We start from the raw sequence: 86921 nt of genomic DNA on the forward strand, positions 1-86921 counted from the left end.
GGAGAGCATATCAATGTAGCGGAATCTCATCCTGAGAAAGTAAAAGAACTAAAGCAATTGTTAATCAAACAAATTAACGAGGGAAGGAGTACACCTGGAAAAGTCCAACAAAATGATGAGATTGATTTTCCTTGGGTACAGGCCGCTTTTATTGCAAAATAATCTTTGTTGAAGGAAAAGCATAAATGTATTTGTTTAGTCAAATGTAAAGACATACAAACGTTTATTAATAAAACAATTAAAAGTATTTATGAAAAATATAATTATAGGAATTCTAGCTAATATTTTAGTTATTCAAGCTAGTTTTTCACAAGAAAAAAAATGGAGTGAGACAGAGGCTGAAAAGGAAGAAAGAATGGCTTGGTGGTCTGATGCGAAGTTTGGAATGTTTGTACATTGGGGAGTTTATTCTGCTTATGGAGGGGAATGGAATGGTATTGATTATGGTAAAGAAATGGGGGGAGGAAGTGCTGAATGGATTTATCTTTTAGCGGATATTCCTAAAGAAGAATATGAAAAAAAAGCACAGCAATTTAATCCTGTAAATTACAAACCAGCAGCGTGGGTTAAAATGGCTAAGGATGCCGGTATGAAGTATATGGTACTAACGACAAAACATCATGATGGTTTTGCTATGTTTGATACAAAAGCTTCTGATTGGAACATCATGAAATCATCTGCTTATAAAAAAGACTTGTTAAAAGAATATATAGACGAATGTCATAAACAAGGAATGCGTGTTGGTATTTATTATTCACATGAAAAAGATTGGTATCATTATAAGAAAGTAAGAAGAAATGGAGCTGAAATACCTGAGTCTTATAAAAAAATAGTAAAAACTCATTTAGAAGAATTACTGACCAATTATGGACAAATTGATTTGATTTGGTTTGATATGGGGGTGAAAAGACATGCCAATTTAAATCAAATGTGTTATGATATGGTTAGGAAATATCAGCCAGATTGTATTGTTAGTAGCCGTATAGGAAATAATCTTGGAGATTATGAAAATTTAGGAGATCGTGAATTAGCATCTCCAGGTTCAGAAGGGTATCTAGAATCAATAATGACTTTAAGGCATAATTGGGGATATGATAAAAATGATGCTAATTGGAAGCCTTCAGAAGAGGTCATCTCAATGTTGTCAAAATGTGCTTGTAGAAACTCAAATTTTTTATTAAATATTGGTCCTGGACCTGATGGATGTTTTACTCCAGAAGAAACCGTTCGTTTAAATAATATTGCAGAGTGGACCAAAGTAAATGGAGCATCTGTTTATGAAACCAAAGGATCTCCCTTTAAGGGAGAGTATAAGTGGGGTTCTATAACTACCAAAAAACAAAAGGTTTATTTGCATCTTTTTGGAGAGAAAAATAAAATAATTAATATAAATGGTCTTAAAACCAAAATAAATAAGGCTTATGTATTAGGTGCTAATACAGCTGTGATTTTTACTCAAAACATAGACAAAGCAACTATAGCAGCTACTATTCCAAATGAAGCTTACAAACAAACAATACCTGTGATTGTATTAGAACTGAATGGTGAGTTAGAAGTAGATTTAGAAAAAGGACCAACATGGGTTCCTCCAAGTATACATCATACAAATCGTAAAGCAACTACAGGAGTTTTACTTGAATCTGATGGTGTTAATTTTGTGCTAAATAATGATAAAAAACAACAGTCATTTCGTTTAAATGAAGAAGTACAATATCGCATTAATGATCATGGAAACATTCAACTAGTTCCAGGATTCAATCTTACAAAAAACAGTAAATATAAGGTTGTATCTACTACAGGAAATGCTTCTGTTGTAGAGATTATTACATTGATGAAATAGTTTAAATATTTAAAATACATGGTGTTGTGTTTTTATAAAATTATGTAGTTGCTATTGTAAACTCCACTTTTTCAATACTTAGGTTTTATAAAAATTATGGACATTAAAAACACAAGCATAGCTTAAATCTACAAATGTTTAATTGTTTTTTTAGAGGAGCGCTGCTATTTATTTATACCAACAAAAGGTTAAGGCTCTAAAACAACTTATTCAAAGCGGTTGTTTTAGAGCCTTAATTATTTTATAAAGTACCTACGGTTTGTTTTAAGAGTAGAGTTAGAGAGTTTAAAAATATTTGCAATGGTTGTTTTACTATTTCATGGGTACATTTCACGATTAAAATTACACTGTTTAGAGATAGAATTAAATTCTTTATGTGTTCTGTAAGGAATAATATTCACGCTTATAAAACTTTTTTAAGTAATGTAATTTACATGTGATTCTTAATAATTATCAATAGAATAGTATTTTTTACATTGATGAATTCATCAAAAATAGAAACCCCTACAATATTAAAATTAGCAACTCTTAAATGTATCAAAGAATATTGCTATATAAATTATTTATAACAAAATAGCTTTTTTAATCATTGCATTTTAAATGATTGAATAGAGTTTGGTGTTTTGTTAAATATTTGTTTTTTAAGTGTTTAGGTATTGCTTGAATCGACCATGAAAGATGAAGTAAAGAAAAAAAAAGATGAGAGCAATTCTTTTCATTTAGTTGCCTGCATATTTGTACAGGTCTTTAAGATAAAATCACATAATTGACCTTTATTTAGTTGAAAATACATTTAAAAACATTTTTTGTTGAGTATTTTTTTTGTTTTTAAGCTTTTTTTAAAGGAATTGTTTATTTGGTGGTGTGATTAGGGTTTTAAAGGTTGGTTAACTTTTGTTTGTTTACTGGGGTTTTGGGTAAACGTAAGTTTGAATTTAGGGGTGGTCATCAATGTCAAAAAATATATAAAGAATAGAATAAATAAAATTTAATAAAACAATCAAAAAAATAAAAATAAATGAGATAAAACTAACTGAAAACAACTTAAAACAAGATAGCTATAATGAACAAATAGCTTTTAGAAACTTAAACTAAATTTTAAACTAAAAAAGATATGAATAAATATTATTCTTTAATTCCTCCATTAGGAATGAATAAACATCACCGAATAAAAATGATGACATCATTAATGTTATGCACTCTTTTATTTGCCAATGGGTATTCTTTTGATAATGTAATCAATAAAGAAGTTCTATTAAATGGAGTTAATGGTAAAAACAATATTAAAAAATTACAGTCATCAATTACAGGGGTAGTTCTAGATCGTACAGGTATGCCTCTACCAGGAGTAACAGTTCTTATTGAAGGAACATCTATTGGTACGCAGACAGATTTTGATGGGAATTTTGTGATTAAAGCATCAAAAGGAGATGTTTTGGTTTTTTCATACATAGGTTACAAAACACAAAGTCTTACAGTAGGTTCAGGTAGTATTATGAACGTTACAATGCAAATAGATACAGAGGCTTTAGAAGAAGTTGTAATTGTTGGGTATGACAAACAAACCAAAGAAAGTTTGGTTGGGTCAATTACTCAAGTTAAACCTAAGGAATTAAAAATACCATCTAGTAATTTAACAACTGCTTTAGCAGGTAGAGTAGCAGGAGTTATTGCTTTTCAGGGGTCAGGAGAACCGGGAGAAAACAATGCAGATTTCTTTATACGTGGAGCGACTACTTTTGGAATTCGACAAAGTCCATTAATCTTAATTGACGGAATTGAGTTAACTACAGATGATTTAGCACGTCTAAATCCTGATGATATTGAAAGTTTTTCAGTATTTAAAGATGCAACAGCAACAGCTATTTATGGAGCTAGAGGTGCAAACGGTGTAATTGCAGTTACTACAAAAACAGGAGATATTGGAAAACCAAAAGTAAGTATTAGGTTTGAGAATACTTTTTCAGAAGCAACACAAAATATCAAATTGGCAGATCCTATTACTTATCTAAGATTGCATAATGAAGCAGTAAGAACAAGAGATCCATTAGGAATTTTACCATATGCTCAAAATAAAATAGACAATACATTAGCTGGAGACGGTAATCCTTATGTTTATCCTGTTACTGATTGGCAAGAAGAATTGTTGCAAGACTATACAATGAACCAAAGATTAAACTTTAATGTTTCTGGTGGGGGTAAAGTAGCAAGATATTATGTGTCTGCAGGTATATCTCAAGATAATGGTATTTTAAAAGTTGATGAAAAATCTAACTTTAACAACAATATAGATTTAAAGCAATATTTTGTAAGATCTAACATCAATATAGATTTAACAGAAACTACTGAAGCAATTATTAGATTAAATACTACGGTAGATGATTATACAGGACCTATACCAAGTGGTAGTCAGGTGTATAATATGATCAATCGTACCAATCCAGTAAGGTTTCCAGCAACTTATGCACCAGATGCAGCAAATGAATTTACAGAACACCTTTTATTTGGTAACGATGAAGAAGGGAATTATTTAAATCCTTATGCAGAATTGGTAAGAGGATATCGTGAGTACAGTAGATCTCTTAATGTTTTACAAGTAGAATTAAAACAAGATTTAGGAGGTTTAGTTCCAGGTTTAAAATGGCGTGCTTTGGCCAATTTAAACAGAACATCTTCTTATGGAATTAATAGATCGTATACTCCTTATTACTATGACATGGGATCTTACAACCCTATGAACGATAGTTATGTCTTAACTCCTTTAAATCAGGAAACTGGTACAGAGTTTTTAACATTTAGTCCTAACGATACAGATCGTCTGGTTAGATCTGTAGGGTATGTACAAACATCTTTAAATTATGCACATAAATTTCATGACAAGCATAGTATATCCGCATTGTTAGTAGGTATCATGCGTCAAGAAGTAGATGGTAATGCATCAGATTTACAGTTGTCTCTTCCTAATAGAAATATTGGGGTATCTGGACGTTTTACGTATAATTATGATAAGAGATATTTTACGGAATTTAACTTTGGTTACAATGGTTCTGAAAGATTTGCAGACAATAATAGATTTGGTTTTTTTCCCTCTTTTGGAGCTGGATGGGTTATTTCAAACGAAAAATTTTGGAAGTTTGATTTTGTAAATAGATTAAAGTTAAGAGGTTCTTATGGTATTGTTGGTAATGATGCTATTGGGTCTAATGCAGATAGGTTCTTTTATTTGTCTAATGTGAATTTGATAGATAATTCTAAAAAAGTACAATTTGGTACAAATGGAGGATTTAGTAGTTCTGGAGTTTCAATTTCTCGTTATGCAAATCCAGAGGTGACATGGGAAAAAGCTTACAAACAAAACTATGGTTTAGAAGTAAATATGTTAAGAGATGCAATTCAGTTTCAAGCAGAGGTGTTTAAAGAGCGTAGAACAAATATTTTACAAACTCGTAGTGATATTCCTTCGTTATTAGGATTGCAAGCTGATATCAAAGCAAACATTGGAGAAGCAGAATCACACGGTTTTGAGTTAAGCTTAAAAGTTAATCATCAGTTTAATAAAGATTTATGGTTAGAGTTTAATGGGAATTATGTAGACTCTAAAAGTAAATTCGTGAATTATGAAGAGCCTGATTATGCAAGTGCAGGTATACCTTGGAGAGCTAAAACAGGACAATCATTAAACCAACCTTATGGATTAATAGCTGAAAGACTTTTTGTTGATGAGGCTGATGTAGCAAATTCACCAGTTCAAGATTTTGGTGAAGTAATGGCTGGAGATATTAAATACAAAGACATAAATGGAGATGGTGCAATTACTAGTTTAGATATTGTTCCTATTGGAGAGTCTACGCAACCAGAGGTTAGTTATGGATTTGGTTTCTCATTAGGATATAAAAAGTTTGATATTTCTGCCTTCTTTCAAGGTTTAGATCGTTTCTCTTTCTTTATTGATTCAAAATCGTTGTCACCTTTTGCTGATACAGATGCAGGAGGAGATTATTTAAACAATTTAGTTGCTGAAAATCAAATTTTAGAAGCCTTTGCAGATAGTCACTGGTCTGAAGAGAATCAAGATATATATGCACTTTGGCCAAGATTATCAACTTATGCAGTAGCCAACAACAATCAACAGAGTACTTGGTGGATGCGTGATGGTGCTTTTATGAGATTAAAATCTTTAGAAGTTGGTTACAATATAAAACCTAAAAAAGGAGGTTTTTTTGGAAATGCATCTATTAGAATGTATGTAAATGCAAATAATTTAATTCACTGGAGTAAGTTCAAGTTATGGGATCCAGAACTTAGAGGTAACGGGTTAAATTATCCATTACAACGCAAAGTGAATTTAGGTATTAAAGTTAATTTGTAATATTAAGAACAATGAAGACACAAAAAATAAAATATTATATAACATCTCTGTTAGTAGGATGCTTGTTTGCATGTGAATCTTATATAGATGTTGTACCAGATAATTTACCGACAATAGATATTGCTTTTAATAGTCGTGTAAACGCACAACGATTCTTTTATACATTATATAGTTATATGCCTCAGCATGCAAACATAAGTCAAAATCCAGCTTTTTTTGGAGGGGATGAGTTATGGTTGGATAGAGAGAAGGCTATAAGCGATGTTGGTTCACAATTAACTAGAGGGTTTCAGAGTGTAACATCACCTAAGTATAACCATTGGAGTGATATAGATTTATTTGTAGCTTTAAGAGATTGTAATATCTTTTTAGAAAATGTTTATAAACCTCAGGATTTAGATGAAACGGAAAGAAGTAGATGGATTGCCGAAGCTAAATTTTTAAAAGCGTATTATCATTTTTGGTTGTTACGTATGTATGGAGCAATTCCTACTATTGATACCAATATAGATGTAAGTTCAGGAATTGGTGATGTACGTATAGAAAGAGATAAAACAGATGATACTGTTAATTATATTGTATCATTATTAGATGAGGCTATAGAAGGGTTACCTCCTTTTATAAGTAGTACTACAGATGAATTAGGGCGTGCTACAAAGCCTATGGCCGCAGCTGTTAAAGCAAAAATTTTAGCATTTGCAGCAAGTCCTTTGTTAAACGGAAACACTGCGTATGCTAATTGGGTGAATAATGCTGGAGAGCCTTATATAAACCAAACATTTGACATTACAAAATGGGAAAAAGCAGCAGTAGCATGTCAAGAAGCTATTGATTTGTCTTTAGCAGGTGGACATGCATTATACAAATCTACCGGTTCCGCTATGTACACATTGTCAGATTCAACTTTAACTAAATTAAGCATTAGAGGAGCAATTTCTGATAGATGGAATACAGAGGTTATTTGGGGAAGTTTAATGCCTAGTGGAGCGAGTATTCAAAGTCATGTTTTTCCAATAGCTCAACCTGATGTTAGACCAGAGGAATATGCTAAAGTACCAAGAGATTACTCTCCTACGTTGCGTATGGCTGAATTGTTTTATTCAGACAACGGTGTGCCTATTGAAGAGGATGTGGACTATGATTATGCAAATAGATATGAGGTGAAAAATGCTGGAGATGATGACAGTTATTATATTGAGCCAGGATATACCACGGCAGCATTGCATTTTAATAGAGAGCCTAGATTTCATGCAAACTTGTTTTTTGATGGAGGTAAAATTTATGGTCAAGGAAGGTTTAATGATAAAGATCTATATACTTATAAAGCTAAGAAAGAACAATCAGGATCAATAATTACAGGAACTAGCCGTAACATTACAGGGTATTTACCTAAAAAGTTATCAGGTGTTAACGATGTTTTAAACAGTAACTTTATTCCAGAAGCTTATCCTTGGCCAGTTATTAGGTTGGCAGATATGTATTTATTGCATGCAGAATGTGTGAATGAGGCTTACGGACCAAGTGGAGAAGTTTACACTAGTTTAGATATTGTAAGAGAAAGAGCAGGTTTAGATGGTGTTTTAGAATCATGGACAGATCACTCTAACAATCCATCAAAACCAAATACAAAAGAAGGATTGAGAGAGATTATTCACCAAGAGCGCTTGATAGAATTAGCATTTGAAGGACACCGTTTTTGGGATTTAAGGAGATGGCTAAAAGCGCATGAGTATTTAAACAATTCAGAAATTAAAGGATGGTCTGTAGATGATGCCACAGTAGAAGGGTACTATCGTGTAACTATCGTTGGAGAAACTAAATTTTTACAAAAAAATTATTTCTGGCCAATTGCAGAAAGTGATATTATTCAGAACCCTAATTTAGATCAATCGCCAGGTTGGTAAAACAGTATTAACATTAAAATAAAAATTATGAAAAATAGATTTATTGTGATGTCTTTATGCTCTGCACTTTTATTTAGTTGCCAAGAAGACACCGTAAGATCACTTGTTGCTAATGATGGAAAAGCACCTGGATTAGTAGAGAATGTAATGGTTGAAAATTTAGCAGGAAGTGCAAAATTGACTTATAATTTACCGAGTGATAATGATCTACTATACGTAGAAGCTGAGTTTAAAAGACAGAGTACAGGAGAGGTAAGTAGAGTTAGATCTTCTTTGTTTAATAACAACTTAACGGTTCAGGGGTTTGGAGAAGAAAAAGAGTATGAGGTAAGTTTGTTTACCGTTGATCAAAGTGAAAACAGGTCAGAGTCAGTAACAACAATTATAAATCCAGAAAAAGCTCCATATAAATATGTTGCTGAAAGTCTAAGAGCTTTTGCAGATTTTGGAGGGATACATATTTATTGGGAAAATCCATACGAGAGTAATGTATCTATAGAAATTTCTGCCATTAATGAGTTTGGTGTGCCAGAAGTAGTAACCGTTCTCTATACGTCGGAAATAAAAGATGATTTTGCTGTTAGAGGGTTTGATACAACTGAACGTACTTTTCAGATAATAGTTAAAGATAGATATGATAATATAGCTGAAGCAGAAATGTTTACGGTATCTCCACTTTTTGAAGAGTACTTAGATAAAGTAAATTATAAAGCGATTGTACAACCACATGATACTCCTGAAGGATTTGGTTGGGTATTAAGCAGACTTTACGATGGGCTTCTTAATAAAGGGTATTTATCTCTAGCAACTTGGACAGATCCTTTAGGTGGTTTGCCAGAGTATGAGGGTCAAAATGTACCAATGTTTACTTTAGATTTAGGAGTTAAAGCTAAAATTAGTAGAATTAAATGGTTCCAAAGACAGAATAGTGGTAACGATTATATTTATGCGAATGGTAATCCTAAAAACTTTGATATCTGGGGAAGTAATAAGTTAAATCCTGACGGAAGTTTAGATGGTTGGGTAAAAATAGTAGAAAATGGAGAAATTATAAAACCATCTGGTTTGCCATTAGGAACGTTTACTACAGAAGATCTTGAAGCAGCTGCCCTAGGACATGATGCAACTGCAGATGCATCAGCAGAACCAATCCGTTATATTCGTTGGGTAAACAAATTAAATTGGGCTGGAACAACTTTTATGCACATTATGGAGCTAGAAGCTTATGGACAAATAGTTGAATAAATTTATCAAATAAAAAAATAAAAATATGATCATAAAAAATATAAAATCATTTACTAATACTGCTCTATTAGCGGTATTAGTAATGTGTTGTTTTTCATGTAGTACTGATTTGTACGACACTTACGATGAATATTCAGAAGGAGAAATTGCTAATGTTGGAAAAGCAGAAGGTATCTATGCTGTTCAAGGAAACGGAAGGTTGTCTTTCGTGGTTGCTATCAATGCTGATCCAAAAATAAAAAAAGGATTCATTACATGGAATGTAGGGGAGGATCAAGAAAGTTTTGAGATAGATCGCACTGTTTTTCAAAACGAAAATATAGAGGTAGAGGTGGTTGCTGAAGAAGGTTTGTATGAGTTTGAAGTATATTTAGAAGATGCTTCAGGTAATAAATCAATAAGCACCTATTATATTGCAACCATTTTAGGAGAGGAGTATAGAGCTTCTTTAGCAAATAGAACTGTTGTGTCTGTTGATGCAAATTCTGACACGGAAGCTTTAATCACTTGGGAAGAAAATGTTAACAATGAACTACTTGTAAAAACAGAAATAACATATACAGATAGTCAAGATTTAACAGAAAAGACAATAGTTGTTGATGCTTCAGAAACAGAGACAATTGTTCCTAATTTTCAAACGGAAGGTACTTTTAGTTATGTATCAACTTATAAAGCATCTGCTGAATCTTCAGATGTTTTTGTAACAGATGCTACTGAAGGAACATTTTCGGTAAACATTGATTAAGTATTGGGCTAATATTTATAAAAAGAGGCTACTTTCAAGAATATGAAAGTAGCCTCTTTTTTTTGTATCTAACTTAAGATAATATCTTAATTAATAATCAAAAGTACCATAAGGACTTGTGATTGTAAGTGATTTTTTACCTTCGTTTTTAGGAGTTTCTACATGACCAATAATCTGAGCATCAACATCAAATGATTTAGAAATAGCTATAATTTCTTTGGCAATTTCAGCAGGTACGTAAATTTCCATTCGATGTCCCATATTAAAAACTTGATACATTTCTTTCCAATCTGTACCAGAGTTTTCTTGAATCAATTTGAACAAAGGCGGTATGTCAAATAAATTGTCTTTTACTATGTGTAAGTTTTCTACAAAGTGTAAAATTTTAGTTTGTGCACCACCAGAACAGTGTACCATTCCGTGTATTTGTTTTGGGGTGTATTTTTCTAAAATAGCTTTGATAATAGGAGCATAGGTTCTTGTTGGAGATAGTACTAATTTACCTGCATCAATAGGAGAACCTTCAACAGTATCTGTCAATTTTGTGTTTCCAGAATATACCAATTCATCAGGAACAGCAGCATCAAAACTTTCAGGATATTTTTTAGCTAAATATTTGTCAAAAACATCGTGTCTAGCAGAGGTCAATCCGTTAGATCCCATTCCTCCATTGTAGCTTTTTTCGTAAGAAGCCTGACCAAAAGAAGCCAATCCTACAATAACATCACCAGCTTTTATGTTGGCATTGTCAACTACATCTGAGCGTTTCATTCTTGCAGTTACGGTAGAATCTACAATAATGGTACGAACCAAATCTCCAACATCGGCAGTTTCTCCACCTGTGGAATGAATGGTAACACCAAATCCTTTCAATTCAGCTAACAACTCTTCAGTTCCATTAATGATTTCAGAAATGACTTCACCAGGAATTAAGTTTTTGTTACGTCCAATGGTAGATGAAAGCATGATATTATCTGTTGCACCTACGCATAACAAATCATCAATATTCATAATTAAGGCATCTTGTGAGATCCCTTTCCAAACAGATGCATCTCCTGTTTCTTTCCAATACATATAAGCTAAAGAAGATTTTGTACCAGCACCATCTGCATGCATAATCAAACAATAATCATCGTCATTGGTTAAGTAATCAGGGACTATCTTACAGAAAGCCTTAGGAAATAATCCTTTGTCTACGTTTTTTATTGCGTTGTGAACATCTTCTTTAGAAGCCGATACACCTCTTTGACTATATCTTTTACTTGTTTCAGAACTCATATATAGTGGTTAATTGTTTTAAATTTAATAAGGTGATGCAAATTTAGGTATTTGATTTGTTGTAACCATATTATTTTTTAAGAACCTATAGATATGATAAAAAACAGTTTAGCGATTGTGTTAAGTCATTCATGAAATAAAAAAAAACGTACTACGTAAAAATACGTAGTATTTGGATTGGCTGTTTAAATATTTATTTTATATTTGTTACTGTTAAGTAAAAAAGAAACTTTTATTAAATATAATTATGGCTAAAATTAAATTAGAGTATATCTGGTTAGACGGATATTTTCCAACCCAAAACCTAAGAAGTAAAACTAAAGTTGAAGAACATGAAAACTTTCAAGGTACTATTGAAGAATTAGGAAACTGGTCTTTTGATGGTTCATCTACAAAACAAGCTTCTGGTGGAGCTTCTGACTGTATTTTAAAGCCTGTAGCTATTTATCCTGATCCAGCTCGTATCAATGGTTATTTAGTAATGACTGAAGTATTAAACGCTGATGGAACTCCTCACGAGTCTAACGGACGTGCTACTATTGAAGATGACAATGATGATTTCTGGTTTGGATTTGAGCAAGAATACTTTATTATGGATTCTGATACTGATTTACCTTTAGGTTTCCCAAGAGGAGGTTATCCTGCTCCACAAGGAATGTACTACTGTTCAGTTGGAGGTAGATACACTCACGGTCGTGATTTAGTTGAAGAGCATGCTGATTTATGTATTGAAGCTGGATTGAACTTTGAAGGAATTAACCAAGAGGTTGCTTCTGGACAATGGGAATTCCAATTGTTTGCAAAAGGTGCTAAGAAAGCTGGAGATGAAATCTGGGTAGCTAGATACTTATTAGACAGATTAACTGAAGGAAGAGGAATGTACATTGAGTACCACCCTAAACCATTAGGAGATACTGACTGGAATGGTTCTGGAATGCACGCTAACTTCTCTAACTCTATCTTAAGAACTTGTGGTTCTAAAGAAAAATATGCTGAGATTTGTGAAGCTTTCCGTGATGTAGTAGATGAGCATATTTCTGTATACGGAGAACATAACGAACAACGTTTAACTGGTAAGCATGAAACTGCTGCTATTACTGATTTCTCTTGGGGAGTTTCTGATAGAGGAGCATCTATCCGTATTCCAATTATCGCTGTAGAAAAAGGATACAAAGGATGGTTAGAAGACCGTCGTCCATCTTCAAACGGAGATCCATATAAAATTGCTGCAGTTATTGTAAAAACAGTTTCAACTGTTAAATAATTAATAGCATACAATTTTTTTTAAAAGCCCTGCATTTATGCAGGGCTTTTTGTTTTCTGAAAATTAGACATAACTAAAAAATAATATTAAGTAAATATAACTAGTGTTTGTATTTTAGTTCTTTGTTCTTATGCGAAAAGTAGTGAGACAAATAGATAAAAAAGACTTGATCAAAAGAGTGAAAAATTCCGATCAACAGGCTTTTCAAATCTTATACAATTACTATTTTTCAAAAGTTTATGCTTTTTTAAATTCATTAAATTTATCCACATATGCTGATGATGTGGTTCAAGAAACTTTTGTAATTCTATGGAGCAAAAGAGAAGATTTGGATGAAGAAAAATCATTTGAATCATATTTGTTTACCATTGCTAAAAATCTAGCATTAAAATCTTTAAGGAAACAAATTGTGTATCAGTTAGAAGAAGATACAGAGGTTTTAGAACATAAAAGTTCTTTGGTTGAAAACGATGCTTTTCCAGATGACGTGGAAAAAACATATGTGAAAATACTGTCTAAATTACCCGAAAGAGCCAAGGTTGTTTTTGAATTAAAACGTATGTATGGTTGGTCTACAGATCAAATTGCTGAACATTTAGATATTGCTCCTAAAACAGTAGAAAATCATATGAACCGTGCTTTAACCATTTTAAAAAAAGAAATGAATAGCATGTCTTTGTTGGCTATTTTACTTTTTTCAAAATAACTTTCGTAATGTAAAATTCCCTTTTACTTAACCTTTTGTTAACTATTTCTGATTGGGTGTTTTTACTCAATTTAAGCTATTACTAATGTAACATAACAGTAGATAGTTTAGATGAAATTGATAGAAGAGTATAAAAACAAAATTGAAAATGGAACCGCTTCTAAAAAAGAATTACAGGCTTTTTTAGAGTTGTTAAAAGATTCAAATGATGAGAATCTAAAAAGTTGGTTTCAGCAAAAATGGAATGCAGCGATGGAATCAGACGTTGTGGAATTGCCTAAGCAACAATTGATTTGGGATAAAATTAGTAAAGAATTGGGGTTTGTTTCAGAAAACAAGAAGTCGAAATCCAAAACAAGAAAATTAATTCCATACAAATATATTGCTGTCGCTTCTATCTTATTGGTTTTAGGAATCACATATCTGTTTCAAAACAATGCTCCAACATATATAACTTTAACGGTTGCTAAAGGAGAGGTTGCTAAAGTGTTTGTATTGCCAGATAGTACTAAAATTTGGTTGAATAGTGCTTCTACGTTGTCTTATCAAAAAAACTTTACCAATCATAGAAATTTAAAACTTGAGGGAGAGGCTTATTTTGAAGTTTATAAGAATAAAACAGCTCCTTTTAAGGTGAATTTCTGTGACAATTTGTTAAAGGTTACAGGAACTAAATTCAATATATCTTCTTATAACAATAATGATTTTACGAGCGTTCATGTAAAAGAAGGAAGTGTTGAAGTGTACAACAAAAGGGTAGATACTACTCTATTAACACAAAATAATTTATTATTGATTGACAAGCTAAAGAATAGGCAAGTCAAAAATGTAGTTGATTTTAAGGAGAATGTGTTGTGGAATCAAGAAAAATTGGTTTTTAAAAAGTCAAAATTATCACAAGTTTTAAAAGTTTTAGAACGTAGATACAATGTGGTTTTTAAATACAATTCTAAGAACATCAACATGAGCAGTTTGCTAACAGTTCAGTACGATACAAATATGACTTTAGAAGAAATATTAAAAGGATTACAAATTTTAACCCCCATAGAATATGACAGAATAGACAAAAAAACAATCAAGATTTATCAAAACTAAAAAAGAGGAGAGTAATCAGCTTGCCGGCATAGATTTAAACACTCCTCTAAACTTTAATTCAAACACAAATTTATGAAAAATTTTATTTGCCGTAACCAACTATGCTTACTAATCTCATTTTTATTGAGTTGGACATTTTCGGCACAACAAACAAACACAAAAGATTTAGACATCATTAATGTAAAAACAGGAAGTTTAGAATCCATTTTTAAACAAATAGAAACACAAACTTCTTTTTCGTTTGCTTATAACAATCAAGAAATAGATGAAAATCAGTTGATTGAGGTAACAGAATCCAAACAAAAACTGACAACATTTTTCAGTTTTTTGAAAACTCACTATCAAATTTCTAGCAATAAAATTGGGAATGTAATTTATGTTACAAAACTGAAATCAATGAAAAAAGCAATTTCTGATAAAATTACAGGAATTGTTAAAGGAACCGATGGAGAGCCTTTGTTTGGGGCAACTATTTTAAACAGGCAATCAAATAGAGGAGTTACTGCTGATTTAGATGGAACATTTTCTATGGATGGTATAGAAAAAAATACCATGTTGGAAATTTCTTTTATGGGGTACAAATCTGATGAACTAAGAGTGACTCAAGGTAATTTTTATACAATTGTTTTAAAAGAAGAAAGCAATCAATTAAATGAAGTGGTTATTACTGCTTTGGGAATTAAAAGAGAAGAAAAAGCACTTGGTTATTCCGTACAAAAAGTTGAAGGAAACACTTTAGAAACGGTAAAAGGTGTTGATGTTGCTACATCTCTTACAGGAAAAGTTTCAGGACTGTTGGTGCAAAATAGTACGGAATTTTCTGAAGCTCCAGAAATTACACTTAGAGGAGAAACCCCACTTTTGGTTATTGATGGAATTCCTTATGGAAATATGAGTTTAAGAGATATTTCATCAGACGATATTGATGAAATAAGTGTTCTTAAAGGTTCTACTGCTGCTGCCTTATATGGGTATAGAGGAGAAAATGGAGCTATTATGGTTACTACTAAAAAAGGAAGTAATCATAATGGTGTATCTGTGGCTTTTAATACAGGTGCTATGTTTAGTAATGGTTTTTTAGCCATTCCAGAAATGCAATCAACTTTTGGACGTTTGGTTAACACAAGCACTAATACATACAATGCAAAAGGACAAGGTTCTTGGGGTGTAGAAATGGCAGGACAAGATGTTATACAATGGGATCCTATTTCAAAAAGCTATAAAGAAATGCCTTATTTACCTATTGGAAAAAACAATTTTGAGAACTTTTTAGAACAAGGATATATTACCAATAACAGTTTAAGTATTGCTAACAAAGGAGCACTAGGTAGTTTAAGATCATCGGTTACTTGGGTACAAAACAAAGGGCAATATCCAAATTCTATGTTCGATAAATTTACGTATAGTTTGGGAGGAGAAATGGAGTTGGATAAATTTAAATTATCAACAAACATGTCTTACAACAATCAAAAATCACCAAATATTGGTTTTAGTGGTTATACAGGTTAGGATCCTATGTATAATTTATTGGTTTGGTCTTCTCCGGATTATGACATTAGAAATTACAAAGATTATTGGTTGGTAGAAAATGAATCTCAAAATAATAGTTACACATCTACCAACAACAACCCTTATTTTGATAGATATGAAAGAGTTCACAGCATAGATAGAAATATTTTTAACGCTTCATTATTTTTAGAGTATGAAATTGCTTCTTGGTTAAAAGCTTCATTGAGAACAGGAGTAGATACCTATAACAATCAAGAAGAAATTAGAATTTCTCAAGGTTCTTTACAAGGAGCAGGAGCTTCTACAGTTATTAAAGGAGGAAGTCAAATATGGGGAGCTTCCAAAGATGGTTCTTACAATGTAGGACTGAGCAAAGGAAGTAGTATAACCAGCGATTTTATTTTATCAGCCAATAAAAAAATAAAGGACTTTACTTTTGATGGATTTGTAGGTGGTTCTATTTATTACATTAAAGATGAAGGAATTCAAGCAACTACAGAAGGAGGATTGAGTATTCCGGGTTACTATTCTCTAAATGCATCGGTAAATCCAATTGATGTGATTTCTATTGTAAGTCAAAGACAAGTAAACAGTGTTTATGGTAAAGTAGGAGCTACATGGAAAAACACTTTGTTTGTGGAAGGAACGTTAAGAAACGATTGGAGTTCAACGTTACCGTCTTCTAGTCGCTCATATATGTATCCATCCGTATCCACAAGTTTTGTGTTGTCAGAATTATTACCTAAAACAGATTGGTTGTCTTTCTGGAAAGTGCGTAGTTCTTGGTCAACTTCTAAAACACCTCCAGGAGTTTATAGTATCAATTCTGTTTACAATGTAACTAACGGAGCATGGGGAAGTTTAAATTCAGCATCTTACCCATCAACTATTAGAGGAACAGATGTAAAACCAGAAGGTTCTACAACTTATGAAGTAGGTACGGTTTTAAATTTTTATAAAAATAGATTTTCTATTGATGCTACCTATTATAGTAAAAGAAGTTACGACTTTTTAGAACAGGCAAGTATTAGTTCTGCTTCTGGTTATAGTTCTAATTATGTAAACACAGAAGAAGAAATTACTAGAAAAGGAGTAGAGATTACAGCAAATGTTACACCAATAAGAACCAAAAATTGGAGATGGGAATTGGCTTTAAATTGGTCTAAATATGCAAGATATTATACCAAACTAGATCCTGTTTACTCTGTAGATCAACCCTGGGTAAAAGAAGGAGAAAGAGTAGATCATTTTGTGTTGAATGAATTTGAAAAAGATGGTGAGGGAAATATAATCCATAGCAACGGATTGCCATTGTACTCATCTTACAACTCTTTATATGGATATTCTGATCCTGACGCTATTTGGGGATTAAACTCATCATTAAAATATAAAAACTTCAGATTAAATGTTTCTGTAGACGGACGAGTAGGAGGAATTATAGCTTCTACTACGGAGGCTTATATGTGGAGATCCGGAAACCATCCAGACTCTGTAGTCCCAGAAAGATTTTTAGATGCAAGTACAGGAACTAGTAATTATATAAGTGATGGAGTAAAAGTAGTGTCAGGAAGTGCTACGTACGATAATTACGGAAATATTACTTCAGATGATAGAGTTTATGCAGCTAATGATGTTGCTGTTACCTACAAAGAATATGTAAATAGAGTTCATAAAAACTCAGCGTGGGGTGGTAGTCCATCAACTTTAGATGCAAAAGATGCTACTTTCTTTAAAATTAGAGAAGTTTCTATGACCTATGATTTGCCTACCAAAGCAGCAGCTACTATTGGAGCCAAACAAACCTCTATTTCATTTATAGGACAGAATTTGTTGTTATGGTCTAAGGATTTTAAGTTTTCTGACCCTGATGGAGGAGTGGAGAATTTTTCAGATCCGTCAGTAAGGTATATGGGAGTAAACATAAAAGCTACCTTTTAATTTATTAATGACTTAAAAAAGAAAACATGAAAATTCAAAATAAAAAATATAGTACTGTAATAGCAATTTTTGTATTGCTGTTTACAAGTTGTACAGAGTTTGATGAATTAAATACAAACCCTAATACAACAACCGTGGTAAGTGCTTCCATGTTGTGTACAGATGTTGTGTTAAGTGTAGCAGAGTTTAATGGAGGAGATGCTAAATCTTATATTTCGGACAATGCTTTGGCAAAATATGTAGGTTATGCTAACGAGGGACAAATGGCTACGCAATACAATAATTTAGGAAATGGTAGTTTTGGTTTGATGACTATTTTGCCTACCATTGAAAAGATGATAGAATATGCTGAAGATAGCCCCATGGAAAGTTCATACAAAGGAGTTGCTAAGTTTGTAAGAGCTTATATGTTTTACAAATTAACTATGAAAATGGGAGATATTCCATATAGTGAAACTGGTGGAGGAGAGTTAGGGGTATACAAACCTAAATATGATGAACAAGAAGAGATTTTTGAGCAAATTTTAGAAGAATTAAGTCAAGCTAATCAATTGTTTGCTGATGGAGTAACTTTTGATGGAGATCCAACACCTTATAATGGAGATCCAGAAAAGTGGAGAAAAGCAACGAATGCTTTTGCTTTAAAAGTATTGATGACTTTAAGTAAAAAAGAAGGAAATAGTAGTGTTGAAATTAAAAACAGGTTTTCAGAAATTGTTTCAGAAGGAGTTTTGTTAGAGAGTACTACAGGTTATTTTGGTTTGGAATATTCTAGTTTAAACAAACATCCTTTGGCTGGAACCAATGATATTTTTACTAGTAAAACTATTTTAAGTGAATTGTTAGTAGAGGAGTTAAAAAACTTAAATGACAGACGTCTGTTTTATTTTGGAGAAGCAGCAGGAGCAGAAATTACAAGTGGAAAATCGGCTTCGGATTTTGATGCTTATGTAGGAGTTGATACTTCTATAGAATATGCAGTTATGAATGCAAATCATAATGCAGATGTATATTCTTTATTAAATGAAAGATATTTAAATGAAGATGCATCGGAACCAAGAATGTTAATTACCTATGCAGAACAACAACTTATTTTGGCAGAAGCCTTAATCAAAGATTGGATTTCTACAGGATCTGTTCAAACTTATTATCAAGAAGGAGTAAGTAGTATTTTAGGTTCTTTTATAGGTCGTAGTCTAGGAGAAACAAATGGAGTAATCATAGATCAAGCTTATATTGATACTTATTTTACAGGAGAAGCAGCATTAAAAACAGATACAAACGATCAGTTAGAGCAAATTTGGATGCAACGTTATTTGTTAAATTTTATGCAAGATTCTGAATCTAGTTATTTTGAATACAGAAGAAACGGTTATCCTGAATTTCCAATTGATGCGAATACAAGTCTAAATGATAATAGTAAGTCTACCATTCCATTAAGATGGTTGTATCCTACTACAGAAACAAGTTACAATCAACAAAACTTAATAGAAGCTTTAGACCGTCAGTTTGATGGATTTGATGAAATCAACAAAGTAATGTGGTTGTTAAAGTAAAATTTAAATATCAAGTCTGTTTGTGTTTTTCAAACAGGCTTGATCTAATTATATCATCATGGAAAACAGAAGAAATTTTATTAAAAAACTTGGAATCGTAACAAGTTCAATTCCTTTTATTGGAGGTATTCAAACTTCTTATGGAGCCAATTTATTTCAAAACGAAGAACGCTTTTTAGGGTTAAAAATCAAAGGAAGGGTAGTGTCTGGTTCAAAAGGAATATCAAAGGTTGTGGTAACAGATGGTCGTACCTTGGTACAGACAGATAAAAACGGAGAGTTTGAAATTAACAGTGCAAATGATGTAGATTTTGTGTATATAAGTTTGCCTGCGGGTTATGAAATAGATCAGTTAAAAAACGGATCTGCTAACTATTTTAAAAAGGTAGATAAATTTAAAAAAGAACAGTTTTTTACTTTTGATTTAGAGCCACTTAAAGAATCAGATAAAGAGCATCATTTTTTATTATTGGCAGACCCTCAAATTCAGAACGAGTATGAAGCTGAACAATTAATTAATGTTTCTACTCCAGATTTTATAGAAACCATTAAAGATTTAAAAAAATCAAATTCAAATGTATTTGGAATTGGTTGTGGAGATTTGGTTTTTGATCATTTAGAGTTGTTTGAAAGTTACAATACTTCTGTAAAACAGATGGATGTTCCATTTTTTCAAGTGATAGGAAATCATGACATGGATTTAGGAAATAGAACTGATGAAATGACAGCACAAACATTTAATACACAATACGGACCTACTTATTATTCTTTTAACAGAGGAGATGTACATTATGTTACGTTAGATGATGTCTTTTTTATTGGAGTAGATAAACAATACATAGGATATGTAAATGAACAACAATTGGCTTGGTTAGAAAAAGATTTAAGTTTTGTAAAACCAGGAACAACCGTTATTGTATCTCTTCACATTCCTACCTATACAGGATCGGTAACAAGGCATCCTGAAAAAAATCATATGGGGGGAACGGTTAGCAACAGAGCTCATTTATACAAATTGTTGGCACCATTTAATACGCATATCATGTCTGGTCATACCCATTTTAATGACAACATGGTTTTGGCAGACAATTTATACGAACATTGTCATGGAACTGTTTGTGGTGCTTGGTGGAGTGGACCTATTTGCTTTGATGGAACACCTAGCGGATATGCTGTGTATTCTGTTAAAGGTTCAGAATTGTCTTGGTATTATAAATCTTTTGGAAAAGACAAATCACATCAATTTAGAGTGTATCCTAAAGGAGAAAATAAAGAATTTAAGGAGGAGTGGTCTGTAAATGTTTGGAATTGGGATCCTGAATGGAAAGTAATGTGGTATGAAAATGGGAAACTAAAAGGAGATATGATTCGTATAACTTCATTAGATCCTTTAAGTATTAAATTACACAAAGGACCTAAATTACCAGAAAGAAGAACATGGGTAGAACCACAATTAACAGATCATATGTTTGTGTTTAAACCAAGCAAAACTGCAAAAACAATAAAAGTAGAAGTTACTGATAGGTTTGGTAATGTTTACTCTCAAGAGTTTAAAAATTAATCTAGAGTTAAAAATACAATAAGGAAACCTCTCTGAAGTAAAATTAGAATATTTTACCCCAGGGAGGTTTTTCCATAGTTTACGATAATTTTATATAAAATACTATTTTATCCTTTATGTGACTTTTGTTACTGTGAATTTTCTATTCTGAGTTTACTTTTACAGTAAATTAATCTAAGCATGGAAACAAAAATTATCGTTATAGGAGGGCTTTCAGCAGGACCTTCTGCTGCAACAAAAGCAAGAAGAGAAAATGAGAAAGCAAACATAAAATTGTTTGAAAAAACAAGTAATATTAGTTACGCAACTTGCGGAATACCTTATGCGCTATCAGGTGTTATTACTTCTAGAGATAAATTACTGGTTGTTGAAGCTGATTTACTAAAACTAAGATTTAATGTAGATGTGCATTTGGATGAAGAGGTACTAGAAATATTACCAAAAGAACATCAGGTTGTTACTACAAAAGCTACTTATGATTATGATAAATTGGTCTTTGCTACGGGTGCTAAAACCATCATTCCAAGAGTTCAGAATTTAGAAAAAGCAAGCAATTGGTCTCCATGTAGAACACTAGAAGACTTTGATAAAATAATGCAAAAAGGAGCAATTGATACAGCTGAGCATGTAACGGTTTTGGGAGCAGGTTTGATTGGAGTAGAAGTTGTAGAAAATTTGATAGAGTTAGGTAAAAAAGTAACCTTAATAGAAGGGGGTGATGGAATTTTACCTATGTGGGAAACAAAATTTAGAAAATTTGCTCAGAACACTTTGGAACAACATGGTGTAGAGGTAATTACCAATACGTTTGTAAATGAATTTAAGGTTGAGCAAGGTAGAATTGTAGAAATTCCACTGGTTGACAAAAAAATAAAAACAGATTTTGTATTGATGAGTGTGGGAATCAAACCGAGTACAGAAATGTTAACCATAAAAGGTGCGGAACATATTGCAAATGGTGCTCTAAAAGTAAATGAGAAAATGGAAACTTCTTTACCAGATATTTATGCTGCTGGAGATTGTGCAAGCATTAAAAACACAATTACTCAGGAACATGACTATTTGCCTTTAGGAACTCATTCTAACAAAGGAGGAAGAACAGCAGGAGCCAATGCAGCAGGAGGAAATCAAATTTTTAAAGGAGGTTACAAAACAGCAATCATCAAAGTTTTTGAAAACACGTTAGGAAGAACAGGTTTGAATCCTGATTTTATGAAAAAACAAGGAATTTCGTTTGAAACCAATTTGATTGTTGCAGGAACAACCCCAGGATATTATCCAAATCAAAAAGATGTTATTTTAGAAACGTATTATTGTCCTACCACAGGAAAAATATTTGGTTGTGAAGCATTTGGAGCTCATGGAGTAGACAAAAGAATTGATGTAATGAGTACAGCCATTTACGCAGGATTGACCATCGAAGATTTATCTAATTTAGATTTGGCATATGCACCTCCATTTTCACCAGCAAAAGATCCTGTAGTGGTAGCGGGGTTTGTGGGTACGAATGCTTATCAAAAGACATATGTAGAAATTACTGCGGAAGAATTAATGGAACATCATGAAATAGGAGCAGATTTTCAATTGATAGATGTACGAACAAATGATGAGGTTGACAAAATGGGAATGATTCCTAATAGTACTCACATTCCGTTAGACACTCTTAGAAATAGTACTTTAGAAATGTTAGATACTAATAAAGAAACAATTGTTTTCTGTGCAAAAGGGATGAGAGGTTATTTGGCTTCTCTGCAATTAAAAGATAAAGGGTTTAAAAATGTTAAAAATTTATCAGGAGGATTTATGGTTTGGAGTTTATTAAATCCTATAATTAAAGCAAAGAAGTAGTTTCAAAAACTAAAAGAGAAATCTTGTCTTGTATTTAGAAAATATAAAAATTGTATATAGGTAAAATAATACCCCTAGCGATGTCTGTAGTCACTAGGGGTATTTGGTTTAAAAATATAAAAAATAGTATGTCTTATAAAAACTCATCATTGTTAATGAACAGAGGAAGTATCAATTTTTCCAGCCCCTTTTTTAATCAATAATACAAAAGGAATACACAGTAGAAACAAAATACCTAAGTACAAAAAGATATCCATATAAGACAATACCGTGGCTTGTTTTAATACAGACATTTCCATTAATTTATAAGATTTTGAGATGGATTCATTGATAGAGAATCCTTTACTCATAAACATGTTTCTGTAAGCTTGTAATCTTTCTTGAACTTGTAAGTTTACAGCGCTAATATTAGGTAGTAAATTTATTCTGTGTTGTTCTGTAAATCTGGCAATCATGGTAGTGATAATAGCAATACCAAAAGATCCTCCTAATTGTCTTGTCATTCCTGTAAATGCAGCACCATCTCCAATGTCTTTTCCTACCAAAGTAGATAAGGATAGGGTTGTAATTGGCACAAATAACAATCCCAAACCAAAACCTCTAACCACTAATGGCCAAAAGAAATGTTCTGTTCCTGTATCTGGAGTCATTACTACATACATCCATAAACTATACACAAAGAAGATGACAAAACCGCCTGTAACCAAATATTTTTGAGGGACACCATTTTGTAATAATTTTCCAATAATAGGCATCATTAAAGCGGTGGTGATAGAGCTTGGAACTAATAACAAACCTGCATCTGTGGCGGTAAACCCTAAAACTGATTGTGTGTAAATGGGAATGATAAAGGTAGAACCATACAGTCCAAATCCTAAAATAAAAGTCATCATTGTACCAATTCTTAAGTTGCTATCTTTCAATACACTTAAATTCACAATAGGATGTTCGTACACCAATTCTCTCCAAATAAACAATATCAACCCAAAAAAAGAAGCAACAGATAAAGTGATAATGAGAGAATTGTCAAACCAATCGTCTTGCTGGCCGTGTTCTAATACAAACTGTAACGAACCAATAAAAGTAGCTAGCAATACAATTCCAATCCAATCTACTTGTTTTGCTTTTAGTTTTTCTCCATATTTTGGGCTTTTCACAAACAAAATAGTTAAAATGGTTGCAATAATTCCAATAGGAATGTTGATGTAAAATATATAAGGCCAAGCATAATTATCAACCAAATACCCACCTAAAGGTGGTCCTAATGTAGGTCCAACAATTACCCCCATTCCATAAATAGCTTGAGCCATTCCTCTTTTGGCAGCAGGGTAACTTTCTGTAATAATTGTCTGTGCTGTTACTAGTAAAGCACCTCCACCCAAACCTTGTACAAATCTAAAAGCGACCAACTCCCAAATATTGTCTGCGTTACCACACAAAAATGAAGATACCGTGAAAATAACGATGGAGGTAGCAAAGTAATTACGTCTCCCAAATTGTTTAGACAACCAACTTGTCATCGGAATAATGATTACGTTGGCAATTGCATAGGCTGTAATTACCCAAGCAACATCTGTTAACGTAGCACCTAAACTACCTTTCATATCATTCAAAGCCACGTTAACAATAGTAGTATCTACAATTTCTAACAGTGCACATAAAATGGCTGTAATGGTAATGATGACTCTGCGGTAACCATACTCTACTAAACTGTCTTGATCTTGCATAAACTTATTTTAAATGTACATCGGTGATGGCATTCATACCTGAACGTAATTTTACCAATGCTTCTTTGTTATTATTTTCTGTAAATTCAATTTTTACAGGCAAACGTTGAATGGTTTTTACAAAGTTTCCGGTAGCATTGTCTGGAGGCAATAATGAAAATTTGGCTCCAGTTGCAGGTGAAAAAGTAGTGATGACTCCTTCAAATTCTTCATTAGGATATGCATCTACTTTGATTCCAACTTTTTGGCCTTTTTCCATTTTTTCTAATTGCGTTTCTTTAAAATTGGCAACCACCCATTTGTTTTTTGTATTGATCAAATAAAACAATGATTGTCCTGGTTGTACAAACTGTCCTTCCTGTAAGGAAACAGCTGACAATTGTCCAGAAATGGGTGCTGTAATTATGGTGTAATTCAAATTTAACAAAGCAGCATCCAACATAGCTTCTGCACTTTTTACATTGGCTTGAGCAACGGCTACTTGTTTGATAGAAATATCAGTTTGTGAAGTAGCTGCTGATTTTTGACGAGTAGTAGCAGTTTTTTGATTTTTTAACACTCTTAATTGGTTTTCTGCTTCTTGTTTAGCAGCCAATGCTTGCTCGTATTGTTGTGCTGTAATGGTATGACTTTTATACAAATTATGATAACGTTCAAAATCATTTTGTGCTCTCCATAATTTGATTTCTGCAGATTTAATAGTTTCTGTAGCAGTATTTACTTGTGCTGTAGCTGTAGCGGTATTTGCTTGGTAAGAATTGATACTTGCTTCTGCAACTGACAAAGCGCTTTGTGCTGACAATAATTTAGCAGCTGCTTGTTCTTTTTGTACCAAATAATCTCTATTATCTATTACAAACAAAGTATCTCCTTTTTGCACTCGCTCATTATCTGATACATATACTTTTTGAATGTACCCTCCAACATGTGGAATGATAGGGCTCATGTGTGCTTCAATATGAGCATCATCTGTTTCTTCGTGTGATAATGAGTGAATAAATTTATAGCCTCCATATACCACCCCAATAACTACAATTACAGAAATAATAGCGATGAATTTTTTGTTGATTTTTTTCTTTTGTTCCATGGTATGAAATATTCTTTATTTTTCTAATAAATTGATTAATTTTCCTTGTGCTTTTAGCCAGGTATAGTACTTTTCTGTAATAGTTGCTTTGGCATAAGTCACGTTGATTTTTGCTTGTAATTGCTCTAGATCTGCCTCTAACAAATCATTGGTATTTGCCAAACCATTGTCATATTTATCTTTTACAATTCTATAATTTTCTATAGATTGTTCTTCAGACTGAGCATAGACATTGTATTTTTTTACTGATAACTGATAATCTTGTTTGGCATTTTCCAATTCTATTTTTACAGCATCTGTTTTGGCACTGATGGCATACTCCAAGGCTTTTGCTTTGCTTTCTGCTACCTTCACTTTACTTTTGTTTTTAAAAATAGCAGCCAAATCATAAGAAATCCCTACACCAATATTCATGGCATTGGTAACAGATAAAACGTTGTTTAAATCCAAGGCAATATATCCGCCAGAAAGGGATAAGGTTGGATAGTAATTTCCTTTAGCTATTTTGATTTGATTTTCAGCAGCTTTGTATTGGTAATCCATCGCTTCCAAATCACTTCTTTCAATATTTTCAGATGTTGTTATTAACGATGTATCTTTAAAAGCAGACGCATCAATATCCACAATTGTTTTTTCGGGTAATTTTAACATCACTGCCAATTGGTAGTTTAAAATAGTTGCATTTTTTTTAGCTTCTTCTAAACTCACCTCTATATTAGAAGCTTGAATTTGAGCTTTTAACAAATCGTTTCTTGCAATAATTCCGTTAATTTCCATGTTGGTGAAATCTAAAACTCTTTGCAAAGCACTTTTTAGACTTTCCTCAACCAGCAATACTGTTTGTTTGGCTTTGTACAGATTGATGTAAGTTTCAATCACTCTATAAGCAATTTCTTCTTTGTCATTTTGTGCGTTTAAAGTTGCTGCATGGTAATTGTTTTCGCTTGCCTTTACCGTATTTTTTAGTCTAAAACCTGTAAACAAAGGCATAGAAAGACTTGCTTGTCCAAACATAAATTGATTGACATTTGGAGTTGCTCCTTCAGAACTAGTTCCTGTTTTTAAATTGACATCAGCATTGGTTAAGTAAGCATATTGCCCAGTAATTTTAGCATCAGGGTACAATAAGTTTTTGGCTATTTGCAATTCGTTTTTTGCAGTAATCACTTCGGTATCTGCTATTTTAGAAGCATCACTTTGCGTAATAGCGATGGCTACTGCCTCTTGAATGCTTATAGTTTGTTTGTTTTGTGCTTGCAGACCTATGTAAGCCAATAAACAAAACAAAAATGTACTAAATTTCATAAGTTAATAATGATTTTATGGTTTGTTGAATGTGTTTGGTTAAAGTTTGATGTACATAAATATCAACAGCTACATCATTCTCTAAGGGGATTAAAGTTTTATAAAAACGTTTGTTGTAGTAAAAATTAAAATAGGATCCTTGTACGGTAGGCATTAACAATTCTATATTTACATTCTTGTTAAAAACACCTGCATCTTGTCCTTTTTCTACAAAAGATTTGATAGTTTTAAAACTCTCTAATTTCTCTTTGGTGTATGCTTTAAAATCAAATCCTCTTGTTTCATTAGAAAATTCAAAATGAATGATTTTATACATTCTTCTTTTATCATGAGTTCTATGGATGATAAGCTTTATCAAATCATCTAATCTTTCTGTATAACTTTTTTCTTGATTGATGACTTTTAATAATTCATTTCTAAAATCAGCAATACGATACAACAAAAATGTTTCTAACAACTTTTCTTTTGAACCAAAGTAATAAGAAATCATCGCCACATTTACATCAGCCTCTTTAGCAATTGTCCTAACAGAAGTGCCATCAAAACCATTTTCAGCAAATAGCTTTTCTGATACATTTAAAATATGAATCTGTTTTTCATTTAATTTCATAGCGTATAGATTTTTAATTTCTTAAAACGCAAGCAAAATTAAACAAACGTTTGATTTAAACAACTGTTTAATAAAATATTTTTTGTTTAAAATTATCAAAACAAAAAAAACAATTCCCAAAGCAGCTATCTTGGGCGGTTATATGAAAGAGCAAGTTTTAACAAACCAAGAAGAGCTACAGTTTGAAGCTCTGATTGAGGGACTCTTAAACGACCAATATGGTTTTTGTGAGAGTTTTATGGAAGAAAGTACTGTTTTGGGTTTGAAAAACAACCTGTTATCTCATTTAGAAGAAGGAGAGATGTATCCAGCAGGAATTGGAAAAAAATTTGATTATCAAAAAAATGCTTCTGTTAGGGGAGATTTGATCAAATGGATTGATAATGAGAGTACAGATGTATACGAACGAATTCTTTTGGATAAGATAGAGCGTTTTATTCAGTATTTGAATAGAACCTGCTATACTTCTATCAACGATTATGAATTTCATTATGCCAATTATGAAGTGAATAGTTTTTACAAACGTCATTTGGATCAGTTTAAAAGTGAAAAAGGACGTAAGTTTTCTTTTATTATTTATTTGAATGATGATTGGACTGTAGATGATGGTGGTAAATTGTCTTTGTACATCAATGCTAGTAAAATAGACGAGGTATATCCAATGGGTGGAAGGACTGTTTTTTTTAAAAGTGATGAGTTAGAACATGAAGTACATCCTTCATTAACTAGAAATAGAATTAGTATTGCTGGATGGTTAAAGAATATTTAAAAAAGATGTAGAACTCTTTGACTTTTTTATAACATTACTTTAAATAGTTTGAGTACTACAGAAATAGATTCATCAAAACAAAATACTCCATCTAAAATAACTTTTAGATGGAGTATTTTTTAATGAGCACAAGAAAATTTTATTTTTTGATGATTTTTTTGATCAATAAATTTTTTGTTTGTAAAAAATAAATTCCCTGAGGTAAATTACTAATGTCAATAACATTGTTTGTTTTTACAGTTTTTACCACTTGTCCTAATACGTTAGAAATAATTATTGTTTCCCCAATTTTAGAAATATCAGAAAGGTTAATGATTCCAGTAGTTGGGTTAGGGTAAATGGTTAGGTTACTGAATGTAGGAGAAGAACTACTCAAAGAACTAGGAGAGACTTGTTGAAGTTCATCTATATAATAAATATCACCATCTCTGTTTTCATCTCTGTTAAAAACAATATCTAGTCTAGAAAAAGCACCTCCATTAATAGCTACATAATTGGTAAAGTCAAACTCTACTTCTTGCCATTCACCAGCAGTAACAGTAATTTCTCTTTCGTTTAAATTGTCATCTTCATTTCCTAAGATATTATCAGGTCCTTTAAAACTACCTCCACCTAAAAAAGGTATAACGGCTAGAGTGAAAGTGGTTTCAGTTTCTGACATAATTTTAAATCTAATAGCTTTACCGTTGTTGTCATCAAGTAAAATAGTACCAATGTTTTGTAAAGCAACCCAGTCCCACTTAGGAGAACCAGTAGTTTGTTCAGATTTTAACACATTGCTACTAGTATTGATTCCCCCCGTTTCAGGATTAGCGACAATAACATATTCACCTTGTGTGTTTTCTGTATTTCCATTATTGTTTCCAATAGTTCCTGACCAAGTTTCAAAATTTTCTACAAATGCAGGCCCAGGTAATGGAGTAGGAACACTACTATTGCTAATTTCTATTCTTGTGATTTGAATGTCATCTGTGTCAGAACCAGAATTATTTCTTCTAGGGTATAAGTGAATAGCTGTTAATGTTCCCGACCACCAATTAAAATTAGTAGTGTTGCTCATATTTACTGTTTTTACTTCAAAGTCTGATGAATTAAGATTGATAGGATTGTTGTTTCCTCCGTACTCAACACCATTCCCTGCCTCAAATCTTAATTGGTCATTACCATTACCAACAGCATTGCTTGTTGCATTGGTAGCAACGGATAAATTTTTATAAAAAAAATGTATGTACTTGTTGGAGTCTGCATCAATACTCAATGTATTGTTAGATACTTTGGCAATAGTATTTTCATCTGTAGGTGTAATGGTTAAGTAACCATTTGCGACAGAAGTAGTACAGTTTAGAGCTCCTGTCCATCCTTCAAAATCACCATCTGTATTGAAATCATAAATTTGTGCAGAACATAAATTACCTGCGAATAATGCAGTTAAAAGTAATTTTTTAAACATAATTTTTAGTTTTTGGTTGGTAAATAATTTAACTACGATAAAACTATTATAGAAAAACAAATAGAAATAGCAGATATGTTTTTCAGAAAGACACATATGTTTTTTTTAATTGATGGAGTATAGTAAATAGTGAAGGTTTCTAAATAAAATAACAATTCAATAATTGAATTGATGTTGTGTACTATTTAAAATAGTAACGTTTTTTATAATAATATTTTAGACAATTTTGCTTTTAGAAAGTGAGAATAAAAGTTGTTTTGATTGTGCTAAAAACAAACTCATTTTTAACGTTAGAAATAGCTGATCAATATGTAACAAAATAGAAAACAGTTTGTTTATATTTGTGCTTTCAAAAAACAAGGCATTTGTATGGCACAAAAACCGAGTATTCCTAAGGGAACCAGAGATTTTTCACCTGTAGAGGTTGCAAAAAGAGAGTCTATTTTTTCTATTATAAAGGCTACTTTTCAAACATTTGGATTTCAAGCAATAGAAACTCCATCGTTTGAAAATTCACAAACACTAATGGGAAAGTATGGAGAAGAAGGAGATCGTTTGATTTTTAAAATTCTAAATTCAGGAGATTATTTGAGCAAAGCAGATGCTACTTTTTTAGAAAATAAAGACAGTCAAAAGTTGACAGCATCAATATCTGAAAAAGCATTGCGTTATGATTTGACAGTACCTTTTGCTCGTTACGTGGTACAACACCAAAATGAAATAGAATTTCCTTTTAAGAGGTATCAAATTCAGCCTGTTTGGAGAGCAGATCGTCCACAAAAAGGACGTTTTAGAGAATTTTACCAGTGTGATGCAGATGTGGTAGGAAGTGATTCTTTATGGCAAGAAATAGATTTTGTACAGTTGTATGATACTGTTTTTACTAAGCTGGGATTGAACGGAGTAACTATTAAAATGAACAACCGTAAAATTTTATCTGGAATAGCAGAAATAATTGATGCTAGCGATAAGTTGATTGATTTTACAGTGGCTTTGGATAAGTTAGATAAAATTGGAAAACAAGGAGTAACAGACGAAATGATTGCCAAAGGAATTTCTGAAGAAGCTATTGAGAAAGTAGCTCCATTGTTTGATTTTACGGGAACCAATCAAGAAAAACTAAATCAGCTACAACAAATGTTGGAGGCTTCAGAAGAAGGAACCAAAGGGGTAGAAGAGTTAAGATTCATTATTGATAGTATAGAAGCTTTAGGATTGCAGTCTGCAAACTTAACTTTGGACGTAACTTTGGCCAGAGGTCTAAACTATTACACAGGAGCTATTTTTGAAGTTGCTGCTCCAGAAGGTGTTCAAATGGGATCTATTGGTGGAGGTGGTCGTTACGATGACTTAACAGGGATTTTTGGATTGAAAGATATGAGTGGTGTCGGAATTTCTTTTGGTTTGGATAGAATTTACTTGGTGTTAGAAGAGTTGAATCTATTTGAAAACCTAGTTTTACCAAGACCTGATGTTTTATTTATCAATTTTGGTAATGATGAGGCTTTGTATGCGACAAAAGCGATCAGAAGTTTAAGAGATGCTGGAATCAAATCAGAATTGTATCCGAGTGCTGCCAAAATGAAAAAACAGATGATGTATGCAAACAAAAGAGGAATTCCGTTTGTAGTTTTGGTAGGAGAAAAAGAAATGGAAACAGGTACATATACCTTAAAGAATATGGATAAAGGAGAACAAACAGAGTGTAAAATGGACGAATTGTTGCAAGTAATAATTAATTCGTAAATTTGCATCTTATAATTTATAAATATGTCCCAAGAAATTGACATAATGAACTACGACGAAATAATAGATGAATTAGGAGATAACCATATTGGAGATGTTACACGTACACCGTTACGTGATGATGCTTTTGAGTTATCTAATGCTGAGAAAATTGAAAAAATCCAAGAAAATGTTCGCCAAATCATGGAAACTTTAGGATTGGATTTAACGGACGATAGCTTAAAAGGCACACCAAAACGTGTTGCCAAAGCTTATGTTTTAGAATTGTTTGGAGGATTAGATCCACAGAACAAACCTAAATTGTCAACTTTTCTGAACAATTACCAATACGGAGAAATGTTGGTAGAAAAAAATATAGTAGTATATTCTACTTGTGAACATCACTTATTACCCATTATAGGTAGAGCACATGTTGCTTATATTTCTAAAGGAACAGTGGTTGGATTGTCTAAAATGAACAGAATTGTAGATCATTTTGCAAAAAGACCGCAAGTGCAAGAGCGTTTGACAAGACAAATTGTAAAAGCATTGCAAGAAGCTCTAGGAACAGAAGATGTTGCTTGTATTATAGATGCAAAACACTTATGTGTAAATTCTAGAGGTGTTAAAGATATTGAAAGTTCTACTGTAACTGCTGAGTTTGGAGGAGCCTTTAAAAGTGTAGACAAACAAAAAGAATTTAGAGACTATATAAAGTTAGAAACAAAGTTTTAATAAAAAAGCCTAGCAGATTTTAATCTACTAGGCTTTTTTTATCGCTTTACTCTTTTTCAGATTCTTTATCATCTTCGTCTTCGTCGTCCGTCAACAAATCGTCATCTACATCTAAATCGTCTTCTTCTACAGCTGGTTCATCAGAGTCATCTTCGTTAAAATCTGTGATGGCTTTGTCTAATTTGGTTCCAACTTTTACCAAGTAAATATCGTCGTTTAATTTTATTTCGAGAGCTTCAATCAGTTCTCCTTTATGATTTTTAAACTTTAATACGTCTCTATCAGTATATCCATCTGGGTAATCTTCCATGATGATGTTTAAAATTTCGTCAGTGACTTTGGTATGATCGATAATAATTCTTTTCATAAATAATAGTAACTTGTTTTTTGTTATGAGATATTAACTAATAGTCAGGGTTTTTTATTCTAAATCATCGTGAAACTTTCCAAGCTTGTTCTCTTTGCCGTTAAAGTCATTTTCATCTATACTTAAACCTTCGTCATCGTTGTTTAGTTCAAATTTATAGGTCAACATTTTATAGAACAATCTAGCAGCCAAGGCATTTGGTGTTTTGTTATTAGGATTTGGACACAATTCAACCATGTCAAAACCAACAACATTTTTTTCTGTAAATACTTTGTACAAAAAGTCAAGAGTTTCGTACCAAAACATACCTCCTTGCTCAGGATCTGATACTGATGGCATGATAGATGGATCCAAACTGTCTAAGTCAAAAGAGATAAAAACATTGTCTGTCATTGCTTCAATAGCAGTTTCCATCCAATAATCATTGGTTGCCAATTCATGCGCAAAGAAAACTTTTTCAGTATCTATAACTGTTTTTTCAATATGCTCCATGCTTCTAATACCAATCTGAACCAGGTTGGTTGCTTGACTTGCGTGATACATTGCACAAGCATTGTGTATTTTTTGACCGTTTACCTGTTTTTTTAGATTTGCATGTGCATCTATATGTAACACGGTAAGGTTTTCAAAATGTTCGTTAAAAGCTTTGATAGTACCAATAGAAGTACTGTGCTCTCCACCCATTACAGTTACAAACTTTTTGGTTGTTAAATACGTTTTAACATTTTTATAAACCGCATTTAGCATTGCCTCGGGCGTTTCATTTTCTACAACAGGATCTGTTAAATAGATTCCTTGTTTGTACACTTCAGAATCAGTTTCAATGTCATACAATTCCATGTGGTTTGATGCTTCTAAAAAAGCTTCTGGACCTTGATCTGCATTGGTTTTTAATGTGCTAGTACCGTTGTAAGGTACAGGGATGATAACTACATTAGCAGTTTCTTTCTTAGCGTACTCATTAGGGATTCCAGCGTAGTTAGTTTTCATATCCTAATATGTTTAAAAATTCTTGATGTGTTTGTTTTTCTCTGAAAACGGTAGTTGTTATTGTACCATCTTCATTTTTGTTTAATATCAATTGTTTGGGTTGAGGAATCAAGCAGTGTTGCAAACCTCCAAAACCACCTATAGATTCTTGGTACGCACCTGTGTTAAAAAAACCAATGTACAAAGGTTCTTCAGGATCGTAAGTGGGCAAATAAATAGCGTTACTGTGTTGTTCAGAATTGTAATAATCATCACTGTCACAGGTAAGACCACCTAAAAGCACTCTTTCATAACTTTCGTTCCATCGGTTGATTGGCAACATGATGAATCTTTTATTGATGGCCCATGAATCTGGCAATGTGGTAATGAAAGAGGAATCAATCATGTTCCACAATTCTCTATCGTTTTGTTGTTTTTGATACAGAACTTTGTAAAAATTGGCTCCACTTTCTCCTACAGTAAAACTTCCAAACTCAGTAAAAAGATGTGGAGTTTCAACTCCCTCATCTCTACAAACAGTGTTGATTTGATTTACAATTTCGTCAATCATGTATTCGTAATCGTAATCAAAAGCAAGCGAAGTTTTGATAGGAAAACCTCCACCAATATTTAATGAATCTAGTGTAGGGCATATTTTTTTCAATGCAGTATACACCTTCAAACATTTGTGAAGTTCGTTCCAATAATATGCGTTGTCTTTGATTCCTGTATTGATGAAAAAATGCAACATCTTTAAATCTACATTAGGATTGTCTTCAATTTGTTTTTTGTAAAAAGGAACAATGTTTTTGTAACCAATACCCAATCTAGAAGTATAGAATTCAAATTTTGGTTCTTCTTCCGAAGCAATTCTAATTCCAACACTAAATTTTCCATTGATTTCTTCTTCTAACAAAGACAATTCTTCATAATTATCAATGATAGGAACACAGTTTTTATGTTTGTTATTGATCAAATCAGCAATGTTAGAAATGTATTGCTCTCTTTTAAATCCGTTACAAATCACAAAAGTGTCTTTGTTTATTTTACCAGATTGAACCAGTGCGTTGACAATATTAATGTCAAAAGCAGAAGAGGTTTCAATATGGATATTGTTTTTCAAAGCTTCATCCAAAATGTGTTTAAAATGTGAGCTTTTGGTACAATAAGAGTAGAAATACTTTCCCTGATAATTGTGTTTTTCAAAAGCATTTTGAAACCATTTTTGGGTTTTTTGAATGTTTTCAGAAATTTTTGGAAGGTAAGTAATCTTTAAAGGAGTACCGTGTTCTTTTATAATTTCAGAAACATCTATGTCGTGAAACATTAATTCATGTTTCTTGTTTAATTTAAATTCGTCTTGAGGAAAGAAAAATGTTTGATCTATTAAATCTATATATTTATTTCGCATTTAATTTATTAATTTTTTTGAACTGTTATTTTGTTAAATAAAAGGTGTTAAATTTCTAATAAAATAAATGAGGGCTACACCCTAATCACAAGGTACACGTGCCTTAACCTTAATACTTTTAAAGGTTGGTTGGTAAAAAGGAACAATTTTGAAGAAAACTTTTTTATTCCGTTATGACTACTTGCCATATTGCATCTGCTAAACATCTTCGTGCAGATACAACCGAAAAATAAAAACATGAACATTTTTTTTGATTGTATATAAGAGCAAAAATAATTTTTTTTTTGAACTGTAAAACTAATTTGATAAAAAAGTAGTAAAAAATATAAATAAATGTTTTTTGTCATCAAACATTCTGATATACAGTGTTTTGAGGTGTGGTTTAAAATCTTAATTTTGAGTGTGAATCCAAATAGATTTATCATGAAATATCCATTTATAAGTGTTATAACGTTTAGAAAGTATCTTAAAAGAAGTAGCACAATCCTTGTTGGATTTATTACTTTTACGGCCTTAATTAAATGTCATAAAATGAAGGTGATAAAAGCTCCAATAGCAGAGAAGATTCCAATGAAGCTAATCAAACACAAAGATGTTAGAGAGGATAATTATTATTGGTTACGTTTGTCAGATACAGAAAAGGATGCTGAAATTCCTTCTGAAAAGACTCAAAAAGTACTCACATATTTAAGTGAAGAAAATGCCTTTTATGAAGAGGAAACAAAACATACATTAACATTTCAAGAAGATTTATTTCAAGAAATGAAAAGCAGAATTAAAGAAGATGATAGTTCTGTACCCTATTTTAAAAACGGATATTATTACATTACTCGTTATGATTTAGGAAAACAATATCCTGTATACACCCGTAAAAAAGAATCTTTGGATGCCGAAGAGGAAGTTTTGCTAGATGTAAATGTATTGGCAGAAGGATATGAGTATTTTGATGTTGGTGGTTTGTCTGTAACAGGCGATAATAAAATGTTGGTTTACAGCACAGATGAAACTGGACGTAGGCAATACACTTTACGTTTTAAGAATTTAGAAACGGGAGAGGTATTAAAAGACATGGTGGAATTTACCACGGGTTCTGCAACTTGGTCTAATGACAATCAAACGTTGTTTTACAACAAAAAAGATCATGTAACGCTTAGAAGTGACAAAGTTTACAGACATGTATTAGGAACATCAACAGGAACAGATGTTTTGGTCTATCATGAAAAAGATGAAACGTACAATGTTTATGTAGGAATCACAAAATCTAAAAAATATTTGATGATTGGTTCTTACAGTACAATGCAGACAGAATATCAATTTCTAGATGCGAACAATCCAACAGGATCGTTTACATTGTTTCAAGAAAGAGAAAAAGATTTAGAGTACAGCATCATGCATTATGGAGATGCTTTTTACATTCTTACCAATAAAGACGGAGCTACCAATTTTAAATTGATGAAAACTCCTGAAAATGCAACTGCAAAAGAAAATTGGGTAGATGTGATTCCGCATAGAGACCAAGTTTTGTTAGAAGATATTACTATTTTTAAAGACTTTTTGGTTTTAGAAGAAAGAGAAGAAGGCTTGAGTAAAATTAGAATCATACGTTGGGACGGTTCACAAGATTATTATTTGCCTTTTAGCGAAGAAACCTATGCTGCTTACGTGTATAGCAATCCTGAGTTTGATACTGAATGGTTGAGGTATGGTTACAATTCTATGACAACACCAAGTTCTGTGATTGATTTTAACATGGTAAGCCAAGAGAAAAACATCAAGAAAGAACAAGAAGTATTAGGAGGAAAGTTTGATAAGAACAATTACACCAGTCAACGTATTTGGGTGCCTGCAAGAGATGGTAAAAAAGTAGCACTGTCTATTGTACACAGAAAAGATATTGAAGTGGATGAAAACACTCCAGTTTTAATGTATGCATATGGATCTTACGGACACACAGTAGATGATAGTTTTAGCACCACACGTTTGAGTTTGTTAGACAGAGGTTTTGTATTTGCATTGGCACACATACGCGGTTCAGAATATTTAGGTAGAGCTTGGTACGAAGACGGTAAATTGTTAACTAAGAAAAATACGTTTAACGACTTTGTAGATTGTGCAAAATATTTGGTTAATGCCAAAATGACTTCCCCAGAACATTTGTATGCTATGGGAGGTTCTGCAGGAGGATTGTTGATGGGAGCTGTGTCTAATATGAACCCAGAATTGTTCAACGGAATTATATCTGCTGTACCTTTTGTAGATGTAGTAACCACAATGTTGGATGAAAGTATTCCATTGACTACTGGGGAATATGATGAATGGGGAAATCCAAACGAAAAAGAGTATTATGATTATATAAAATCCTACTCTCCGTACGATAATATTGAAGCTAAAGCATATCCTAATATGTTAATTACAACTGGTTTGCACGATTCTCAGGTGCAATATTGGGAACCTGCAAAATACATTGCAAAGTTGAGAGCGTTAAAAACAGATCAGAACAAACTGTATTTACACACCAATATGGAAGCAGGACACGGAGGTGCTTCTGGTAGATTTGATGCATTAAAAGAAATAGCCGAAGAATATACGTTTATTTTAGATTTAGAAGGATTGGTTTCCTCAAAATAGAAATAACAAGAAAATAAAAAAGGCTGTAAAATTAATTTTACAGCCTTTTTTTATGAATTGAAAAAATACTAATTGTAAATTTCTTCTATGGAAATAGCAACATTATTATAGTTGCTAATAGTTCCGTTATTGTTTTCGCTTAAAGTTACCATTCCTGTAGTTTTATCTCCAGTTACGGTGTAAATAATTTCTTGGTTGATGATAGAATCATCTTCTTGCGTTTCAGGAACCAGTTTGGTTACGCTAAAGTTGTAATCAGTATCTGTAGAGTTGTCTGTGTAATTGCTAGAAACATATTTGGTCAATTTAGTTTCTGATTTAAACTCAATTATAATTGCTTCTTCTTTATAAATATTAATTTTTGTAGGGTTATTATCTCCTAAGTTGGTCAAAGAATAAATTTCAACTAATTTGATGTCAGGTTGATCTTCAAACAAAGTGTTTTTTTGGCAGCTAAAGATTAAAATAGCAACAAACAATAATGCTAGGTTCTTTATGATGTTTTTCATTTTTTTTAATTTTAAACTACTCCTCTGTACAAACAGAGAAGTAGTTGATTTGTGTTTAAGGTCTTAGTTCAATAACTATTAAAGAAATATCATCTATGTACAATTTCTGTGCTCCTGTTACCCCTGGGTTTAAGGCAGATAAAATTCTTAACTGAAATGCAGCATCAGTTGGCACATCTCCAGTAAAAACAACTTCTTGTTTTAATTCTACCCATTTACCTCTTTCTAGACTTTCTAAATCCCAATCTTTTTGAACCCATGTAGGTTTGTTAATAATAGTTCTAAACGCTTTGATATCTGAACCGGATTCAATAAATAATTTTAAAGACATCGAGTAAGTTCCTGCTGCTATACCATCTGGTGCTGCAAAGGCACTAGAGCTAATGAATGGTGTGGGGAAAGGGTTTGCATCTGTAGATTCAAATTTCATACTAGCACTTCCGCTTGCAAATTTATCAGTAGTTCTTTCATAATAGTAACCGCTTCCGTATGAGTTTCCGCCACCTACCCAATAAGTAGAGGCAAATGCTTTATTGGCAGCAGAATCACTATCTTCAAATCCGCTATTAAAGCTTAAAACATTGTTTCCAAAGTATGGTGTAACTGTAACAGGACTAACAAAGTCTTCTAAAGATCTTTCATCAGAAGAAGCTATAGTTCCTCCGGCATAACTTACAGTTATTTCATCAGAGTTATAGATTGGATCATTTAGAGTTAATTCAATATATGTAGCATCTGATTCGCTAACTTTGGCATTTTTAACGGCAATATTTTGATCAAAAGTTCCGTTTTTTACATGTACCGTAAAGAAACTTTCTTGTGCTGTAAAAGGTACCAGTTCTCCAGTAACCTGAAAACGCAATATTTCCTCTTTAGTCTCTTTAATTTGTCCGTTAATTGTAAATGGTTGTGAAGATTTGATCACTTTTACTAGTAAAGGAATAATTTTTTCTGTGGATGCATTAGGATAAGTACGACCAATGTTGGTTCTATTTACTAATATATTTCCTGCTTCAAAAGTTCCCAATTTAAAAAATTTGATAGTAGCTGTTTCTCCATTTGCAGTAGTAGGACTTCCATTAGGAATGGTCCATTTTCTTGAATTAGGTCTTCCAATTTCACTTAAGTCTTCAAAAGTTAAAGCACCACCAGCTTCTACCTCTACAACTGGCCAATCTTCTTTGTTAGAAAGGCTAGGAATACTATCTGCTGTAACCACACATTTTTCAGTAGTTCCTTGTAAAATTCTAAAAGAGGGTTTAATATGGTCAAAAACATCAAAAGTAAAAGTAGTGTCAATAACATATAAATCACCAACTTTTTTAGACTCTAACGTACCAATACTTGTTTTGTGTGACACGGGAGAAGTATAGGTGTTGAATAATCGTACCTTATTAAGTCCTGGTTTTCTGAAGAATACGTGAATTTTTGCATCTTTAGAAATGGTGTCATTGTTTTTGATAAATAAAGGTAGAGAATCACTAGCTGTAAACCTTTCTCTTAAAAAATTATTTCCTTTCTCTATAACCCATCTATGGTCTGTTAATCCTTGTGATAAATCAACAAAGCTTATATAACTATCAATATTTATCAATAATTGATCTTCTTTTGGAGTTAATGGATTGAATCCAATAATCCATGAGGTGTCATGTAGATCATTGTCAGGTGCGTTGTAATCAAGATATTCTTCATTACAGCTCACTAACAATAGAAAGCTAAGCATGAGTATGTTTGCTATTTTATTTTTCATCTTATTGGTTTTTAAGTGTTACGAATACTAATCGATTAAACTATTTGAATTGGTCTCTTTTGATGGAATTGGATAATATGTGTGCAATTCTTCATCAAAATTTTGTGCTGCTAAATCGTATTCATAATTAATAACTTGTCTTTGGTCAACTAGAGGACTAGGTATTTGATCTGTAATTGAAGGATAGTTTTGTTTTAACTTAGTAGCTCCATTCTCATCTACATAGCTAAAGTTTACTCCATATAGTGTAAGGTCTGCTAATTCTTGTAAACGCTCTTTAAAGCCATAATTGTCAGATTTTTTCCATCTGATAAAATCAAGCCAACGGATATCATGTCCTTCTGCACCTAATTCTAATGGTTTTTCAATTCTCATAAAACGATCCATTAAAGTAGATTCATCATAAGTAACATCATCATAAGTTTTACTGGTGTCTCCGTTAGAAGGCCCTAATAAAATCAATCCCCATCTGGCTCTAATTTTATTGATTAACACAATAGCCCCATCAACATCACCTGTTTTTATTTTACATTCTGCTAAGTTTAGAATTACTTCAGACAATCTGTTTAATGTTAGGTTTTTAGCAGAAAAAGGAGCTCCGTTTGGTACTTGATTTTCTGCGGAATAAAGATCGTGGTTAGAGTATTTTTTCCACCAAGCAAATCCTCCCCAGGCAACACCGTTAAAAGCAGGTCCAGTAGCTAATGTAGTAGGTTTTTCATAATAAGTAGTTTGATAGTCTTCTACAACAGCCATCATAGATGAACATCTTAAAGGAACATTTCTTAATTTTTTAGTTTCATCAACTGGGTCTATATAGTAGTTTCTTTGATCTAATGGATCTTTAGGTTCTGATTTGTATGCAAAAGCAGCCCAAGCAGGACCAGATGCTGTGTTAGAAGTGTTACCAACGGTATATAAGGCTAGTAAACTAGTACCTGTGGAACCATCCCATTGAGAATAGTTTAAGTTTACATTGTCTGATGTGAAGTTTACTTCTAGAATAGATTCACTGTTAAATTCCCCAGCGGTCGTAAACATTTTGTCCAAATCTGTTTCTAATTCATAACCATGATTGTCAATAACATCTTGGTAATAAGTTGCTGCAGTAGCGTAGTCCAACTCGTTTAAATAGGTGTTTCCTAAAATAGTTGCAGCCGCACCAGCTGTTACTTTAGATTGATCGTTATCAGGGTATTCTCCTTTTTTGTACAAATTGGCATAAGCAAATTCTAAATCCTTACGGATAAAAGTAAGTACATCTGCTGCATCTGATAAAGGAAGTTCATACTCTTGTGGAGTTGTAGGAATTTGATCTCTAATAATGATGTTTCCTTTGTTAAAACTAGTGTACAAATAGTAGTGAAACAAACCTCTGAAAAAACGAGCTTGAGCCATTTGAGAAGTCCAGTCTTCAGAATCAGTTACATCGTTTTGTATGTTTTCTAAAGCTTGAATTACTTGATTGGCTCTAAAGATACCCGTGTAATTCGCCTCCCATTTGTCATTAACCTTATCAGATGTAGCTGTGTAGGTATGGATGTAGAATTGAGAAGGAGATGCTGGAATAGGTCTGTTTAAAGAAGGATACCCCATGTCTGATCGTAACATTTCTTCAGGAATGTTTACAATTGCTGGATGATACAATATTTTATAGGTAGCATTTAGACCTATTTGAGTTTCTTTTAAATTTCTCCAGAAATTAGTAATGGAAACTTCATTTGGATTCTCTTGTTCTAAAAAATCATGTTTAAAATCCTCACTACATGAGGTAGTAAGTACTAACGTAAAAGATATAATAACAAGTTTTAAAATTGTGTTTTTCATAATAATTTGGTATTAAAAATTGAAATTAATTCCCGCTAAGTATTGAATAGATATAGGTCCCGTTCCTTTATCTAGCCCTCTTGAAGTAACTCCACCACCAATTTCTGGATTGTAACCAGAATACTTAGTAAAGGTTAGTGGGTTTTGTGAGCTGATATAAAATCTTAATTTTTCTATACCTAATTTCTTAGTAGTTTCTTTAGGCAAACTATATCCTAAAGTAACTTGTCTCAATCGTAAATAAGAGCCATCTTCTAACCATAAGTCACTATACCCAATAAAGTTTCTGTGGTTTGTAATGTCATCTCTATAAGCAGGAACGTTGGTAACAGGGTTTGTTTCTGACCACTGGTATAATAAATTTTTGTGTCTACCAAAACCATAAGCCCAAGCATTAAAACCATTCATTACTTCTTGACCAAGTGCAGCATACCAGTTCATAGAAAAGTCAAAGTTTTTATAGTATGCGTTTACGTTGTAACCAATTTCGTATTTAGGCAATCCACTTCCGCTATAAACTCTGTCGTTGTCATCTAACTGTTTGTCATTATTTTGATCAATAAACATTACGTCTCCCATTTTAGCATTGGCATCAATAGTTTGATATTCTGCTAATTTTTCTTCGGTATTGATAATTCCATTGGTTCTCCATAAATAGAAAGAACCTGCTTCTCTTCCAACTTCATGATATGTAATTCTAGATTGATTTGGAGCTCTACTTACCAAACCAAAGTCATTGGTAGGTAATAAAGTATTTGTTCCGTTAATTTTGGTGATTTTGTTTTGGTTGGTAGCAAAGGTTCCTGTCATTTGATACCATACTTTTCCAATATTATCTTTGTATTTAGCTGCAAACTCAAACCCTTTATTGGTCATGTTACCAATGTTTAGTGTAACATTTGCGTTATTTCCTCCTCCAACAGAAGTTGGCAAGAAAACAGGGAATAGCATGTCACTTTTGTCTGTAGTGTAGTATTCGGCACTTAATGTAAATTTGTTTTTATAGAAGGCCAAATCAATACCTAAGTTGGTTTGAATAGAAGTTTCCCATTTTATATTAGAATTACTGTAGTCGGTTTGAATGGCACCATTTAATAAAGATTCGCTACCGTTTACAGAACCCACATAATCAATGTTAGGAGAGATAGTAGCATAAGGCTCATAAGATTGAACTCTATCATTTCCTACTTTACCATGAGATATTCTGAATTTAAAGCTGTTTACAGTGTTTTTATAATTATCCCAGAAATTTTCATCAGAAATATTCCAAGCAAAAGCTACAGAAGGAAATGTTCCAAAGTTGTTGCCGTATAAGAATTTTGAAGATCTATCAAAACGAATACTAGAGCTAAGGTTGTATTTACCTTTGTAGTTGTATTGCAAACGTCCAATTTGACTTAACCTTGTGTCTACAAAATCTGTTCCTGAGTTTACAATTTGTTCACCCGTAGCACTGTTTAATACGTCTAAATCGTTGTTAATTGCTTCTAGTCTTCTGGCACGAAATTGTTCAAAAGTAGTTTTTTCAGCAGTAAAGAATAATCCTAAGTTTAGTTTGTGATCACCAAAATCTTTTTTGATATTTCCACCAACTTCTGCATAAAAATTAACTCTTTCGTTACTTCTGTCTTCAATATAACTACTGGTAGGTTGTGTAATAGGTTTTCCTGTAGAGCTGTTAATTACTTCTTGATAAGGAACCTTTATTTTACCTCTAGCTGTTGTATAAGTAATTCCAGAATTTGCTCTTAGACTAATGTTTTTGTTTAAGTCATAGTTTATATTGATAGAAGCATTAGATCTTAACGTTTTAAGGTATTCTTTTGTTTTTAAACTTTGAATCACCCAAGTCAATCGGTTGGCTTGTTGTCCGTTATCAGTAAGGTCATCAAAAGAGTCTAAAGTAAGCCCATTTTGATTAGGACTGTATACTATAGCTTGTGATAATAAGTTACCTCTAGGGATATCTCTTCTATCAACAGACATACCTACACTAGTTCCTAAGCTTAATTTCCCTTTTTTATAGGTGGTACTAGATCTTGTATTGAATCTTTTGTATTTAGAGTTTAATTGCAAACCATCTTGGTCAAAAATACCCATAGTAACATTGTAGGTAAGTTCTTTTGTACCCCCAGAAATACTAGTGTTGTAATTGTGAACGGCTGCTAAATCGTTAAAAATGATACTATTTAAATCCGTGTTGTTTTGTAACCCATATGGATTTTGTTGAACGATTAGCCTAATGTTCTCATCTAGAGGATCGTTTGTTGTATTTCTAAAAGTAACCGTGTTTACATAAAGTTGTTCAGTTGCATTTAGCAATGGAACTGCAGGTTTTCTAACTTGTATAGCAGAACTTCCATTAAAACCTACTTTTAAAGCACCCGTTTCTCCTTTTTTGGTAGTAATTAAAATTACTCCAGCAGCACCTCTGGCACCATAAATTGCTGTAGAAGCAGCATCTTTTAAAATGTCTAAACTTTCAATTTCGTTAGGGGCAATTCTAGGATCTCCATCTTGTATAATTCCGTTTACTACATATAATGGAGTATTGTCTCCATTTAAAGAAGTAACACCACGAATCAAAATTTCTGATTCTCCACCTGGAGTAGAAGAAGATATTACATTAACACCTGCTACCTGCCCTTGTATGGCAGATCCTAAATCGGAAGTAGATATTTTTTCAATTTCTTCTGCCTCAACTCTAGCTACGGCTCCAGTCAACTCTTTCTTTTTAACAGAACCGTAACCAATTAATACAACATCATCTAAGCTTTCTATATTGCTTTTTAAGGTAATGTTTAGAGTAGGTCCTGTAATAGTATAGGTGGCATCGTCAAATCCTAAATAGCTAAATTTTAGAATGTCACCTTTTTTAGCTTTGACAAAATATTGTCCATCAAAATCTGACGTAACCACAACTTTGGTTCCTAGTTTGTAAATGTTAACACCTATCAATGGTTCTCCGTTTTCATCTACAATAGTACCTGTAATCTGAGCGGTTTTTTGTGCGTAGGAATGGAAACTGACCAATGAGAAAATCATAACTATAGAGACATAGTTTGCTATGATTTTTAATTTTGAAAATAAATGATTTATCATAATTAGTTAGTATAAATTAATTGTCTTAAAAAATGATTTGATGTTTGATAAGACTGTTTTTAGTTTTTAGTGTTTGGACAAACACTATTCTGATTTTAGTTAATTGTTTTTTTTGTTTAAATGATTCTTGTTTTTGGTAATAATTAAATTAATTGCTTTTTGTATTGTGGTATCTACAAAATTCTGCATTTAAAACAGTGAATTTGTTACAGTTTTTGTCTATTAGTAGTATTATTTTGATTTTTTAGCACTTTTTTATAAAAGTCAATATTTGGTCTTTACGTAGGTATACTTTAAGTAGTACTTTATTGACTTGAACTAAACGCTGTGATGAAAAAACAGTCCTATATGTGTATTTTTACCAGATAAAAAGAAGTTTTATTAGTGATAAGATGCTAAATCTGGTCTAAAAATTGAAATTATTGAAAGTTTGTCTATAAATTAAATCACAGATAATGAAAAAAAGAGTCATTGGAATTTTAGGAAGTTTGTTTTTTAGTGTTTGTTTTTCTCAAGAAAAAGGAATAATGAACAACGCGAATAGTCCTCATGTAAAATTTAAAAGTATCAATATAGGAGACTGTCATTGGACAGATGGATTTTGGGCGGATAAGTTTAAAGTAGCTGAAAAGACGATGGTTCCTTATATGGGAGAAGTTTTGACAGGAGATGTAGGACATGCGTTGAATAACTTTAAAATTGTTGCGGGGCTTAAAGAAGGAAAACATCAAGGAATGAAATGGCACGATGGTGATTTTTACAAATGGATGGAAGCGTCTATGTACATTTATGCGCAAAATAAAGATCAGAATATTCTTAAAGAATTAGATGAATACATCTCAATTATAGGAAAAGCACAAGCTCCAGATGGATATATACAAACACAAGTACAGGCTACAGATCTAGAGAGATTTGGAAACAGACAATACCATGAAATGTACAATAGCGGTCATTTGTTTACGGCAGCTTGTATTCACAATCGTATAACGGGAAAAACAAATTTTTTAGAAATAGCCATCAAACAAGCTGACTTTTTATACAAAACATTCATGCCTACTCCTCCTAAAGAGTTGGCTCGTTTTGGATTCAATCAAACTCAAATTATGGGATTGGTTGAGTTGTACAGAAATACCAAAGACAAAAGGTATCTAAAATTAGCTGAGTTGTTCATTAATATGAGAGGGAAATCTAAAGTACAACCAGATAAAACTGCAGGTTATAAATTTATTGGAGATATGGTACAAGAACGTACTCCGTTAAGGAAAGCGAAAACAGCAGAAGGTCATGCTGTATTGGCATTGTATTTTTATGCAGGAGCTGCTGATGTGTATGCAGAAACTGGAGAACAAGCTTTGTTAGATGCTTTGGATAGATTGTGGAAAAATGTGGTGGATAAAAAAATGTATGTAACTGGGGCGGTAGGGCAAACTCATCATGGTGTGTCATCACACGTAGATATGGTTCACGAAGGTTTTATCAATGAATACATGATGCCAAACTTAACAGCTTACAATGAGACTTGTGCAAACATTTGCAATTCAATGTTTAGCTACCGTATGTTAGGATTGCATGGGGAAGCTAAGTATGCGGATATTATGGAATTGGTATTGTTTAACAGTGCTTTGTCTGGAATTAGTGTAGAGGGAAAAGATTATTTTTATGCAAATCCATTGCGTGTAAGTCACAAAGGATACGACCCTGGGAACGATACAGAATTTGATGTTCGTCAACCTTATATTCCATGTTTTTGTTGTCCTCCCAACTTGGTACGTACCATTGCAAAATTATCAGGATGGGCTTATAGTTTGACAAACAATGGTGTTGCTGTCAATTTATATGGTGGAAACCAGTTGGCGACAAAAATGCTAGATGGTTCTAAAATAGAATTGATTCAAGAAAGCCAATATCCATGGGAAGGATCGGTTAAGTTGACTGTTAAAAAAAGTAAAAAAACTCCTTTTGATATTTTGTTAAGAATTCCAGAATGGGCAAAAGGCTCTAAAGTATTGGTAAACGGAAAAGATACAAATGTAGCCATTCAGCCAGGGACGTATGCAACAATCAATAGAAACTGGAAAAAAGGAGATGTAATTACTTTAGACATGCCGATGGATATCAAATTGTTAGAAGGAAATCCTTTAATAGAAGAAGTAAGAAATCAAGCAGCGGTGAAAAGAGGTCCTGTGGTATATTGTGTAGAGTCTCCAGACTTACCTAAAAACACAGATATATTGAATGTATATTTACCAATAAAATCAAATTTAAAAGCGACTTACCAATCAGATTTTTTAGGTGGAATTACAACTATTAATGGTGATTTAAAACTAAGAAAAAATAACAAGGAAGGAATGTATTCTGAGATTAGCCAGCCTATTTGGGAGACTAAAAACATTCAGTTAGTACCATATTTTGCGTGGGCAAATAGAGGAGTTGCAGAAATGTCTGTTTGGTTGCCTGTAATGTGGGAGTAACTGCTTTTATGATTAGTATGTTTAAAAAGTGTTGTTTTTGGTGTATATGCTTCAACGGAATGATGGGTTATTGTACTAATTTTCATTTCTCATAAATAGTCAAAATAAATGAAAATAATAAACATGTTCTTTTGGGTTTCTTTCTTATTTGTAGTCAGTGTAACTGCTCAAAACAAAGCAACTGTTAGTATTGTAAAGAATTATAAAGACTGGAATTGGGAAGAGGTTTATGTGGCAAAAAATCCATACATCAGCGTAGCGGTAGTACCTAAGGCAGCAGGTAGAATTTTGGAATACAATTTAGGAGAGGTTCCTTCTTTATGGATCAATCCAAAATTAATGGGGAAAAGTTATCAGCCTACGGATGAGGTGAAAATGAGTGAGTGGAGAAATTTTGGAGGTTATAGGTTGGTTCCCTTGCCTATTGAAAATTGCTCGGTAGATAAAGATAGAAATAAAGCTCAACGTTGGCCACCACCTGCCATTATTGGAGATAGTCCTTATAGAGCAAAAAAAGGAATTGATAAAAAAGGAAACGAAACAATTGAAGTAACTTCTGGTGTACAAGAACTGCCAGTTCCATCGTACAACGGGAAATTAAAAAGTTTTGTGTATCCTAATATAATAGAAGAAAAGTTAGAGTATAGCAGAAGTTTGTATATAGAACCTAATTCTAGTTTGGTACATATCAATCATCATCTAAAAAATGTAGGTGATAAGAAAGTAAAACGCGGAATCATGATTTCTAGTCAACACGTGTCTAGAAGTAACCCCGAATTAACGGATGGTGAAAATTACGTAGCTTACATTCCGTTTAGCAAAGAGTATTTATTACCTAACGGAAAGCAATATCAAGTAATGTCAAGTCCAGAAGCTAGATGGAGATACATTAGCAGAAACCGATTTAAGTTGGATAAAAACAATCCTGATGATGTTGCAAAATATTACAACCACGGAACCAATTGGAATGGAGAAGTAGCTACTGGAATTTATGAAGTTGAATATGATTATAATTTAATGGCAGGTTTTCATATAGTTTCTTCTGAATCTTGGATTTGTTATGTAAACAAAACTAACAATACTGCTTTTGCTAAAATAATGGAGCCTTATGATAGGAGTTTAGAATACGACCATGGTTTAAATATGGCTATTTTTTGTAGCGGATTAGAAACGGGTTATCTAGAAACAGAAGTAAAAACTCCATTGTATATTTTACAGCCTTTAGAAAGTTCTGATTATAAAGAAATTCACGGAGCAGCAAAAATTCAAAACACTCCTGTATTAGCAGTCAACATGGCAGGAATTATCACACAGAAACTGAACTATAAAAACAATCACGTTTCTGGTAGTTATGGTGTTTTTGTAGCTTCGACAGCTTATTTAGTTGCAGAAGATGTGCATGGAAATAAAATTGATAGAATAGCTATAGAAAAGGTGCATCCATTAAAACCTTTTAATCTTAACGAGAGTTATAGTAAAGCATTTAAAACGTTAAAAATAGTTTTGATTGATGGGCAGAATAAAGAACATATATTAGATGAATTTAATAAATAGTAAGATGAATTATAGAATAAAAAAAGTACTGTTAAGTTCTTTTGTATTGTTGATGGTTTTTTCTAGTGTTTTTGCAAAAGACAAAAGACCCAATATATTAGTGATTTTATGTGATGATTTGGGATACTCAGATGTAGGATTTAACGGCTCTAAAGATATCAAAACCCCTAATTTAGACAAATTAGCACATGCAGGGGTTATTATGAGTTCGGGTTATGTGGCTCATCCTTTTTGTGGACCTAGTAGAACAAGTATCATGACAGGAAAATATTCTCATGTAATGGGAGCTCAGTTCAATATTCCTAGTAATAGTGAGCACACAGGGTATGGAATTCCGTTAGATAATAAATTTATTAGCAAAGAGTTGCAAGAGGCAGGTTATTATACAGGAGCTTTTGGAAAATGGCATTTGGGAGCAGATGCACCTTACCATCCTAACAAAAGAGGGTTTGATGAGTTTTTTGGTTTTTTAGGTGGGGGACATCGATATTTTCCGGATCAATACAGACCTGTTTATGAATTTCAAAAAGAAAATGGAAATAAAAACATTCACGATTATCTAAAGCCTTTAGAACACAATGGAAAAGAGGTAAAAGAAACGGAATATATTACAGATGCTTTTACTAGAGAAGCAATCACTTTTGTAGAAAAATCAGTAAAAAGAGAACAACCTTTCTTTATGTACTTGGCTTACAATGCACCACATGTGCCTTTAGAAGCAAAAAAAGAAGATTTTAAAGTCTTTCCAGAAATTAAAGATGATAAAAGAAGAACTTATGCAGCCATGGTGTATGCAGTAGACAGAGGGGTAGGAGCTTTGGTAGAAACGTTGAAAAAAGAACATCAGTTTGAGAATACATTAATTGTTTTTTTAAGTGATAATGGTGGTAAATTAGGACAAGGAGCTAACAATTATCCGTTAAAAGAAGGAAAAGGAAGTGCTTATGAAGGAGGTTTTAGAGTTCCTATGTTTTTTCATTGGCCAGCTAAAATAAAAGGAAACCAAGTGTTTGAACATCCAGTATCGTCTATAGATTTTTATCCAACGTTTGCTGCTTTGGCTAAGGTAAAACCATCAAAAAGAAGAGAATTAGCAGGAAAAGAAGTTCTGAAGCCTATAATGGAAGGAAGAAATCCTCATTTAAATGACATGCTTTATGTTTTGAGACATAGAACAGGATTGAGTGATGTTGGAGCAAGGTATAACAATTGGAAAATTCTAAGAACTTCTAACAACCCATGGAAGTTGTTTTATATTAAAAAAGATATTAGTGAAACCAAAGATAGAAGTAGTGAGTTTCCAGAGATTCTAAAAAGTATGGTGGAAAAAGCAGAGAAATGGAGTAAAACAAATGAAGAACCCAAATGGTTTCATTCTAAAGAAGAAGGGCAGTTGTGGCACAATATGAATATGCCAAGATTTGATGAAACATTTTCAATAGATTAAAAAGCAAAACAACCGAAAGGTTGTTTTGCTTTTTATAAGAAATATACAATGGTTTTTGTGATATATCTAAAATACAATTGCTTATTAAGAAGAATGGTTATCTATAATTAATGCTAATTAGAGTTTATGTGATATATTTGTTTTCAAAAAAATCATAAAAACTTGAAAAAAAATCACTTTTTAGTACTTTGTTTTTTTCTTTTTCTTGTAAGCAATTTAAATGCGCAAAAGGACGAATTACGTTTTTACAAATCATTGAATATTTCTAATGGATTGACCCATAATGGAGTGACGTCTGTTTTTAAAGATTCCAAAGGTTTTGTGTGGATAGGAACCTATGACGGGTTGAATAAATACGATGGTTTTTCTATAAAACAATACAAAAATACCTACAAAAAAGACATTCTTACCAGTAATAGAGTTAGGGCTATTAATGAAAACGACAATGGAGACCTGTTAATAGGAACGGATAATGGTCTTACTGTTTATAATTTTAAAAACGAAAAATTCACAAAAATCTCTACGGTTGCTACCCAAGACAAAGAAAATGAACCTATTATTATAGATATTAAAGTGCATCCAAAGACAGGAGATATTATTTGTATTACAGAAAATAAAGGATTGTATGTTTACAATCAGGATTTTACAGTTCAAGGGAATCCTACAGATAAGTTGAGCTATTATAGAAGAAATAGAAAATTTATATACGAAGGTGTTTCTCTAGATGAAGATACATATTTGTACGTAACTACATCTCAAATGTTACAGTACAATACTAGAAATAAACAGTGCAGTTTTGTAAATGAAGAGAGTTTAAAAGGGGGGACTTTTATAGAAAAAGTAGACGATCATACTTTGATTGTAGGGTTAAGTGACGGAGGACTTCGTTTTGTGAATTTCAAATTAGAGAATGATAAATACATATATGAATCTCAGAAAATACAACTGACTGAGTATAAATTTGTATGTGCCAATATTGATAACAAAGGAAAGTTGTGGTTGGGAGAAATTAATTCAGGTGTTTACAAAATTTCAGATATTAATGCTTTTAAAGAGCATAAAAATTACACCATTCAATATTTTAAAGCAAATTCTAATAAATTAAGAAGTAGTACCATTGTTGATTTTAATGCACAATACTCTTGGTTAGGATCTTTTGATAAAGGAGTTTATCTTTTTGATTTGAATAAAAATCCTTTTAAAGAACTGAAAGTACCTGCCAGAAAGTTTTTAAACATTGTGCCTATTACCGCTACTAGTTTTTCTTTAGGTGGTGTAGACATGAACGGACTAGGTAATACTTACACGTTATATGATATTAAAAAAGGAACGTATACAGATTTTCCGATTCGTATTAATAACAATGAGAAAGAAACAGGAAACATTGTTCTTAAAGATTCTAGAGATGATATTTGGGTTTCTTTTACAGGTTCTATGCATAAGTATATTGGTAGAATAAAAAAAGGAACGCAAAGAATAGAAAAAATAGAAGTAGGAGATGAATTTTTAGGAGGACTCCGTAGTATTGTAGAAGATAAATCTGGAAATATTTGGCTGGCTTATACTAATGGTATTTTTAAAATCAACATAACCAAAGGTGGAGAGGTTGCAAAGATTGAAGATTTAAGAGAAAATCCACATTATCAAAATTCAGAATATTCTACCTATAAGTTTTTGTATGTAGATCCATTGTATCATTATTTATGGATTGGAGATAAGACAAGTGGATTGATACGAGTTGAGTTGCAAAACAGTATACCAATAAAAGATTATAAATTAACTCATTTTTTGGCAGACAAAGATCGTCCAAATGCAATTTCAAATAATTTTATTTCTTCTATTTATCGTACAAAAGAGGGAGACTTATGGATTGGTACAGAAGGAGGTGGTATTTGCAAAGTTGAAAAGAGCAATACAGAGCCTAAATTTATTCCTTATACAGAAGATGAAGGTTTGTCTAACAATGTAGTAAAAAGTATATTGGGAGATGATAATGGAGATTTATGGATATCAACCAATAATGGGTTGAATAAATTTGATACTAAAAAATTAATTTTCAGAAATTTTACTAAACAAGACGGATTGCCTTTTGAAGATTTTTATTACTTCTCTAGAAAATTGAAAAGTGGTTGGTTTGTTTTTGTGGGTAACGAATCTCTCTGCTATTTTGATCCTAATGAAATTTCTAGAAAAGAGCCCTTACCTAGATTAGAGTTTGCAGAATTTAGATTGTTTAACAAAGTTGTACATGCCAAAGATACAGTAAACGATAGAATATTGTTAGAAAAACACATATCGTATCTAAATCATATAGAACTAGAACATAATGAAAATGTGTTTTCTATAGAAGTAGTTCCGCTTCACTATTCAAACCCTAAAAACCACATTGTAAAATACAAATTATCTCCGTTGAATGAAGATTGGGTGGAATTGAAAGAAGGTCAAAAAGTTATTGAATTCAACGGTTTGCAACCCGGAAACTACAGTTTAAAAGCAAAAGCATCTAATTCTTTACAAGAATGGACAGAGCCCAAAGAATTGAACTTTACAATTGCAGCACCTTACTGGAAATCTAACATAGCTTATGTTGCTTATGTATTGGGTGGGTTTATTATTATATATATTGTTTTTTCTATATTTCTAAAAATCCAAGCATTGAGTCATGAAATAGAAATAGAACAAATAGAAAATGACAACTTAAAAGATGTAAATGAGTACAAGCTCCGTTTCTTTTCAAATATTACACACGAAATAAAAACACCCATCACATTGATTTTAGGTCCTATTGATTTTGTGATAAACAAATTAAAATCGGGAGATATTGTCAATATTGAAGAAAAGTTGAGTATTGTCAAACGTCAGGCAAAGAGAATATCTCAATTGATAGATCAAGTGCAAGAGTTTCAAAAGTCAGACACCAAACAATTAAAAATGAATTACGAGACGTTTAGTTTTGATTTGTTTTTTAGAGATATGGTAGAAGATTTTAAATTTTTATCAGATAAAGAAAATAAAACGTTAAATATATCAGGAGATGCTGAGACTATTTATGTATCTGCAGATAAAGATAAATTAGAAAAAATATTTATCAATATACTTAGCAATTCGTTTAAATACACCAAAACGGAAGATAAAATAGAGATTGACTACAAAAGAAACGCAAACAATTTGGTGCTTACTTTTAAAGATACAGGAAAAGGAATAGATATTGAAGATTTGCCACATGTTTTTGAAAGATTTTATCAATCTAAAAAAATGAGCGAAGAGTATATTGGAGGTTCAGGTATTGGTTTGGCATTTTCAAAAAGATTGGTGGAAATGCATTACGGATACATAAATGTTGAAAGCGAATTGGGAGTAGGAACCACCATACATATTATTTTACCAATTATTCATGAGGGAATTGTAGACAACCAAGAGTTAGATAAAGTACTGAAATTAGAAGAAGAGTATGAAGCCAGAGAAAAACCAATTGAATTAGAAAAGGTAGATTATTCAATTTTAAAATCAGATAAGAACTATGCTCAGTCTAGAGTTTTTTATGCAGAAGATAATTTGGATATGAGAAACTTTGTTTCTGAAATTTTGTCTAACTTTTTTGAGGTAAAAACATTTAGCAACGGAGCTGAATGTTTAGAAGCTATGAATGATGATTGGCCAGACTTGGTTTTAAGTGATGTTTTGATGCCTGAATTGAATGGATTTGAATTGTGTAAATCCATCAAAGAAAATGTGAAAACGAGTCACATTCCTGTAGTTTTATTAACAGCTTGTGTTTCTATGGATGAGCAAATACAGGGAATAGACCAAGGTGCAGATGCTTATATTAAAAAACCATTCAACACACAAAGACTAGTTACAACTATTGAAGCTATTTTAAGAGGAAGAAAACAGTTGAGAGAAAGATTCAAAGTAGATTTTCCTTTAGAACTAGAGAAAAAGAAAGAATCTAAAAAAGACATTGCGTTTATAGAAAAATTGTACGATTTGATGTCTGAAAATTTAGATAACAAAGATCTGGATATGGACAATTTAGCCAAACATTTATATTTGAACAGAACTCATTTTTATCAAAAAGTAAAGGCATTAACCAATCAAACTCCTTTTGAATTGTTGAAAGATTATAGGTTGAAAAAAGCTGCTGAATTTTTAGTAAGAGAAAAAATGACCGTAAATGAGGTGTTTATAGCCACAGGATTTAAGAGCCGATCACATTTTAGCAAAGTGTTTAAGGATAAATACAATGTCACTCCTGGTCAATATGTAAATAGGGGGATGGAAAACCTAGAAAACAATAAAGAGGCATAGAATAAATAATAAAAAATAGAATTTTAAAGAGTCCCCAAATCTACAATATAAGTAGGTTTGGGGATTTTTGTTTTTCTAAGTTTATTGATTGAAAAGACTTGTCTGGGGTAAAAAATAGTCGGATTTGTAAAAGGTTTAAGTCAAAAAAGCTAAAAAACACTAATTTTTACGGACAAACGCATATTATTTACAAACCGATACAGTCTTAAGGTGAATATAAATGAAATTTGTTTTTGTTAATACTGTAACTAACCATTCTTTTTGTTATTTATTGAGTAAATAATAAGAGGTATATATGTAAAATATTTACTTGGGTGGTGTAAGATATTGACAAATTAACCAAGCTAAATTATAAAATATGATCAAATTATTGTTTTTTAAAAATGAAGTAATTTTTTTCCGGAGTTTGAATTTGATAGAACAGAGGTAATTACAAAAACAAAAACTAATTAAATGAAGAATTTTAGAATAATTAAATCAAAAATAATGATGAGAAATATACTTCTTTTCATGTTTTTATCATTTGTGTGTTTTCAAGGTAAAATATACGCACAACAAGATACTGTTTCTGGAGTAGTAACTCACGAAGAAGATGGAGAGCCTATTATTGGTGTAACCATTTATAAGTTGGGAACTAAAATGATTACAACTACAGATTTTGATGGTCAATATACTATCAAAGCAAAAAAAGGTGACATTTTAAAGTTTGAATACTTGGGAATGCTTTCTAAAGCAGTTACCATTACTGGCAATGTATTAAATGTTGTGTTAACGCCAGATCAAACAGAATTAGAAGAAGTTGTTTTGATAGGTTATGGAGCTGTAAAGAAAAAAGAAATTACAGGAGCTGTAGCAAGGGTAAAATCTGAAGACATAGAGAGTATTGTAACTTCCGATTTGGGAAATGCATTGCAAGGACAAGTTTCTGGGGTAAATGTAGTAGACAGTGCAGAGCCAGGTGGAGATTCAGAAATTTTGATAAGAGGGGTAACTTCTTTAACAGGGAGTAATGAGCCTTTGTATGTAGTTGATGGTGTTATGCAAGAAGGGAATCCAAGAATTCCGCCTAATGTAATAGAAACTATTGATGTTTTAAAAGATGCAGCCTCTACAGCCATTTATGGAACTAGAGGAGCAGGAGGAGTTATTTTAATCACAACTAAAAAGGGATCTGAAGGAGTTTTAAAAGTAACATTGAATTCAAGTTATGGAGTTCAAGTTATCAATGGTACACCTACTCGTTTGATGGATGCAAATCAGCAATTGTATTCTATCATACTCCAAAAAAGAAACTCAGATGAATTGGGATTAGGAGATGATCAGTTGAATTTAGGATTTGATAGATTTAAGTCGGCTTATTTAAATGACTCTGATTTGTTTAAAAACGTTGTGTTAGATAACCGTCCAACACAAAATCATGCGCTAACCATTTCTGGTGGAGGTAAAGAAATTAGTTACAATGTTACAACAGGGTTTTATAAGCAAGAAGGAACAATTGTGAATTCACAATTTGAACGTTTTAACATTAGAGCGAATACAGGATATAAAAAAGGAAAATGGAACATCAATGCAATTGTTGCAGTAACCAATGAAAAAAATCAAAAATCTCCAGGAGGATTGACTTCTCAGATCATAAAATATTCTCCCTTAAGTATTGATGTAGATGATGTGGATTTAAATGACATAATTTATACAACAGGAGGTAGTACAGGTAATAATTTACAATCTGCTATCAATAGCTTTAGGAATGAAAATATAATCAGTTCATTAAACGCAAATACTACATTTAATTTATCATATAATTTTACAGATAATTTAACAGTTACCACAAGGTACGGCTTGTCATCAGATTATGAATATGGACACAGTTTTAAACCGTATCAACAGGTTATAAATGTAGTAAGTGGTGAAGAAATTAGTCAGTCAAGAAGTAGTGGTGTAGGGAATACAGGACAAAAAAAAATAAACAACACCTTTAATTTGTATGCCAATTACAATTTAAATATCAATAAAGATCATAAGATGGCTTTTACCTTAGGTGCTACTTATGAAAAATATACTACTGAAAGATTTTCTGCTAGTGGTTCTGGGGTTACCAATAACGATATAAAAGTGTTGGATGGGACTACCTTAAATTATACCGTAGGGTCTGGTACAGATTATACAAGTAAAACATTTGGATTGTTATATCGTATGCAATACAATTATAAAGGAAAGTATGTGTTTAGTTCAAGTATAAGAAGAGATGCATCGTCTAGATTTGATGTAGATGCTAGATCTGCTTATTTTCCATCTGCTTCTGTGGCGTGGAATATTTCTGATGAAATTTTTTGGGATTCGTACAAAGCTACTATCAACAACTTTAGATTAAGAGCTTCTTATGGTAAAGTAGGAAACCAAAGAGTTGGAGATTATATTTATCAACCAACATTTATAACATCTTATCAATATGCTTACGGAACTTCTGGAAATGATAATTTGACAAATGGAAACATTCAAAACGGTTACGCAAATAAAAATTTAAAATGGGAAACATCCATTCAAACAAACTTAGGAGTTGATTTGAGTTTCTTTAAAAATAAATTTGTACTTACGGCAGAGTATTATCACAAAACAAATAGTGATATGTTATTCCCAATTACCTTACCAGGTTCTACTGGAGCTGTTAATAATTCTGGAATTATTATAAATGTGGGTAACATGACAAACAAAGGGGTTGAATTAGCTGCTAAATACAGGTCTAATATTGGAAATGTTAAGTTTAATATGAACGGAACATTTACGACCAACAAAAATGAAATTACCAAATTAAACGGTTTTGGTAGGTTTACCATGATGGATGATTCTGGTTTGATTTCCGGAGCTAGAGATCAATCTCAAGTAACGGCAATTGCAAAAGGGTATGAGGCAGGTTCATTCTTTATTTACTCAACAGACGGTGTTGTTAATACAAGTGAAGAATTGGCCGAGTATCAAAAAATCAATCCTCAAGCAGGAATGGGAGACCTTATTATTGTTGATACAAACAATGATGGACAAATAACCAACGATGATAGAACTTATAGAGGTAGTGGTTTGCCTAAATACGAATTAGGATACAATTTAAATACATCTTACAAAAATTTTGATTTATCTATGAATTGGTACGCAGCTTTAGGGCAAGAGATTATGAACGGTTCTAAAGCAACTGCTTTTGGATATGGACGTCATGAAGACTTGATTTATCAATGGTCTGATTTAAACCCAACAAGTTCAATACCATCCTATAAAAATCAAATAAAATCTCATTACAACTATAATGGAAATACAGATTTATGGTTAGAAGATGGAAGTTATGTAAGACTAAAAGCGGTTACATTAGGATATAGTTTGTCCAAAACGGCTTTAGAAAAATTAGGAGGAATTTCTAAGTTTAGAATTTATGCAACGGCTCAAAATCCATTAACGTTTACAAAATACACAGGATACAATCCTGCTGTGGGAGGTAGACTTCAGAGTAGAGGATTGGATAAAGGAACGTATCCTATAACAGCAACGTACATGCTAGGATTGAATCTAAACTTTTAACCATAAAAACAATTATTATGAAATATTTGAAATTTAAAAACATCATAGGGGTTTTTATGTTATTTGGTTTGCTGTCGTGTTCAGATGAATCATTAACAGAGATCAACCCAAACCAACCGGTTGCAAGTTGGAATAACCTATCAGACACACAAAAAGGATTGAATTCAGTATACAATTCTTTGTTGGATGAAAATTTATTAGGAATTATAGAAGAGTCTTGGAGGTCTGACTTAGGATATCCTGGATACGGTAGGCCTACACCTACAAACGGTGAAAGTTTGCCGTTTTATTACCAAACATATACAAATAATGCTGAATTTATTGCGGCTAAATGGGATGCTTGTTATGCAACTATTTATTATGCTAATCAGGTTATAGTTGGTTTAAATTCTATAGAAGCTTCTATAGCAGAAGATCAAAAAGAAGCATTTAATACACAAATGGGACAGGCTAGATTTTTTAGAGGACTAATGCACTTTTATTTATTTAGTACCTACAACAACGGTAGCATTATTATTAGAAATGAAATACCAACTGTAGCTACAGGTTTTGGGAAAGAGTTGTCACCTGCTTCTGATGTTAGAGATTTTTTTAGAGAAGATTTGTTGTATGCTTACGAAAACTTGCCAGAAAGTTATGACAATGATTATTTAGGAAGCGCAACAAAATGGGCTGCTGCTACAGCTTTGGGAAAATCTTACTTGTATGAAGCAACAGATGGTCCAGATGCAACAGGAGATTATTCACAGGCTATGGTTTATTTTAATGAAATAATCAATAACAATTCTTTTCAGTTAGCAGATCCAGACTTAATGTTTACCAAAGATGGTGAGTTTAATAAAGAATCTATATTTGAATTGGCTTACAATACAGAACACAGGCAAAGTCTTAGCGTGTTTGAAGACGGAAAATTATCAAATCAACTGTCTTTTGCTAGTACAGGTACTACAGGTTTTTTTATGCCAGTTTGGATGATTTACGCATACAAATCTGAAGAAATAGATTTGGCAGATTCTAGAAATATTTACAATGAGTTAGGAGGAGGAACCAGTGTAAGACCTGTTTCTTTAAGAGCTTCTGCAATGGCAGCTATTGTAAATGATGAGTTGACTGATTTTGGAACTAAGAAAACAACGGAAGCTATTAAAATTCAAAATCAAGGATTTGGTTTTGGATATTATAAAAAATACGTTGATCACGATGATTCAGATCCTAGAGGAGTTAGAAGTGCTGGTGTAAATGTAGTTGTAAATAGATTGGCAGAGGTTTATTTGATGCAGGCCGAATGTCTAATTCAAACAGGAGATTTGGAAGGAGCCCTTAAATTGATCAACAAAATTAGACACAGATGGGCACTTCAATTGTTAGGGCAGCAAGATTCTGATTGGCCAGATGCTACGTTTGAATCTGACAAAGATAGAGATGGGACAATTGATGCAGATTATGTGGATTATACACAAGAAACATTAATGGACAGGTTGATGTATGTTGAAAAACCATTAGAATTGTCGGTAGAAGGACATGCTATTCGCTGGATAGATTTAAGAAGATGGGGAATTATTAAAGAAAATTTTAATAGGTTGGCAAATTCTACTTACTACGCTCAAAATTATGATTATCCAAAAAGAGATTCTAATACGGGTGAAAAAACAGGAGTAATAGCAACTATTAAAAATGGAGATATTGTAGATGTAGATCCAGGAGCAACAGGGTTGAATATCATAGATTATGAATACGATGCTGCTGCGAATAATTACTCTCCTGCATTGAACGATTATTTCCCAATACCGTTAAATGAGGTATTAAGAAATCCATTGTTAAATTAATAATAGAAACAAGATGAAAAAAATAAAAATAATAATACAAGTTCTTTCAATCTTAACATTTCTTGTGGGTTGTGATAACGACGAAGTAAATTCGTTAGAAAACTATAACGATGCTACATGGACAACATCCGAATTTAGCAATGCCAGTGGTGTTGATGATATTGATTTTGGGGTGAATACAGGTGATTATATTTCCTTTGTTGATTTGTCTCAGAATGCATTGACTCATGAATGGAGAATTGATGAGGATAATAAATTCTTAAACAGTGGTTTTACAATAGGAGAAAATTTAATTCCTTTTATTAACAATGATTTAGGAACGGTGTCTACATCAAAACCCGCACATGTCATTTTTTTCAAACAAGGAGTTAGTGAAGTTACTTTAGTAAATACATTTGATAAGCCGGTTACCTATAACGGGAAAACAAATATTGAGTCTGTTAAAAAAGGAGATACCTATGAAATTACACGTACTTGGAAAGTAGATGTTTACCAAGAGCCAGTACCAGCAGTAAGCATTTCTAAAGAAGATGAATCAGGAGTTGTAACAGAACTTTATAACAGTATTAATGAATTAGTTCCAGCGGATGGAGTGATTAATATAGAAGCAGGTGAGTCTTTAATTTATGAAGATATTACGGCAGTAGGTCGTCCTAATGCAAACTCATGGAAAGTATCAGGATCCAATGAAAAATCTGCTACAAACCAAAAACAGATGACGTTCAATTTCTTAAAATTGGGAGAGTCAGAAGCTGGTACATTATCGGTATCAAGAAAAGGTGATGAAAAAAATATACCAGATGCTGAATCTGTGCTTTTTACAATCCCCTTAAAAATAATAATAAGCAAATCTTCAAAACCATTCAATATTGTTGAAAATAGTGTTGTTAGAACAGGAGCAAATAAAATAGCGTTTGATGTAAATGGAGAGTTAAAAGCTTTTACAGGACAAGAAGCAAATTTTAAAGTTCATGTAACAAATACAACTTCAGGGTTTGATAGTGATCTTTTAGTTACAAAAGCTGAAATTCTTGCAGGAGGAAAAACTTCTATTGAACTTACCTTAGACGGCGATATTTACAATACAGATGAAGTGAAAGTTACATATACTGTTGGAGCCGAAACAATTACGTCAAGCGATGAAAGAGATTTAACAGCATTTACGGATGCGTTGGTGAGTTTTGTAGATGGTGATGTGTTTAGTTCTGATTATTTTGGATTTGAGTTAGGTGGTAAGGAATGGTTTTTACAACACCCAGATCAATGGTCTTATAATACATCTTTTTCAAAAAGTGGTAACAACAGTTTGATGTTTAGTGAACCAGATGTTGATTCTATGCCTAGCAATGCAAAGGTTCAAGGGACTGCCGCTACAGAGCTTAAAATTGATGCAGGAACTTATATGTATTCAATTTTTATTTATATAGAACCAAGCACGAATTTATCAAAGCTAATCACCAATTTTTCTGGACCTTGGAATCCATTAACATGGGATTTAACAGGAGTTGAAAAGGGAACATGGGTAAAGTTGTCTACAGAAATTACTTTGGGAGATTATGATAACACTGGAGGAGGAAAATTAATTTTCCAAATTAACAAAGCAGATGTTTCTAGTGATGAAGCAACAATATACATAGATGATCTTTCATTAGTACCTGTAGAGACTAGACCTTAATTGATTATAATTATAAAATTTCCGTGTTGATACACTCAACACGGAAATTCTAAAAACAAATAAAATGATGAAAAAAATATTTAAATATTTTAGCTTATTAATATTGATGCTGTTTGCAAATGGTTGCGAAAAAGATGAGAGTTGGACTGCTGCAGATCTAAAACTTGTTCCCGTTTATGCAATTACGGATATCAAAGATGCTGTAAATCCAGACGAACCTGTAGAATTATTTTACATAGAATTGTATAAAACAAAGCCCTTGTTGATAGAGTTTATAAACGATAAAACAACAAATCCTCCTTTTAAAATAACAAGTTATTCAGACAATTCTAATACAACCAATTATAATATAGAGGTAGTTGCAGCTCAAGAATCTACTACTACAGAAGAAGTAAGCGATACAGCTTATAGTATTTCTGGTGATAAAACTACAGGAGAAGGAACATTAGCAATTACAATAGAAGGTGTTGCTAAAAGTTATACAATTCAAATATCTGAAAAAGAAGTTTACAATTAAAACTAGGCTTTAGGAAACAATTCTAAAACCTGAAAAATAGTTAAGGGGTTCAATTTTTAACAAAATAGAACTCCTTTCTTTGTTTATGGAGTTTTTTGTTGTCTATTTTAATCAGAAATAGGAGGATAGAAAAGTGTTGAAAACAAAAAAAACCGTCAATTAAGACGGTTTTTCCTACCATGATTCACTATGAAAATCATGATATCCCCTAAAAAAACAAAATCTATTTTACTTTTACATAATCTTTTTTGAGTCTCATCAACAACTCAGATTGATTATTGATCAACTTTTTCTTTCCATTACTTTCTTTTATCAAGCTAAAGCTGTCATACAAATCCCCTTTTGTAGTGTAAGAATTGTAGTTTATGGTGTCGTTATCAACCGTAATAATTTGAAACAATTGAGTGTATTCACCACGTTTTACCATCCATTCTTGATCTTGAGATTCATACATTTTAGGTCCGCTTACAGATACAGCATATACAGTTCCTGCATCTTCTACAATCGTTTTTCCGAGTCCTTCATTTGTAGCGTATCCTCTAGCGTAGGTGTGGTCGTGCCCTTGCAATACCAAATCCACCCCGTATTTGTCTATCAAAGGTTTCATGGCTTCTCTTAAATCTTTATTATCACGTCCTTTTGCGGTAGAAAAAATAGGATAATGCATGGTTATGGTTGTCCATTTTTTAGTGTTGTTTGCTAAAACAGAATCCAACCATTTTGTTTGTGCTTGTCTAGAATAAATGTTATTGTTAAAACTTTGTGCATCTATAGAAATTACTTTCATATTTTGGTAATCTATAGCATAACAAGTTTCTTTCAACTCCTCTAAAGGTCCATGTTCTGGCAAGTTAAATTGAGGTCTCCACAATGCAGACAACTTACTTCTGTTGGTTCTTTTGTCGTATTCGTGATTTCCTGGAGTCATAATACTAGGAACGGTAGCGTGAATAAAACTTCCTGCATAGAACCATTCTCCCCATTCTCTATCAGACTCACTGTGATTGATCAAATCTCCGGCATGCAACATAAAATCAACTTCAGGAAGCATTTTGTAAGATTTTCTAATCACTCTAGACCACATAGACTTTACGTCGTTTTGAGCATCACCAAAGTAGATAAAACTAAAAGGTGCATTTTCATCAACAGCAGGTGTTTTTATTTGAAACCATTCACTCCAAGTATCGTCTTTTTTACTTCCATCTCCTACACGATATACGTAGGTTTTGCCCGGATGCAAATTTTTTACAATTGCAGAATGATACGCTGCTTTTACCAAAGGCTCTTTATCTCTTTCATTTTCTACTTCTATAAATTGAGTCTTGGCATCAATACAGGTCACATGGTCTCCTAATAAAAAATCAGGACCATGTGTTTCTTCAGCTACTTGTACGTAAGCTGTGTCTATCTGTTGATTGGTTCTCCAGTTTACAGCAAAACTGTGAGCTGGGTCTTCTGTTAAATTGATAATAATCCTATCTGGGGTTTTTGAAGGGAAAATTAACTTGTGGGCAGGTGTATTTGTATGATGATTGTAATGTGTATGACCATGCTGATCATGGTTGTGCTCATGCTTATTTAGGTTTTTGTCTTCGTTTTCTTGACAAGATGTGAAAACGAAAACACTTAAAAAAACAAGTAATAAATTTTTCATGCAGTATAAGTTTTTTGAAAAAATTAGACGAATAAAACAGGAGTAGCAACTACTCCTGTTTTTTTTTAGGATTAATTAATTATTGTAACAACCACATTTTAGACCATTGATCATTTGTTGTTGGACTAAGATTTTGTATGGCTTCTAACATGTTTGTTTCGTTGTATGGATCTGTGTATAAAAATCTAACAGGCGTTTGTTGTCCCTTTGTACCAGAAATAATATTGCTGTTTAAATCAGGATAACCTGTTCTTCTAAAGTCAAACCAAGACTCGTTTGTTAGCCACAGAGCAATCCATTTTTGATGAATGATAGGAGCTAATTTATCTCTAGCAGCATCGTAAATTTGTTTTGCGTTGGCAATGTATTCCGCTTGATTAAATGCAATTAAATTATTGTTTGCTTCATCATAAACAGCTTCTGTATCACCATCTGTGATTTGATATTGATCAAAAGACAATTCAATTCCTTGCTTGTAATAGGTATAAGCATCACCACTTATATAACCACGACTGCTTGCTTCTGCTAATAAAAACTTTACTTCGGATGCTGTCATTAAAATAGATTTTACGAGTTCATGACTGTTTTCTGAATACATATCTGTTAAGTAAGAAGCATGCGGATTGGCAGCAGCATTCAAATAGATGTTTTCATCTAAAGTAACAATGTCATTTTGAAACTCACTAATGGTAGCAGCTCCTAAATTAAAATCGTTTGGAGCACTCAATGCAACAGGCAGTCCAACAAATAAGCTAGTATTGATGTCGTTTTCTAAATCATCATCACTGTTAATAGCATTGATGTCTATATCCGTATATCGTTTTACTTTGTTGTTTTCTAAAACCACTTGGTTTGTAGTTCCTTGTTCAAGTTGAATATCCACAGGTTTTACCCACTTGGTCAAACGAGGATCGTTTAAAGCTATCAAATCATTTACAATGGTAGCCGATGGTTTTCTACGGTAAAATTCAGAACGGTTGCTATAGTTTAAAGCACCTCCAGACCAGCTATTGTCACTATCTGTTCCTATGAAAGAAACCACAGCATTGTCATCATTATTTTCTAGAATTGGAAACTCAGAAGCATTGTTTACAATGGCAGCAATTTCTGAAGAAACATTGATGTCTGAATCTGATTTTTCTGACAAACGCATGTAAAATCTAAGACGTAAAGAGTTAGCCAATTTTCTCCATTTTTGACCATCACCGCTATACAATACATCACTATCAATAGCTTCTGTACATACGTCTACATTTGTCAATAATGTGTTTGCTTCTTTTAAATCGTTAAGAATTCCAATAAAAACATCTTTTTGAGAATCGTATGCAGGTTTAAAAAACTCATCTCCACCGTTTTCTGCTTGCAAAGCTTTGTTATATGGAACATCTCCAAAAGCAGAAGTCATAAATCCAAAATGATACGATTTAATGATTAAAGTAACGGCTTGATAATAGTTTTTAACCTCATCTGTTTTTTCAGTTTCAGCTCTTTTGTAAATATATTGACTGTCTTTTAAAGGTTGATAATAGTTAGAAAAATCTTTAGCTCCCCATTGGTAGTTGTTTTCTTCGTAACTTGTAAAATCTCTTTGTAAATATTGTGTTGCAGCAGATAGTTCTCCCCATTCATAAGACATAGCAGTTGTTATTTTTGCTGATTCTGAAAGAACTCCCGTTAATACAAATTTAATATCAACCTCGGTATCTGGAAGTGTGTTGGGACTTATGTTGATATCGTCTAAAGATTCACTACACGATGTTGCTAAAAGCAGCATGGTAGATAGTATTGTTGTGATTATATTGATTTTCATTTTGTTTCTTATTTATTAATTAAAAACTAACATTTACTCGGAATCCCATTGGTATGGTCCATGGAGCAAGATTCCACTTATCAAAACCTTGACTTCCTTCATCATAAGCTGTTTCTGGATCGATACCAATATTGGCTTTTGTCCATAACATGATGTTCTTTGCATACACAGAAAGTGAAATGTTTTCAGCCGAAATATATTCTGCTATTTGATCTGAAAATTTATAAGTAAGCGTAATATCTCTTAGTTTTACAAATGAAGCATCGTACATAAAAGTTTCTCCAGTTCTCCAGAAACTACCACTAGATTCTACCACTCTGTAAGCATCAAAAAATTGAGTTCCTTCAGCCCCAAAGTTTTCAGTATAGGTTCCGTCTCCGTTGTCTATAACTCCCGGAAAGAAAGCTCCGTTGAAGTTTCCGTTGTATTCAAAACCACCTAAGTCTTGGTTTCTACCTCCAACCCAAACATTGTTATCTCTATAAGTAGGGTTTGATTTTATTTCATTAGCAAGTGCTGTTCTATCTCCACCAAAAGAATTGGCATTTAAAACTCCTGTAAATGTACTTGTACTAATTCCATTGTTCCAGCTTTCTATTTTACCAGAACGAGCCATTCTTTTCATAGATTCTGAGAAATAATCTCCCCCTTGTCTCCAGTCAAAACTAGCAGATAATGTAAAGTTTTTATAGGTAATAGAAGTGTTTAAACCTACAGCAAAATCGTTGTTAGAGTTTCCAACTTTCTTTTGGTTTTCTGTAGTTCTATCAACATCCCATCTACCGTTGGCATCTAATAAATTCCAACCTTTGTATTCTCCTTCTTCAACTTTTCTTACGTAAGGAGCATATAAATCTCCAATAATACCACCAACTTTTGTAAAAGATCCCATATCGGTTCCTCCACCAAAACTAACTCTGTCAATACCATCAACCAAGGCTACTAATTTGCTTTCTTGTTTGGTGAAATTCAGATCCATGTTCCATTCAAAATCTTGTGTTTTTATAGGAATGATATTTACACCTAATTCAACCCCGTAATTTTCTACATTACCAGCATTAATAGTTGTACTTGTATAACCTGTTAATGGAGATACAGCCACATTTAATATTTGATTTTTGTTTTGCGTTTTGTAGTAAGTAGCATCAAAACCTAAACGACCGTGAAACAATTTAACATCGGTACCAAACTCGTAAGAAGTGGCAATTTCTGGTTTTAAATTGGTGTTAGGCATACTGCTAGGTAGTGAGTACGTAAAATCATCTCCCCAATATCCTTGAGATAGGGTAGGGTTGATTAAATAAGGAGAAGTATCTTTACCTACTTGTGCCCAACTAGACCTTACTTTAAACAAAGAAACCCATTGTGGCATGTCTACAAATTCAGAAATTAATACACTTGTAGAAACAGAAGGATAAAAATAAGATCTATTCTCTTTTGGCAATGTACTAGACCAATCGTTACGAGCAGTAATGTCTACAAAAGCAAAGTTTTTATAACTAAGAGATAGCATTCCGTAAACACTGTAAATTGCTTTTTTATAACTAGCGCTGTTGTAAGACAATCCACCTCTTTCTACATTTGATAGCGTATAAAGTCCAGGTAATGCTAAGTTATCACCTCCAGAATTAATGGATGTATTTAAGGTGTTTAAAATATTTCCTCCAAGAGAAGGATCTATTCTAAAATCTCCTAATTGTTTTTTGTAAGAAAGAAGTACGTCTATGTTGGTTTCTCTGTTGTTAGTTTCACTAATGTTGTAAGATCCAAAAGGTTTACTTGTTCCAAAACCATCATAAGACCAAGGTCTAATAATTTCTGTTCTGTTACTGTTACTACTGTTAGATATTCTTGCCATGGCATTTAAATCATCATTGATTTCCCAGTCTAATTTGATGTTTCCAAAGCCTCTAACTTTGTCAAATTTGTTAATTCTTTCGTTAGCAGAAAACCAAGGATTGTTGTATCCTTCTGTAACCTTACGTTGTTGTGCATTGTTAACTTCCCAGTAATCTTTTAAATCATTAACATTGATGTGAGGAGCAATGTTGTAAATGTCAAAATATTGATCATCACCCCCTAAGGAATTGATAGGATAGTTATCAGAATTAGGATTGGAAAGATTGATGTTGGTAGATACGGTTACTTTGTCTGTAATTTTAAAACTAGTAGTTAAATTAACTCCTAATTTTTGCAACTCTGTACCTGGCGTAAATCCTTCTCCTTTTAAATGAGATAAAGACAAGCGAAAGTTTCCTTTGTCATAGGCTCCAGAAACACTTATGTCGTTAATGGTCGTAACACCTGTTTTAAAATAATCTTCTAAACTATTGTCATAAAACTCTAATGGTACTGCCTCTCCATTGCTATTCCATTGCACTGCAGAAGTACCTTCTTCTGCTCCGTACCAGTGCTGCCAAGTAGCTTCGTTAAATTGTCCTTTTTGCCCGTTTGTAAATCTATTTTGAAGTTCTACATATTTATAAGGTGCATTAAAAGTTGTGGTGGTATTAAAAGAAACTCCAATTCCTTTTGTCGTATTTTTTCCAGATTTTGTTGTAATTAAAATAACTCCGTTACCAGCTCTAGAACCATAAAGAGCTGCTGCACTTGCTCCTTTTAATACAGAGATGTTCTCTATATCCATGGCACTAATATCTCCCATTACATTGGTGTCTCCAACAGGTGAACCATCAATAACAACAAGTGGTTGATCGTTTCCGGTTAAAGAAGTTTTACCTCTAATGTATACGTAGGTTTCGTTGTTCAAATCATTTCCTCCACGACGAATGTCTAAACCAGAAATTTTACTAGACAAACCTCCTAAAACATTTTCTTGAGGAACAAGATTTATTTTTTCACTGTTGATTTCTCCAACAGCATACCCCAATGCTTTTTTCTCTCTTTTCATTCCCAAAGCAGTTACAACTACTTCGTTCATGTTTTCTATAGAAGGTTCTAAAACTACGTTTAATGTGTTTTTGTTACCTACTAATATTTCTTTGTCTTGCATACCTGTGTAAGAGAATACCAAAATAGATTGGCTGTTAGGTACTGTAATTGTAAATACACCATCAAAGTTAGACAATACACCTTTGTTGGTTCCTTTTAATGTGATGTTTACTCCGGGTAATGACATGCCTTCTACATCTTTCACAGACCCTGTTATTTCTACGGATTGGTTGGATTGTTGTGGCTTTTTTTGCACTGTAATTGGAGCTACTTTTATAATGATATGCTTGTCTGCAATCTCAAAAGTATTTCTGGTGTCTTTAAAAAGTTGAGTAAGAATAGTTTCAATTTTTTCTTCTTTTACTTTTATAGAGACAATTTTTTTCAGGTCTAAATCCTTAATATTATATAAGAATCTATACTCTGTTCGGTACTCAATTTCATTAAGTACTTTTTCTAGAGTAACCTTGCTAAGATTTAATGTAATCTTAGTGTTCTGACTGTTATTAATAGCTTGTAGATTAAACAAGTTAATAACGAGACAAATTAATGTTAAATTAATTTTAAGAGAGTATAGCGACTTACTCTTCATTTTTGTAAAATTTTTCATATTTTTGTGTTAGTTGTAAGGATGAGATTTCAATCTCACTTTTTTTTAAGTGGAGGATGTTCCAGCATCTTCCATTTTTTGTTTTAATACTTGATACTTTTGTTTAATTCATTGTTGATTTTTCCAGTTTATTAGTTAATACTTATTTGATTTTGATGAATTGTATAATTAAAGTCAAAGCTTTTTTGAAAGGTGTTTAGAATTGTAGATATTTCTTCGTGGGCATCAAAATTCGCATTAAAGAACTGCTCGTTTAATACAGTGTTGTTATTGGTTATTTGAACATTGTAGTTGCGTTCTAATTTTTTGATAATATTTTTAAAAGGAATATTTCTAAAAATAAGTTGACCATTTATCCAACTAGTATAAATGCGAGTGTCTACTTTTTCTTTTAAAATTGTACGATCACTTTCGTTGTAACTTCCTTTAAATCCAGGTGTAATTAACGTAGCTGTTTCAGAATTGTAGTGGTTGTCATCGTACAAACCAACCAAACCTTCTACCAAAACAGTAGAAATAGTAGATTCTTCAGGATACGCAGAAAGGTTAAATTGCGTTCCTAATACTCTTACTTTTAATTTATTTGCATTTACAATAAAAGGATTTTCAGGATTTTTGGCTACGTCAAAATAAGCTTCTCCATTCAAACTTACTTCTCGGTTTTCATTGGCAGCAAATTGTACAGGATATTTTATAGATGATCCTGAGTTTAGATTTACTTTGGTTCCATCAGACAATACCAACTCAAACTGTTTTCCATAAGGAACAGTCAATGTGTTATAAACAGCTTGCTCTGTTGTGTTTTTAGTATGGTATACAATTTTGTTGTTTTGCTGTGTTCCAATTACGTTTCCTTGAACATCTAAAATTTCTTTTTGATTATTCTCACTGATGATTTCTACAGTTCCGTTTTCCAATTGAAGTGTAATTTGATTTACACTTGCAGAAAAATCTGTTGTATTGTCAAATGTTTTCTGATAAAAGAAATAACTAGAACCCATAGCAATAATTAAAATAGCAGCATATTTTAAAGTATTTAGATACCTTAGTTTTAAGGTCGATTTTTTACTTTGTTGGATTGCTTTTAATTGTTTTTCCTTAAAAGAATTTACATCTACTTTTAGCGTATTACTATTAATAGCATGGTGCATTTGTATGTATTCTTTAAATGCATTTAAGTTGTCTTCTTTTTGAGTCCAGCTCTCCAGTAATTCCAATTCTACAGCTGTAGCGTTGCCTGTTAAGTAGTTTATAATACACTTTTCTATTTCAGATGAAATCATACTTTTCCTTTTATATAATGCTAAGACAAAGCGAAATTTCAATACCCTAGAAAAGATATGTTATGTAAATGTTAAGTAATTAATGACTAGAGTAAAAAGAACAAACCCGAGAGAAATCAATATGTACAGAAGAAAATTGTATAAAAATTAAAGAGTGTTTTTAAAGCGCTGATAGCTAGTGTTTATGTTTGGTTTTTCAATTGTATTTTGAAATAAACACTTGCTATATGTCATTTTTTAAGGATTGAAAACAGGGTCTTTTAGTTGTGCTTTGTGAGCAATAAAATAAATAAATATATTTACAAACATGTGAAAAATCACCAAACAGATAAGTGCATATAGCGGAACTCCTAAAAATTGATAAGGCCAAGAATACGTCCAAACCCCCAAGTTGATGGTAATAACTTCTCCAAAAGCAGGAAATATCAATGCGAGTAAAAAAGTTATGGTCGCTTTGGTAATTAAAGATGGTTTTTTGAGTTCCCTAAATAGTTCTTTTTCCAATTTGTAAACATAACTAAAGGCAAGCATCCAAGCAAAAGGGAGCCACAAAGGCATTTTTGTTGTTACATCGTGGTATTGCCAATATTCATTTTCAATTCCCCAATTTTCTGCAGAAATTCCTAAAACCCCTGTAAGTATCATTCCTATAGGTACCAGCCAATATTTTTGACCATCTTTAAAACCTAAGCTGTACATAGAATGAACAACCTTAGCAGCTAAAATAAGGGCAACCAACCCATCTAAATGATGCAACAAACCAATAAACACTCCTGCAATACAAATTTTAGCAACTGCTTTTAGGAGTGATATGTATATGTTTTTAGTCAAGGGTTGAAACGTTTAAAGATTTAGAAAAGTAAATCCGTTTTGAATTGATTAAATATTTGAGATTACATTCTTTCAGGAACGTCAATTCCTAATAGATTGAATGCCGATTTGATAGTTTCTCCCACTTGTGCAGACAATTGTGTTCTAAATATTTTTACAGCATTGTTTTCACATCCTAAAATGTAAGAACTTTGATAAAAAGAGTTGTATTCTTTTACCAAGTCATAACTGTAGTTGGCAATCAAAGCTGGACTGTGGTTTTTAGCAGCCAATTGTATGGTTTCTGGAAATTGTTGCAATGTTTTGATCACCGACAATTCTTTTTCAGAAATTGAAATAGTTTGTTTTTCAGAATAATCAAAATCAGCCTTTCTTAAAATAGACTGGATTCTTGCATAGGTATATTGAATAAAAGGTCCTGTGTTTCCGTTAAAGTCAATAGATTCTTTAGGGTCGAACAAAATACGTTTTTTAGGATCTACTTTTAAGATGTAATACTTTAAAGCTCCCATACCAATAATTTTGTACAATGCTTCTTTTTGTTCTGTAGAATATCCTTCTAGTTTTCCTAATTCTTGAGAAATTTCACCAGCAGTTTTAACCATTTCTGCCATCAAATCATCAGCATCTACAACAGTTCCTTCTCTAGACTTCATTTTACCCGTAGGCAAATCTACCATTCCGTAAGACAAGTGATACATGTTTTCAGCCCAAGAATATCCTAATTTTTTTAAGATTAGAAACAATACTTTAAAGTGATAATCTTGCTCGTTACCAACGGTATAAGTCAATGCATTGATGTCGAATTCTTGAAAACGCTGAATAGCAGTTCCAATATCTTGGGTAATGTAAACGGAAGTTCCATCTCCACGTAACACTAATTTTTCATCCAAACCTTCATCCGTCAAGTCAATCCAAACAGAACCATCTTCTTTTTGATAAAACACACCTTTTTCCAATCCTTCTGTCACACAATCTTTTCCTAAAAGGTATGTATTGCTTTCGTAATAGTTTTTGTCAAAAGTAACACCTAGATTTTTATAAGAAACAGCAAACCCATCATATACCCATTGGTTCATGGTTTTCCAAAGGTTTACCACTTCTTCATCACCAGCTTCCCATTTGCGCAACATGTCTTGTGCTTCTAGTAAAATAGGTGCCTGTTTTTTTGCTTCCTCTTCTGTTTTTCCTTCAGCTAGTAGAACATTTATTTCTTCTTTGTAAGCTTTGTCAAAAGCTACATAATAATTTCCTACTAATTTATCTCCTTTCAAACCTGTGTTTTCTGGAGTTTCTCCATTCCCAAATTTTTGCCATGCCAACATACTTTTACAAATATGAATACCACGGTCGTTTATAATTTGAGTTTTGTATACTTTTTTTCCAGATGCAGCAATAATTTCTGCCACAGAAAAACCTAATAAATTGTTACGTACATGCCCCAGATGCAAGGGTTTGTTGGTGTTAGGTGAGGAATATTCTACCATTACGGCTTTATCAGTAGGAGTAGGAGCTAAGGTTCCGTAGTTTTTAGTAGCATACATAGTGTAAAAACTGTCTAAGAAAAAACTAGGATTGATAGAAACGTTTAAGAACCCTTTGACTACATTAAAATTGGTCACCAAGTCTACATGCTCTTTCAAATATTCTCCAATTTGTGTTCCAATTTGAACAGGGTTTCCTTTCACATATTTTAAAAAGGCAAATACTACGATGGTGATATCTCCTTCAAATTCCTTTCGAGTTGCTTGAAATTCAACAGATGGGATTTCAATTTTAAAAATTTCTACAAATGCTTTTTTAACAGCTATTTCTAAATGGTTTTGGATACTCATTTTGGTGTATTTCTTTGAAGTTGCGAAAATACACAAATTAAATGATTAGCTATAGAAAAATAGAAAGCAACAAAAAAGGGTTATCAAATAATTTTGATAACCCTTAGATATATTCAACTTAAAAAATATTATTTAGCATCAGTAGCATCATCTATTTCGTCTTCCACTTCTTCTGCTCCTTCTTTAATCTTATCTCCTGTTTCTTCTGCAGCATCTTCTATACCTTCTCCAACTTCTTCCATTCCGTCTTCTACTTTTTCTTTAGGAGATTTTTCTTTACAGCTTATTACGGTGGCGGTCATGGCTAAAAGGATAGCGCTAATTGCAAGTCTTTTTTTCATTTTTGATTGATTTTATAATTGTTAATTAAAAGTATGGTTTCAATAATTCTTAATTGTTGCATTGCAACGTTATAAATTTATATGAGAAACACTAAGCATTAAAATGATTTAAATTAATAAATGGTAATATTTTTTATTATATTTATATGTAATTCAGAACTTAATATAGTTGGAATAATAAAGGTATAAATACCATCTTTTAATGTAATTGTTAAGAGGTTATTTTTCATCATAGAGTTCTACTTAACAATGTTACAATTTGCATTGTAATGCTTATATATTATGTAAAGTTAGGCCTTAAGTAGTCTTTTTGAGTTGATGTGTTTTTTGTTTAAAATTGATCTTGGTCAATTTTAAGGATTACAATAGAAATCAAGCTTTATTATAATTATATTTGATGAAATATCTATACGGCATAATTTATGATTGAAAATCACATCTACAGTGGTAAACTTGCATCGGTTCTTAATAGTGTTTTTCATGGCGTTTTGTTAACCAACCATGAGGGAATAATAGTGGACTATAATAAGTCAAGTTTACAGTTGTTGAAACAAACAACAAATTTAAGAGATAAAGAATTAAGTGATTTACTGCCGGTAGCATGTAAATTTAAATTTGAAAGATATTTTGAAAAATGTCAGAATTTTGAAACTAGAAAGTACAAACAATTTGAGTATAATTGTTTTTCGGATACAGGAGAATTGAGAGTTTTGGAATTGGATTGCAACCAAAATTTTATTTCTGAGGAAGATTCTGAAAAATATACAATTTGCGTTATAAGAGATATTACAGAACGTAAAAATGTAGAAGAAGAATTGGATTTACAAAAGCATGACAAAATAGAAAGTATAGATAGATTAGAAGGTAAGCAGGAGTTAAACGACATGAAATCAAGGTTTATAACAACAGCATCTCATGAGTTTAGAACACCTTTAGCTGGAATTTTATCTTCTATAGATTTGATAGAGCGTTATCTTAAAGTTGATGAAGATTTGTGGAGTCAATTTGTGCACAAGTCTAAAGTAGAATCCCATATTCTTAAAATCAAAACCTCTATAAAAACATTAACAGGAACTTTAAATCAATTTTTATCATTAGGGCAATTAGAAGAGGGGAGAATAGACTACAATGAAGAAGAATTTGATTTGAAAGAAACATTGCAAAACTTTATTGACGAGTTTGTTCCTTTGTTAAAAAAAGATCAGGTAATCAACTTTGAATTTAAGACAAATCAATCAAGAGTTCATTTGGATAAAAATATTTTAAGGCATGTGATGAACAATCTTTTGTCTAATGCCATTAAATATACGCCAGCGGGTAAAAACGTGGAGGTTTTATCATTCGTGAACGATCGTGAAATTCAGATTTCGGTAAGAGATGAGGGAATGGGAATTCCACCAGAAGATCAAAATAATTTGTTTAGAAGATTCTTTAGAGCCAAAAATGCAACAAACTTACAAGGTACTGGTCTTGGACTGAATATAGTTAGAAAATATGTTACATTGATGAATGGTAATATATCTTTTGAAAGTAAAGAAGGTGTTGGAACTGTTTTTACAGTTAAAATTCTTAAAAAATAAAAATTCAACATGAAAAAAAATTAAACCAATGATGAAAAAAATATTGTTAATAGAGGATGATCTGATAATGCGAGAGAATATTTCAGAACTAATTGAATTGGCAGGCTATGAGGTTGAGGTTGCTGAAAATGGAATGGTGGGTATTGAAAAAACAAAATCTTTTTTACCAGATCTTATTATTTGCGATGTTATGATGCCTGAATTAGATGGGTATGGAGTACTATATATTTTAAGCCAAAAACCAGAAACGGCAATTATCCCTTTTGTGTTTTTAACAGCTAAATCTGAAAAAGCAGATTTAAGAAAAGGAATGGAATTGGGGGCAGATGATTATTTGTTCAAGCCTTTTGAAAGCACAGAATTAATTAGAGTTATAGAAAATAGGTTAAAAAAAAACGAGTTACTTAAAAAACATTACGGTGCTAATAGTGGCGATGTTCACGCTTTTTTAGACGAAGCTAAAAAGGTCATTACTTTAGAAGATGTAAAAGATGACTCGCATGTTTTTAACTATGCTTCTAAAGAGTTTATTTACAAAGAAGGAGAACATGTTCATTTTGTATATTATATAGAAAAAGGAAGTGTTAAAACTTATAAGTTTAATGATGATGGTAAAGAATACATAACAGCTGTTTATAGTGAAGGACAGTTTTTTGGTTTTCAGGCTATTTTTGAAGATAGAACACACGAAGAAATTGCCGAAGCTCTGGAAAATACTGTATTGACTAAGATTTCTAAAAAAGATTTTTTAGCATTGATATATAACAATAGAGAAGTAGCGCAACAATTCATGAACATCATATCAAAAACATTAAGCTCCAAAGAAGAAGATTTAATGTTGATGGCTTATAGTTCTGTAAGAAAAAGAGTTTCAAAAAAACTTCAGGAGTTGTTGGCAAATACAGATGAAATTAGTTTGTTAAGAACAGATTTAGCTAAATTAACGGGAACTACTAAAGAGAGTTTGACAAGAACGTTAACGGAATTCAAAAACAGTAAAATTATCAAAACAGAAGGAAAGAAAATTATTTTAATTGATAGAGACAAGCTGCAAAAAATGGATCTGATATGGTAGTCTTGTTATAAAAAAAATATAAGATTAATGAAGTTGAATATGAAATTCTAAATTAAAAAAACATTATAAAAATAATTCCTGTAAGTGTGTTTATATTACAGGTTGTTTAATAAAACAAGAGCTTGTTTGAGAAATCAGATAGTCTCTTGTTTTTGTTTTTTTAAGTTGATAATAATCATGAGTTTTAATTGATTCAGGTCAATATAGCTAGCGTGTTATATAGCGAACTTTATAGTTGATTAACAACTCAATAAATGAACAATTATGCTTAAATTTAAAACGGATTTATCCAAAGAAGATTTTAAAGATTTGGCTCAAACTACAGATTTTAACTGTGTTTCTATTTATTGTCCTATACTCTCTCATATAAAAGTATCTAGAGAAAATTTTATTTTTCAAATACATGAAGTAGAACAAAGGTTATTGCAAGATGGAGTTCCTAATAGTTCTGCGCAAAATATCCTTAACCCTTTAGAATATATAGCAAATAATGATTCTATATGGAATGCCTATAGTTTAGAACAGTCAAAAACATTCGTTATCTTTATCAATGAAAACAGCATACAGAGTTATTTGATAAATACAGAAATTGATAGTTGTATGTATATTACAACAAATTATTATCTGTTGCCATTGATTAAAAAAGCATCTTCAGACAAATTGTTAGAAGATACTTTAAAAATTAAAAAAGTCATGTTAGATAAGGATGTAACTACAAATAGATTGGAAAAAGTTATACCTCTAGCTATGCAAGGAAAAATAGAAAGACTTTATGTTTCTGCAAGTGACGATGTTTTTGGTGTGTATGATGAAATCAATCAAACAACGATCATAGACAATGAGATGAATAGCACCAACATGTCTTTAATTAATTTTGCTGCAATTACAACTTACCAAAGAGGTGGAGATGTTTTTCTAGTAGATAATCCATTGGCAATGCCTGTAAAAGGAGTTCCAATTCAAGCAATCATAAAAGAAGAAAAAGAAACATGGGAATTTTCAACATTAGTAGATCCTATGAAATAGTAAAAGATAAATTACTGTCTTGGACAGAAGCATTAATATCAATGTTACCCAACATAGTACTGTGTATTGTGTTGTTAATTCTTTTCTATTTTATAGCTAAATTAGTTCGACTTTTAGTTCAAAAAGCAGCTAAAAAAATAAGTCACAACCAAGCATTGACCAACTTATTAGGTACAATTTCTTTCCTAATAGTTTTATCCATAGGTATTTTTGTAGCACTCAGTGTGTTAAAGTTAGACAAAGCTGTAACGTCTTTGTTGGCGGGGGCTGGGGTAATTGGATTGGCATTGAGTTTTGCTTTTCAAGATTCTGCAACTAATTTTATTTCTGGAGTCTTTATGGCTGTTAGAAAACCTTTTAGAATAGGAGACGTTATTGAAACTGCAGATGAAATGGGAATCGTAAAACAAATCAATTTAAGAAATATTTTGATGCACTCTTTTAACGGACAAGAGGTAATCATTCCTAATAAAGATGTTTTTCAAAATAAAATTAGAAATTATTCATCTTTACCTAACAGAAGAATTGAAATCAACTGTGGTGTTGCTTACGATTCCGATTTAGAAAAAGTAATCAAAGTAGGTGAGTCTACGATTAGTGCTTTAGATTTTGTAAACGAATCTAGAGGAGTAGATATTTTTTTTAATGAATATGCTGGTAGCTCTATAAATTTCACATTATATTTTTGGATTGATGCCAACGACCAACCAGGTTTTTTAAAAGCAAGAAACGATGCTATCATCGCACTGAAAAAAGCTTTTGATGAAAATAATATTGGAATTCCATTTCCAATCAGAACTTTGGACATCAATACAAGTCAATGGAAAGAAGTGTTTTTAAGGAACAATGGAGAAGAAGAATAGAACAATGGTACTGCTTTTAGTAGTATCATTGTTCATTTTGTAAAATAATCAAATGTTGCGAGACGACAATTTAAAAGTTTGTAGTTTCAACAAAAAACAAATAGATGAAATTTATTAAACTTACATACTTACAATACGCTACTTACATACTAATTTTTGCTACACTTTGTGTGTATGCTATTGTAAAATGTAAGTTTGTTTTAGCTCCTTTAACCATTGCATTGTTGATTAGTTTGGCATTGAGTTCTGTATTGTCAAAAGTAAAATCAGTTTTAAAATCAAATTTTTTATCAGTAACTGTTGTCACTGTTTTATTGATTGCTTTTTTAACACTAGTTCTTATGTTGATTAGTTCTCAAGTGGCAGATTTTTATGACAACTATCCAAATATCAGTGATAAAATTCTAGCCTTGTTAAATAAAATTGAAGATTATTTTGAAGGATTGTTAGGAATTAAAAATATAGATGTTTTACAAGCTACTGAAGAAAACAAAGAGCAACTCATCAGTTCTGGCTCCTCTGTTTTGTTCTCTTTGTTCGGTAATGTAGGCGGTTTGATTTCTTATATTACATTTGTTCCTTTGTATATTTTTCTTATTTTATTATACAAAGAAAAAATTAAAGACTTTTTGAAAAGATTGTTTCAACCTATGCAAATTAAGTACAAACCTGTATTTGATGAAGTAACTACTTTGGTGCAAAATTATTTGAAAGGATTGTTTTTGGTGATGCTTATTTTAGGATTTGCAAACTCCATTGGGTTGTTAATTTTGGGTGTTCCTTATTCTTTTGTTTTAGGATTTATGGTTGCCTTTTTAGGAATTATTCCTTACATAGGAATCACCATTGGTAGTTTTTTGGTTTTGTTTGTTTCGTTTGTAATCAATGGATCGGTACCACAATTGATTTATATTTCTATTCTGTTTGCAGTTATTCAGTTTATTGAGGGGAATTTTATCACTCCTAAAATTATTGGTGATAAAATTAACTTGAACCCTTTGTTAGCAATTATTGTTTTATTGATTGGAGAGCAGTTGTGGGGAATTGTAGGTATGATTGTTGCGCTACCTTTAGCAGCAATACTATTTATTATTGTTAATAATCTGAAAGAAACTACTTTTCGAAAACCCAAAACCACTGCTACACAATGAGATTCTTAAAAAGAAAGAACTTCATAATAAGTATAATAGTTTTATCATTAGTCATGTTTTCTCAGTATGGGAATTCAAAAGATGAAAATAGCAATAAGATGCAAGTAAATTTTCACAACATAGAAAGTGATATAATCAAGGAAAATTTTATCACAGTTTTTAAAAAATACAATCAGCTACACAAATATAAAATTAATGTTTATCAGAAAAATATAGGAGCAACTACCATGAAAGCTCAACCTGTTATAAGTTTTTCTAATTTGATAAGAGGAGTAAAGGAGTATAAAATTGTGGTTGGTGAATCTTTAAAAGACACCGATATCAAATTAAGCAGTGTGCCTTCTGGAGTTTTACAAGGTTGGTTTGCCCATGAATTGGGACATGTTTCAGATTATGAACAACATTCTAATATGGGAATGCTGTGGTATGCTATTAAATATGTTATTAGCAAATCGTTTAAGAAAAAAGTAGAACATACGGCAGATTATATTGCACTAAAAAAAGGATTTAAAAAACAGCTACTAAAAACCAAACGATACATTCTTTTGAGTGATATTTTCTCAGAACAGTATCTGATCAATATCAATCAGTATTATTTGTCTATAAAAGATGTAGAAGATTATATAGAAGAGGATGAGGATGTAACATTATCTAAAATGTTTCATGAATAAACACTGTTCCTCAAATTCTTGAATTTTTAGAACAGTGTTTGGATTTTTTAAGAGTTTAGAAATTTCAGATAGGCTCTCAGTTTTTCTTCCTTCATTACTTTTGGAGTTTTTATTTGTCCACCATTTTTCTTTTCAGATTTTAAATATTCGTGGTATTTCTCTTTACTTATTTTTATTAGTTTTACACCACTAAGAGCTTTTTGTCTTGCTACTTTATAGTTTTTGTTAGCTTCTTTTAATTTTTTATCCATAAAATCAGTACATTTTTTTTCGTCCAATTCTTGGTCGGTAACCAAAATCCATTGGTGATAAAAATCTTCATTTTCTTGGATAGCTCCCACAGTATATTCGTTAATTTCTACATCAAACTCTTTAGAAGCTTCTAAAATTGCTTTGTCTAATTTTTCTTCGGAAAGCTGAGATCCCACTACGTTTAAAAAGAACTTTGTGCGACCTGTAATTTTAATTTCATGATTTTCAATATCTGTAAACTCAATAGTGTCTCCAACCATATATCTCCAAGTTCCAGAACTAGTACTTACCAAAAGTGCATATTCTATATTTTTTTCAACATCTTCTATAGATACTACTTTTGGTTTTTTTAAGATGTTTCCTGTTTCGTCAAATCCATCACTGTTGAAAGGAACAAACTCATAAAAAATATCATGATTCAAAGCCAACTTCATGCTCATGGTATCTGGTCTTGCAGTGTATGCAAAAAATCCTTCAGAAGCTAAATAAGTATCTAGAACGGTTATTTCTTTTCCGCAAACTTTTTCAAAAGAACTTCTATAGGTTTCAAAAGCCACACCACCGCTAGAGTATATAGTAAAGTCTGGCCAAATTTCATGAATGTTATTCAATCCGTTTTTTTCTATAATAGCTTTTAGAACTTCTAAAATCCACGAGGGAATTCCAGCAATAGCACCAATATCCCAATTAGGAGCTTCTTCTGCTATTCTTGCTTTTCTTTCTTCCCAATCATCAATAGCTGCTATTTCTTTTCCTGGTCTGTAAAAGGTATCGTACCAATCTGGAAAATTACTTACGTTAATTCCGCTTATTTCACCTTCTCTAAAACCCCGTTTGTGTTTTTTTAGTTTGGCAGAACTACTCAACATAAAAATTTCTTTTTCAAATACATGACTAGGAAAGTCAAAATTAGACAAGTCTTTAACCATAGAGGCTCCAACGCTTCTTACCGATGAAATATAATCACTAGTTACAGGAATTCGTTTGCTTTTTTTACCTGTAGTTCCACTACTTTTTGCAAAATAATTTGGTTTTCCTGGCCAAGTAATATCTGGATTGCTTTGTTGCTGTTTCCACCATTTTTGGTTGATGCTAGCATAGTTGAAAATGGGGACTATTTTTTGATACTCTTGAATGATGTCATCATGATCCAAAATTGCTAGAAAGTTGTAATATTTTCCAAAAGAAGTGTCTTTTGCAGTGGTTAAAAGTTTTCTTAATTGATCTTTTTGGTGTTCAGTTGCAGTTTTAGAATCAAAACTTAACGTGTCAATAGTGTCAATTGCAGTTTTTATAATACTTCCAATAATTGCCATAGGTAGGGTTGTAATTAATAATTAAAAAAAATTAAGAGAGTACACTTTTTTCGGTTTTCATAAATGCAGTCAACATCCAATGTGTTTTTTCCATTTGTCTAATAAAAGAGTTCATCATGTCTTGTGTGCCTCGATCTTTGATGTTTTCGGCAGCAGAACTAACATCGTTCATTTGATTTAAAAGAATTTCAAAATCGTTTAAAATTTCTTTTACCATTTCTGTAGCTGTTAACGGATCGTGGATTTCTGTAATTTTAGAGGTTTCCAAATAAGAAGTCAATGTGCCTATTGGCTTTTTTCCAAAAACTCTAATGCGTTCTGCTACTTCATCAATATTTAATTTTACAATATTGTATTGTGTTTCAAATTTTTCGTGGATTTCAAAAAAATCAGGCCCCACAACATTCCAATGAAAATTTCTTAACTTTTGATAATGTACATGATACGAAGCCAAAAGCTTGTTAAGAGCAGATACAATTTCTGCGGTTTCTAAATGTGTAAATCCTAGTTTTGCAAATGGTTTTGCTTTTTCTAATGAATCCATATTTAAGTGTGTTTTATAGGTTACTCAAATTTAAGGATTTATGTTTTTGGGATTTTTGAGAAAATAGGTTTCCAGTATTGATGTGTATCAATAAGTAATGCGCAATATTTAAAAAGACAGAAACAGATTACATACCTTCTGCTATTTTTAGCAATTCGGTTTCGTCTAAAATAGTAATTGATTTCCCCTTTAATTCTATCATTTTGTCTTTTTTAAAAGAGGATAAGATACGAATAGCAGATTCTGTAGCAGTTCCTACAGAACTTGCAATCTCTTTTCTGCTTAGCTGAATTTTAATGGTATTATCTTCTGTTACGCCATAAGTATCTTTTAAAAACAAAATCAAATCTGCCATGCGTTGGTGAACCGTGTTGGTAGATATATTGGTGATGGCATTGTTTGCTTCTTTCAAATCACTACAAACTGTTTTGAAAATAGCTGTAGAAAACTTAGGGTTTTCTTCCAATGGTTTTTTAATCAAACTTTGAGGAATAAAACAAGCAGAGACTTCATTCAATGCGGTTACTGTTATGGTATTTGCTTCGTTGGTAATGGCAGAATGGTAACCAATCAAATCTCCTTTTTTAGAGAATTTTACAATTTGCTCTTTTCCATTTGCATTCAATTGTGAAAGCTTACAAACTCCATCTTTAATACAGTAAACACCAGAAACAAATTTACCTTCATTAAAAATAATTTCTCCTTTTTTAAACACATGAACATCCTTAGCATCAGAGATGTCTTTCAACTCCTCTTTATTTAAAGCATTTAAGTTGTTAAATTGTTTTACCAAGCATTGTTCACATCTACTCACAGCAAATATTTTTAGAGGGTTCATAGTAAAACAAATTTACAAAATTTGAGTTTGAATTTACAGGATGTCACAAAATTATATGATAATAATCATTGGTATAGTTGTGTGTTTTGATGATTTTTGTGTTTAAAATAATAATAAGGATTGATGGAAGAAACAACCTGCTATCATTGCGGTGATGCTGTGGTAGAACTTGTGGAGTTTGACGCTAAACAGTTTTGTTGTAACGGTTGTAAAACGGTTTACGAAATTTTTTCTGCAAATGATCTTACAGATTATTATAGTTTGGAAAAAACTCCTGGGACTAGTCCTGATGCTTTTCAAGGAAAATATAGTTTTTTATCCAATCCGGCAGTAGTAGATAAATTGCTAGATTTTAAAGAAGAAGGTGTTCAAATTGTAACGTTGTATATTCCTAAAATTCATTGTAGTTCTTGTGTTTGGGTTTTAGAAAATCTGCAAAAGTTAGAGACTAGAGTGATCAATTCTCGTGTACATTTTTCTAAAAAAACGGTACAGATTACTTATAATAATGAGCTTACTTTGTTGCAGTTGGTAGAGTTGCTGGCAACAATAGGATACGATCCTTATATCAGTTTAGAGGATGGTGAAAAACATCAAAAAACTGATAAAACAAGTGTTTATAAACTTACAGTGGCGGGTTTTGCCTTTGGAAACACCATGTTTCTTTCTTTTCCTGATTATTTTGGGAAATCGGATGTTTGGCTAGAACATTATCAACCGTTGTTTACTTTTCTAATGTTGTTATTTTCTTTACCAGTAGTTTTTTATGCAGGTAATGACTATCTAATTTCCGCGTACAAAGGGTTGAAAAAGAAAATACTTAATATAGATGTTCCTATCAGTATGGGAATTGTTGTGTTGTTTGTAAGAAGTTGTTACGAATATTTTACTGCTACAGGGCAAGGTTATTTTGATAGTTTGTCAGGCTTGATTTTTTTCTTATTAATAGGAAAGTTCTTTCAAAAAAAGACATATGATTTTTTGTCTTTTGAACGTGATTTCAAATCCTATTTTCCAATAGCGGTTACTACTTTGGTAGATGGTAAGGAGGTAATTGTTCCTGTAAATGAAGTAAATGTAAACGATGTGCTGTGTATCCGAAACCAAGAGATTGTTCCTACGGATGGAATTGTACTCAAAGGAAAACCATTGCTAGATTATAGTTTTGTAACTGGCGAGTCTAATTTAATTTCCAAACAATCTGGGGACAAGGTTTTTGCAGGAGGAAAACACCAGGGAGAAACCATTACTATAGAGGTTACCAAAACAGTAGATCAGAGTTATTTAACCAAGTTATGGAGTCAAAATTCTTATCACCAAACATCAGGGTTGACTCATATTACCGATGCTGTAAGTCAATATTTTACTTGGGGACTTTTGTTGATAATGTTGGTTGCTACTATTTTTTGGTTTTTTGTAGATAAAACTCAAATTGTAAATGTGGTGTCTTCTATTCTAATTGTTGCATGTCCTTGTGCTTTGGCTTTATCAGCACCTTTTACTTTGGGGAATGTGTTGCGAATTTTGGGTAAAAAAGGATTTTATTTGAAAGATAGCTCTGTTATTGAAGAAATAGCAAATATACAAACCTTGTATTTTGATAAAACGGGGACATTGACCACTAGAAATCAGCACAATTTTGATTATGTGGGAGAAGTTCTTACAGAAATAGAATTATCAATGGTCAAGTCATTGGTTAAAAATTCCAATCATCCTTTGAGTAGAACTTTGTATAAAAAAATAAAAGCTTCTGTTGTAGAGATTGAGAGTTTCAAAGAAATAGAGGGGAATGGGTTGCAAGGTAAGTTTGAAGGTGTAGAAATAAAAGTCGGTTCAGCAGCATTTGTCCAAGCTAATGAAAGTGATCCAAGAGAAAGTAGGGTGTATGTTTGTGTCAATCAAAAAGTAAAAGGATATTTTAGGTTCAATAACTCTTACCGAACTAATATTTTTAAGACTTTGCAGAATTTGTCTAAAAAATATCAGGTTCATGTTTTGTCTGGGGATAACGATGGAGAATTGGTTTTTTTAAGCGAGAATTTATCTAAAGCTTCGGGGTTTTATTTTCATCAATCTCCTCAAGATAAGTTGAATCGTATCAAAATAAGTCAAGATAATAAGGAGTCCGTAATGATGGTAGGTGATGGGCTTAACGATGCAGGTGCTTTGTTACAAGCTCAAGTAGGAATTGCAGTGGCTGAAGACATCAATGTTTTTTCCCCGGCAAGTGATGCTATCATTGATGCTAAAAAATTAATACAATTGCCAAATTTTATAAGATTGTGTAAACAAAGTTTATCGGTAGTAAAAGTCAGTTTTGTTCTATCTATTCTGTACAACGTTGTGGGATTGTATTTTGCAATTTCAGGATTGTTAACACCTTTAATTGCTGCTATATTAATGCCTTTAAGTTCTATCACTATTGTGGTTTTTGTAACAGTCGTTACCAATTTTATGGGCAAGCAATATTTGAAAGAAAAATGATGATAAGTTTTTAAAAAGGGAAAATTCTCAATATAGATGCTGTGTATAAATAAGAAAAAGTGTCCGTTCGAGAGTTTTTTGATAGAAAAAATATTTCAGGTTTTACTTCAAATGCACAGCAGGTATTTCTTATTTAGAAACACTACTTTTTATTTTAGGGATTCTAATGCTATAAACTTCTTTGATCATACTCTTACGAATCTTTTTTACGTGACTGTAAAAGTTGAAAATGTCTTCTTTGTTAGCTGTATATTTTCTATAAGAGTAAGCAAATAGAATCAGAAATGGTTCAGACCTTTTTTGCTTAATGTAACGATAGACACTCCATTCAAAAACACCATTGGTTTCACTAATGAGAAAATCAATAATAACTTCGTTGTTCCTTTTGTCATTAAATACTTGATAATCAATAACAGGGTTTTTTGCTTTTAACTCTTCTAATTCTCGTATCTTTAGGTTAAGCGCATCGCTTACAGTGTAATTACCACTAATGGCTTCAATCAGAATTTTTTCAGTATAATTTGTCAGATCCTCTTCAGGTAACAGATATTCTTGTTTGTAATATATGGGCACAGGATGTATTCCCCATGTAAGAGTGTATTCAGTATCATAAAATTCAATATCTTCTCCAATCAATAAATAGTCTTGACTGGCCGAAACAACGTCTTCTTCAATAGTATTGGTTGCTAAAGAATCAATCACTATTTCCTGACTTTTTACAGAAGAAAAGTATAAGGTACAAATCGTTAAGACAATTGTAGTTTTGTTAAAAAATGAAAGTTGATCCATAACTTGGAATGTTCTTTTTACAGTTGTTTAAACGATTTACAAATAAAATGGATTAATTTTTTTGTAAAAATTTTCGAAAATAAAAATAGGTGATTTTTTTCAACTCTTAATAGAAAATAGATATATTTTACGATGAGTTTGTATCATTAATAGGGTGTAAGTAAATATACATCCGAATAAAACCATTTTTTAATTCTCATAAGGAGTAAAAATTGTTAAATATATAAGTTGTGTAATTAACGCTTAACCAAAAATTCTATTGATTAGTTTTTTACTAGCGTTTTTAATTTTCCATTCTCCAGAATATCTATTTATATATAGTATTGCCTTTTCTCGATTGATTTCTTGAATAATCGTAGTGTCTCTACTCCTTAAAAAGCGGAGAACCTTTTCTGAAATCGCTTTAGATCTTTCGTATTTGTGTAAGTTAGGGTTGCTTATTTCTATGCTGCCGTCAAAAATTACAATATTTTTAATAGTTTCCATGCTTTGTTAAATTTTGTTTGACAGCATTAATTTACTCAAAAATAAAAACATACACAACTAATGATTAAGATAGGTATTTGTTTAAAATATAGATTCAGTTATAGTATTATAGTAGCGGGTTGTATTAAAAGGATGATAATAACCGTAATGCTAAATTAATTTCAATACTTAGCCATTAAGTGTGTAAAATGGTTGTTATTCCCTGTTAATGAGCAAGACTTTCGATTTTATGAATGATTAAAAGATTGATAATTATGATATTAAGAAATAATTTAAAAAAAGGTTAAAAAAGATAGTTGTAGATAAGTAATAGTTGTGTATCTTTGCACCCGCAAC

At 32.1% G+C, this 86921-nt stretch carries 57 protein-coding genes; 32 read left to right on the forward strand and 25 right to left on the reverse strand.

Annotation, left to right across the window (positions count from 1 at the left end; all coding sequences use genetic code 11):
• Positions 1-250 precede the first annotated feature (250 nt).
• The 5 genes from Q4548_RS12765 (at position 251) to Q4548_RS12785 (ending at position 10103) form a co-directional block, all read left to right on the forward strand.
• The gene (locus Q4548_RS12765; RefSeq protein ID WP_303455662.1) at positions 251-1840 is read left to right on the forward strand and encodes an alpha-L-fucosidase; all 1590 of its coding nucleotides are present in this window, start codon (positions 251-253) and stop codon (positions 1838-1840) included.
• A 1114-nt stretch (positions 1841-2954) separates the two neighbouring features.
• Complete coding sequence (locus Q4548_RS12770) at positions 2955-6209, forward strand: TonB-dependent receptor (RefSeq protein WP_303455663.1); 3255 nt, start codon at positions 2955-2957, stop codon at positions 6207-6209.
• Positions 6210-6220: 11 nt separating this feature from the next.
• Complete coding sequence (locus Q4548_RS12775; protein WP_303455665.1) at positions 6221-8113, forward strand: RagB/SusD family nutrient uptake outer membrane protein; 1893 nt, start codon at positions 6221-6223, stop codon at positions 8111-8113.
• Between the two features lie 27 nt (positions 8114-8140).
• Entirely contained in the window at positions 8141-9358 is a 1218-nt protein-coding gene (locus Q4548_RS12780) for a DUF5000 domain-containing lipoprotein (protein ID WP_303455666.1), read from the forward strand.
• 25 nt (positions 9359-9383) lie between these two features.
• Positions 9384-10103 carry a DUF4998 domain-containing protein gene (locus Q4548_RS12785; RefSeq protein WP_303455667.1) on the forward strand — a complete coding sequence of 240 codons (720 nt, stop codon included), beginning with the start codon at positions 9384-9386 and terminating at the stop codon, positions 10101-10103.
• A 90-nt stretch (positions 10104-10193) separates the two neighbouring features.
• Here the strand turns inward: Q4548_RS12785 and Q4548_RS12790 are convergent, their stop codons facing one another.
• Complete coding sequence (locus tag Q4548_RS12790; protein ID WP_303455669.1) at positions 10194-11381, reverse strand: AIR synthase related protein; 1188 nt, start codon at positions 11379-11381, stop codon at positions 10194-10196.
• Positions 11382-11628: 247 nt separating this feature from the next.
• Between Q4548_RS12790 and Q4548_RS12795 the strand changes: the two genes are divergently transcribed.
• The 8 genes from Q4548_RS12795 to Q4548_RS12830 all read left to right on the forward strand — a co-directional run bounded on the left by Q4548_RS12795 (position 11629) and on the right by Q4548_RS12830 (position 22858).
• On the forward strand, positions 11629-12645 hold the full coding sequence (locus Q4548_RS12795; RefSeq protein WP_303455670.1) for a glutamine synthetase beta-grasp domain-containing protein: 1017 nt from the start codon (positions 11629-11631) through the stop codon (positions 12643-12645).
• 130 nt (positions 12646-12775) lie between these two features.
• Positions 12776-13351, forward strand: coding sequence for an RNA polymerase sigma factor (locus Q4548_RS12800; RefSeq protein ID WP_303455671.1), 576 nt, complete (start codon positions 12776-12778; stop codon positions 13349-13351).
• Between the two features lie 111 nt (positions 13352-13462).
• Positions 13463-14446, forward strand: coding sequence for a FecR family protein (locus tag Q4548_RS12805; RefSeq protein ID WP_303455672.1), 984 nt, complete (start codon positions 13463-13465; stop codon positions 14444-14446).
• A gap of 72 nt (positions 14447-14518) precedes the next feature.
• Positions 14519-15955 carry a carboxypeptidase-like regulatory domain-containing protein gene (locus Q4548_RS12810; RefSeq protein WP_303455674.1) on the forward strand — a complete coding sequence of 479 codons (1437 nt, stop codon included), beginning with the start codon at positions 14519-14521 and terminating at the stop codon, positions 15953-15955.
• Positions 15956-15961: 6 nt separating this feature from the next.
• The gene (locus tag Q4548_RS12815) at positions 15962-17893 is read left to right on the forward strand and encodes a hypothetical protein (RefSeq protein WP_303455675.1); all 1932 of its coding nucleotides are present in this window, start codon (positions 15962-15964) and stop codon (positions 17891-17893) included.
• A gap of 26 nt (positions 17894-17919) precedes the next feature.
• Complete coding sequence (locus tag Q4548_RS12820; protein WP_303455676.1) at positions 17920-19449, forward strand: SusD/RagB family nutrient-binding outer membrane lipoprotein; 1530 nt, start codon at positions 17920-17922, stop codon at positions 19447-19449.
• A 58-nt stretch (positions 19450-19507) separates the two neighbouring features.
• Positions 19508-21010, forward strand: coding sequence for a calcineurin-like phosphoesterase family protein (locus Q4548_RS12825; RefSeq protein WP_303455677.1), 1503 nt, complete (start codon positions 19508-19510; stop codon positions 21008-21010).
• Positions 21011-21190: 180 nt separating this feature from the next.
• Positions 21191-22858 (forward strand): FAD-dependent oxidoreductase, encoded by a 1668-nt coding sequence (locus Q4548_RS12830; protein ID WP_303455679.1) that lies wholly within the window; start codon positions 21191-21193, stop codon positions 22856-22858.
• Between the two features lie 152 nt (positions 22859-23010).
• On the opposite strand, the gene Q4548_RS12835 is transcribed toward Q4548_RS12830, so the two are convergent.
• From Q4548_RS12835 to Q4548_RS12850, 4 genes are read right to left on the reverse strand one after another with little or no spacing between them, the layout of a single operon-like run.
• Positions 23011-24585 (reverse strand): DHA2 family efflux MFS transporter permease subunit, encoded by a 1575-nt coding sequence (locus tag Q4548_RS12835; protein ID WP_303455681.1) that lies wholly within the window; start codon positions 24583-24585, stop codon positions 23011-23013.
• Between the two features lie 4 nt (positions 24586-24589).
• Positions 24590-25672 carry an HlyD family secretion protein gene (locus tag Q4548_RS12840; RefSeq protein WP_303455683.1) on the reverse strand — a complete coding sequence of 361 codons (1083 nt, stop codon included), beginning with the start codon at positions 25670-25672 and terminating at the stop codon, positions 24590-24592.
• A gap of 15 nt (positions 25673-25687) precedes the next feature.
• Positions 25688-26977: a TolC family protein gene (locus tag Q4548_RS12845; RefSeq protein WP_303455684.1), complete on the reverse strand. Its 1290-nt coding sequence runs from the start codon at positions 26975-26977 to the stop codon at positions 25688-25690.
• Positions 26967-27587, reverse strand: coding sequence for a TetR family transcriptional regulator (locus Q4548_RS12850; protein ID WP_303455685.1), 621 nt, complete (start codon positions 27585-27587; stop codon positions 26967-26969). The genes Q4548_RS12845 and Q4548_RS12850 overlap by 11 nt, the downstream gene beginning before the upstream one ends.
• Positions 27588-27669: 82 nt before the next feature.
• On the opposite strand from Q4548_RS12850, the gene Q4548_RS12855 reads away from it, so the two are divergent.
• Entirely contained in the window at positions 27670-28356 is a 687-nt protein-coding gene (locus tag Q4548_RS12855) for a 2OG-Fe(II) oxygenase (protein ID WP_303455686.1), read from the forward strand.
• 139 nt (positions 28357-28495) lie between these two features.
• Here Q4548_RS12855 and Q4548_RS12860 read toward each other — a convergent pair whose 3' ends face one another.
• Positions 28496-29806: a T9SS type A sorting domain-containing protein gene (locus tag Q4548_RS12860; protein ID WP_303455687.1), complete on the reverse strand. Its 1311-nt coding sequence runs from the start codon at positions 29804-29806 to the stop codon at positions 28496-28498.
• Between the two features lie 369 nt (positions 29807-30175).
• Between Q4548_RS12860 and hisS the strand changes: the two genes are divergently transcribed.
• Both hisS and folE read left to right on the forward strand, forming a co-directional pair.
• A complete protein-coding gene (hisS, locus tag Q4548_RS12865; protein ID WP_303455688.1) occupies positions 30176-31552 on the forward strand; it encodes a histidine--tRNA ligase in 1377 nt (458 codons plus the stop codon).
• A 45-nt stretch (positions 31553-31597) separates the two neighbouring features.
• Entirely contained in the window at positions 31598-32266 is a 669-nt protein-coding gene (folE, locus tag Q4548_RS12870; protein ID WP_303455690.1) for a GTP cyclohydrolase I FolE, read from the forward strand.
• Positions 32267-32312: 46 nt separating this feature from the next.
• Here folE and Q4548_RS12875 read toward each other — a convergent pair whose 3' ends face one another.
• The 3 genes from Q4548_RS12875 to Q4548_RS12885 are packed head-to-tail and all read right to left on the reverse strand — an operon-like array spanning position 32313 to position 35013.
• Positions 32313-32633 carry a hypothetical protein gene (locus Q4548_RS12875; protein ID WP_303455691.1) on the reverse strand — a complete coding sequence of 107 codons (321 nt, stop codon included), beginning with the start codon at positions 32631-32633 and terminating at the stop codon, positions 32313-32315.
• Positions 32634-32687: 54 nt separating this feature from the next.
• A complete protein-coding gene (gene speB / locus Q4548_RS12880; protein WP_303455692.1) occupies positions 32688-33623 on the reverse strand; it encodes an agmatinase in 936 nt (311 codons plus the stop codon).
• Positions 33613-35013, reverse strand: a complete 1401-nt coding sequence (locus Q4548_RS12885; protein WP_303455693.1) for an arginine decarboxylase — start codon at positions 35011-35013, stop codon at positions 33613-33615. Before Q4548_RS12885 ends, speB begins: the two co-directional genes overlap by 11 nt.
• A gap of 531 nt (positions 35014-35544) precedes the next feature.
• Between Q4548_RS12885 and Q4548_RS12890 the strand changes: the two genes are divergently transcribed.
• On the forward strand, positions 35545-37641 hold the full coding sequence (locus tag Q4548_RS12890) for a S9 family peptidase (protein WP_303455694.1): 2097 nt from the start codon (positions 35545-35547) through the stop codon (positions 37639-37641).
• Positions 37642-37709: 68 nt separating this feature from the next.
• Here Q4548_RS12890 and Q4548_RS12895 read toward each other — a convergent pair whose 3' ends face one another.
• From Q4548_RS12895 to Q4548_RS12910, 4 genes are read right to left on the reverse strand one after another with little or no spacing between them, the layout of a single operon-like run.
• The gene (locus Q4548_RS12895; RefSeq protein ID WP_303455695.1) at positions 37710-38150 is read right to left on the reverse strand and encodes a hypothetical protein; all 441 of its coding nucleotides are present in this window, start codon (positions 38148-38150) and stop codon (positions 37710-37712) included.
• Between the two features lie 55 nt (positions 38151-38205).
• The gene (locus Q4548_RS12900; protein ID WP_303455696.1) at positions 38206-39900 is read right to left on the reverse strand and encodes a SwmB domain-containing protein; all 1695 of its coding nucleotides are present in this window, start codon (positions 39898-39900) and stop codon (positions 38206-38208) included.
• 27 nt (positions 39901-39927) lie between these two features.
• The gene (locus Q4548_RS12905; RefSeq protein ID WP_303455697.1) at positions 39928-41727 is read right to left on the reverse strand and encodes a RagB/SusD family nutrient uptake outer membrane protein; all 1800 of its coding nucleotides are present in this window, start codon (positions 41725-41727) and stop codon (positions 39928-39930) included.
• Between the two features lie 12 nt (positions 41728-41739).
• Entirely contained in the window at positions 41740-44829 is a 3090-nt protein-coding gene (locus Q4548_RS12910; RefSeq protein WP_303455698.1) for a SusC/RagA family TonB-linked outer membrane protein, read from the reverse strand.
• Positions 44830-45284: 455 nt separating this feature from the next.
• Here Q4548_RS12910 and Q4548_RS12915 point away from each other — a divergent pair, with 455 nt between their 5' ends.
• From Q4548_RS12915 to Q4548_RS12950, 8 genes are all read left to right on the forward strand, one after another.
• Entirely contained in the window at positions 45285-47300 is a 2016-nt protein-coding gene (locus Q4548_RS12915; protein ID WP_303455699.1) for a glycoside hydrolase family 127 protein, read from the forward strand.
• Between the two features lie 108 nt (positions 47301-47408).
• Positions 47409-48854, forward strand: a complete 1446-nt coding sequence (locus Q4548_RS12920; RefSeq protein ID WP_303455700.1) for a hypothetical protein — start codon at positions 47409-47411, stop codon at positions 48852-48854.
• A gap of 4 nt (positions 48855-48858) precedes the next feature.
• On the forward strand, positions 48859-50301 hold the full coding sequence (locus Q4548_RS12925) for a sulfatase-like hydrolase/transferase (protein ID WP_303455702.1): 1443 nt from the start codon (positions 48859-48861) through the stop codon (positions 50299-50301).
• A gap of 162 nt (positions 50302-50463) precedes the next feature.
• Complete coding sequence (locus tag Q4548_RS12930) at positions 50464-54609, forward strand: hybrid sensor histidine kinase/response regulator transcription factor (protein ID WP_303455703.1); 4146 nt, start codon at positions 50464-50466, stop codon at positions 54607-54609.
• A gap of 453 nt (positions 54610-55062) precedes the next feature.
• Complete coding sequence (locus tag Q4548_RS12935) at positions 55063-58176, forward strand: TonB-dependent receptor (protein ID WP_303455704.1); 3114 nt, start codon at positions 55063-55065, stop codon at positions 58174-58176.
• 17 nt (positions 58177-58193) lie between these two features.
• Complete coding sequence (locus Q4548_RS12940) at positions 58194-60002, forward strand: RagB/SusD family nutrient uptake outer membrane protein (RefSeq protein ID WP_303455705.1); 1809 nt, start codon at positions 58194-58196, stop codon at positions 60000-60002.
• A 13-nt stretch (positions 60003-60015) separates the two neighbouring features.
• Complete coding sequence (locus tag Q4548_RS12945; protein WP_303455706.1) at positions 60016-61677, forward strand: hypothetical protein; 1662 nt, start codon at positions 60016-60018, stop codon at positions 61675-61677.
• A 64-nt stretch (positions 61678-61741) separates the two neighbouring features.
• Complete coding sequence (locus Q4548_RS12950; protein ID WP_303455708.1) at positions 61742-62194, forward strand: hypothetical protein; 453 nt, start codon at positions 61742-61744, stop codon at positions 62192-62194.
• A 223-nt stretch (positions 62195-62417) separates the two neighbouring features.
• On the opposite strand, the gene Q4548_RS12955 is transcribed toward Q4548_RS12950, so the two are convergent.
• The 7 genes from Q4548_RS12955 to Q4548_RS12985 all read right to left on the reverse strand — a co-directional run bounded on the left by Q4548_RS12955 (position 62418) and on the right by Q4548_RS12985 (position 73510).
• On the reverse strand, positions 62418-63848 hold the full coding sequence (locus tag Q4548_RS12955) for a metallophosphoesterase family protein (RefSeq protein ID WP_303455710.1): 1431 nt from the start codon (positions 63846-63848) through the stop codon (positions 62418-62420).
• A gap of 79 nt (positions 63849-63927) precedes the next feature.
• On the reverse strand, positions 63928-65658 hold the full coding sequence (locus Q4548_RS12960; RefSeq protein ID WP_303455711.1) for a SusD/RagB family nutrient-binding outer membrane lipoprotein: 1731 nt from the start codon (positions 65656-65658) through the stop codon (positions 63928-63930).
• A gap of 19 nt (positions 65659-65677) precedes the next feature.
• Positions 65678-69220 carry a SusC/RagA family TonB-linked outer membrane protein gene (locus tag Q4548_RS12965; RefSeq protein WP_303455712.1) on the reverse strand — a complete coding sequence of 1181 codons (3543 nt, stop codon included), beginning with the start codon at positions 69218-69220 and terminating at the stop codon, positions 65678-65680.
• A 131-nt stretch (positions 69221-69351) separates the two neighbouring features.
• Complete coding sequence (locus Q4548_RS12970) at positions 69352-70503, reverse strand: FecR family protein (protein ID WP_303455714.1); 1152 nt, start codon at positions 70501-70503, stop codon at positions 69352-69354.
• Between the two features lie 237 nt (positions 70504-70740).
• Positions 70741-71334 (reverse strand): hypothetical protein, encoded by a 594-nt coding sequence (locus Q4548_RS12975; RefSeq protein ID WP_303455717.1) that lies wholly within the window; start codon positions 71332-71334, stop codon positions 70741-70743.
• A 62-nt stretch (positions 71335-71396) separates the two neighbouring features.
• Complete coding sequence (argS, locus tag Q4548_RS12980; protein ID WP_303455718.1) at positions 71397-73169, reverse strand: arginine--tRNA ligase; 1773 nt, start codon at positions 73167-73169, stop codon at positions 71397-71399.
• Between the two features lie 128 nt (positions 73170-73297).
• Positions 73298-73510, reverse strand: a complete 213-nt coding sequence (locus Q4548_RS12985; protein ID WP_303455719.1) for a hypothetical protein — start codon at positions 73508-73510, stop codon at positions 73298-73300.
• Positions 73511-73932: 422 nt separating this feature from the next.
• Between Q4548_RS12985 and Q4548_RS12990 the strand changes: the two genes are divergently transcribed.
• From Q4548_RS12990 to Q4548_RS13015, 6 genes are all read left to right on the forward strand, one after another.
• On the forward strand, positions 73933-75090 hold the full coding sequence (locus Q4548_RS12990) for a PAS domain-containing sensor histidine kinase (protein WP_303455721.1): 1158 nt from the start codon (positions 73933-73935) through the stop codon (positions 75088-75090).
• A 28-nt stretch (positions 75091-75118) separates the two neighbouring features.
• Positions 75119-76165, forward strand: a complete 1047-nt coding sequence (locus Q4548_RS12995; protein ID WP_303455723.1) for a response regulator — start codon at positions 75119-75121, stop codon at positions 76163-76165.
• 264 nt (positions 76166-76429) lie between these two features.
• Complete coding sequence (locus Q4548_RS13000; protein ID WP_303455724.1) at positions 76430-77191, forward strand: hypothetical protein; 762 nt, start codon at positions 76430-76432, stop codon at positions 77189-77191.
• Entirely contained in the window at positions 77155-78054 is a 900-nt protein-coding gene (locus tag Q4548_RS13005; protein WP_303455725.1) for a mechanosensitive ion channel family protein, read from the forward strand. Before Q4548_RS13000 ends, Q4548_RS13005 begins: the two co-directional genes overlap by 37 nt.
• A 104-nt stretch (positions 78055-78158) precedes the next feature.
• Positions 78159-79205, forward strand: a complete 1047-nt coding sequence (locus tag Q4548_RS13010; RefSeq protein WP_303455726.1) for an AI-2E family transporter — start codon at positions 78159-78161, stop codon at positions 79203-79205.
• A 98-nt stretch (positions 79206-79303) separates the two neighbouring features.
• Positions 79304-79876: a hypothetical protein gene (locus Q4548_RS13015; RefSeq protein ID WP_303455728.1), complete on the forward strand. Its 573-nt coding sequence runs from the start codon at positions 79304-79306 to the stop codon at positions 79874-79876.
• A 47-nt stretch (positions 79877-79923) separates the two neighbouring features.
• On the opposite strand, the gene Q4548_RS13020 is transcribed toward Q4548_RS13015, so the two are convergent.
• From Q4548_RS13020 to Q4548_RS13030, 3 genes are all read right to left on the reverse strand, one after another.
• Complete coding sequence (locus tag Q4548_RS13020) at positions 79924-81444, reverse strand: GH3 auxin-responsive promoter family protein (protein WP_303455730.1); 1521 nt, start codon at positions 81442-81444, stop codon at positions 79924-79926.
• A 31-nt stretch (positions 81445-81475) separates the two neighbouring features.
• On the reverse strand, positions 81476-81988 hold the full coding sequence (locus Q4548_RS13025) for a Dps family protein (RefSeq protein ID WP_303455732.1): 513 nt from the start codon (positions 81986-81988) through the stop codon (positions 81476-81478).
• A gap of 127 nt (positions 81989-82115) precedes the next feature.
• Positions 82116-82802 (reverse strand): Crp/Fnr family transcriptional regulator, encoded by a 687-nt coding sequence (locus Q4548_RS13030; RefSeq protein ID WP_303455734.1) that lies wholly within the window; start codon positions 82800-82802, stop codon positions 82116-82118.
• Between the two features lie 147 nt (positions 82803-82949).
• Here Q4548_RS13030 and Q4548_RS13035 point away from each other — a divergent pair, with 147 nt between their 5' ends.
• Complete coding sequence (locus tag Q4548_RS13035) at positions 82950-85310, forward strand: heavy metal translocating P-type ATPase metal-binding domain-containing protein (RefSeq protein ID WP_303455736.1); 2361 nt, start codon at positions 82950-82952, stop codon at positions 85308-85310.
• 129 nt (positions 85311-85439) lie between these two features.
• Here Q4548_RS13035 and Q4548_RS13040 read toward each other — a convergent pair whose 3' ends face one another.
• On the reverse strand, positions 85440-86099 hold the full coding sequence (locus Q4548_RS13040; RefSeq protein ID WP_303455738.1) for a hypothetical protein: 660 nt from the start codon (positions 86097-86099) through the stop codon (positions 85440-85442).
• 243 nt (positions 86100-86342) lie between these two features.
• Positions 86343-86585, reverse strand: a complete 243-nt coding sequence (locus Q4548_RS13045) for a hypothetical protein (RefSeq protein ID WP_303455740.1) — start codon at positions 86583-86585, stop codon at positions 86343-86345.
• Positions 86586-86921 lie beyond the last annotated feature (336 nt).

The sequence above is a fragment of the Wenyingzhuangia sp. 2_MG-2023 genome (genome assembly GCF_030548295.1).
GTDB lineage: Bacteria > Bacteroidota > Bacteroidia > Flavobacteriales > Flavobacteriaceae > Wenyingzhuangia.

Coding starts and splice junctions, on each gene's coding strand:
- Q4548_RS13040 (WP_303455738.1), bottom strand. CDS start 86,099: ATGGATCAACTTTCATTTTTTAACAAAACTACAATTGTCTTAACGATT.
- Q4548_RS13025 (WP_303455732.1), bottom strand. CDS start 81,988: ATGGATTCATTAGAAAAAGCAAAACCATTTGCAAAACTAGGATTTACA.
- Q4548_RS12770 (WP_303455663.1), top strand. CDS start 2,955: ATGAATAAATATTATTCTTTAATTCCTCCATTAGGAATGAATAAACAT.
- Q4548_RS12960 (WP_303455711.1), bottom strand. CDS start 65,658: ATGAAAATCAATATAATCACAACAATACTATCTACCATGCTGCTTTTA.
- Q4548_RS12945 (WP_303455706.1), top strand. CDS start 60,016: ATGAAAAAAATAAAAATAATAATACAAGTTCTTTCAATCTTAACATTT.
- Q4548_RS12785 (WP_303455667.1), top strand. CDS start 9,384: ATGATCATAAAAAATATAAAATCATTTACTAATACTGCTCTATTAGCG.
- Q4548_RS12925 (WP_303455702.1), top strand. CDS start 48,859: ATGAATTATAGAATAAAAAAAGTACTGTTAAGTTCTTTTGTATTGTTG.
- Q4548_RS12805 (WP_303455672.1), top strand. CDS start 13,463: ATGAAATTGATAGAAGAGTATAAAAACAAAATTGAAAATGGAACCGCT.
- Q4548_RS12815 (WP_303455675.1), top strand. CDS start 15,962: ATGTATAATTTATTGGTTTGGTCTTCTCCGGATTATGACATTAGAAAT.
- Q4548_RS12800 (WP_303455671.1), top strand. CDS start 12,776: ATGCGAAAAGTAGTGAGACAAATAGATAAAAAAGACTTGATCAAAAGA.
- Q4548_RS12860 (WP_303455687.1), bottom strand. CDS start 29,806: ATGTTTAAAAAATTACTTTTAACTGCATTATTCGCAGGTAATTTATGT.
- Q4548_RS12940 (WP_303455705.1), top strand. CDS start 58,194: ATGAAATATTTGAAATTTAAAAACATCATAGGGGTTTTTATGTTATTT.
- hisS (WP_303455688.1), top strand. CDS start 30,176: ATGGCACAAAAACCGAGTATTCCTAAGGGAACCAGAGATTTTTCACCT.
- Q4548_RS12955 (WP_303455710.1), bottom strand. CDS start 63,848: ATGAAAAATTTATTACTTGTTTTTTTAAGTGTTTTCGTTTTCACATCT.
- Q4548_RS12950 (WP_303455708.1), top strand. CDS start 61,742: ATGATGAAAAAAATATTTAAATATTTTAGCTTATTAATATTGATGCTG.
- speB (WP_303455692.1), bottom strand. CDS start 33,623: ATGAAAACTAACTACGCTGGAATCCCTAATGAGTACGCTAAGAAAGAA.
- Q4548_RS12970 (WP_303455714.1), bottom strand. CDS start 70,503: ATGATTTCATCTGAAATAGAAAAGTGTATTATAAACTACTTAACAGGC.
- Q4548_RS12910 (WP_303455698.1), bottom strand. CDS start 44,829: ATGATAAATCATTTATTTTCAAAATTAAAAATCATAGCAAACTATGTC.
- Q4548_RS12965 (WP_303455712.1), bottom strand. CDS start 69,220: ATGAAAAATTTTACAAAAATGAAGAGTAAGTCGCTATACTCTCTTAAA.
- Q4548_RS12895 (WP_303455695.1), bottom strand. CDS start 38,150: ATGAAAAACATCATAAAGAACCTAGCATTATTGTTTGTTGCTATTTTA.
- Q4548_RS12985 (WP_303455719.1), bottom strand. CDS start 73,510: ATGAAAAAAAGACTTGCAATTAGCGCTATCCTTTTAGCCATGACCGCC.
- Q4548_RS12995 (WP_303455723.1), top strand. CDS start 75,119: ATGATGAAAAAAATATTGTTAATAGAGGATGATCTGATAATGCGAGAG.
- Q4548_RS12840 (WP_303455683.1), bottom strand. CDS start 25,672: ATGGAACAAAAGAAAAAAATCAACAAAAAATTCATCGCTATTATTTCT.
- Q4548_RS13010 (WP_303455726.1), top strand. CDS start 78,159: ATGAAATTTATTAAACTTACATACTTACAATACGCTACTTACATACTA.
- Q4548_RS13000 (WP_303455724.1), top strand. CDS start 76,430: ATGCTTAAATTTAAAACGGATTTATCCAAAGAAGATTTTAAAGATTTG.
- Q4548_RS12825 (WP_303455677.1), top strand. CDS start 19,508: ATGGAAAACAGAAGAAATTTTATTAAAAAACTTGGAATCGTAACAAGT.
- folE (WP_303455690.1), top strand. CDS start 31,598: ATGAACTACGACGAAATAATAGATGAATTAGGAGATAACCATATTGGA.
- Q4548_RS12830 (WP_303455679.1), top strand. CDS start 21,191: ATGGAAACAAAAATTATCGTTATAGGAGGGCTTTCAGCAGGACCTTCT.
- Q4548_RS12875 (WP_303455691.1), bottom strand. CDS start 32,633: ATGAAAAGAATTATTATCGATCATACCAAAGTCACTGACGAAATTTTA.
- Q4548_RS12920 (WP_303455700.1), top strand. CDS start 47,409: ATGAAAATAATAAACATGTTCTTTTGGGTTTCTTTCTTATTTGTAGTC.
- Q4548_RS12835 (WP_303455681.1), bottom strand. CDS start 24,585: ATGCAAGATCAAGACAGTTTAGTAGAGTATGGTTACCGCAGAGTCATC.
- Q4548_RS12990 (WP_303455721.1), top strand. CDS start 73,933: ATGATTGAAAATCACATCTACAGTGGTAAACTTGCATCGGTTCTTAAT.
- Q4548_RS12905 (WP_303455697.1), bottom strand. CDS start 41,727: ATGAAAAACACAATTTTAAAACTTGTTATTATATCTTTTACGTTAGTA.
- Q4548_RS13020 (WP_303455730.1), bottom strand. CDS start 81,444: ATGGCAATTATTGGAAGTATTATAAAAACTGCAATTGACACTATTGAC.
- Q4548_RS12850 (WP_303455685.1), bottom strand. CDS start 27,587: ATGAAATTAAATGAAAAACAGATTCATATTTTAAATGTATCAGAAAAG.
- Q4548_RS13015 (WP_303455728.1), top strand. CDS start 79,304: ATGCAAGTAAATTTTCACAACATAGAAAGTGATATAATCAAGGAAAAT.
- Q4548_RS12780 (WP_303455666.1), top strand. CDS start 8,141: ATGAAAAATAGATTTATTGTGATGTCTTTATGCTCTGCACTTTTATTT.
- Q4548_RS12935 (WP_303455704.1), top strand. CDS start 55,063: ATGAAGAATTTTAGAATAATTAAATCAAAAATAATGATGAGAAATATA.
- Q4548_RS12765 (WP_303455662.1), top strand. CDS start 251: ATGAAAAATATAATTATAGGAATTCTAGCTAATATTTTAGTTATTCAA.
- Q4548_RS12795 (WP_303455670.1), top strand. CDS start 11,629: ATGGCTAAAATTAAATTAGAGTATATCTGGTTAGACGGATATTTTCCA.
- Q4548_RS12820 (WP_303455676.1), top strand. CDS start 17,920: ATGAAAATTCAAAATAAAAAATATAGTACTGTAATAGCAATTTTTGTA.
- argS (WP_303455718.1), bottom strand. CDS start 73,169: ATGAGTATCCAAAACCATTTAGAAATAGCTGTTAAAAAAGCATTTGTA.
- Q4548_RS12775 (WP_303455665.1), top strand. CDS start 6,221: ATGAAGACACAAAAAATAAAATATTATATAACATCTCTGTTAGTAGGA.
- Q4548_RS12915 (WP_303455699.1), top strand. CDS start 45,285: ATGAAAAAAAGAGTCATTGGAATTTTAGGAAGTTTGTTTTTTAGTGTT.
- Q4548_RS12885 (WP_303455693.1), bottom strand. CDS start 35,013: ATGCGAAATAAATATATAGATTTAATAGATCAAACATTTTTCTTTCCT.
- Q4548_RS12810 (WP_303455674.1), top strand. CDS start 14,519: ATGAAAAATTTTATTTGCCGTAACCAACTATGCTTACTAATCTCATTT.
- Q4548_RS12790 (WP_303455669.1), bottom strand. CDS start 11,381: ATGAGTTCTGAAACAAGTAAAAGATATAGTCAAAGAGGTGTATCGGCT.
- Q4548_RS12890 (WP_303455694.1), top strand. CDS start 35,545: ATGAAGGTGATAAAAGCTCCAATAGCAGAGAAGATTCCAATGAAGCTA.
- Q4548_RS13035 (WP_303455736.1), top strand. CDS start 82,950: ATGGAAGAAACAACCTGCTATCATTGCGGTGATGCTGTGGTAGAACTT.
- Q4548_RS13045 (WP_303455740.1), bottom strand. CDS start 86,585: ATGGAAACTATTAAAAATATTGTAATTTTTGACGGCAGCATAGAAATA.
- Q4548_RS13005 (WP_303455725.1), top strand. CDS start 77,155: ATGGGAATTTTCAACATTAGTAGATCCTATGAAATAGTAAAAGATAAA.
- Q4548_RS12845 (WP_303455684.1), bottom strand. CDS start 26,977: ATGAAATTTAGTACATTTTTGTTTTGTTTATTGGCTTACATAGGTCTG.
- Q4548_RS12900 (WP_303455696.1), bottom strand. CDS start 39,900: ATGAAAAATAAAATAGCAAACATACTCATGCTTAGCTTTCTATTGTTA.